This is a genomic window from Virgibacillus sp. 7505, assembly GCF_002272135.1.
GTDB lineage: Bacteria > Bacillota > Bacilli > Bacillales > Amphibacillaceae > Terribacillus.
Genome location: NZ_NPBF01000005.1, coordinates 57,672 through 173,014, shown reverse-complemented (window position 1 = coordinate 173,014; position 115,343 = coordinate 57,672). Strand labels below are relative to the sequence as shown.

The 115,343-nt window shown below is 44.4% G+C and carries 105 protein-coding genes and 1 riboswitch (1 of these 106 only partly in view); of the genes, 69 read left to right on the top strand and 36 right to left on the bottom strand.

Annotated elements, in window-relative coordinates; all coding sequences use genetic code 11:
- The 6 genes from CHH91_RS02170 to CHH91_RS02145 all read left to right on the top strand — a co-directional run.
- Positions 1–456 carry the 3' end of a glycoside hydrolase family 32 protein gene (locus tag CHH91_RS02170; protein ID WP_095221522.1) on the top strand. 1,080 nt of this gene lie to the left of the window's left edge, so 456 of the gene's 1,536 nt are visible here — the last part of the coding sequence; its start codon lies off the left edge, out of view; it ends in the stop codon at positions 454–456.
- 211 nt (positions 457–667) lie between these two features.
- Positions 668–1,888: an NRAMP family divalent metal transporter gene (locus CHH91_RS02165; RefSeq protein ID WP_095221520.1), complete on the top strand. Its 1,221-nt coding sequence runs from the start codon at positions 668–670 to the stop codon at positions 1,886–1,888.
- 21 nt (positions 1,889–1,909) lie between these two features.
- On the top strand, positions 1,910–2,632 hold the full coding sequence (gene pxpB / locus CHH91_RS02160) for a 5-oxoprolinase subunit PxpB (protein ID WP_095221518.1): 723 nt from the start codon (positions 1,910–1,912) through the stop codon (positions 2,630–2,632).
- Between the two features lie 12 nt (positions 2,633–2,644).
- Positions 2,645–3,418 carry a LamB/YcsF family protein gene (locus CHH91_RS02155; protein WP_095221516.1) on the top strand — a complete coding sequence of 258 codons (774 nt, stop codon included), beginning with the start codon at positions 2,645–2,647 and terminating at the stop codon, positions 3,416–3,418.
- Complete coding sequence (locus tag CHH91_RS02150) at positions 3,411–4,358, top strand: 5-oxoprolinase subunit C family protein (protein ID WP_095221514.1); 948 nt, start codon at positions 3,411–3,413, stop codon at positions 4,356–4,358. The genes CHH91_RS02155 and CHH91_RS02150 overlap by 8 nt, the downstream gene beginning before the upstream one ends.
- 199 nt (positions 4,359–4,557) lie before the next feature.
- Entirely contained in the window at positions 4,558–5,346 is a 789-nt protein-coding gene (locus CHH91_RS02145) for a DUF6270 domain-containing protein (RefSeq protein ID WP_095221512.1), read from the top strand.
- 76 nt (positions 5,347–5,422) lie between these two features.
- Here CHH91_RS02145 and ahpF read toward each other — a convergent pair whose 3' ends face one another.
- Positions 5,423–6,952, bottom strand: coding sequence for an alkyl hydroperoxide reductase subunit F (gene ahpF, locus CHH91_RS02140; RefSeq protein ID WP_095221510.1), 1,530 nt, complete (start codon positions 6,950–6,952; stop codon positions 5,423–5,425).
- Between the two features lie 14 nt (positions 6,953–6,966).
- Entirely contained in the window at positions 6,967–7,530 is a 564-nt protein-coding gene (ahpC, locus tag CHH91_RS02135; RefSeq protein ID WP_095221508.1) for an alkyl hydroperoxide reductase subunit C, read from the bottom strand.
- 389 nt (positions 7,531–7,919) lie between these two features.
- Here ahpC and CHH91_RS02130 point away from each other — a divergent pair, with 389 nt between their 5' ends.
- Together CHH91_RS02130 and CHH91_RS02125 are read left to right on the top strand one after the other, a co-directional pair.
- The gene (locus tag CHH91_RS02130) at positions 7,920–9,905 is read left to right on the top strand and encodes a methyl-accepting chemotaxis protein (RefSeq protein ID WP_095221506.1); all 1,986 of its coding nucleotides are present in this window, start codon (positions 7,920–7,922) and stop codon (positions 9,903–9,905) included.
- A 479-nt stretch (positions 9,906–10,384) separates the two neighbouring features.
- On the top strand, positions 10,385–12,016 hold the full coding sequence (locus CHH91_RS02125) for an alkaline phosphatase (protein WP_095221504.1): 1,632 nt from the start codon (positions 10,385–10,387) through the stop codon (positions 12,014–12,016).
- 48 nt (positions 12,017–12,064) lie between these two features.
- Here CHH91_RS02125 and CHH91_RS02120 read toward each other — a convergent pair whose 3' ends face one another.
- A complete protein-coding gene (locus CHH91_RS02120; RefSeq protein WP_095221502.1) occupies positions 12,065–13,099 on the bottom strand; it encodes a glycosyl hydrolase family 18 protein in 1,035 nt (344 codons plus the stop codon).
- Between the two features lie 139 nt (positions 13,100–13,238).
- Here CHH91_RS02120 and CHH91_RS02115 point away from each other — a divergent pair, with 139 nt between their 5' ends.
- Together CHH91_RS02115 and CHH91_RS02110 are read left to right on the top strand one after the other, a co-directional pair.
- Positions 13,239–13,865: a DUF2306 domain-containing protein gene (locus CHH91_RS02115; protein ID WP_286160664.1), complete on the top strand. Its 627-nt coding sequence runs from the start codon at positions 13,239–13,241 to the stop codon at positions 13,863–13,865.
- A 129-nt stretch (positions 13,866–13,994) separates the two neighbouring features.
- Positions 13,995–14,867 carry an EamA family transporter gene (locus tag CHH91_RS02110; RefSeq protein WP_095221500.1) on the top strand — a complete coding sequence of 291 codons (873 nt, stop codon included), beginning with the start codon at positions 13,995–13,997 and terminating at the stop codon, positions 14,865–14,867.
- A gap of 24 nt (positions 14,868–14,891) precedes the next feature.
- Here the strand turns inward: CHH91_RS02110 and CHH91_RS02105 are convergent, their stop codons facing one another.
- The gene (locus tag CHH91_RS02105) at positions 14,892–15,758 is read right to left on the bottom strand and encodes an AraC family transcriptional regulator (protein ID WP_095221498.1); all 867 of its coding nucleotides are present in this window, start codon (positions 15,756–15,758) and stop codon (positions 14,892–14,894) included.
- A 130-nt stretch (positions 15,759–15,888) separates the two neighbouring features.
- Between CHH91_RS02105 and CHH91_RS02100 the strand changes: the two genes are divergently transcribed.
- Positions 15,889–17,829, top strand: coding sequence for a glycoside hydrolase family 127 protein (locus CHH91_RS02100; RefSeq protein ID WP_095221497.1), 1,941 nt, complete (start codon positions 15,889–15,891; stop codon positions 17,827–17,829).
- 27 nt (positions 17,830–17,856) lie between these two features.
- Here the strand turns inward: CHH91_RS02100 and CHH91_RS02095 are convergent, their stop codons facing one another.
- From CHH91_RS02095 to CHH91_RS02085, 3 genes are all read right to left on the bottom strand, one after another.
- Entirely contained in the window at positions 17,857–18,753 is an 897-nt protein-coding gene (locus tag CHH91_RS02095; RefSeq protein ID WP_095221495.1) for a manganese catalase family protein, read from the bottom strand.
- Between the two features lie 12 nt (positions 18,754–18,765).
- A complete protein-coding gene (locus tag CHH91_RS02090; protein WP_095221494.1) occupies positions 18,766–18,987 on the bottom strand; it encodes a YuzF family protein in 222 nt (73 codons plus the stop codon).
- Between the two features lie 112 nt (positions 18,988–19,099).
- Positions 19,100–20,962 (bottom strand): DUF4084 domain-containing protein, encoded by a 1,863-nt coding sequence (locus tag CHH91_RS02085; RefSeq protein ID WP_095221492.1) that lies wholly within the window; start codon positions 20,960–20,962, stop codon positions 19,100–19,102.
- Between the two features lie 135 nt (positions 20,963–21,097).
- On the opposite strand from CHH91_RS02085, the gene CHH91_RS02080 reads away from it, so the two are divergent.
- A complete protein-coding gene (locus tag CHH91_RS02080) occupies positions 21,098–21,808 on the top strand; it encodes a DsbA family oxidoreductase (RefSeq protein ID WP_095221490.1) in 711 nt (236 codons plus the stop codon).
- Between the two features lie 294 nt (positions 21,809–22,102).
- Positions 22,103–23,539, top strand: coding sequence for a Na+/H+ antiporter NhaC (gene nhaC / locus CHH91_RS02075; RefSeq protein ID WP_286160663.1), 1,437 nt, complete (start codon positions 22,103–22,105; stop codon positions 23,537–23,539).
- 38 nt (positions 23,540–23,577) lie between these two features.
- Here nhaC and CHH91_RS02070 read toward each other — a convergent pair whose 3' ends face one another.
- Positions 23,578–24,300, bottom strand: coding sequence for a DUF421 domain-containing protein (locus CHH91_RS02070; protein WP_095221488.1), 723 nt, complete (start codon positions 24,298–24,300; stop codon positions 23,578–23,580).
- A gap of 117 nt (positions 24,301–24,417) precedes the next feature.
- On the opposite strand from CHH91_RS02070, the gene CHH91_RS02065 reads away from it, so the two are divergent.
- From CHH91_RS02065 to CHH91_RS02045, 5 genes are all read left to right on the top strand, one after another.
- Positions 24,418–24,951 (top strand): DUF3267 domain-containing protein, encoded by a 534-nt coding sequence (locus CHH91_RS02065; protein ID WP_095221486.1) that lies wholly within the window; start codon positions 24,418–24,420, stop codon positions 24,949–24,951.
- Positions 24,952–24,969: 18 nt separating this feature from the next.
- Positions 24,970–26,241 carry a PA2928 family protein gene (locus CHH91_RS02060; protein WP_095221484.1) on the top strand — a complete coding sequence of 424 codons (1,272 nt, stop codon included), beginning with the start codon at positions 24,970–24,972 and terminating at the stop codon, positions 26,239–26,241.
- A gap of 99 nt (positions 26,242–26,340) precedes the next feature.
- Entirely contained in the window at positions 26,341–27,378 is a 1,038-nt protein-coding gene (locus CHH91_RS02055) for a polysaccharide pyruvyl transferase family protein (protein ID WP_095221482.1), read from the top strand.
- A gap of 154 nt (positions 27,379–27,532) precedes the next feature.
- Positions 27,533–28,948, top strand: a complete 1,416-nt coding sequence (locus tag CHH91_RS02050; protein ID WP_095221480.1) for a YfcC family protein — start codon at positions 27,533–27,535, stop codon at positions 28,946–28,948.
- Positions 28,949–28,966: 18 nt separating this feature from the next.
- The gene (locus CHH91_RS02045) at positions 28,967–30,106 is read left to right on the top strand and encodes a M20 metallopeptidase family protein (RefSeq protein WP_095221478.1); all 1,140 of its coding nucleotides are present in this window, start codon (positions 28,967–28,969) and stop codon (positions 30,104–30,106) included.
- Between the two features lie 38 nt (positions 30,107–30,144).
- Here CHH91_RS02045 and lacD read toward each other — a convergent pair whose 3' ends face one another.
- Genes lacD through pfkB form a run of 3 tightly spaced genes read right to left on the bottom strand, consistent with a single transcriptional unit; the run spans position 30,145 to position 33,989 of the window.
- Positions 30,145–31,137: a tagatose-bisphosphate aldolase gene (gene lacD / locus CHH91_RS02040; RefSeq protein ID WP_095221476.1), complete on the bottom strand. Its 993-nt coding sequence runs from the start codon at positions 31,135–31,137 to the stop codon at positions 30,145–30,147.
- Between the two features lie 13 nt (positions 31,138–31,150).
- The gene (locus CHH91_RS02035) at positions 31,151–33,061 is read right to left on the bottom strand and encodes a fructose-specific PTS transporter subunit EIIC (RefSeq protein ID WP_095221474.1); all 1,911 of its coding nucleotides are present in this window, start codon (positions 33,059–33,061) and stop codon (positions 31,151–31,153) included.
- Positions 33,051–33,989: a 1-phosphofructokinase gene (gene pfkB, locus CHH91_RS02030; RefSeq protein WP_095221472.1), complete on the bottom strand. Its 939-nt coding sequence runs from the start codon at positions 33,987–33,989 to the stop codon at positions 33,051–33,053. Before pfkB ends, CHH91_RS02035 begins: the two co-directional genes overlap by 11 nt.
- 123 nt (positions 33,990–34,112) lie before the next feature.
- On the opposite strand from pfkB, the gene CHH91_RS02025 reads away from it, so the two are divergent.
- Complete coding sequence (locus CHH91_RS02025) at positions 34,113–34,895, top strand: MurR/RpiR family transcriptional regulator (protein WP_095221470.1); 783 nt, start codon at positions 34,113–34,115, stop codon at positions 34,893–34,895.
- 21 nt (positions 34,896–34,916) lie between these two features.
- Positions 34,917–35,240 carry a nucleoside triphosphate pyrophosphohydrolase gene (locus CHH91_RS02020; RefSeq protein ID WP_095221468.1) on the top strand — a complete coding sequence of 108 codons (324 nt, stop codon included), beginning with the start codon at positions 34,917–34,919 and terminating at the stop codon, positions 35,238–35,240.
- A 454-nt stretch (positions 35,241–35,694) separates the two neighbouring features.
- Here CHH91_RS02020 and CHH91_RS02015 read toward each other — a convergent pair whose 3' ends face one another.
- The gene (locus CHH91_RS02015) at positions 35,695–36,168 is read right to left on the bottom strand and encodes a DinB family protein (protein WP_095221466.1); all 474 of its coding nucleotides are present in this window, start codon (positions 36,166–36,168) and stop codon (positions 35,695–35,697) included.
- Between the two features lie 51 nt (positions 36,169–36,219).
- Positions 36,220–37,143 carry a LysR substrate-binding domain-containing protein gene (locus tag CHH91_RS02010; protein ID WP_095221464.1) on the bottom strand — a complete coding sequence of 308 codons (924 nt, stop codon included), beginning with the start codon at positions 37,141–37,143 and terminating at the stop codon, positions 36,220–36,222.
- Positions 37,144–37,270: 127 nt separating this feature from the next.
- Here CHH91_RS02010 and CHH91_RS02005 point away from each other — a divergent pair, with 127 nt between their 5' ends.
- Positions 37,271–39,277: a YhgE/Pip domain-containing protein gene (locus tag CHH91_RS02005; protein ID WP_095221463.1), complete on the top strand. Its 2,007-nt coding sequence runs from the start codon at positions 37,271–37,273 to the stop codon at positions 39,275–39,277.
- 98 nt (positions 39,278–39,375) lie between these two features.
- Positions 39,376–40,008, top strand: a complete 633-nt coding sequence (locus CHH91_RS02000) for a pentapeptide repeat-containing protein (RefSeq protein ID WP_095221461.1) — start codon at positions 39,376–39,378, stop codon at positions 40,006–40,008.
- Positions 40,009–40,050: 42 nt separating this feature from the next.
- On the opposite strand, the gene CHH91_RS01995 is transcribed toward CHH91_RS02000, so the two are convergent.
- The gene (locus tag CHH91_RS01995) at positions 40,051–41,142 is read right to left on the bottom strand and encodes a low temperature requirement protein A (protein WP_095221460.1); all 1,092 of its coding nucleotides are present in this window, start codon (positions 41,140–41,142) and stop codon (positions 40,051–40,053) included.
- Between the two features lie 287 nt (positions 41,143–41,429).
- On the opposite strand from CHH91_RS01995, the gene CHH91_RS01990 reads away from it, so the two are divergent.
- The 10 genes from CHH91_RS01990 (at position 41,430) to CHH91_RS01945 (ending at position 54,008) form a co-directional block, all read left to right on the top strand.
- The gene (locus CHH91_RS01990) at positions 41,430–42,140 is read left to right on the top strand and encodes a FadR/GntR family transcriptional regulator (RefSeq protein ID WP_095221459.1); all 711 of its coding nucleotides are present in this window, start codon (positions 41,430–41,432) and stop codon (positions 42,138–42,140) included.
- A 125-nt stretch (positions 42,141–42,265) separates the two neighbouring features.
- Positions 42,266–42,982, top strand: a complete 717-nt coding sequence (locus CHH91_RS01985; RefSeq protein ID WP_095221457.1) for a (Fe-S)-binding protein — start codon at positions 42,266–42,268, stop codon at positions 42,980–42,982.
- Between the two features lie 13 nt (positions 42,983–42,995).
- Entirely contained in the window at positions 42,996–44,426 is a 1,431-nt protein-coding gene (locus CHH91_RS01980; RefSeq protein WP_095221455.1) for a LutB/LldF family L-lactate oxidation iron-sulfur protein, read from the top strand.
- Complete coding sequence (locus CHH91_RS01975; protein ID WP_095221453.1) at positions 44,423–45,130, top strand: LutC/YkgG family protein; 708 nt, start codon at positions 44,423–44,425, stop codon at positions 45,128–45,130. Before CHH91_RS01980 ends, CHH91_RS01975 begins: the two co-directional genes overlap by 4 nt.
- Positions 45,131–45,264: 134 nt before the next feature.
- On the top strand, positions 45,265–47,451 hold the full coding sequence (locus tag CHH91_RS01970; RefSeq protein ID WP_095221451.1) for an alpha-galactosidase: 2,187 nt from the start codon (positions 45,265–45,267) through the stop codon (positions 47,449–47,451).
- A gap of 112 nt (positions 47,452–47,563) precedes the next feature.
- Positions 47,564–49,897: a putative bifunctional diguanylate cyclase/phosphodiesterase gene (locus tag CHH91_RS01965; protein ID WP_095221449.1), complete on the top strand. Its 2,334-nt coding sequence runs from the start codon at positions 47,564–47,566 to the stop codon at positions 49,895–49,897.
- A 168-nt stretch (positions 49,898–50,065) separates the two neighbouring features.
- Positions 50,066–50,177: riboswitch (SAM riboswitch) on the top strand.
- 78 nt (positions 50,178–50,255) lie between these two features.
- Positions 50,256–51,281, top strand: a complete 1,026-nt coding sequence (locus CHH91_RS01960; protein WP_095221448.1) for a methionine ABC transporter ATP-binding protein — start codon at positions 50,256–50,258, stop codon at positions 51,279–51,281.
- A complete protein-coding gene (locus CHH91_RS01955) occupies positions 51,272–51,934 on the top strand; it encodes a methionine ABC transporter permease (protein ID WP_095221446.1) in 663 nt (220 codons plus the stop codon). Before CHH91_RS01960 ends, CHH91_RS01955 begins: the two co-directional genes overlap by 10 nt.
- Positions 51,935–51,939: 5 nt before the next feature.
- Positions 51,940–52,800 carry a MetQ/NlpA family ABC transporter substrate-binding protein gene (locus CHH91_RS01950; RefSeq protein ID WP_095221445.1) on the top strand — a complete coding sequence of 287 codons (861 nt, stop codon included), beginning with the start codon at positions 51,940–51,942 and terminating at the stop codon, positions 52,798–52,800.
- A gap of 2 nt (positions 52,801–52,802) precedes the next feature.
- Positions 52,803–54,008, top strand: a complete 1,206-nt coding sequence (locus tag CHH91_RS01945) for a M20 family metallopeptidase (RefSeq protein WP_176465628.1) — start codon at positions 52,803–52,805, stop codon at positions 54,006–54,008.
- Between the two features lie 44 nt (positions 54,009–54,052).
- On the opposite strand, the gene CHH91_RS01940 is transcribed toward CHH91_RS01945, so the two are convergent.
- On the bottom strand, positions 54,053–54,340 hold the full coding sequence (locus CHH91_RS01940) for a hypothetical protein (protein WP_095221442.1): 288 nt from the start codon (positions 54,338–54,340) through the stop codon (positions 54,053–54,055).
- Positions 54,341–54,575: 235 nt separating this feature from the next.
- Here CHH91_RS01940 and brnQ point away from each other — a divergent pair, with 235 nt between their 5' ends.
- Positions 54,576–55,889, top strand: coding sequence for a branched-chain amino acid transport system II carrier protein (brnQ, locus tag CHH91_RS01935; RefSeq protein ID WP_095221441.1), 1,314 nt, complete (start codon positions 54,576–54,578; stop codon positions 55,887–55,889).
- A 36-nt stretch (positions 55,890–55,925) separates the two neighbouring features.
- Here brnQ and CHH91_RS01930 read toward each other — a convergent pair whose 3' ends face one another.
- Positions 55,926–56,345 (bottom strand): DUF4064 domain-containing protein, encoded by a 420-nt coding sequence (locus CHH91_RS01930; protein WP_095221439.1) that lies wholly within the window; start codon positions 56,343–56,345, stop codon positions 55,926–55,928.
- Between the two features lie 156 nt (positions 56,346–56,501).
- Here CHH91_RS01930 and CHH91_RS01925 point away from each other — a divergent pair, with 156 nt between their 5' ends.
- The 3 genes from CHH91_RS01925 to CHH91_RS01915 all read left to right on the top strand — a co-directional run bounded on the left by CHH91_RS01925 (position 56,502) and on the right by CHH91_RS01915 (position 58,601).
- Entirely contained in the window at positions 56,502–56,891 is a 390-nt protein-coding gene (locus CHH91_RS01925; protein ID WP_095221437.1) for a YfmQ family protein, read from the top strand.
- Positions 56,892–56,943: 52 nt separating this feature from the next.
- Complete coding sequence (locus CHH91_RS01920; RefSeq protein WP_176465627.1) at positions 56,944–57,447, top strand: GNAT family N-acetyltransferase; 504 nt, start codon at positions 56,944–56,946, stop codon at positions 57,445–57,447.
- A gap of 98 nt (positions 57,448–57,545) precedes the next feature.
- Complete coding sequence (locus CHH91_RS01915; RefSeq protein WP_095221422.1) at positions 57,546–58,601, top strand: tetratricopeptide repeat protein; 1,056 nt, start codon at positions 57,546–57,548, stop codon at positions 58,599–58,601.
- 48 nt (positions 58,602–58,649) lie between these two features.
- On the opposite strand, the gene CHH91_RS01910 is transcribed toward CHH91_RS01915, so the two are convergent.
- Complete coding sequence (locus CHH91_RS01910) at positions 58,650–58,997, bottom strand: hypothetical protein (RefSeq protein WP_095221418.1); 348 nt, start codon at positions 58,995–58,997, stop codon at positions 58,650–58,652.
- A gap of 95 nt (positions 58,998–59,092) precedes the next feature.
- Positions 59,093–59,953: an N-acetylmuramoyl-L-alanine amidase gene (locus CHH91_RS01905; protein ID WP_095221417.1), complete on the bottom strand. Its 861-nt coding sequence runs from the start codon at positions 59,951–59,953 to the stop codon at positions 59,093–59,095.
- A 110-nt stretch (positions 59,954–60,063) separates the two neighbouring features.
- Between CHH91_RS01905 and maa the strand changes: the two genes are divergently transcribed.
- A complete protein-coding gene (gene maa / locus CHH91_RS01900) occupies positions 60,064–60,624 on the top strand; it encodes a maltose O-acetyltransferase (RefSeq protein ID WP_095221575.1) in 561 nt (186 codons plus the stop codon).
- A 76-nt stretch (positions 60,625–60,700) separates the two neighbouring features.
- Positions 60,701–61,840, top strand: a complete 1,140-nt coding sequence (locus CHH91_RS01895; RefSeq protein ID WP_095221415.1) for an ROK family transcriptional regulator — start codon at positions 60,701–60,703, stop codon at positions 61,838–61,840.
- A gap of 48 nt (positions 61,841–61,888) precedes the next feature.
- Here CHH91_RS01895 and CHH91_RS01890 read toward each other — a convergent pair whose 3' ends face one another.
- Genes CHH91_RS01890 through CHH91_RS01880 form a run of 3 tightly spaced genes read right to left on the bottom strand, consistent with a single transcriptional unit; the run spans position 61,889 to position 65,596 of the window.
- A complete protein-coding gene (locus CHH91_RS01890) occupies positions 61,889–62,920 on the bottom strand; it encodes an aldose epimerase family protein (RefSeq protein ID WP_095221414.1) in 1,032 nt (343 codons plus the stop codon).
- Positions 62,917–64,410, bottom strand: coding sequence for a UDP-glucose--hexose-1-phosphate uridylyltransferase (galT, locus tag CHH91_RS01885; protein WP_095221412.1), 1,494 nt, complete (start codon positions 64,408–64,410; stop codon positions 62,917–62,919). The genes CHH91_RS01890 and galT overlap by 4 nt, the downstream gene beginning before the upstream one ends.
- Positions 64,411–64,423: 13 nt before the next feature.
- Entirely contained in the window at positions 64,424–65,596 is a 1,173-nt protein-coding gene (locus CHH91_RS01880; protein ID WP_095221411.1) for a galactokinase, read from the bottom strand.
- A gap of 175 nt (positions 65,597–65,771) precedes the next feature.
- Between CHH91_RS01880 and CHH91_RS01875 the strand changes: the two genes are divergently transcribed.
- From CHH91_RS01875 to CHH91_RS01820, 12 genes are all read left to right on the top strand, one after another.
- Positions 65,772–66,776 (top strand): LacI family DNA-binding transcriptional regulator, encoded by a 1,005-nt coding sequence (locus CHH91_RS01875; RefSeq protein WP_095221410.1) that lies wholly within the window; start codon positions 65,772–65,774, stop codon positions 66,774–66,776.
- 121 nt (positions 66,777–66,897) lie between these two features.
- Positions 66,898–68,166 (top strand): galactooligosaccharide ABC transporter substrate-binding protein GanS, encoded by a 1,269-nt coding sequence (ganS, locus tag CHH91_RS01870; RefSeq protein ID WP_483372379.1) that lies wholly within the window; start codon positions 66,898–66,900, stop codon positions 68,164–68,166.
- 57 nt (positions 68,167–68,223) lie between these two features.
- Positions 68,224–69,480: a carbohydrate ABC transporter permease gene (ganP, locus tag CHH91_RS01865; RefSeq protein ID WP_095221408.1), complete on the top strand. Its 1,257-nt coding sequence runs from the start codon at positions 68,224–68,226 to the stop codon at positions 69,478–69,480.
- Complete coding sequence (gene ganQ, locus CHH91_RS01860) at positions 69,477–70,322, top strand: galactooligosaccharide ABC transporter permease GanQ (RefSeq protein WP_176465626.1); 846 nt, start codon at positions 69,477–69,479, stop codon at positions 70,320–70,322. The genes ganP and ganQ overlap by 4 nt, the downstream gene beginning before the upstream one ends.
- Before the next feature lie 21 nt (positions 70,323–70,343).
- On the top strand, positions 70,344–72,398 hold the full coding sequence (locus CHH91_RS01855; protein ID WP_095221405.1) for a beta-galactosidase: 2,055 nt from the start codon (positions 70,344–70,346) through the stop codon (positions 72,396–72,398).
- Between the two features lie 99 nt (positions 72,399–72,497).
- Positions 72,498–73,364 carry an SDR family oxidoreductase gene (locus tag CHH91_RS01850; RefSeq protein ID WP_095221403.1) on the top strand — a complete coding sequence of 289 codons (867 nt, stop codon included), beginning with the start codon at positions 72,498–72,500 and terminating at the stop codon, positions 73,362–73,364.
- 109 nt (positions 73,365–73,473) lie between these two features.
- Positions 73,474–73,902: a hypothetical protein gene (locus CHH91_RS01845; protein ID WP_095221401.1), complete on the top strand. Its 429-nt coding sequence runs from the start codon at positions 73,474–73,476 to the stop codon at positions 73,900–73,902.
- A 443-nt stretch (positions 73,903–74,345) separates the two neighbouring features.
- Positions 74,346–75,290 (top strand): 5-dehydro-4-deoxyglucarate dehydratase, encoded by a 945-nt coding sequence (gene kdgD, locus CHH91_RS01840; RefSeq protein WP_095221399.1) that lies wholly within the window; start codon positions 74,346–74,348, stop codon positions 75,288–75,290.
- A gap of 3 nt (positions 75,291–75,293) precedes the next feature.
- Entirely contained in the window at positions 75,294–76,760 is a 1,467-nt protein-coding gene (gene gucD / locus CHH91_RS01835) for an alpha-ketoglutaric semialdehyde dehydrogenase GucD (RefSeq protein ID WP_095221398.1), read from the top strand.
- A 106-nt stretch (positions 76,761–76,866) separates the two neighbouring features.
- Positions 76,867–78,180, top strand: a complete 1,314-nt coding sequence (locus CHH91_RS01830) for an MFS transporter (protein ID WP_176465632.1) — start codon at positions 76,867–76,869, stop codon at positions 78,178–78,180.
- An 18-nt stretch (positions 78,181–78,198) separates the two neighbouring features.
- A complete protein-coding gene (gudD, locus tag CHH91_RS01825) occupies positions 78,199–79,563 on the top strand; it encodes a glucarate dehydratase (RefSeq protein WP_095221395.1) in 1,365 nt (454 codons plus the stop codon).
- Positions 79,564–79,667: 104 nt separating this feature from the next.
- Positions 79,668–80,378 (top strand): FadR/GntR family transcriptional regulator, encoded by a 711-nt coding sequence (locus tag CHH91_RS01820; RefSeq protein ID WP_286160667.1) that lies wholly within the window; start codon positions 79,668–79,670, stop codon positions 80,376–80,378.
- Between the two features lie 217 nt (positions 80,379–80,595).
- On the opposite strand, the gene CHH91_RS01815 is transcribed toward CHH91_RS01820, so the two are convergent.
- Positions 80,596–81,792 carry an MFS transporter gene (locus CHH91_RS01815; RefSeq protein WP_095221391.1) on the bottom strand — a complete coding sequence of 399 codons (1,197 nt, stop codon included), beginning with the start codon at positions 81,790–81,792 and terminating at the stop codon, positions 80,596–80,598.
- Positions 81,793–81,915: 123 nt separating this feature from the next.
- Here CHH91_RS01815 and CHH91_RS01810 point away from each other — a divergent pair, with 123 nt between their 5' ends.
- Positions 81,916–82,839: an alpha/beta hydrolase gene (locus CHH91_RS01810; RefSeq protein WP_095221389.1), complete on the top strand. Its 924-nt coding sequence runs from the start codon at positions 81,916–81,918 to the stop codon at positions 82,837–82,839.
- Positions 82,840–82,989: 150 nt separating this feature from the next.
- On the opposite strand, the gene CHH91_RS01805 is transcribed toward CHH91_RS01810, so the two are convergent.
- On the bottom strand, positions 82,990–84,402 hold the full coding sequence (locus CHH91_RS01805) for a hypothetical protein (RefSeq protein ID WP_286160662.1): 1,413 nt from the start codon (positions 84,400–84,402) through the stop codon (positions 82,990–82,992).
- A gap of 389 nt (positions 84,403–84,791) precedes the next feature.
- Between CHH91_RS01805 and CHH91_RS01800 the strand changes: the two genes are divergently transcribed.
- From CHH91_RS01800 to CHH91_RS01790, 3 genes are all read left to right on the top strand, one after another.
- A complete protein-coding gene (locus tag CHH91_RS01800) occupies positions 84,792–85,085 on the top strand; it encodes a DUF3139 domain-containing protein (RefSeq protein ID WP_095221387.1) in 294 nt (97 codons plus the stop codon).
- Positions 85,086–85,407: 322 nt separating this feature from the next.
- Positions 85,408–87,309, top strand: coding sequence for a beta-glucoside-specific PTS transporter subunit IIABC (locus tag CHH91_RS01795; protein WP_095221385.1), 1,902 nt, complete (start codon positions 85,408–85,410; stop codon positions 87,307–87,309).
- Positions 87,310–87,331: 22 nt separating this feature from the next.
- Entirely contained in the window at positions 87,332–88,771 is a 1,440-nt protein-coding gene (locus CHH91_RS01790; protein WP_095221383.1) for a glycoside hydrolase family 1 protein, read from the top strand.
- 80 nt (positions 88,772–88,851) lie between these two features.
- Here CHH91_RS01790 and CHH91_RS01785 read toward each other — a convergent pair whose 3' ends face one another.
- Genes CHH91_RS01785 through CHH91_RS01770 form a run of 4 tightly spaced genes read right to left on the bottom strand, consistent with a single transcriptional unit; the run spans position 88,852 to position 92,611 of the window.
- Complete coding sequence (locus CHH91_RS01785; protein WP_095221381.1) at positions 88,852–89,919, bottom strand: ABC transporter substrate-binding protein; 1,068 nt, start codon at positions 89,917–89,919, stop codon at positions 88,852–88,854.
- The gene (locus CHH91_RS01780; RefSeq protein WP_095221379.1) at positions 89,916–90,722 is read right to left on the bottom strand and encodes an ABC transporter permease; all 807 of its coding nucleotides are present in this window, start codon (positions 90,720–90,722) and stop codon (positions 89,916–89,918) included. The genes CHH91_RS01785 and CHH91_RS01780 overlap by 4 nt, the downstream gene beginning before the upstream one ends.
- Positions 90,715–91,524 carry an ABC transporter permease gene (locus CHH91_RS01775; RefSeq protein WP_095221377.1) on the bottom strand — a complete coding sequence of 270 codons (810 nt, stop codon included), beginning with the start codon at positions 91,522–91,524 and terminating at the stop codon, positions 90,715–90,717. Before CHH91_RS01775 ends, CHH91_RS01780 begins: the two co-directional genes overlap by 8 nt.
- A complete protein-coding gene (locus CHH91_RS01770; protein WP_095221375.1) occupies positions 91,514–92,611 on the bottom strand; it encodes an ABC transporter ATP-binding protein in 1,098 nt (365 codons plus the stop codon). Before CHH91_RS01770 ends, CHH91_RS01775 begins: the two co-directional genes overlap by 11 nt.
- A gap of 163 nt (positions 92,612–92,774) precedes the next feature.
- Here CHH91_RS01770 and CHH91_RS01765 point away from each other — a divergent pair, with 163 nt between their 5' ends.
- Positions 92,775–93,074, top strand: a complete 300-nt coding sequence (locus tag CHH91_RS01765; RefSeq protein WP_095221374.1) for a hypothetical protein — start codon at positions 92,775–92,777, stop codon at positions 93,072–93,074.
- Between the two features lie 130 nt (positions 93,075–93,204).
- Here CHH91_RS01765 and CHH91_RS01760 read toward each other — a convergent pair whose 3' ends face one another.
- The 4 genes from CHH91_RS01760 to CHH91_RS01745 all read right to left on the bottom strand — a co-directional run bounded on the left by CHH91_RS01760 (position 93,205) and on the right by CHH91_RS01745 (position 96,142).
- Positions 93,205–93,429, bottom strand: a complete 225-nt coding sequence (locus tag CHH91_RS01760; RefSeq protein ID WP_095221372.1) for a hypothetical protein — start codon at positions 93,427–93,429, stop codon at positions 93,205–93,207.
- Positions 93,430–93,515: 86 nt separating this feature from the next.
- Entirely contained in the window at positions 93,516–93,947 is a 432-nt protein-coding gene (locus tag CHH91_RS01755) for a hypothetical protein (protein ID WP_095221371.1), read from the bottom strand.
- 96 nt (positions 93,948–94,043) lie between these two features.
- The gene (locus CHH91_RS01750) at positions 94,044–95,276 is read right to left on the bottom strand and encodes a glycosyltransferase family 4 protein (protein ID WP_095221369.1); all 1,233 of its coding nucleotides are present in this window, start codon (positions 95,274–95,276) and stop codon (positions 94,044–94,046) included.
- 128 nt (positions 95,277–95,404) lie between these two features.
- Positions 95,405–96,142 (bottom strand): glycosyltransferase family 2 protein, encoded by a 738-nt coding sequence (locus CHH91_RS01745; RefSeq protein ID WP_095221367.1) that lies wholly within the window; start codon positions 96,140–96,142, stop codon positions 95,405–95,407.
- Between the two features lie 93 nt (positions 96,143–96,235).
- On the opposite strand from CHH91_RS01745, the gene CHH91_RS01740 reads away from it, so the two are divergent.
- Positions 96,236–97,324 (top strand): glycosyltransferase family 4 protein, encoded by a 1,089-nt coding sequence (locus tag CHH91_RS01740; RefSeq protein WP_095221365.1) that lies wholly within the window; start codon positions 96,236–96,238, stop codon positions 97,322–97,324.
- Here the strand turns inward: CHH91_RS01740 and CHH91_RS01735 are convergent.
- Genes CHH91_RS01735 through wecB form a run of 3 tightly spaced genes read right to left on the bottom strand, consistent with a single transcriptional unit; the run spans position 97,303 to position 100,209 of the window.
- Positions 97,303–98,139 (bottom strand): dTDP-4-dehydrorhamnose reductase family protein, encoded by an 837-nt coding sequence (locus CHH91_RS01735; protein ID WP_095221364.1) that lies wholly within the window; start codon positions 98,137–98,139, stop codon positions 97,303–97,305. The genes CHH91_RS01740 and CHH91_RS01735 overlap by 22 nt on opposite strands.
- Positions 98,139–99,125, bottom strand: coding sequence for a polysaccharide biosynthesis protein (locus CHH91_RS01730; protein WP_095221362.1), 987 nt, complete (start codon positions 99,123–99,125; stop codon positions 98,139–98,141). The genes CHH91_RS01735 and CHH91_RS01730 overlap by 1 nt, the downstream gene beginning before the upstream one ends.
- A complete protein-coding gene (wecB, locus tag CHH91_RS01725) occupies positions 99,118–100,209 on the bottom strand; it encodes a non-hydrolyzing UDP-N-acetylglucosamine 2-epimerase (protein ID WP_095221360.1) in 1,092 nt (363 codons plus the stop codon). The genes CHH91_RS01730 and wecB overlap by 8 nt, the downstream gene beginning before the upstream one ends.
- A gap of 54 nt (positions 100,210–100,263) precedes the next feature.
- Between wecB and CHH91_RS01720 the strand changes: the two genes are divergently transcribed.
- The 6 genes from CHH91_RS01720 (at position 100,264) to CHH91_RS01695 (ending at position 104,976) form a co-directional block, all read left to right on the top strand.
- Positions 100,264–100,686 carry a hypothetical protein gene (locus tag CHH91_RS01720; RefSeq protein WP_176465625.1) on the top strand — a complete coding sequence of 141 codons (423 nt, stop codon included), beginning with the start codon at positions 100,264–100,266 and terminating at the stop codon, positions 100,684–100,686.
- Positions 100,687–100,794: 108 nt separating this feature from the next.
- Complete coding sequence (locus CHH91_RS01715) at positions 100,795–102,006, top strand: glycosyltransferase family 4 protein (protein WP_095221356.1); 1,212 nt, start codon at positions 100,795–100,797, stop codon at positions 102,004–102,006.
- Positions 102,007–102,018: 12 nt separating this feature from the next.
- A complete protein-coding gene (locus CHH91_RS01710) occupies positions 102,019–102,927 on the top strand; it encodes an NAD-dependent epimerase/dehydratase family protein (RefSeq protein WP_095221354.1) in 909 nt (302 codons plus the stop codon).
- Between the two features lie 89 nt (positions 102,928–103,016).
- Complete coding sequence (locus CHH91_RS01705) at positions 103,017–103,640, top strand: DUF1796 family putative cysteine peptidase (protein ID WP_095221353.1); 624 nt, start codon at positions 103,017–103,019, stop codon at positions 103,638–103,640.
- A gap of 12 nt (positions 103,641–103,652) precedes the next feature.
- On the top strand, positions 103,653–104,546 hold the full coding sequence (locus tag CHH91_RS01700; protein ID WP_095221351.1) for an NAD-dependent epimerase/dehydratase family protein: 894 nt from the start codon (positions 103,653–103,655) through the stop codon (positions 104,544–104,546).
- A 91-nt stretch (positions 104,547–104,637) separates the two neighbouring features.
- Positions 104,638–104,976: a hypothetical protein gene (locus CHH91_RS01695; RefSeq protein WP_095221349.1), complete on the top strand. Its 339-nt coding sequence runs from the start codon at positions 104,638–104,640 to the stop codon at positions 104,974–104,976.
- A gap of 29 nt (positions 104,977–105,005) precedes the next feature.
- Here the strand turns inward: CHH91_RS01695 and hisA are convergent, their stop codons facing one another.
- A complete protein-coding gene (gene hisA / locus CHH91_RS01690; RefSeq protein WP_095221347.1) occupies positions 105,006–105,761 on the bottom strand; it encodes a phosphoribosylformimino-5-aminoimidazole carboxamide ribotide isomerase in 756 nt (251 codons plus the stop codon).
- A 75-nt stretch (positions 105,762–105,836) separates the two neighbouring features.
- Entirely contained in the window at positions 105,837–107,354 is a 1,518-nt protein-coding gene (locus CHH91_RS01685; RefSeq protein WP_286160661.1) for a glycosyltransferase family 2 protein, read from the bottom strand.
- A 259-nt stretch (positions 107,355–107,613) separates the two neighbouring features.
- Here CHH91_RS01685 and CHH91_RS01680 point away from each other — a divergent pair, with 259 nt between their 5' ends.
- The 7 genes from CHH91_RS01680 (at position 107,614) to CHH91_RS01650 (ending at position 115,294) form a co-directional block, all read left to right on the top strand.
- On the top strand, positions 107,614–108,282 hold the full coding sequence (locus tag CHH91_RS01680; RefSeq protein WP_483372378.1) for a peptide-methionine (S)-S-oxide reductase MsrA: 669 nt from the start codon (positions 107,614–107,616) through the stop codon (positions 108,280–108,282).
- A complete protein-coding gene (locus tag CHH91_RS01675; RefSeq protein WP_095221345.1) occupies positions 108,276–109,007 on the top strand; it encodes a GNAT family protein in 732 nt (243 codons plus the stop codon). Before CHH91_RS01680 ends, CHH91_RS01675 begins: the two co-directional genes overlap by 7 nt.
- Positions 109,008–109,080: 73 nt before the next feature.
- Positions 109,081–109,902, top strand: coding sequence for a sugar-phosphatase (gene yidA, locus CHH91_RS01670; protein WP_095221343.1), 822 nt, complete (start codon positions 109,081–109,083; stop codon positions 109,900–109,902).
- Complete coding sequence (locus tag CHH91_RS01665; protein WP_095221341.1) at positions 109,899–110,777, top strand: aldose 1-epimerase family protein; 879 nt, start codon at positions 109,899–109,901, stop codon at positions 110,775–110,777. The genes yidA and CHH91_RS01665 overlap by 4 nt, the downstream gene beginning before the upstream one ends.
- Before the next feature lie 98 nt (positions 110,778–110,875).
- Complete coding sequence (locus CHH91_RS01660; RefSeq protein WP_141234110.1) at positions 110,876–112,951, top strand: Na+/H+ antiporter; 2,076 nt, start codon at positions 110,876–110,878, stop codon at positions 112,949–112,951.
- A 197-nt stretch (positions 112,952–113,148) separates the two neighbouring features.
- Complete coding sequence (locus CHH91_RS01655; RefSeq protein WP_095221339.1) at positions 113,149–114,333, top strand: NupC/NupG family nucleoside CNT transporter; 1,185 nt, start codon at positions 113,149–113,151, stop codon at positions 114,331–114,333.
- A gap of 106 nt (positions 114,334–114,439) precedes the next feature.
- Positions 114,440–115,294: a VOC family protein gene (locus CHH91_RS01650; protein ID WP_095221337.1), complete on the top strand. Its 855-nt coding sequence runs from the start codon at positions 114,440–114,442 to the stop codon at positions 115,292–115,294.
- The last annotated feature ends 49 nt before the right edge of the window (positions 115,295–115,343 follow it).

Genomic DNA, 115,343 nt, shown 5'->3' with positions numbered 1-115,343 from the left:
TCATCGGAAACAGTTGAGAATATAAGTCTTCAAAATGAGACGCAAACCTTGGATGTTTCGGCGGAAACATACCAGTTGGATGCTGATATTTCGTGGACAGGGAGTCCGAACGTCGGGCTGCAGTTGCGGGGATCAAATGATCACTCCCGTCATCTCGATGTAGGCATCGCAGTCGCAGGAGGCTATTCATATGTGAATAGAAGCTACATTCCCAATCCTGATCAAACTGGAGACTATCAGGAAAGCAGGGCGCCATTTAATACAGATAAGAAGCACGTGCATGTCACAATTCTCGTAGATAAAACAAGTGTGGAAATGTTCGTTGATGATGGCAATGTGGTGCACAGTAATACAGTATTCCCTCATCCGCAGGATCAAGCGATAAGTTTGTATGCGGAAGATGGCAGTGCTAAGTTTGATAATATTTCTATAAAGAGGATAGATAAAACACAATAATTTACTTAAGGAAGGCCTTTTACGGGCCTTTTTTATATTGTGTGAAATGGCTTTTGATAGCTGATTTATCATGTGAGGTTATTTTACATCTTGTGTAAGCAAATATTTTCGAGTTATAATGATTATTGTTTATTAAATATTTGTGATAATGTATGGAAAGCAGTACATACTACAGATGATTTGAAAGAATCGTTACATAAGGGGGATTTACATGGCGTCAAAAGAAAAAGAATTACATCAGCAGCAGTCTTCCAAAGGAAAATGGGGCGTCCTCTTAGGAGCAGCATTCCTGATGGGTTCATCAGCAATCGGACCAGGGTTCCTGACTCAAACAGCTGTTTTCACTGATCAATTATTAGCAAGCTTCGGCTTTGTTATTCTTATGAGTATCATTTTGGATGTTGGTGTACAGATGAATATCTGGCGAATTATAGCCGTTTCCAGAATGCGCGGACAGGATATCGCGAATAAAGTATTACCAGGGTTAGGATACTTCCTTGCTTTTGCAGTGGCATTGGGAGGTCTTGCATTTAATATCGGGAACGTCGGTGGTGCAGGACTTGGTTTGAACGTATTATTCGGAATCGATACAATTATTGGTGCAATCATTACTGGTATTATCGCTATTGGTATATTCCTTTCCAAAGAAGCAGGAGCGGCAATGGATCAGATTGCGCGTATTCTTGGGTTGATCATGATTTTGCTGACATTGTACGTTGCATTCCGCAGTGAACCGCCAGTCGGAGAAGCTGTTTTGCGTACATTTGCTCCAGAACAAATTGATGTGTTTGCAATCATTACACTTGTTGGTGGTACTGTTGGCGGTTATATCACATTTGCAGGCGGTCACCGTCTTTTGGATGCTGGTATTTCCGGTAAAGAAAGTCTGCGTCAAGTAACACAAAGTTCTATTTCAGGTGTTTTGATTGCGTCAATCATGCGTATCTTCCTGTTCCTTGCTGTGCTTGGAGTCGTGGTGACAGGCTTTAAGTTGGATGCAAGTAACCCCGCTGCCTCTGTTTTCCAGGAAGCTGCTGGTACACTTGGATATAAAATGTTCGGTCTGATTTTATGGGCTGCGGGTATTACATCTGTAATTGGTGCGGCTTATACATCCGTTTCATTCCTGAAGACATTGTCCAAATGGGTTGCGAGGAATGAGAAGCTAGTTACAATTTTGTTCATTGTAGTATCAACAATCATCTTCTCCTTCATCGGCGAACCAGTGACATTGTTAGTTATCGCGGGTGCCATTAACGGGCTTATTTTGCCTATCGGGCTTGGTGTATTGTTAGTAGCGGCTTATAAGAAATCTATCGTCGGAGACTACAAACATCCGCTATGGCTTACGATCTTTGGTGGTATAGTGCTTTTAGCAACTACTTATTTGGCTGTTGTGACATTGATTAACCAAGCGCAGAAATTGTTCTAAATCGAGAAGGAGGTCCCAAAAATGAAGCTTACCTATCATCCGCTAGGAGATACGGGCATTCAGCTCGTTTTCGGGCAGACGATCTCAGAGGAAACAAATCAGAAAATCCGGTTGTTCGCGGAGCTGCTTAAGGCGGAACAGATTGAGGGAATTATTGAATGGGTACCAGCTTATACGACTTTATCCATCTTTTATCGTCCTGATAAGGTCCGCTACCAGGCGCTTCTGGAAAAATTGGAGCGTCTATATGAGAATATTCAAGGAGGAGCGGCCGAGGCTGCTTCTCTTGTTTATGAAATTCCTACCTACTATGGTGGGGAGGCAGGCCCTGATTTGAATTTCGTTGCGGATCATAACGGTCTGTCAGTAGAAGATGTCATCCGCATCCATTCGAGTCAGGATTATTTGATTTATATGATGGGATTTGTACCAGGCTTTCCGTACCTGGGCGGTATGTCAGAAGAAATTGCGACACCGCGCCGTTCGGATCCTCGACCGAAAATTGCAGCAGGCTCTGTAGGGATAGCTGGATCACAGACGGGCGTTTATCCACTGGAAACTCCGGGAGGCTGGCAGCTCATCGGTCAGACACCGTTGAAATTATATGATCCGGAAAGAGAGCAGCCGATTTTATTGACTTCCGGGTCTTATCTGCGGTTTGTCCCAATTTCGAAAGAAGAGTACGATTCAATTGCGGAAGCAGTTCGTCTTGGGGAATATAAGATTGTCAGTAAGGAAAAGTAAGGAGGGACTGGTATGAAGACGATTGATTTAAACAGTGATTTAGGGGAGAGTTTTGGCGCCTATACAATTGGTAATGACGAGGAAGTGTTGAAATACATATCATCTGCCAATATTGCATGCGGATTCCATGCAGGTGACCATAATGTCATGCTTGAAACGGTTAAGACAGCAGCCGAACTTGGTGTTGGAATCGGTGCTCATCCAGGCTTTCCCGACTTAGCCGGTTTTGGCCGTCGGGAAATGAAGCTGTCTCCGAAGGAAATCTATAACCTTGTTGTTTACCAGGTAGGCGCAATTCAAGGAGCAGCCAAGGCCTGTGGTACATATGTTCAGCATGTGAAGCCGCACGGAGCGCTATATAATATGGCATCGAAAGACTCCGCTATTGCAGAAGCAATTGCGACAGCAGTGCATGCGGTCGATTCGAAGTTAGTACTGTTTGGTTTGGCCGGAAGTGAACTAGTGCTTGCGGGAGAGAAAGCTGGACTTAACGTTGCGCAGGAGGTCTTTGCTGACAGGACGTATCAGGCAGATGGAACGCTGACACCCCGTTCTCAAGCAAATGCTATGATTCATGACGTGACAGTTGCGGTTGAACGTGTCATTCGTATGATTCAAGAAGGTAAAGTAACTGCCGTTGATGGAACGGATATTAGCATTCAAGCAGATACAATTTGTGTGCATGGAGATGAACCGGAAGCACTGCAATTCGTCCAGCAGCTTCGTGAAAGACTTCAAGCAGAACAAATCACGATTCAGAATTTCGGAGTCGAGCATCATGGGTAGAAAGCTGTTTCAAGTGATCAAGCCCGGACTGCTGACAACTTTTCAGGATCTCGGCCGTACTGGCTACCAGGAATATGGTGTAGTTGTATCAGGTGCGATGGATGATTTCTCGCTGCAAATTGCCAACCTGCTCGTTGGAAATAAACGTGACGAGGCAGGGCTCGAAGTAACAATGATGGGACCTGCACTCAAGGTGCTGGAGGATGCTGTCATTGCGATAACTGGCGGAAATCTGTCGCCAAGGGTGAATGGGCAGCCTGCGCCGATGTGGAAGAGTTTTGCCGTGAAAGAGGGCCAGCTAATCGAATTTGGTCAGCCATTAGAAGGGATTCGCTCTTATATCAGCGTGGCAGGCGGCTTTGACTTGCCGGCTGTAATGGGCAGCAACTCTACGTATCTGAAGGCAAAAATCGGCGGTCTGAACGGACGTGCTCTTGAGAAGGAAGACATTCTGTACGGTACTGATAATCCTCATGCAGTAACGGGGCGTTCCCTTCATTACGATGAAATACCTAAGTACGAGAAGGAAGTCACTGCAAGAGTCATCCTAGGGCCGCATCAAGATGCTTTCACAGATGAGGCTATCAAAACATTCCTATCATCGAGCTATGAAATCACTCCTCAGTCAGACCGTATGGGATATCGACTAAAAGGTCCGGAACTATCGCACAAAATAACTGCTGACATAATCTCGGAAGCTATCCCGCTTGGGGGAATTCAAGTGCCTGCCAACGGTCAGCCGATCATTCTGATGGCGGACCGGCAGACAACAGGAGGATACACACGGATAGCGACAGTAATATCCGCGGATATTCCGTTGTTAGCGCAAGCAGCACCGGGAGCGCACGTTCGCTTCAAAGAAGTCGGAATGGATGAAGCGCAGGATCTTTATTTCAAAAAACAAAAAATTGTAAGCGTACTTGAGAAGATAATTGTGTAAAAAAAGAAGATGTCCGCGGACATCTTCTTTTTTTTCTGTGAAAAATAATGCGGGGAAATATAAATAAACGCCAGGATTAATCAGTGTCTAATTTATCAATGGTGTAATAATGATAGCAATGCAGAAAATAAACAGAATGTATCAACTAATCTCTTTTTAATCCGATATATAAGTAATAATGTATTTTAAGGAGAAAATAATGACTATTAAAATAGCCAGTTATGGCTCTTGTATCACTAGAGATAATTTTAACTCCAAATTGAATAAAAACTATAAAGAGAGGTATGAGTGCGTAGCGACATCTTTGCATGCATCTTTAATAAGCCTTTTTTCCCGGGAATTTTCTTATGACGAGACTAAAATTGATTATATTGATGAAGAAAACGTGCATAATGAGGCTGATAAACGTAAGACCATAGAAGAATTAAGCAAAAGTTTCTTTCATGATTTAAAAGTACAGCAGCCGGATTATCTGATTATGGACTTCTATACAGATGTCTTTTTAGGGGTGTTCTTCACGCAAGATCGTTTTGTTACAAACAATGGTTATATTAGCAAGACTTCATTCTTTAATGAACTGCCGGAAAAGTTCCATTTGAAGATTGATAGAAGTCCATCTGACTATTTTGGTTTATTGTTGCCTTCAATAGCTAAATTCATGGATTTCTTAAAAAAGGAAGTACCTAATTGCGAAGTGATCATTAATAAAGGGCGATTCAGCAATCGTTTATTAGATTCAGAGGGTAAGGTTTCCTATCTGCCTTCTTTACAACATTATAATGATATTTGGGATAAGCTTGATAACTATATGATTTCAAAGTATGACTTGAAATTTATAGAGCTGGATCATGAGCAGTATTATATTTCTCCGAAGCCAACTATCGGTTGGGATGTATTTCAATTACACTATCATGATAATTATTATCATGATTTCCTAGAACAATTGAATACAGTTACTCAGATTGATAAAAATGCAGAGGTAAATTGAGGTTTGATGTAAGACAAGTATGTATATCAAGAAGAAAGCGTGCGGCTGATAACAGCTGCACGCTTTCTTCTAGTAATTAATTCCGAATCAAATAATCAAATGCACCCAACGATGCTGTCGCACCAGATCCCATAGAAACAATGATTTGTTTATAAGCAGTATCTGCGCAGTCTCCAGCAGCAAACAGTCCTGGGACATTCGTTTGACCGTGCTTGTCGACGATGATTTCTCCCATCGGCGTGCGCTCAACGACGTCAGCTAGGAATTCCGTGTTCGGTACAAGACCGATTTGGACGAAGACACCTTGCAGTGCAATGTGTTTTTCTTCGTTTGTGTCACGTTCTACGTAAGTGATACTGTTGACGTTGTCGTCGCCAGTGATCTCCGTAGTTTGCGCGTTTGTAATAATAGTTACGTTCGGCAGGCTGTAAGCACGCTTTTGCAATACTTCGTCTGCTTTTAATGTATCGGCGAATTCAAGAACTGTAACATGGTTTACGATACCAGCCAAATCAATGGCTGCTTCGATGCCGGAGTTACCTCCTCCGATAACAGCTACATCTTTTCCTTCGAATAGCGGGCCATCACAGTGTGCACAGTAGGCAACACCTTTGTTCTTGAATTCCTGCTCGCCAGGAACGTTGACATTACGCCAGCGTGCACCTGTGGAGATGATCACGCTCTTACTTTTCAGTGTCGCGCCGTTTTCCAGCTCAAGCTCAAATAAATCGTTTTTCGTGATTTTCGTTGCTTTCTGCAGGTTCATCACATCGATGTTGTATTCTTTCACATGCTCTTCCAGGCTAGCGACTAGCTTCGGACCCTCAGTTTCCTTGACGGTAATGAAGTTCTCGATGCTCATCGTATCCAATACCTGACCGCCGAAGCGTTCTGCAACGATTCCAGTACGAATTCCTTTGCGGGCAGCATAGATAGCCGCGCTGGAGCCAGCTGGACCACCGCCGACAACAAGAACGTCATAAGGTTCTTTGTTATCGAACTCGGATGCATCCGCACTAGATCCCATTTTGGCTAGCATTTCTTCAAGCGTCATCCGGCCGCTTCCGAAGTTCTCCCCGTTCAGGTAAACAGTCGGAACTGCCATGATGTTCTTGCTTTCTACTTCTTCCTTGAATGCCGCACCATCGATCATCGTGCTTGTGATGTTCGGATTCAATACGCTCATCACATTAAGTGCTTGCACAACATCCGGGCAGTTATGACAAGTCAGGCTGATATAAGCTTCAAAGTGGAATTCACCTTTGATGTTCTTAATCTGATTGATCAGTTTCTCATCGACCTTCGGTGCACGACCGCTTACTTGCAAGAGAGCAAGGACGAGCGAAGTGAACTCATGACCAAGCGGGATACCAGCAAAAGCAACGCCTGTATCCTCGCCAACGCGGTTCACGGTGAAGCTCGGGGTACGTGTAAGTTCTGCTTTTTCTACTGTGATCTTGGACGACATAGCTGCAAGCTCTTCAACTAGAGCAAGCATTTCCTTTGAAACGTCGTCTGCACCAGCGCTTACTTTAAGAACGATAGGGTTCTCCATAAGCGCCATATACTGGTTCAATTGAGCTTTAATGTTTGCATCAAGTACCATATTCAACGCACTCCTTAGATTTTGCCTACAAGATCCAAGCTAGGTGTTAGTGTTTCAGATCCTTCTTCCCATTTCGCCGGGCAAACTTCACCTGGATTTTGGCGCACGTATTGTGCTGCTTTGATTTTGTTCACAAGCGTGCTTGCGTCACGGCCGATACCGTCTGCATTGATTTCAACAGTTTGGATGACGCCATCTGGATCGATGATGAATGTACCGCGGTCAGCAAGACCAGACTCTTCGTTAAGCACATCGAATTGACGAGAAATTGCTTGGGATGGGTCACCAATCATTGCATAAGTGATTTTGCCGATTTTTTCAGAGCTGTCATGCCAGCCTTTATGTACGAAGTGTGTATCTGTAGATACAGAGAATACTTCCACACCAAGATCTTTTAGTGTGCTGTATTGATCTTGAAGATCTTCAAGCTCAGTCGGGCATACGAAGCTGAAATCTGCAGGGTAAAAGCATACTACACTCCATTGACCTTTAAGACTTGCTTCTGTTACTTCGATGAAATCTCCGTTTTTGTAAGCTTGTGCTGTGAATGGTTGTACTTCTTTGCCGATAAGTGACATAAAAATAATAGCCTCCCAAAATAAATTAATAACTAAAAACTTAGAATTACTTAGACATAATCATTCTAAATTTATATTTATTAGTAAGGGTAGAATACTAGAGAAGTTGTGTCAAGGGATTGTGTGAAAACAGTCACAAGATAAATGGCGGAATCACGCCGTTTCGCCGCTGTTTGAAGTAATGGTTAAATTTATATGACAATAATTTGGTTTTAGAGTTTTATATGTGGGCCTGTTTTCAGTTGGTTCTGCCTTTTGAGAAGATGAGGAGTTTTATTGGTAAATATTGTACTTAAAGATATTGTCTTTTACCATCTAATTTCCCTCTCCATTAGCCGATAAAGAAAGTAATAAAGTTGTTAGCAGCTTAGTAAATTAGGGGGAATACTATGAAACGCATCTTAGAGAAGGGCAGAGTTGGGCTTACTATCAGAAATAAGCTTATCCTTTCCTTTATCATCATTCTACTTATACCTAGCATTCTGATTGGTTTCTTGGCGTATCAGAGTGCAAAGAAGGAGCTATCAGCTCAATTGATCGGAAGTGCATCAAGTAACGTGGATGTACTGAACAGTATGATAGACGATACAATCAAGCCAAAGATACATGATATCGATTTCTTTGCCAGTCAAATCGGTTCTGATCTATATGACGGCATGGAAAGCCCGGAGATAAGGCGGAAACTAGAGCAATACACAGACTTGCATCCGGAACTTGAACTGGCATATGTCGGAACCGAAGAAGGATTGATGATACAGTCCCCTGATTTGGAGCTTGCAGACGATTATGATCCTCGGGAGCGGCCTTGGTACCAGCAGGCGAAAGAGAAAGCAGGCGAAGCGGTCATAACAGAACCATATGTATCTGCATCCACTAATACCTTAGTAGTGACAATTGCACGGACAACCGAAGATAACAGTGGTGTCATTGGCATGGATATTACATTAGGTAATTTGGAAGAGACATCTAAGAAGATACACATTGGCAAAGAAGGATATACTTCTATCCTTGATCAGACGAAGCATATTATCGTCCATCCGACAGAGGAAAAAGGATCTGAAGCTACTGCCGATTATCTTATCCGGCAATTTGAGAAAGAAAATGGAAAATATCGATTCGAACAGGGTGCTGATACACAGGAGCTTGTCTACACGACGAATGAACTGACAGGCTGGAAGGTAGCCGGTGTGATGTCTGCTTCTGAGATAGATGATGCAGCAGCACCTATTCTATACACGACGCTAATCGTATTAGCTGCAGCACTAATTGCTGGAGGGTTCCTGGTCTTTGGTGTTGTTCGTTCTATCATTAAACCATTGAACAAGCTGAAGCAGACTGCGGTACAAGTGAGTGGGGGCGATTTGCGTGAACGGATAGAGATTCATTCTAAGGATGAACTAGCTGAGGTTGGAAAGGCATTCAACACAATGACAGATAACCTGAGCAGTTTGATTAAGCAGATTGATACTGATTCTGGTCAGCTGGCAGCATCATCAGAGGAGTTGCTTGCAAGCTCGGAGCAGACAACCTCTGCAACCGAGCATGTGACGACAACATTGCAGGAGGTAGCAGAAGGATCAGACTCGCAGCGGATACATGTCGAACAGAATGCGCAGGCGATTGGTGAGATTGCAATCGGCATGGACCGTGTAGCAAACAGTTTGTCTACGGTGTCGGATTCGACGAAACAGGCAGCTAGCTTAGCAGCGGACGGAGAGTATTCCGTCAATCAGACAGTCGAACAGATGAAACATATCTATGCGTCTGTGAATGAATCAAATATTAGAATGCAGGAGCTTGAGACAAGTTCTAAGAAAATAGGAAGCATAACAGATGTGATAGTTGGTATTGCTGATCAGACGAATTTGCTGGCGCTAAATGCAGCAATAGAAGCTGCGCGTGCAGGTGAGCAGGGCAAAGGCTTTGCTGTAGTTGCAGATGAAGTCCGGAAGCTTGCTGAAGAATCACAGCGCTCGGCAATGCAAATCACAGATCTTATTCAGCATATCCAGTCCGATACAGTGCAGTCTGTCAAAGTGATGGCGCAGACAGCACGATACGTAGAAACAGGATTGCAGGCCACCGATGAAACAACGACAAAGTTCAGCCAAATTAAAGACAGCATCTTTACAATATCACCGCAGATAGAGGATATTTCCTCTATCACAGAACAAATAGCAGCAAGTGTTCAGGAAATGACTGCTAGTGCAGAAGAGCTTGCAGCGATAGCAAAAGAAAATGCTGCGGCATCCGAGACAATGGCAAGTACTACAGAGGAGCAGCTAGCCTCTATGGAGGAAATCACCGCATCAGCAAATGCCTTGTCCAATTTGGCCGAGGAATTACAGGAATTACTGACGAAGTTCAAATTATAAATTGAAAGGCGGCCCGAAAAAGGGTCGTTTTTTTTATAGAGAAGTATGGTATGACCCATCGAGGGAAATTTAACGATAATAGGACAAATGCTTTCGGTTCAAAAAATGTCGGTTTTACACTAACTATGATGGATTTTAGATGGGTAATTATAACTGGCAAATATTGAAGGTGTGATTGAATGAGTAATTTATACTATTTTAATTCTTCTCTTTAAAAATAGTTGTTATTAATGGTTATAACAAATCACGGTAGTATTTATAGTGTCGATAATAAGGAAAAATCCCTATTATAAAAGTAATTATTTGCAACTCCTCACCCTTTTTTCTGACAGAATTTCCATTATATTAATTAACAATAGCTTTATACATCATTAACATCCTGTTAACAATCAGCCTATACAATTACTCTCGTACACGACCTAATCTATTAACTTTATTTTTGAGTGTTTTTCGAAAAAGATGATATGGAGGAATGAGAGATGAAGCTAAGCAAAAAATTACTAGGTGTGACGTTAGCGGGGACGCTAGCCGTCAGTTCAATCGGTTTGACGAACTTGGAGCAGGAAGAGGTAGAAGCGAAAAAGGATCCGAAGGTGAAGAATGTCATTGTACTCGTTAAGGATGGAGTGAGCTCTACAACAACAACGCTATCAAGATGGTACAAGGGTGATGATTTGGCGATGGATCAAATGGCATCTGGTGGTGTGCGTACATATTCTGCTGAGTCTGCTGTGACGGATTCTGCACCTGCCGGTACGGCAATGGCTACTGGTAATAAAACAAATGACAAGTTTGTCGGTATCCTGCCAGAGAAGATTGCTTCTCCGGGAGTGGACGAAGATCTTGCGAGTGATGCGTATCGGCCTGTAACGAACGTGCTGGAAGGTGCGAAGCTGAATGGGAAGGCTACTGGTATTATTTCTACATCCGAAATTCAGCATGCAACACCAGCTGCTTTTTCTTCTCATGCAGAACATCGTTCACAATACGATAACATCGCTGAGCAGCAGGTCTATCAAAATATCGACGTTGTCCTTGGCGGCGGAAAGGAATCCCTGGAAAACGGCAACCGTGATGATGGTGAGGATTTGCTAGGGGTAATAGATGATAAAGGATACGATTTTGTTGAGACGCGGGATGACTTGCTAGATTCCAAATCAAAAAAACTCTGGGGCTCCTTTGCTCCAGCTGCTCTAGCTTACGATATGGATCGGGAAGCAACGCAGCCTGAAGAACCGACATTAGCTGAAATGACGAAGAAAGGTATTCAAACTTTGTCTAAGGATAAAGATGGGTTCTTCCTAATGGTAGAAGGCAGCAAGCCGGACTGGGCAGCACATGCAAATGACCCTGTCGGTATGATCAGCGATACGCTGTCATTTGATGACGCCGTGAAAGAAGCATTGGATTTCGCCAAGAAAGACAAAAACACGATGGTCATCGCTGTTTCTGACCATGGTAACAGCGGAATATCTATCGGAAATGAAAATACGGACGGCGCGTATTCTTCTACACCTGTATCTGCTTATGTAGAGCCATTGAAGGAAGCAACAATGACGCTTGAAGGAGCTATGTCTCAGTTGAATGAGGATGAATCTAACCGTTTGGAAGTAGCGGAGCTTTATGGTATTACGAACCCAACTGCAGAAGAAGCTGCTGCTATTGAAGAGTCTGATGACTTGGGAGGCACATTGGTAGACCTTCTGGCACAACGTGCTAACCTTGGTTTCACTACTGGCGGTCATACAGGTGAGGACCTGTTCCTTTATTCTTATGGACCTGGCAAACCTTCCGGTATGATTGAGAACACGGATATAGCACATTCAGTAGCTGACGCCATGGGCTTCAAGCTGGATAAGCTGAGCAGTGACATGTTCATAGAAGCAGAAGAAGCGTTTGGTAAATGGGGCGAAGTGAGTGTTGATTCTTCTGATGCAGCGAACCCGGTATTGGTAATAGAAAATGGAAGCAAAAAAGCAGAATTCCCCGTGAACAAGAATATCGCTATCGTAAATGATCGTGAACATGAACTGGATAGTGTAACTGTCCAGAGCGGCGGTAAGTTCTATGTTTCGAAGGATGCTGTGAAGCTAGTTAAGAAAGCGAAGTAATTGAGTAATTGAAAAACAGCAATCAAGGCGTAAACCTTGATTGCTGTTTTATTTTATTCCTGACCCAATAGCCTTCCAGAAAGATTCTGACTCATGTCCCAGTGCATACACAGATACACCTGCAATGCTGTATGTGCTGGTGAGAGAGGTTTTTTTCTGCAATGACCGTTCATCCTCAAACCAGACCATATGCTCCTGATATTCCTCAGCAAAATTGAAATACGTAGACGCAGTTCCTTCCTCGTATATAGGTTCTATATCATAATCAGCTATCTTTGAATGGATGCTATCCCATTCAATCAACGTATTCTCCTCTGGGTTAGATAGATTCCAATCGTAGCCATATGCTGGCACTCCCATAATAACCTTATTAGGGTTGATCGTTTCTGTAGCAAAAGCCAGCATTTTATTCATCCAATCCAAGCTGGCTACAGAGCCTGGCTGACTCCAAGAGCCATGCTCATCATAGGTCATTACTTGTACATAATCAGCATATGCTCCGATTTTTTCATAGTTATATGGCCAGCTCCAATCATCTGCCGGATCATCGATATCTTTTGCTGGCACAGACACCATCGTTTGTATGTCATGCTCTTTGAGTTCTTCAGCCACATCCTTAATGAGGTCAGAGTAGAGATCCCGGTCCTCAGGATAGACAGCTTCAAAATCGATATTAACGCCGGTAAAATCATCTTCTACGGCAAGCTGTACCAACTGATCAATGAAACTGCTTTTTGCGTCTTTGTCACTCATAACAGCATGTGCCAAGTCCGGATCGAAATCTGCTTTACCGAAATTTGAGATCACAGCATATGTATCGATATCATGCTGCTTTGCATATTCAAGCTGGTTTTCTGGTGCTTCACCAGAGAGTTTGCCATCGGTATCAAAAGAATATGTATCCATTGCGATGGCAGTAAGATATTCATGGTATTCTTTCAAAGAATGAAAAGATGATTCCTCCGAAGTGGTATAACCGAAGACCATCTTTTCGTTTGGTTGAGCATTCGTTTTTAACTGGCTGTAAATGAGTCCTCCTGCTGCAATTAGCAGAATGAGCCCAATAACTACATACTTCTTCATGTGTATCCTCCGTATTATGATTGGGAGACCATATTATCATGTTTTAAGTATAATGGGTAAGCTGTATTCCTTTTTAACGGATAGAAGCTCAAACAATTAGCATTAATCCATATGCATACAATAAAAAAGGAGTGGCTTCATGTCTTTCCGAATCTTATATAAAGTGCTGCTTCTGTTCATTAGCATTTATGTCATTTATACATTGGCAGATAACTATCTCCTCGATCATCGAGCTGCCTTTTTCCTTGAACAGAAAATAGATTTGCGTGCTTCGTTTCATCTGCCCCTCTGGCTGGATGTCATGTATGTGCATGTGTTCGTCGCTTGTCTGGCGACCCTGAGTGGAGCGATGAATTTCTCGAGGCAACTGGCTTGGCATAAACGGAAATTCCATCGTATCAATGGTTATGTGTACGCTGTTTCAGTGATGCTTGTATCGCTGACATCAGGTTACCTGGCTCCTTATGCAACTGGAGGAAAACTTGTCAGTGTACCGTTTAATTTGGTGAATTTGTTTTGGCCGATCATGATTGTAGTGGCCATTGTCCATGCCAGGAAAGGCAGACTGGACAAGCACCTGAACTGGATGATTCGCAGTTATCTTTTCTGTTTTACAAATATGTTCATTCATTTGATTTCTTCTGTTCTGTTTCAGACAGGGATGGACTATACGCTGAGTTATACCATCGGGGTCTACGGATCGATAGCAGTGAACTTATTGATAGCAGAAGGTATCGTGCTGTATTTGCGCTCGAGCAAAAGATAATGCATCACCTAAGTGCTGGCAAGCATGAGAAAAGATTGAAAGTTTTATGTCGGATAATCTCCTTTCATTCATTACAGAATGCTAGAGCTTCTGGCATGATGGACAAAAGGACGTAAAAGGAGAGGTGAGATGGCCGTGAAAATAGCACCATTATTCGTACTGTTTGCAGCGATACTCTGGGGGACGACTGGTACGGCTCAGGCATTTGCTCCAGCTGCAGCCCATCCAATTGCAATTGGAGCTGCAAGGCTTGCGGTTGGAGGTCTGTTTCTGCTTCTGGCTGCCTTACTGCTCGGAAAATTAAATGTAAAAGGCTGGCCAATCGGGCTGACACTTCTCGCAGCGCTTAGCATGGCGTGCTATCAACCACTGTTCTTTTCGGCAGTCAATCAGACTGGTGTAGCGGTAGGTACCGTCATCGCTATCGGGAGTGCGCCGATCCTGTCTGGAATGCTGGAAGCAATATTTTTCGGAAGACGGCCGAGCTCTATATGGTGGGCAGCGACATTGTTATCGATTATGGGATGTGTGCTTCTGTTCCTGACTGGAGATAGCGTATTGATAAAGCCGAGGGGTATCTTGTTTGCACTGGGAGCTGGTTTGTCATTTGCTGGCTATACATTGGTAAGCGGGCAGATCGTGAAAGGCAAAGAGCCGCTTGAGACAGCGGCCGTTATTTTTGGAATCGGCGGAGTTTTTCTTATGCCGTTCCTTTTCCTGTTTGATATGCATTGGATTTTGCAGCCAAGCGGCATAGCTGTGAGTCTTCATCTGGGAATTATTGCAACAGCAGCAGCCTATTTTTTGTTCTCAAAAGGTCTGCAGCAAGTGCCTGCATCCTCAGCTGTGTCACTTTCCTTGGCTGAACCGTTTACGGCTGCTATCTTAGGTGTTGTCTTAGTTGGCGAGGAACTGAATCTAATATCGTGGGTGGGTATTGGAATGCTATTGGGAGGTATTATCTTGATTGCATCTGCCTCCAAAAGAATGGTACCTGCATGATGCAGGTTTCAGTCATGACTGTGATTAGGCTTTACTCATGTCCTGTCTATATTGGCTTGGTGATGAGCCGTATTTCGCTTTGAAGCTTTTCGAGAAATAGCCTTGTCTTGTAAAACCGACTTCTCCAGCAATATGCTGCAAAGACCAGTCTGTTGTTATAAGAAGCAGGCGTGCTTGGTGTAACCGGTAAGCTGCTAAGTATGCAAGCGGTGTGCAAGAAAAAGCTTGTTTCATACATCTGGCCAAGTAGTTTTCATGCACATGGAAGTGCTGTGCCAGGGTGGCATTCGTGATGTGTTGGTTGTAATGCTGTTTTAGATACATTTCAACTTGTTCCGCTAATCGCAATGAGGTGTGCTGTGGCATTGGATTATAAGATAAATGCTGCAGCACTTGCATGAACAATTGCTGTGTCTCCCAAAAAGCAAAAGAACTCGGCTGGGTGGTGGATTGCAGCAGGCGTTCTACCGTGTTGAACAGCGCATTCCGGTGAGGTATTTGCTGATATTTTGGAAGATGTATCGTTGCATGCTCTGTATGGTAATGCAGCGACGATATAGTCTGAGCCGGTAAGATAGAGTCACAAGCAGGCTGCTCCGTCCAGCGGGATGTGCTTTGCATATGCAGCCAATAAAATGTCGTATCTGATGCGCAGCGAGCGGTTGGATAATGATATTTGTTCGGCTCAAGAATTAATGCATCGCCGGCAGAGATGTCCCATTGCGATGCTTCTTCACCGATACATAAAGTGCCCTTTCGGACGAGGATGATATCGAATAATCCTAATTTTCTTCTCGCAGGATGCTGCTGTCCTTTGTGAAAGGTCGTGCTGTTTCCTTCCACGAAATATGGCAGTGGTGGAGCTGAAAATGATAGATAGGATTTCTCCATTTCCGTGTCGCCGCCTTTTGGGTGAAATAGTGTAAATCCAAGTTGAATCTGGTTCTATATCACTTCTATTGTAGATGCTAATCTGTATTTTGAAAACGCTTAACTTCAGTATGCAGGGGGAGTGTGTGATATGGAAATTTTTTGTGTGAATAAGAACCAAAAAGTAATTGTAGAGGATGCCTTTTGGACGAATTATAAGCAGCTTGTAGCTGAACAGGTTATCCCATATCAATGGAAAGCATTGAACGATCAGCTTCCTGATACCGCTCCGAGCCATGCTATCGAAAATTTCCGCATCGTAGCTGGGGAAGCAGCGGGTGAGTATTATGGAACTGTCTTTCAGGATAGTGACGTGGCGAAATGGCTGGAGACAGTTGCTTATAGCTTGCGAAGCTTCCCAAACCCGGAATTGGAAGAAGCGGCAGATGAAGTCATATCGTTAATAGGAAGAGCGCAAGCAGACGACGGATACTTGAACACTTATTATATGCTGGTGGAGCCTGATAACAGATGGACGAATTTGCGGGATAACCATGAACTGTATTGTGCAGGTCACTTGATCGAAGCTGCGGTTGCTTACTATGAAACGACTGGCAAGCGTGCGTTTATTGAGATTATGGAGAACTATGCAGAGTTGATTCGGAGGACGTTCGGAATAGAAGACGGAAAGCTGCAGGGTTACCCAGGACATCCGGAAATCGAGCTGGCATTGCTTCGATTATTCGATGCTACAGGGAATCGAGAGCATCTGGAGCTTGCGGCATATTTCATTGAGCAGCGCGGGCAGGAGCCGCATTATTTTGATATGGAAAAGGAGCGGCGTCATTCCTTAGGTGCCCCGCCGACGTGGAATGATCAGAATACAAATTTTGGCCTCGGCTATGCCTATATGCAAGCGCATCTTCCTGTGCGGCAGCAGGAGGAAGCGGTCGGACATTCTGTAAGAGCGATGTATTTATATGCAGCAATGGCTTATCTTGCACGGAAAACAAATGATGCGGAGCTGCAAGCGGTGTGTGATATGTTATGGAATGATGTGACAAAGCGAAAAATGTATATAACAGGTGGCCTCGGCTCAGCTGTTAATGGGGAAGCCTTTACTGATGCGTACGATTTGCCGAATGACAGCATGTACTGTGAAACATGTGCATCCGTCGGACTTGTATTCTGGGCTAAGCAGATGCTCTTGCTCTCCCCAGACAGGAAATATGCAGACGTGCTGGAAAGGGCAATCTATAATGGGACGATTAGCGGGATGGACTTGGATGGTAAACGATTTTTTTATGTGAATCCGCTGGAAGTGAATGCGTATCGAGCTGGACGCAAGGATCAAGAGCATGTGAAACAGGTGCGGCAGAAGTGGTTTGCCTGTGCATGCTGTCCGCCAAATCTTGCTCGACTGATTGCGTCCATTGAGGATTATGCATACACGCAGACCAAGGATACCTTATACACACATCTTTATATGGCTGGAAGTGTGGAAACCAAGATTGGAGAACTGCCTATTAAGCTCACACAAAAACATCAGTATCCATGGGATGCTCGTATTAGCGTAATAGTAGAAGATAAAGGGCAATTCAAGCTGGCATTTCGGATTCCAGGCTGGTGTGAAAACGCGAAAGCATCCGTGAATGGGGAGGCTGTTGCAGCTGACGATCTGGTAAACGGCTATCTTGTATTAGAACGAATGTGGGAGAAGGGTGATCAGATTGAGCTGTTACTACCTCAGCCGGTGATGCGTGTATACAGCAATCCGAAAATCGGAATGAATCAAGGTCAGGTTGCCTTGCAGCGCGGGCCGGTCGTCTACTGTCTGGAGGAAGTGGATAACGGTAAGAGTCTTGCTGGATTAAGGCTTCCACGAAAGAGCGAAATCACGGCAGCTTTTGAAGAAGAAGTGTTAAACGGAGTGGTGGTGTTAGAGACAGAGGGGTTGAAAGCAGCAGACTCAGACGTGCTTTATCAGACTGATTCGCCTTCCCTGGAACCTGTGAAATTACGTGCTATTCCCTACTATGCTTGGTGTAATCGACAAGCAGGTGAGATGCGTATTTGGATACATGAAGTTTAAAAAGGGCTGCCGTTTACCGGCAGCCTCTTATAAATTCTCCATTAAACGCTTCGCTATCCGTTCGTAGTCATCCCGATCGATGCCAGGAGCGAATTCCTCCGGCAGCTCTTCCAAGTCCGGAATCGGACCGCCCCGCGGCGCGCCCTGCTTCACGACAAGCTGACTGCCGTTTTCTGGGTTTTTTCCTTTCCAAATTTTGCGGATGTCCGCATATTCGCCAATGTCATTCCAGGTGAATAGGATATTTCCTAGTCCTTGCTGCTCGAACTTACGGGCATGGTCAAACTTCGTGTTGGAGAGATCCGGAATAGGCACTAGTTTCGAAACGTCTACGCCTGTGGCTATTTCCAATGCTTTCGCATATGCCAAAACATGCGTGCCACCGCGCACGAGCAAGTAACCAATCATTTCCCGCGCCGTTTCGTGTTCTGTCATTTCATATACACGCATCTTGTGTGTCCGTGCTCCGCATTCCAGGAAGAAGTTGTGCAGGAGATCCAGTACGAGATTACCGCTGGAGAAGACATTGTCTCCTGTCCAAGGTCTGCCCATCGAGTCCCCTGCCAATGCTGTTTGTGCCGTAGCGATAAAGTGATATGTATTACGGCTGTCTTTACCGGTTCTGAGAGGCGTAACATCAGGATCTCCGGTATAGAATGTATTGCCGCGGGATAAGAGATTGATTGTATTGGCAACGAGCTCCACATGTCCGAATTCCTCAGCAGTGATACTTGCAACTAAGTCATAGAAGGGCTTCAGTTTTTTCTTGTTGCGAAAGTTGAAGGATTGATACATATAGTTATTCAAGGTCGACATTTCGCCGAACTTCCCGCCGAGCAATTCCTGGACAGCGGCTGCAGCATTGGGATCCCCATGCTCAGGGATAGGCAAGTCGATGGCAAGTCTATTTTCACGTTTGATCATCTGCTTTCCTCCTTATCCTCTTGGTATGACCCAGACAATTTGAGCAGTACGGATAAAAAAAGACGACCCTCCCGACTCGACGACAATATGATCAGGACGCACTGTTGTCAGTTTTCCTGTGACGGATCCGCGCACGGTTTCAACTACAATTTGTTTGTTTCTGACTCCTTGTAACGTTTGATACACATACGGGTCCACGCTGCTCACGTAGGTCGTTTGCTGAGGCTGGTTCATGCTGATCGCTCCTTTATAAGTAGAAACGCTATACTTTATGCGGATAATGGCTGTCCTTATGCGTTTATTCAAAAAGATAAATAACCTGTGTCTCAATGAGACACAGGTTAAGTTAATTGTTATAGAAGCACATATTACCTTTTCCATTTGTTTTTACTATATACATTGCTTGATCTGCGCGCTTCATAAGTTCTGTCCATGTTCGTCCATTGTCAGGATAAAGCGAGATTCCTATACTTGGAAGACATTGTATTTCGTATCCATCGATAAGATGAACCTCTCGGAGCGAGAGCAGAATATCTTTTGCCAGTTTGTGAGTTTCCTCCTGACTCGTGAGCGGGTTTAGTAGTATTGTAAATTCATCCCCGCCATTACGAGCTGCAATATCAGACCTCCTAATACAAGCTTTTAGTCTTTGTGCGACAGACTGCAGCAGTTTATCTCCTATATCATGACCCAATGTATCATTAATTTTCTTGAAATTATCTAGATCAATGAACAAAATAGCAAACTGTGATTTGTTTTTGGAAATAGCTTTTTTAGAAGATTCCTCAAAAAGTGCGCGATTAGCTAAGCCTGTCAGCGGATCATGATAGGCAAGGAAGTGGATCTTTTCTTCGTTTTGCTTCTCAACTGTAATATCTTTACCGATGCCGAATATTCCAACCAGCTTATCCTTTATCATAATAGGGATATTCGTCATACTGATGTAGTGAAATTTACCAAGTTTATTGCGCAGAGTGAATTCATAGGCGAGAGGTTTACCATTCTTCATCTGAGCAATCTTGTTGTTGACGATCGGCTGATCTTTACTATCAGCAAATGAGGCACTAGCTAAACCGATCAACTCCTCCTGCCTATAGCCTAGTAACTCCATGCCTGCTTTGTTGGTGCCTTGAATTCGTCCATTAAGATCAAGCGAGAAAACGGAATCAGGATGATGTTCAAATAATGATTTGTATTTTTGTTCACTCATTTCCAGCGCATCTGCTTTAGATGAGATCTCCTGCAGAAGTTTCTGATTTTCTATAATGATAGACCACTGTCTTGCTATAACAAGAGTGATAGCCATACCCGCACCAAGGCTTACAGCATTTAGCCGAGAGGAGTGAGCAATCAAGAAAGCAAATAACAGAACTACACTCAAGTATGGATAGGCAAGCTTCCAGATGCTTATACGCCCTGGGATAGATTCACCTTCGTTATAAGATGCATCCTTCTGTGTCATCCAGCCAGCATAACCTATGAGTAGATTGGCAAGCATAAATAACGGATCAAGCCAACTGCCGGAATAGTAACTATCAATAGATACAAGATAAAGATAAATGGAGTCCGTAATGATCTGGATCTGTAAACCGAAGAAAATCAGTCGCACAACAGGGCTGGTCAGCAAATTCTTTGTATAATAAAGCGAGAAAGCACCGAATAATAAAGCGAGATCTCCGACTGGATAGGCCAAGGATACACCTAGTGAAAATGTAGATACATCTCCTGCACGTACCATTGGATCAATGATAAAGTGCCAGCTGAAGGTGGATGCAACAGTCATGATAATTAGAACATCAAATAGAAAAGAAAAGCGCTGATTTTTTCTTCTGTCTGCCCAAATCTTATAAAAGAAAGCAATCAGATAGAGAAGATATTGCAGCAAATAGCATACATCTGGCGGTCCTGGAAATGGCACTTCCTGATGCATCAGATTCTCCTTGAACAGCCATATAAGTTCGGCGAGGAAGCCATTCAACATACCTGCTGCCATGCATAACCAAAAGAGACGATCAGTCGTCTTACTCTTTCGCCTAGCCGCTTGTACCAGCCAAAAAGCTGCTATGAGGCAGGCAAATATACTTAGCAAGTTACCTCCCCAAGTTAAAACGATCTCACTTTCCTGGAAATGGAGAATCCAACCATAATAGATAATTACATAAACGATGATAAAGGCTAACGGCCGCCGTACTAGTCTATGATGATGCATCAGCGTTCCCCTCAATGTTGTTTTTCTGTATCATACCCAGATTCACCAATTACGTAAAGGTTAATTTCAGGCATCTATTTTTGTGGATTGTCCAGTCTGTGCTAAAATCATCTTAATGTGAAAAGGGGTGTCACAATGAAAATTGAAGTATGGTCAGATTTTGTCTGTCCTTTCTGTTATATAGGGAAACGAAGACTGGAACTTGCGCTGGAGAAATTCGAGCACAAAGACAGTGTAGAAATAGAGTTTAAGAGCTTTGAACTGGATCCGAATGCTGGAGTGTACAATGGAAAAAGCATCCACGAAGCACTTGCGGAGAAGTACGGCATGACAATCGAGCAGGCGAAGGTAAACAACCTGCAAATCGGACAGCACGCAGCTGAAGTTGGGCTTACATTCAACTTTGAGGAAATGAAGCCGACGAATACATTGCATGCACATCGCTTGGCTAAGTTTGCCGAAACAAAAGGCAAAGAAAAGGCGATTACCGAAAAACTGCTGTATGCATATTTCACGGAATCGAAAAACCTTAGTGAAAAAGAAACGCTGCTGGATGTTGCAGAAGCTTCTGGATTGGATCGCAAAGAAGTAGCGGAGATTTTGGACAATGAATCTCTTCACTTAGACGAGGTAAGAGCAGATGAACGCTTGGCGCAGCAATACGGCATCACGGGTGTGCCTTTCTTTATCTTCAATAATAAGTACACAATCTCTGGTGCACAGCCTATGGAAACATTCATCGGTGCGTTGAATCAGGTTTGGAAAGAAGAGAACGAACAGCCGAAGTTCAAAGATTTCGGATCTGATAATGCTGGTGTGTGCACAGACGATAACTGTTCGATATAAGTAGAAGACCTGCAGAACTGCAGGTCTTTTTTTATGCCTTCGAGTGGCAAGGCATATTAAACGGAAGATACAGCATCATATTGGAGCATATGTAAGAACACGCAATATATATGCGGTTCTGCCTGACTGATCCAAGTCTACACTGTTTAACAGCTTCTAACGCTATTTTCACTCGATGTGGATATGCTGTAGCATTATAAAAGTGAGTTTTGTAAAATAGCTGAACGGGTAGGAAAATAAAGTTGTGCTTTTGTTCAGCGAAAATGAACGACCTCAGGTCGAAGGAGTGGTTAGTTGGAAACCGATAATAAGAAAACTATTAAGAAACCATCTTTTATGTACGCATTAATGATGCTCTTGTCCATCGTGGCAGTAGTATCCGTGGGAATTCTGGCATTTGATGCACCGATTCAAATACTGATGTTTATCAGCATGCTAGTCATCATTCCTTATATGATGGGGCTGGGATTCAACTATCAGCAGATAGAGAAGTCCATGGTCAAATCTATGAGTAAGGCATTGATGCCAGGAATCATCTTGCTGACCGTCGGCATTTTAATCGGTGCATGGATTGCATCCGGAACTGTGCCTACTTTAGTCTATTATGGTGTGCAGGCAATCACACCTGAATTCTTCTTAGTGACAACGTTGTTGTTTTGTTCTCTTGTATCCGTCGCAACAGGTACTAGCTGGGGAACGGTTGGTACAGCTGGTGTGGCAATGATGGGTGTTGGTACGGCACTTGGTATTCCGGTTGGTTTAATCGGCGGGGCGATAGTGAGCGGGGCATTCTTCGGTGATAAGATGTCTCCATTATCTGATACGACAAACCTGGCGCCGGCTGTGACAGGTGGAAACATCTTCCGGCACATTAAGCATATGCTTTGGACAACTGTACCGTCTTATATTATTACTGCGGGTATCTTCACCTTTATCGGCATGCGCTACCAGGGCAGTGGGACTAATTCTAGTGATGTAAATCAACTGACATCTTACTTAGCTGATAATTTTAATCTCGGGATTGTTCCTCTGATTCCGATTGTTGTCCTTATAGTTTTACTGGCAATGAAGAAACCAGCTATTCCTGCAATATTTGCAGGAGCTGCAGCTGGGGGGGTTATTGCGATCTTTTACCAAGGATTCAGCTTTGCAGATACATTGGCTACCTTCTATGGCGGTTATACTGTAGATTCCGGTATTACTGTCGTTGATGAACTTCTGCATCAAGGTGGTTTGACGAGTATGCTTGAGCTTATTGCGCTGTTCCTCTTTGCGCTCGGAGTAGGAGGCATGCTGGCTGATGCTGGTGTACTTGAAGCATTGATTGCTTCGTTTGCGATGAAGATTAAGCATACAGGAGTACTGACTGTGGTTACGGTCATCGTCAGTTATGTGATGCTTGCGGTTGGCGGTTCAGTATACTTCTCCACGGTCATGGGCGGGACGCTGATGCGACCTATCTTTGATCGATTGAATTTAGAGCCAGAGAATCTATCCCGTATCCTGGAGGATACAGGTACGCAGGGAGCACCGCTTGTTCCTTGGACCGGCGGCGGTATTTATACTGCTGGGGCACTTGGGATTGCAACAGTAACGTATCTGCCATTTTGCTTCCTTGCTTTTATCACACCGATATTCACGCTGTTCTACGGAATTACCGGTTTGACAATGAAGGAAAAGAAAAATGCAAAACAAAATAAGGATTCAAAATTAAAAGTGGCAGAAGCATAACAAGCAGTGAGCACTACCTTGACAGGGTAGTGCTCTTTTTAATGGTTGACTGGAGGAGTGTGCATCTTCGGGTTCTTCAAACTGATATGAAGACGCTTTGAGGGTGAAATAGATGCAAAGAAGACCTGATTCAAACCAATGATGTTTTGTTCAGCTAATTGTTTTCTCAGCCATTCTTCATCCAAATGGAAGTGCGTCAAAGTATCGCGGTGTATGTATCCTTCGGAAATGACAGGAAAGGCAATCGCTGATGTGTGCTGCCGGAGTTGAAGGTCTTCCCTAGTTATAGGCAGTTTACTTGGTTTTTTTAAGACACTTAACGTGCCGTTTGGTTCGACTATTGCTGTTTCTACGTCACGTATATCGAAAACATCTTTCTGGCGCAGCATAAACAATATATTGTCTATGGAATATTGGATTTTCTGCATATTCTCATGAAGTAAAATGCCGTCTTGAATGACGATTGTAGGACCAAGTGTCAGCAGCTTGCCGATTTTATGATTAGATATTTTCCAGTTCACGATTGCTTTTTGAAATAAGCCAATGGCGATTATAGCAACGGCTGTAGGCAAATGCTCAATTTCTGGGTCGGCAATATCAGCACCCACGAGTGCTCCTAAGATGACGATGATGAGAAAGTCGAAGACCGGCATTTCACCAATTGCTCGTTTACCCATGAACAAGGTAACAGCTAGCATGAGAGGAATAATGGTAATGATTCGAACGAGAACAATCAAATTATCGTAAATAAGTTCAGGCATGAATACACTCCTTTCTACCATTCAGCCTTGCCAGTCAGCGGTGATGCCAAACTGATTGCCTCAATTTAATGAAACGAATTTGGTGACGATACGTAAGAGCAGGGGGAGGTGTTTAACATGCAAAAACGAGAAGTATTATTCAGTATGAAGAAATTGCAAAAACAAGCTGCATACTTGACGTTTGGATTGATGCTTACAGCGAGTTTTATATATTTTATGATCCATGGATTTGAATTTTATATAAGCTTACCTATGATTGCTGGCGCTTTCTTACTTACGTTAATTGGTATAGTGCTGCACGAGCTCCTGCATGGTATCGGCTTTATTGTATTTGGGAAAGTAAAGTCCCACCAAGTTAAATACGGCTTTTCCTGGAGAGACGGCGCTGCCTATGCACACTGCATGGAACCTATAAAAGTGAGTGCATACCGTATGTCTTTGCTTTTACCTGTCGTTGTGACAGGGCTGCTCCCATTATTCATTTCGTATATCATCGGAAATGGAGTACTTTTAACTGTTTCAGTGATCCTGACAGCTGGAGGTATAGGCGACTGGCTTATATTTCGCAGTCTGAGGAAGTATGAAGCAAGCCAGTTTGTGAAGGATCATCCAACAAAGGTCGGCTACTTCATTTATACAGATAACAGCTGATGAGGGGGAGAAAAACACATGGCAGATCTACTGCGTAATTGGCTTTTTAATGATGATTCTATACATAACGTTGTGTTGGCACTGATCTATCTTTGGATTTTAATCCATATTGCCAAGTGGGTAGTTGACAGAATCAACCAGAAGAAAAGAACGTTTCGGAAACTCGTGCGCACCCTGCTTGTATTAGCACTAATTGGAACGTTGCTACTCTGGCTTTTGGATAGGGATTTCTTCCTTGATTGGACGTTTACCAGCTGGTTTTGGCATGATATGACGCTGTGGATTCTTGTCGGTGTGTTTGTCGTATTATGTGTGCTTTTCCTTATACGAAGTATGAAAAGACCGTCTTCTCTTAAGAAAGTTATCGGTATGATTGTACTGCTGCTTGTCGGGGAATTTATCGTTGGTTCCTTTGTGATGACTGCTTTCCATGCAGCTGGCCGTTCGGTAATAATGAGCCTTGATTCACCAACAATCGTAGCTGGTGATCTGGCCATCAATAAGATTCGAATGAGAATACCAAATGGAAGTGAAAACGGCATATCTCTCAGTGTATCTCGATTCCAAATCATAGCTGTGAATCTGAAGACTGGAGAGAAGGAATGGAGCCGGAAAGCAATTTGGCAGGAATGTGTGCTCGGACAGACAGAGGAAGGTATCCTTGTCGTGGATATGAAAAATGAAGAGTTTTACTTCCTTGATGCAGTATCTGGTGATATCCGGCTAGATGAAAATGAATGGACGCAGAAATATCCTGAGCTTGCCAATAATCTAAGCTATGAGCAGGCAGATTATTATATAGACGATACGGGTGGATTGTACTTGTATGCGCTGGATGGAAAATACTATCGTGTGGCTGATGGAAAACTCACAGAGGACCCTGCTTATGAGAAGGAAGTACAGAAAGGATTCTTTGGTGACGAAGAAAATGGAGAGATGGAACGAGCACAGCAGATTGTTCAGGAGCTGTACCCGGATTTGCTGGAAGCTCAGCCGATTCTTGGATCAGCTAAAGATGCTAGTATGCTGCTTATATACAAGGAAAAACGTAATCAAGAACAGGTAACTGTGGCGAGAGTCTCGACGGATGAGTCTGCTATTCGCTGGAAGGTACCGGTCGATTATCAAGAAGAGCCGGGTATAAGTCCAGTTGATACATTCAAAGAGGGTGATGCGACTTATGTGCTGGCCGCTGGTAAACTATATAAGATTTCTGAGCCGGGTGGTGTGCTGGAGTATGTTTACCAGTATCGTTGGAATAAACAGCTGGATTTAGAGACGGATGAATAGTAAATGGTAAAAATTGAGATGCTGTTCAGGCATAAATTCTTTTGATTCCGGGTATGGAAGAGTACGGATAAAAGAAGCATTGCTTAGGAGGCATTTCATATGACTATACAACCAATTGATACGACTAATATTGCAAAAGGCATCGGGCCGAATGTTTCGCCGGAAGCCTTTACTAATGATAAACGTAAGGTATTCCTATTCGGTTCTCCGAGCTATACAAATATCGGAGACCAGGCAATTGCCTATAGCATCGAGAAATTCATCCAAAGCCGATTCCCTTATTACGAGTACATTGAAATAATGGATTATGCGACAGATGAGGGAATTGAGTTTGTTAAAGGTATCATCCATGAAGATGATATCGTCATGTTCACAGGCGGCGGAAACCTTGGCAGTCTGTATCTGGATATTGAAGAAGATCGCCGCAAGGTATTCGCTGCTTTCAAGGATTATAAATCCATCTCTATGCCGCAGTCAGTGTTCTTTGAGGACAATGAGCATGGGGAACAGGAGAAAAAGAAAACCCAGGAAGCATATCATCAGAACAAAAACCTGGTCATTGCTGCCAGAGAATCGCAAACCTTGGATGTTGTAAGGAATACATTCGAGTCAGAAGTAATGTATACACCTGATATGGTAATGTCACTCGATGTTATACCTCGTGAGCAGGAGCGGGAAGGGGTTATGTTCTTCCTGAGAGCTGATAAAGAAAAGGTGATGGAAGAAGACTTTGTTTCCGAGCTAATGGAATGGACAAAGAAATTTGGGTCTGTTGATCGTACAGATACAGTTCTTGATGAAAACATCGTACCTAACATTGATTATGCAGACAGAGAAAAGCATTTTATCGAGATGCTTGATCTGATCAGCTCTAAAAAATTGATCATTACTGACCGCTTGCATGCGATGGTATTCTCCATCATCACGAAAACACCTTGTCTTGTCTTCGGAAACAGCTACGGCAAGGCGAAGCACTCCTACCGTGACTGGCTTGACTCTATCAACTTTGTTGAGTATACAGATTCCAAAGACGTGGAGTTGTTGGAAAAGATGGTAGAGAAGCTGATGAAGGCAGAACCTAATGAAGTAGATCTGCGCAAAGACTTCAAACCGTTAGTTGACTTCTTTCGCAGCTAAAAGGAGAGCTAGAATCTTAGGATTCTAGCTTTTTTATGTCTTTGCATAATCAATCTATAAATTTTATTAATATACGGTTGTATTTTTATATGAATCGTTGTATATTTATTAAACAATATACAACGAAGGATCATCCTTGAAGGAGTACAGCCAGATGAACAGCTTACAAGATTCGCAGCAGCAAGCTGCTAGCAAAAAGAAACCAAAACAATTCAATGTCTACGTGATGATTTTCGCATTCATCATCGTGGCAGCAATATTAACATATATTATTCCAGGCGGGTCGTATGACCGGGTGGATCAGGATGGCCGCAGTGTTATCCTCCCAGAAACATTCCATTACATCGATGGAGAAAATGTCGGTCTTCTCGGCATATTCAATAGCATTCACACTGGTATGGTGAATGGAGCTAATATTATCTTCTTCGTCCTGATTGTTGGAGGAGCATTTGGGATTTTCACTGCCACTGGAGCGCTTGATGCTTTTATTTATATGCTGTCCAGAAAGATGGCGAACAAAGAGAAGCTGCTTATCCCTGTATTGATGCTGTTTTTTGCAGCAGCTGGAGCATTAATGGGAATGTCAGATGAAACTATCGTGTATGTGGCTATTTTGGCCCCAATGGCTATAGCACTTGGATTCGATGCATTGACCGGATTTGCCATTGTTGTACTGGGCGCAGGTGTCGGTTTTACAGCAGCAGTCATGAACCCGTTCACAGTCGGAATTGCGCAAGGCATTTCTGAACTGCCAACTTTCTCCGGAATCGGTTTCCGGATTGTACTTTTCGTTATCCTATATCTTGCGGCTGTCTTCTATGTGATGCGCCATGCAAGTAAAGTGAAAAGGAACCCAGAGCTTGGTGAATACGGAAAGTTCGGCAGAAAAGCTGATACTTCCGCTCTTAACAAGACGCAGAAAATGACTACTCGTCACAAGCTTGTTCTATCAGCATTCTTGATTAATTACGTCGTATTGATTATCGGTGTATTGAAATACGGCTGGTACATTACAGAGATCGCTGGGTTATTCCTGCTGTTCGGTGTGGTGATGGGTATCCTCGGAGGGATTTCTTTCTCTGGTATTGCTGATAACTTCATCCTTGGAGCGAAGGACCTGCTAGGCGGCGCATTGATCATCGGATTTGCGCAGGCAATTCTTGTCATCTTCAACACATCAGGTATGATGGACACACTGCTGTATCATGCTTCCAACGCACTTGGAATGATTCCTGCTGCACTTTCTGCAGTTGGTATGCTATTCCTGCAGATGGGCATCAATTTCTTCGTCCCTTCCGGAAGCGGACAAGCAGCTTTGACGATGCCGCTTATGGCGCCATTGTCTGATATGATAGGTGTAACAAGGCAGACAGCTGTATTAGCCTATCAGTTTGGAGACGGTATCTCCAACACTATCTTGCCGACTGGCAATATTATCGCTCTGCTTGCAATCGCAGGCATCGGTTATGGGAAATGGGTGAAGTGGTTCCTGCCATTCTTCCTTATCCAAATCGGCATTGCCATTATCGCGCTGATCATAGCCCAAATGATTCAATACGGACCGTTTTAATAGAAGGAGTAATAGATTATGGAATTAGAGAGATTAGTAGAGCAGGCGATTCAGGATCGCCGGCATATTCACCAATACCCGGAATTATCAGGGGAAGAGTACGAAACAGGCAGATACGTACGTAACAGACTGGAAAAACTAGGGATTGAGGTCCTGGATTTCCAGCCGCCGAGTGTCGTCGGGTTTGTGAAAGGCACAAAAGGGGAGAAGACAATCGCGCTTCGAGCGGATATGGATGCACTGCCAATGGTAGAAGAAGGGGATAAACCCTACATCTCCAAGCATCATGGGGTAGCTCATACGTGCGGACATGATGGCCATACAGCTATCCTGCTTGCTGTAGCAGAGTGGATCACACTGCATAAAGAGGAAGTGGAGCCGAATATCGTGCTCATCTTCCAATCCTCTGAAGAGGCATCTCCGAGCGGTGCGGATAAGCTGATCAAAGAAGGTGTATTGAAAGGCGTTGACAGCATCTACGGCATTCATGTTGATGCGGAATTGGAAAAGGGTCAATTTGGTACTCGTCCTGGAGCTATGATGGCATCTGTTGATGACTTCGAAATCAAGATCCAAGGCTCAGGCGGTCATGCATCAACACCGCATTTGACAGTGGATCCGGTTTATATCTCTACACATGTCATCCAAGCATTGCAAAGTATTGTCAGCCGTAAGCTCAACCCGATGGATGCAAGTGTCATCTCTGTGGGGAAAATCGAAGCCGGCAACACATATAACGTCATTCCGGACTCAGCTAAAATCATCGGGACGATGCGCTCCTTCTCTGCAGAAGCAGTACAGACGATCCAAGAACAGATTAGCAAGCTGACAAAAGGGATTTGTGAATCTTTTGGAGCTACAGCGGAAGTTGATTTCATCATCGGTACACCACCGCTGATCAATGACGAAAAAGAAGCAGCCTTTGCAGAAGAGCTGCTGCAAAAAACATTCAGTGCAGAACGCTATGAAGAACTGGAGCCAGTCATGGGTTCAGAAGACTTCTCCTACTACTTGCAGGAAATCCCGGGGGTATTCGTCAAGGTCGGTATGCAAGGAGAGAAGAGCCAATATCCGCACCACCATCCGAAGTTTGATATTGATGAAGATGTGTTTGGGGATGCGATAAAGGTGTTTCAACTGTTTGTATTAAATCAATAAGCAAGAGGAGCATATGGGGTGGCCCATATGCTCCTTTTTTATGCTAGTATTTCAGCTTGTTTCCAAGATGTCGCTGTTTGTTTCAGCACTTCATTTAACTCTTCTACATTAGTTCTGCCTTCTTGCTGCAGCCATTGTTTCCCAGCAGCTTCTCCGTCACGACCAAAGATGGCTACACTATCCTTCCAGGTTGCCCGGCCGCATAAGACACCATTGAAGCTGGAACCTGCTTCTTTTGCAAAACGTAATGTCTCTTGGAAGAGGGAGGCACTGACGCCTGCACTCAAGAAGATGAAAGGCAAATCAGTTGCTTCACTTTGCTCTTTGAAATAGCGCTGTGCTTCTTCGCGTGAGTACACAGGTGTTTCTTCCGAGTATCCTTCCACATAGGCCATGTTTACCGGTACTTCAACTTTCAGCACATCCACTTTATATTGTGGTTTCGAGAACTCTATCATCATATCATTCACTTTATGAGGCTTAACTTTGGCGTATTCTGGTCCCTTTACATCATCATTGTGTGCGTCATAGGAGACAAGCTCCAGGAAGAAAAGAATATCCTCTGCTTGACATTCAGATCCGAGACGTTCTACGAAGATATGCTTCTTCTCATTAATGCTAAGATCCTCATCCACATCATAGTACAAAAGGAATTTTACCGCATCTGCGCCCTGAGCCTTGATTCGCTGAACAGACCAGTCATCGAGAATATCCGGCATGCGCCCAGGCTGTGTCGCGTCGTATCCTGTTTTTTCGTAAGCGAGAAGCAGGCCGGCATTTTTGTCGCGTTTCTGTGCTGCTGGCAAGCCATATTCAGGGTCCAGCAGGATAGAAGTGGCGTATGGTGTGAGTTCCTCGGAAATCAGTTCTTTAAAAGATACGATTGTATCGTCTCCCTGATCTGTTGTGCTCTCCTGCTGCAGCATCTTTTTCAAGGAGCCTCGCTGATCAATAGCGAGGGCTCCGATGATACCATTTTCGTCTGATAGTCTTTCAAGTGCTTCTCGTTTAGCGGGTGTTAAATTTAGCATGTTAGCAGCTCCCTTAAGCAGATAGTTTAGTAGAAAACAGGGCAAGAATATCTTTTGGGTCGATTGCATGATGCAGCTGATCGATCGTTTCCTGATGTACGAGCATTTTAGAAACCTCTGACAAGTAATACAGATGGTTAGAGGCAGTTCCAGTTGGTATAAGCATGGCGATGACAATTTGAATTGGCTGCTCATCTAATGCTTTCCATTCAACTCCATCGGCTAGCTTGAAGATAATGATTGCTGGCTTCAGGACTTCATTCCGCTCGGTATGGGGGATTGCGATACCTTGTTCCATACCGGTTGTACTTTCTTTTTCTCGCTGGAGAAAGCCATCCACTATAGCGGCTTGGTCCGTAATGATGCCGTGCTGCTTAGCGGTAGCAGCTATTTGCTGAAATACTTCTTTTTGTGTTGCAGCTTTCACATCCACCTTGATTGTGTCGAGAGACATAATCTGACTGACATCCTGTACTGGCAAAGCTGTTTTTTCTGTCACAGCTGCTGTTTCAGCAATTGGTGTTTCCTTCGCTGCGTTTTTAGCAGCTGTACGCTTTTGATCCATACCGATCAAGAATCCACTTACAACTGCACCAGCGAGAATGGCCAGTATCCAAAGGAAAGGATGCGTAACGATTGGCAGAACGATAAATCCGCCGTGGGGAGCTGGCACCTGTACTTTAAATAGGTAAGTCAATATAGCTGCGATAGAGGAACCTATCATTAGAAACGGAATGACCTTTAGCGGTTTTTTCGCTGCGAATGGAATGGCCCCTTCTGTGATATGAGTTGAGCCGAGCAAGAAGTTTACCAGACCAGCACTGCGCTCGCTTGTGCTGTAAGCTTTGCCGGCAAATAGTGTTGCAAAGCCAGTAGCAATCGGCGGAACGATACATGCAGCAGAGACACCTGCCATAAAGAAGTAGTTTCCATCTGACAGCAGGGCAGTTCCTGTTACGTAAGCTGCTTTATTGACTGGACCGCCCATATCGAATGCGCACATGATTCCTACAATAAGTCCTAATACAATTGGATTTGAATTTTGGAAGCTTGCTAGAAAATCCATCATTGCTTGGTTGATCCAGCCCATTGGAGCTGAAATGAACCACATTGCAAAACCTGCGATGAAAATACCGAAGACTGGGAATAAGAAAATTGATTTCAAGCCGTCAAGCTGTTTTGGAAGAGCTTTGAACAGGTATCCAAGTCCGAGAATGATATAACCGGTCATGAAACCGCCGATAATACCGCCCAAGAAACCAGTGCCATTGGTGAAAGCGATCATCCCGACGATGAAACCGATAACGAGACCAGGCCGTTTGGCTATCGATTCTGCAATATAAGCACACAGTACTGGTACCATCAGGTTCATGGCGATGCCGCCAATGGTGTTCATATAATAAGCGAACTCGTTGTACTGCGAGCTTTCAGGATCGGCAGAGTGGATACCGAACATAAGTGAGATGGCAATCATGACACCGCCAGCAACAACAATCGGCAGCATATGAGAGACACCGTTCATGAGCGATACGTAGATACTGCGAATAATAGAATCTTTTTGCTGCGGTTCGGAACTGCCAGCAGAAGCAGCACGCTGTCCATCTTTATAGATAGGCGCTGTTTGATTGATGATGCTATCAAGCAGTTTATCTGGCTCTTTGATTCCTTTGCTGACAGCCACGTTCACCATCCGTTTACCGATAAAACGATCGCGATTTACATCTTTGTCGGCAGCGATGATTACACCATCAGCTGCATCGATTTCAGCCTGCGTCAATGCATCTTGTATACCGTCCTGTCCATGTGTTTCTACCTTTATGGAGATGCCGCGTTTTCGTGCAGCTTCTTCCAAGGCTTCTTTTGCCATAAAGGTATGGGCAATACCGGTAGGACACCCGGTTGCAGCAATAATTCTATACGTCATGCTTTACACCCCATTTTCTTTTTAATTGGATTTGCCCTGCTAAGTAAGGGATATCACTAAGATCAGATAAACCTGATGTGAAAGCTGTAGAAGAGCCAGCAGCTGTTGCATAAACCAATGCTTCTTCTTCGGAATCTCCGAGCATTAATCTGCCGGCAAAAGCAGCGAGCATCGTGTCACCAGCACAGGCAGTGTTCACTATCTTGCCGGAAGGAGCGTTTACAGCCAGCTCCCGTGTGCTGTCACAATATAGTGCCCCCTGCGAACCGCATGATAGGAGGACACGCTGAGCGCCTCGTTCCAGCAGCTGTTCCGCAGCTTTTTGCAGTTCAGCCTGATTCGTATGATCGGAGATACTGAACCAATTGGCTATTTCCTCATCGTTTGGTTTGATAAGATAAGGTTCATATGCCAGACAGTCCAGAAGTACCGGAGAACTGATATCGAGAACCAGCCTCACTCCTTGCTGTTGGGCAATCCGGGCAATGTCGACATGAATCTGATCGTCAACGCCGCGCGGAAGACTGCCTGAAACGAATAGCCAATCACCGTTCTCCAGTTTCGTTAACTGCTCAAGAAGTTGCTCCTGTGCCTGTTTTGAAATGATAGGCCCCCTGTTTACTGCTTTGTATTCCATGCTGTCTGCACGGACGAAAGTATTAATTCGAGTGATACCATCCACATTTATGAATGCGGTTTCAATTCCAGCAGCTTCAAGCTCTTTTTCAATGAAATCCCCGGTAAAACCACCTAGGAATCCGGTCGCCATATTGGAAATGCCTAACTTCTTCAACATAAATGAGATATTGATGGCTTTTCCGTTCGGCTGATACTCTTCAAATATGCTTCTGTTTACGACGAAAGGATCAAAAGAGGTAAACTCAGAGAAAAGATCGATCGCTGGATTCATCGTACATGTATAAATCATCCGCATCACTGCCTATCTGTGTTTTTCTTACATTTTCATTATGGCATGCATTTTTATGTAAATGTTTTCAACATCAGCTGATTTCGCTACAATATTAGTAAACGTTTACACGGGGGAATCGTCATGAGTGGAACCTTTCTGACGCGGGTCAGCCAGCATACAGAGAAGATGAGTGAAGCGGAGCTGTATTTAATCCGCTATATACGGGAAAACCTCAACACAATTCCTAAGTTATCTATCGTGCGGTTAAGTGAAGATGCGAATGTTTCCACGGCTACCATTGTTCGTACTATGAAAAAACTTGGCTATAACGGGTTTACCGATTTTAAAATTCGGCTGAAGGATGAGAATGATCAGAACCCGAACTTTTCGATCATTGAGCAAGTGGATGAAGAAATAAAAGATGCCATTTTAAAAAATGAACAAGAGGTGATGCGTACAATCGAGATGCTTAATAGCGGCTTAATAGAAGACACTGTCCAGAAAATTCGCCACAGCAAGCGCGTTATATTATTTGCACGAGGGTTTTCGGAGCTGATTGCAAAGGAAATGGAAGTGAAGCTGCAGCTGCTGAATAAATATGCGGAGCTGCATGATGATCCAAATATCATCCGGACGAAAAGTAAGAGACTGGAAGAAGGGGATTTAGTCATTTTTGTTTCGTTGAACGGGTATACCGAAGAACTAGTGGATGCTGCAAAAAGCTGTCAGGAAAATGATACAAGTATGATTGCTTTGACTTGTAATAAAAACAGTCCGCTCGCATCGCTAGCTGAATTGACGTTGACAGGCTATAAGTCCGAAACATCTTATTTTCCGGATTATGAGGTAAGATCCAGACTTCCGCTTCAGGTGATATCGAGAATACTGCTGGATGCTTATGCCATTCGAGCAGGAAAGTCCTAGTTTACGGAAGGGGAGAGATATATGCCAACTTACAACAAGCTGGTGCGTGATCATATTCCAGCCATTATTCAGCAAGCAGGAAAAGTACCTAAAACTGCAGTCCTTGATCAAGATAGATATATAGAAGAATTGAAGCTTAAGCTGTTAGAGGAAGCTAATGAAATTTCGAAAGCAGAAGAACATAATGAAGTTGTTGAAGAGGCGGCTGATTTACTGGAGGTACTGCACGCTCTCCTTGATGCCAAGGGTATATCATTAGAAGATATCGAATACGCGCGTCGGCAAAAGAAAGAAGAACGCGGTGGCTTTGAGGATAGAATCTTTTTGATAGAGGTCAGTAATTAAATCGGAAGCAGAAGCTAAAATAGGTTAGCAATCAATAATTCGTTATATAGGAAAAGCCCTCGTTTTTGAGGGCTTTTAGATTACTGGGACACGTCCATGTTAAATCACTGTTGATGCAATGGCTGCTCGGGTTCCGTATGCTACTGCTAGGATAAGCTACTCCTTCGAAGGAGATCCTTCCTAACTCGTCAACCAGGATACCGCCGTTTTGCTCCGTAGCACAACCGAGAGAGGAGATAAAGGAGTGAGATTGTGCCAATTCTGATGTAACAATACCACCCTGAGCGTTCTATATCAGTTCTGTCTGTGAAAGTCACTTTTTCCAAATAGCCATCTTGGTCACGCAATTGCCTTTCCCGAAGGCAGTAATCCCAGATAAGCGATAGTATGGAGTGCATAGTTAGTGGCTTTGGTGTATTTCATCATCTCACACGCCTTATTATAGGAAACTGAATCACCTATTTTTTTTGTTCAGAGCCTTCTTTATATCTAATATTGCTTGCAAGTGCATTCCTTCGTGAAATATTGTCCTGACAAGTACTTGTTCGATAGTTTCCATTCCCATATCGATAGCCTGGTACTCCTCATCCATACGGTCAGCGTACTTTTCGAAAATCTGATCTGGCTGTGTTTGTAATAAGGAAATCAGATCAGTGAAAGTGGGGGTATTGTCTGTAAAATCTGCAGGAGTGGTGCCGTAGCTGAACCACTCTTTAAAGTCATTAGGGATGGGGGCTTCTTCTTTGGTTAATGCTTGAATCCATAAATATTGATCCAGAAAAACATGTCCTAAATTCCATCTGACATTATTTCGGAAGCCTTGGGGAATAATGTCTGCCTCTTCTTCGGTGAAGCTTTTAGCTAATTGAAGCAATTCCATGCGATACGTTCTCATTTGGCCAAGCAGTATTTCCTGACGTTTCTCCATTGAATTCCCTCCTTTCTTTTAAAATTCTGCATGATTTGTCAATAACCTTTATCATAGTTCACTGCTTAGAAGGGCAGCAGTTTTTCGCAGTTCTTTCTCCAGGGCCTCGAAGTAGTCAGATAAGAAACCCTGAAATCTCTCTGCAACTGGGCTGAGATATCTTCTAGTGGACCAAGCCAAGCCGATTGTTCGTTCACAAATAGGATCCTGCAGACGTATGACGGGTAAGTGGGATGTTTTATTGCCGATTAATGAAACAGAGGGAATGAAGGCTATCCCAAGCCCTTTGTTTACCAGCTCCCCAATGACGCCAGGTTCGTCTCCCTCAAAGGCAATATGTGGCTGAAAACCGGCTAGCTGACAATATTTATCGGTCAAATTTCGAATACCATACCCTTCATTCATGCTGATGAAGGCTTCATTGCGCAGCTCATAAAGGGAGATATGACTTTTTGTTTCAAGCCAGTGACCGGGAGGAGCAATCAGCAGTATTTCTTCTGTCATGAGCGGCTGCCATTCGATATCCTCAGCTTGAATCGGAACGGAGGAGATACAGAAATCGAGCTCGCCGCTGCGCAGCTTTTCCGTCATCAAAGGCACAGACTGTACGTATTGTTTGAAGTGGACTTGGGACTCTTCCCTAAGGAATCCGCTGATCAAATCAGGTAAAACGCGTGGGATAGTAACGGAAAGCCGAATTGTATGATCAGCTTTCTGATTCGTTTCATTCAGTTCCCGCCTTGCTTCCTGCAGCTCATGAAGGACAGCATCAACGCGCCGGAGGAACATCCTGCCGTTTTCATTTAATTTGATTTGCCGGTTATAACGTTCGAAAAGCTTTACACCTAAGTCCTCCTCCAACCGGCTGATTGCTTTGCTGAGTGAGGGCTGTGCGATATTCAATGCTTCTGCAGCATGTGTCATGTGCTCTAATTCAGCAACTTTTTTGAAATAGTGCAGCTGTAGTAATTCCACGTTAATCCTTCTTTCGGATAGTCTAGAAGCTATTATTTATAATGATATATATATTATACATTATGTACCTGAGCCATTATGCTATTTAGATGTTCAATATTTCACAAAGATAAAGGTGAGGGAAATTATGAAAGGAATAAAATTAGGCTTTTTTGATATAAAGCGGATGTTTCAGCATAAGCACGGGCGTATTGCACTTATATTCTTACTGATTATTCCGGTCATTTACGCTGCGTTGTTCCTTGGCGGATACTGGGATCCATATGGTCATGTCGAGGATTTACCGGTGGCAGTCGTCAACCAGGATGATGGAGCAAGCATGGATGGCGAAGAAATGCATGCCGGGGATGATTTCATTAAGGAATTACAGAAAAGCAAGGCGATGGACTTTGCTTTCGTATCAGACCAGAAGGCAGAAGATGGATTGGAAGATGGCAAGTATTATATGAAAGTAACCATCCCGAAGGATTTTTCTGAGAAAGTGACAACATTGATGGATGATAAACCGCAGCAAGCGGAGCTTACGTATGAAGTGAATCCAGGGAAAAACTTTGTTGCTGCGCAAATCAGTTCTTCCGCGATGGAGGAAATGAAAACAAAATTGGCTAGCAGTATTACGAAATCGTATGCTGACAGTGTATTCACAAGCTTCCATGAAGTAGCTGACGGATTACAGGATGCGGGTGATGGAGCTGGCGATCTTCATAAAGGGATTACAGATGAGCAGAGCGGTATGAAAGATCTGCAAAATGGAATTGGTGATCTGAAGGCCGGTGCGTCCGATCTAGCAAACGGCGCTGATCAACTGGCAGGTGCTGAAGGTAAACTTTCTGACGGCATCAGCAATTTGCACACAGGTGCAACTGATTTGGCGAGTGGTTTAGGTCAATTGGATGAAGGAGCAGCCTCTCTGCAGACGAATACGGAAAAGGTTGCCGACGGTTTAGCTGATTGGAAAGCGCAAAGTGACAAGCTTTCGGATAATCAGGATGCATTCACATCTGGATCTGAGGATTTGAGCAAGCTGGTTGCATCGTATATGAAAGAGCATCCAGAGCTTAAAGACGATAAGACGTTCCAGCAAATAGCAGCTGCATCTGATCAGCTTGCAGATTCCTCAGCTAAATTAGCAGACGGTCAGCAGCAGCTCGGTGAAGGAGCAGATAAGCTGGCTGGAAGCGAGCAGAAATTAGCGGATGGTATGGATTCATTCAGCGATAAACTCGGTTCAGCTGTAAGCGGAGCGGATAAATTAGCTAGCGGAGCAACAGATTTGAGTAATGGCTTTGACGAGTATTCAGAAGGCTTTGGATCCTTGCAGAGTGGTGCTGCGAAGCTTGCTTCCGGTACAAATGATCTTTCAGATGGGGCAGCACAGCTTGACGATGGTATGAGTAAGCTGTCCGATGGATCCGATGAGCTTGCGACAAGCCTGCAGGATGCGGCTGATAAAACAAGTAACATCCAGTCTAGTGATGCGCTGACGACGATGTTCGCCGATCCGGTTAAGCTGACAGAGAAACAGCTATCGGATGTACCGAACTATGGTGTCGGCATTGCGCCGTACTTCTTGTCACTTGCTTTGTTTGTTGGTGGTTTGATGGCGGCCAACATCCTGCCGCTTGGCAGAAGACAGGATATGCAAGTATCAGGTACGGTACAATTCTTCAGTAAACTGACACTGGTGTATGTCGTGGCGATTGTACAAGCGGTTATTCTTGATCTTATCTTCTTGTTCGGATTCCAAGTTGATGTGCAGAGTGTTCCGTTATTCTTCTTGTCCAGTATGATTGTGTCTATGACAGTTATGACGATCATTCTTACGCTCGTCACATTATTCGGCAACCTTGGGAAACTGCTTGCCATTGTGCTGCTGGTTCTTCAGCTGGCAACTTGTGGCGGAACGTTCCCGAGTGAATTGACTGTGTCTGCATTGGCATCTGTTGGTCAATACTTGCCGATGGCACATTCCTTGCATAGCTTGCAGGAAGCAATCACGCTCGGTGACTGGTCGGTACTAGGCCACCAGCTTGCGGATCTAATGATTTATCTTGTTGTTGTCGGTGTCATTGGATGGATTGTATCTCATCTGCAGCACAGACCGAAAAAAGGGAATCAGCTGGAAGCAGCTTGATAAAGAGCTCGCCTATAAAGGCGGGCTCTTTTCTATTGACACCATATGATAGACTGTAGACAGCAAATGGAAGAAATCAAAAGTAGAGGATAGAGATCATGCAGATTGAAAAACCGAAAGTAGCGATGGAATTACCTGAGAAAAGAATGCACGATATCTTTTTTGAAGAGGAACCAGAATTGGAAATGTGCCAGGTGCAGCAAGCTGATTTTTCGAATGAATCAGTGTACAGGCTGCGATTGTCGAAGGTAGTAATCCGCAATAGCCGATTTAACAATACGGACTTTACCGGGATGGACTTGCTGGATGTCAGGTTCGAGAATTGTGATTTTTCCAATGTGAAAATGAGCAAGTCATCCATTCACCGGGTGGAATTCCAAGGCTGTAAGATGCTCGGAGCAGATATGACCGAGTCTAGTTTTGGTAATGTTTCTTTCCGTGATTCTTTGGTGAATCTTGTATCATTCGGCCAATCGAAAATGGAGAAAGTGATATTTTCCTCCTGTGGATTACAGGGAGCGGACTTCTATGCCAACCGAATGAAGAAGATAGAATTTACTGATTGTGATCTGAATGAAGTGAACTTTGAACAGACATCTCTCAAAGGAATTGATCTGAGCACAAGCAGTTTCCAGCAGTTAACCGTATCTATTGAAAATTTGAAAGGCTGTATCGTTTCTCCAAATCAAGCAATCCAATTAGCTTCATTGATAGGACTAGTAGTTAAGTGAAAAGCTTCCCGAGTGGGAAGCTTTTTTATCTCGTGAGTTCCTTTAAGTCGTAGTCAACTTTGCATAGATGATAAAGAATAAGGTCATTTCTGCTACTATTACAATATAAGGAACTGGCACAAGCAGATTAAAAATGAAGAATAAGCCTAAAATACCTAAAAATAAACCTAGGTGATATATTTTCAATCGGTGATGCGCGTGTCTATATTGGTGAAACACAAAAGTAGTTGAAAAGAAATAAAGCAATACAGAACCAAAAATAAAAAATAAGTTGAAGAAGTACTCGACCTCATCCAAGACCATTAGTCTGATAGATGCTGCAATAGCACTTAATGACATTAGTATAAACAGATGACCATAAATGATCGTTTGGCCGGCTGTTTGAATGTGTTTATCCACTTTCTTCTCCACATTATCAAAGTATTGCCACCACATTGCGATAATGAGCAGAAAGGCAATGACAGCTAGTCCAATAGAATTCCAATCTCCTTGTGTTGGCTGGATAACGGCCAACGTACTGACAAGGGACTCTCCAAAAAGGATGATAGTGAATAATCCAAATCGCTCTAATAAATGTGCCGTATTGGTGGGGACTTTCACTAAATATCTTCTTCCTAACATAGGAATGATGATATCAATTAAGATTCCCAAGTAGAGAACAACATAGCGGATCCATGAATCAAAGAAAAGGGAAAGTAACGAAACGATAATTCCTACCCAAAAATATTTTCCAAGATACAGTGCTGCTTGCTTCCGGGCTCCCTCTTCTATTCGCTGTACAACAAGGTATTGGATAGCAGTAACAGCTCTTAAGCCAATATAGCCTATCAAGAAAGAAAGATAATATGGATCAAAATCGACGGATAAACTTGAGGTCATGACTAGTGCAAAAAACATTTGCAGAATTAAAAACAACCGTTGATGAAACAAGTCCTGTCCAAAACGATTGACGAACATCGTCTGTCCTACCCATGCCCACCAGATCGGCACAAAGATCAATACAAACTTAAACAAGTATTCAGCATGTATATGACCGTCTTCTACATGAAGCAACACGTGTGTTGCAACTGCAACTGATGCAACAAAAAGTAAATCATAAAAAAGTTCTAACCACGTCACTTTCTTTTCAAACAACTTTTCCACATCCCCATAAAAATAATAAACTCTCTTCCTTTCCAGAATTCCCTGGACGGAATGCGAATTGTATAACTAAATTCTTTATCAATTATGATTCATATGTATTACAGATTGGATCTATATAGCATATATTAACAGATTGATCATGCAAAAAGCGGATAACTTGGTTAATCGGAAACCTTCATAGTATACCGAAGCAACAGATGATCTGTTTACATTATGACCTTTTTTGAAATGAAATTTTGTGAAGTTTCCGTTTATAATAAAGGGGAGGTGACACCCAAATGAAATACAATCAAATCAAACCGAAAAAAATATATGAACAAGTAGCAGATGAGCTGCTTGCTTTAATAAAAAATGGTGACTTAAAGCCGGGCGAGAAGCTTGCCAGCGTTACGCAGCTGGCTGAGAATTTCAATGTGGGCCGTTCTGCGATAAGGGAAGCTCTTGCCACACTCCGTGCGATGGGGTTGGTAGAGATGAAGCAAGGCGAGGGTACATACGTGAAGGCGTTCGAGCCAGAGGGAATCGTTTATCCGCTTCAGCACGTGCTGCTCATGAGCGGGGAGGATCGGGCAGAGCTGATGGAGGTCCGTAATATATTGGAGACAGGTATTGCTGCATCCGCCGCACTGAACCGTTCCGAAGAAGACTTGGAACAAATGGAAAAAGCGCTCAAGGAAATGAAGGCATATACGGGAGACCCAGAAAAGGGGGAGAAAGCTGATCTCGCTTTTCATATGATCATTGCCCGAGCGGCAAACAATAAGCTGCTTCTCCGTCTGATGCATCATGTATCGGATTTAACAGCGGAATCGATGCGCGAAACAAGGCAGATTAGTCTATTTGGAGAAGATGCCGCCCCGGAGGAATTGAACAAGCAACATGAATTGATTCTGCAGGCTATTCGTGCGAAACAGCCAGATCGAGCAAGAATGGCCATGGTGGCACACTTGGAATACGTAGAAGGGATACTGCGTAACTATATGGAATAGGATGAGCCGCCGACGAGGTCGGCTTTTTCTGTCTATACAGGAGTTGGAAAATGTAAGCGGTTGTAGTATGATGAAGACAGAAATTATACAGGTCATCTGATGACCTTATCTGTAGGGGTGACGGTATGAAGGTTACACTATTTGCAACGTGTATTGTGGATATGTTCCAGTCCGATGTTGGGATAGCCACAGTTGAAGTGCTGGAAAGACTTGGATGTGAGGTTGTGTTTCCATCGGGACAGGTGTGCTGCGGGCAGCCGGCATATAATTCCGGGTATGTAGAAGATGCCAAAAAGGCAATGAAGAAGATGATTGCGACATTTGAAGACGCAGAGGTTATTGTCACACCATCCGGATCATGTGCCACGATGTTCAAGGATTATCAGCATGTTTTCCAGGATGATCCTGCGTGGCGTCCGCGTGCGGAACGGCTGGCAGCTAAGACGTATGAGCTGACTGAGTTTATTGTAGATGTCCTGAAAATAGAGGATGTTGGGGCGAAGCTGGAAGGGATCGCAACTTATCATCCATCCTGCCATATGACACGGCTGCTTGGAGTGAAGGATGCACCGATGAAGCTGCTTTCGCATGTAGAGGGCCTGGAAATGCAACCGCTTCCTAACGCGCATAATTGCTGTGGATTCGGCGGAACTTTTTCGGTGAAGATGGGGAATATCTCAGAGCAGATGGTCGATGAAAAAGTAGATTCGGTAACTGAAACGAAAGCTAGCTATCTGATTGGAGCAGATGGCGGCTGTCTAATGAATATTGGGGGACGAATGCAGCGCCGCGGCAAGCCGGTCAAAGTGATGCATATCGCGGAAGTACTAAACAGTCGTTAAGGGGGATGGCAGCATGGCGATGAAGATAGGGAATGAAAAGTTCAAAGATAATGTAAATAAGCAGATGGAAGACACGTTTATGCGCGGTGCAGTTGCCGGGGCTCAGGAACGCCTCAGGACAAGAAGACTGGATGCGGCGGAGGAGCTTGGCAATTGGGAAGAATGGCGGTCTCATGGGGAAGAGATACGTCAGCATACACTTGATCATCTCGACTATTATTTACAGGAGCTTTCCGAGAATCTGCAAAAGCGCGGCGGGCATGTATTTTTTGCTGCAACAGCAGAAGAGGCAAATGACTATGTGAAAGGTATCGTGAGGGAAAAACGAGCCAGGAAAATTTTGAAGGCTAAATCCATGGTTACAGAGGAAATCGGTTTGAATGGTGTATTGGAACAAGAAGGGTGTGACGTCATTGAAACAGATCTCGGAGAATATATTCTGCAGCTGGACGACCATGATCCGCCTTCGCATATTGTGACACCTGCGCTTCATAAAAACAAAGAGCAGATCAAGGATGTGTTTACTGAGAAGCTGGACTATAAGCTGACTTCAAAACCGGAGGAACTAGCACTCCATGCCAGAGAGAAACTTCGCCAGGAATTCCTGCAGGCTGATATCGGCATCACAGGGTGTAATTTTGCCATCGCAGAGTCTGGATCTGTCGGTCTGGTCACAAATGAAGGTAATGCGGGTATGGTTTCTGATTTACCAGATACACAAATTTGTGTGATGGGGATGGAGCGAATCGTTCCTACATTTGAGGAATTCGAAGTGCTGGTTGGGCTTCTGACAAGAAGCGCAGTCGGTCAGAAGCTGACGAGCTATATTACGGCATTGACTGGTCCGCGGACAGCCGAAGAGGTTGATGGCCCATCCGAGTTTCACCTGGTCATCGTGGATAACGGCCGTTCTGGTATTCTCGGGACCGAATTCCAATCTGTACTCCAGTGCATCCGCTGTGCAGCTTGTATCAACGTTTGTCCGGTATACCGCCACATTGGCGGCCACTCCTATAACTCCATTTACCCAGGACCGATCGGGGCAGTGCTGACGCCGCTGCTGGGAGGTTATGACGATTTCAAGGAGCTGCCGTATGCATCGACGCTTTGCGCTGCTTGCACGGATGCTTGTCCGGTTAAAATACCATTGCATCAGCTGCTGCACCGTCATCGACAAGTGATTGTCGAGCGGGAAGGCCGCGCGCCGATTTCAGAGAAAATGGCAATGAAAGCTTTTGGAATCGGTGCTTCCTCGAATCCGTTGTATGCAGCTGGATCGAAGATGGCAAGCACTGTCATGAAGCCTTTTACGAAGGATGAGATGATTTCAAAAGGTCCTGGACCGCTGAAGGCATGGACTGAAATTCGAGATTTTCCCGCTCCGAACAAAGAACGATTCCGTGATTGGTTCAAGCAGCACGAAAAGGAGAGTGGCAAGGTATGATACAGAACCGTGAAAGATTCCTTACGAATGTCGCCAGCCGCCTCAGCCGCACGGAAGTACTGACAGAAAGGCCCGTACGGAACTGGAAGTATCGCCCGCAGGATAAGACGCTGACTGATAAAACACAGGATGAGCTGGTAGATATACTTCGTGATCAATGCCGGCTTATCCATACCGAGCTGATTGAAACCGATTCGCGTTCCCTCTCGAAAGTACTGGCGGAAACAGTATTTGCATATGGAGGCGGTCCGCTGGCCATATGGCAGGATCCTCGTTACGATGCATTCGGTTTGCGGGATCAGCTTCAGGCATGGCCGGCCCAAGGCATCGACGTACATGAATGGGATCCTTCTATTGGCCATGACAACATCGGAATTATGGAAAAGGCCAATATCGGTATAACATTCAGCGATATCACTCTTGCTGAGTCAGGGACAGTCGTCCTCTTCTCAGGTGAGGGGAAAGGCCGTACTGTCAGTCTGCTGCCGCATAAATATATTGCTCTTTTACCGAAAAGCACCATCGTACCCCGCATGACCCAGGCAGCTCAGCGTATCTCAAAGCAAGTACAGGAAGGGAAAGCTATTTCATCCTGTATTAACTTTATTACTGGACCAAGTAACTCGGCTGATATTGAGATGAACTTAGTTGTAGGGGTACATGGCCCCGTGAAAGCAGCTTATATTGTTATTGAAGACAGGTGAAAAAAACACTGCTATGCATAGTAGTGTTTTTTTGTTAAAAATTCGATTATAACTTTATTGATAGCGCTTTCTTTGTTACTATGAGCTTACTTATGTACTTGAACAACTGATGATCATAGGGGGAATAAAAAGCAATGACAATCATTTTTGATAAAGAGAAACGTATTTTTCATCTGCAGGGGAAATCTGCTAGTTATGTGATGCAGCTGGAGCGGGATGGTTATTTGACGCATCAGTATTGGGGTAGGAAGATTCGACAGTTTCGCAACAGCAATCGTCAGCAGTACATAGATCGTTCATTTTCTCCGAATCCGTATCATCGGGACAGGACTTTCACGTTGGATGCTTTGCCGCAGGAATACCCACAGTTTGGCAATTCGGATTTTCGCAAGCCAGCCTATCAAATCCAGTTGAAAAATGGATCAACGGTGACTGATTTGCGTTACAAATCACATCGTATCTTCAGTGGTAAGCCGAAGCTGGCAGGCCTTCCTGCAACATACGCTGGTCAGGAAGGAGCGGAAACGCTTGAAATTACGATGGAGGATGAATTGCTTCATTTGGAAGTGATCTTGCTTTATACAATTTTCCGTCAGTATGATGTAGTCGCAAGATCTGTGCAATTCCGTAATAACGGCAAACAAAATTTAAAGCTCTTACAGGCTGCCAGTGCAAGTATCGACTTCCGCCGTTCGGACTTTGACATGCTTACCATGCCGGGGGCATGGGGAAAGGAAAGACATCTCGAAAAGCGTGCTTTGCAGGCGGGTATACAGTCTACAGAAAGCACACGTGGAGCAAGCAGTCACCAGCAGCATCCGTTCATCGCCTTGATGGAGAAGCATGCAACAGAAGATCAAGGGGAAGTGTTTGGTTTTCATCTTGTATATAGCGGTAATTTCCTAGCCCAGGCAGAAGTCGATCAGTTTGCGACAACTCGGGTGACAATGGGTATCAATCCGTTCGACTTCACGTGGCTGCTGGAACCCAATGAGACATTTCAAACACCAGAAGCAGTGCTTGTTTATGCAGCGGATGGTTTGGGAGGAATGTCGCAAACGCTGCATGGGTTCTATCAGCAGCATCTAGTAAGAGGAGAATACAGAGATAAAGAGCGGCCGATTCTGATTAATAACTGGGAAGCGACGTATTTTGATTTTGATGCTGATAAAATTGAGGCAATCGCTAAGGCTGGCAGTGAGCTAGGTATCGAGCTTTTCGTATTGGATGATGGCTGGTTCAAAAAACGGAATTCAGATTCCACATCATTGGGAGATTGGTTTGTCGATAAAACGAAGCTGCCGAATGGACTTGAAGATGTGGCGAAACGTGTAAACGATTTAGATATGCAATTTGGACTTTGGTTCGAGCCGGAAATGGTATCGGTGGACAGTGATTTGTATCGTGAGCATCCTGACTGGTGTCTGCATGTGCCGGATCGATATCGTACGGAAAGCCGTGATCAGCTCGTGCTCGATTTTTCAAGACAGGACGTTCGGGAGGAGATTATTAAGAGAGTAGCAGCCATCTTGGAAAGTGCCCCAATCACTTATGTGAAATGGGATATGAACCGTCATCTGTCTGAGGTTGGTTCCGCCTTGCTTCCTCCTGAGCGTCAGCGGGAAACGGCACATCGACATATTCTCGGAGTCTATGAAGTGATGGATAAGATCACTTCCCGTTTTCCGCAGATTCTGTTTGAAAGCTGCTCAGGCGGCGGCGGCCGCTATGATCCGGGAATTCTGTATTACATGCCTCAAACATGGACAAGTGATAATACAGATGCTGTCTCAAGGCTTAAAATTCAGCATACTACAAGTTTGCTTTATCCCATTGCTTCGATGGGTGCCCATGTATCCGATGTTCCGAACCATCAAGTACACCGATTTACTTCATTAGAGATGCGGGGTGACGTCGCGATGGCAGGGAATCTAGGATACGAGCTGGACCTCACAAAACTTAGTCCAGAGGAGAAGGAAGTCGTCAAGCAGCAGATTAACACCTATAAGGAGATTCGCAGACTTGTTCAGTTCGGTCGATTCTATCGGCTGAAAAGTCCTTTTGAAGGCAATGAAACTGCTTGGATGTTTGTTAACGAAGATAAAACAGAAGCTTTTGTCTGCTATTATCGTGTTCTGGCAGAGCCAGCAGCACCACTCGCTTCTTTACGGATGAAGGGATTGGATGGAGCAAAAGACTACAGAATCAATGGTACGGAAGAAATATATAGTGGTGAAGAACTGGCTTACAGCGGTATTCGTGTACCTGTAGACCTTATTGGGGATTTTGTAAGTTACACTTGGCACCTAAAAGCTGAATAACATTGAAAGTCGCATTTTTGATGCGACTTTTTTATTTGGCTGTATAGGAAAACAGGCTTGGTTATCGTATACTTTAGCTACTATTCCAAACTATCAAGAGAGAAGGCTGCTGTTGGAAAGAACAAAAGAGAGAAACATCAAAGCATATACAACCTTTGTTTTTATATTCCTGCTTTTTTCTGCAGTTTATTTATTTTTGTTTCGCCAGGAACCGCGGGTACTTGCGCTAGGTTCTGGGCTTTTTGCGATCATCGGTTCCGGTGTGCCGGCATTTTGGGCTTTTCGTGCTTATCAAGCAGCTGAGCAGCAAGTACGGCGGTTTTGGCTGTTTCTAGGTTTGGCACTGCTAGGCTGTTTGTTGGCTACAATCAGCTCTTATTTTTATAATTTTTATATTGGAATGAATGACATCTTAATATCAGCCGCTGATGTACTATGGAATGTGTCAATCATTTTCTGCTTATTGTCGTTTCTATATTTGATCAAACAAACAGCGGTCGCAGTGACAATTTACGAAGTTGTTTATGATGCGGTGATCATCATCGTTGCTGCGGCCTGTTTAAGCTGGGAATTTTTAATGAAACAAACTTGGGTTCAATTGACCCAGGATGGTTTCATCATTCAGCTTTTCGGCATCAGTCACCCAACTGGTGATTTAATTGTGCTATTTTTCTTGATTTGTGTATTCAATGCTCTCAGTTATCAGCGTTTGTCAAAGGCATTAGCATGTATCTATATTGGCTTTTTACTTTTTTTAATTTCAGATACCGTCTTTGTGTACTTGGCCTCTCAAAATTTGTATTACTTCGGGCATCCCGCCGACTGGCTGGGGACAGCAGCTTTACTTGTTATTGGCGGCGCAGCTTTCTTTGCGGATGATCTTCATACACTCAGCAGGCAGGAATCCTTTCCGGTAAGAACACCTCTTTTCTCGGCACGACTATGGTTTTCCAATGTCAGCGTTCTGGTTTTGCTTGCGCTTATCGTAGCCAGGGGCGGCGGATTTGATCTGATTGCAGTTGGATGTATCGTGTCTACGCTGTTGATTATCTTCCGTCAGATGCACACGATGTTCCAAAATAGAAAATTGATGCATGTGTTAGAAGAAAAGGTATTGGAACGGACGGAAGAGCTTTTCCAAAAGAACAAGGAGTTGGAGGCTTCCACCGAAAGGGCGAAATTTCTTGCTGGTCATGATCCTCTAACAGGATTGTCGAACCGCCGGGAGTTCGATCGGATAGCAGCTGAATGGGCGGTGGCGAACGAGCAGGGTTTTGCCTTGCTGTTTGTTGATATGGATCGATTCAAATGGGTGAATGACACAATGAATCATGGTGCCGGCGACATGCTGCTTAGACAGGTGGCGCAACGAATGCAAGAGAATCTTGTTTCAGGAGCAAAGGTGTTTCGCCAAGGCGGAGATGAATTTCTAATTCTGCTGCCTATAACAGGAATCCTGGAGATAGATAAAGCTGTATGCGACCTGATTCAGTCACTTGAACAGGTATTTTATCTGCATGGAAAGGAAGTATTTGTTTCAGCGAGTATCGGAATCAGTCTTTTTCCGCAACATGCAGAAGACGTCGAACTATTGACTATTAAAGCGGATACTGCGATGTATGCTGCAAAGAAAAACTCTGGAAAACGCTGGATCTTTTATGATGAGACTTTTCTCCCTGCAGAACATTCCAAGCTCGAGCTTGAGAAAGAGATGCGGTATGGGTTGGAAAGAGGAGAGTTCCTCCTTCACTTTCAGCCGCTGTATCATGTAGACACCGAGACTGTTTCCGGGGCAGAGGTATTGATGCGCTGGCAGCATCCGGAGCGGGGGCTTTTGTATCCCGATACATTCATTCCGCTTGCCGAGGAATCGCGTTTTATTATTCCGCTTGGAAGGTGGATGTTCCGAGAGGTGTGCAGGCAATGGAGATGCTGGAAAAGACAAGGGTATGAACCGATCAGTCTTGCTGTGAATATATCTGTCAATCAATTTCTCCATCCGGATTTTCTTCCTGAATTAGAGGGTGTGATGCGTGAATATGACATGGATCCTGCTTTTCTCGAATTGGAAATCACAGAAAATATCCCATTTTGTGATTCCTATGCCATAGCCGTTCTGGAGCATATAAAGCAGCTTGGTATCCGCATCAGCATCGATGATTTCGGGACAGGCTACAGCTCCCTGCAATACATTCAGCGACTGCCTGTTAATACGTTGAAAATCGATCGTTCTTTTGTCTGCGATATGATGCAAAATCGAAATAATAAGGTGTTGGTTGAGACTATTTTACTTATGGCTAAACAGCTCGGTTTGGAAGTGATTGCTGAAGGAGTGGAGGAACAGGATCAGCTGGAGTTCCTAAAAGAAAACGGCTGTACATTAGTGCAGGGATATCTGATTGGGAAACCGATGGAGGCAGTGATATTTCGTTCGAAATGGCTGTGACTCCTAAAGGGTGGTTTATTTCATCTTATTATGGTGGAGAGGCTGCGCAAAAGCAGTCTTTTTTATTGGACGAGGAAGAAGAGAAAAGATTTTTCAAAAAATGAATTGACATTCGATTGGAAAACCCATAACATGGTAATCAAATCTTACAACTGCATACTTGTTTTATTCTTATCCAGAGAGACCGAGGGATCAGGCCCTATGACGTCTCGGCAACGGGTTTATTATTAAATACCGTGCCAATTCCTGCAAACGCTCATGAGCGTTTGGAAGATGAGAATGAGAAGTTTCATACGTGGAGCCCTCTTTTTCTGGATAAGGAAAAGAGGGCTCTTTTGTGTTGATGGGAGGAAAAATGATGATTACTTTCAAGGATGTTTCAAAGACATTTACAATCGGAAAACGGGAAGTGCATGCTGTTAGAAATGTGAATCTGACAATCGAGGAAGGAGAGATATTCGGTATTATCGGCTTTAGCGGAGCCGGTAAAAGTACCTTGCTCAGGCTTGTCAATGTGCTGGAAAATCCGACAGCAGGTTCGGTGGAAGTGCAAGGGGTGGATTTAGCCAGTCTTCGTCCTAGTGAAGTTCGGAAAGTACGCCGCAGGATAGGGATGATCTTTCAGAATTTCAATCTGTTAACCTCGCGGACTGTTGCTGGTAATGTTGCTTATCCTTTGAAACTGGCAAAAATGCCGCGAGCAAAAATAAAAGAGAGAGTGGAAGAACTGCTGCGTTTTGTTGGGTTGTCAGACAAGGCTAAGGATTTTCCGGAGCAGCTTTCAGGGGGGCAGAAACAGAGAGTTGGTATTGCCAGAGCATTAGCCACATCACCGGATATTCTGATTTGCGATGAAGCAACTTCGGCACTGGATCCTGATACAACCGGTGAAATTCTTCGTCTTCTTAAAAAGGTGAACAAGGAATTTGGTATTACAATTCTGCTGATCACACATGAGATGCATGTGATTCAAGCAATCTGTGACAAGGTTGCTGTTATGGAGGATGGAGAGGTTATAGAAACTGGCGGTGTATTCGATACATTCACAAGTCCTGTCCACCAGACGACAAAACGTTTTATCCGCTCCGTTCAGCAGGACCTCCCATCTCCATCGTTATTAGATGAGTGGCGGCAAAAAGGCGGGAAGCAGCTATACCGAATCATTTTCAAAGGAGAGGTGGCAAGCGATCCAGTCTTATCCCGGGTAACAAGAAAGCACGATATTGACGTGAATATCGTCTATGGTTCCGTCCAAGAAATCCAGGCAAAATTCTACGGCAACTTGCTTGTCAGCTTTGACGGTGACGAAGGTAAAACAGCCGGTGCTGTAAGGGAATTGGAAGAGATCGTACAAATAGAGGAGGTGGATGTGGCATGGGCGTAGATTGGCAAACTTTTTGGCCGCGTATTGTCGAGGCGACTGGTCAGACGATTCTGATGGTGGCTGTCACATTGGTCATAGGTTCTATATTCGGCATCATTCTCGGACTGCTGCTTTTCATAACCCGTAAAGGAAACATTCTGGAAAATGCGTTTCTTTTTCAAATTATCAACTTCCTGATCAACATTATCCGCCCGATCCCCTTCATTATATTCCTAGTCGCGATCAGTCCGCTGACCAGAGAGGTGATTGGCACGACCATCGGTACATGGGCCGCGATCTTCCCGATGAGCATCGCAGCTGCATTCAGCATCGCACGAGTTGTAGAAAATAACTTCATCAGTATTGACCCGGGTGTCATCGAGGCAGCTAAGGCCATGGGAGCCAGTCCTCTTCAGATAATCTTTACCATCTTGATTCCGGAAGCTCTCGGTCCGCTTGTTCTCGGATTGACGTTCATTACCATCAGTTTGATTGATTTCTCGGCAATGGCAGGAACGGTCGGCGGCGGCGGTCTCGGACATGTAGCGATGACATATGGCTACCAGCGGTTTGATACGAGCGTCATGATTGTTACAGTCGTTATCTTAATTGTGCTTGTCCAGCTTGCCCAATGGGTCGGCAATACACTTTCAAGAAAAATTTTAAGGAGATGATCGACATGAAAAAAGCTCTACTTGGAATCATTTCGTTAGCCTTTGTATTTATCCTTGCAGCGTGTGGGAGCAGCTCAGCAGATGGCAGCCAAACAGTGAAAATCGGTGTAACAGGTTCTGATGGGGATCAATGGCCAATTTTGAAGGAAAAGGCAAAGGAAGAGGGCATCAATATCGAACTTGTGGAATTCTCTGACTATACACTGCCAAACCAAGCGTTGGCCAACGGTGAAATCGACATGAACTCATTCCAGCATATTGCCTTCCTGAGTCAATATGCCAAAGAAAATGGCGATACTATTGTACCAATCGGTTCGACAGTCATTGCCCCAATTGGAGCTTATTCAGAGAAAATCGAAAGCCTTGATGAACTGAAGGAAGGCGATAAGATTGCTATCCCGGATGACCCATCTAACCAAGCTAGATCACTGCGGGCTTTGGAAGCAGCTGGCGTTATAAAATTAGCGGATGACTTTGGCCAGTTCGGAGATCCATCCAAAATTGTAGAGAATCCGAAGAACATTGAGATCGTACCTGTTGTTGCCCAGCAAACTCCACGTGTCTTGCCGGATGTAGCAGCATCTTTCATCAATAATGGCATAGCAGGTCAGGCAGGTCTCGATCCGAAGGAAGATCCAATTTATTTGGAAAATGCCAATGACGACAGCATTACACCTTTTGTAAATGTCTTCGCAGTTAATAAGAAAGACGAGGACAATGAAACATATCAGAAAATTGTTGAGCTGTATCAGGATGAAGCCGTGAAGGAAGCAGTAGAGAATGATACAAATGGTGGCTCTATCGTGGTAGATGTACCAAAAGAGGAACTGCAGGAGCACCTGAAAAGACTTCAGGAGGAGGAATGATTATGAGTAGATCTGTTACGGAAGTTAACAGAATTTCACTGCATTTGGATACAAATAAAGAAAAGTATATCCAGACTAGTCAGGCCATCCATGCGAAGCCAGAGATCGGAAACCAGGAATTTTTCGCGAGCGAAACGCTCATTGCTTTGCTGGAAGAAGCGGGATTCCAAGTGGATAAAGGTGTAGCAGGGCATGAAACAGCTTTTTATGCACTGAAAGATAGCGGTAAGCCAGGTCCTCGTATTGCATTCCTTGCTGAGTATGATGCACTACCTGGTATCGGGCATGCTTGCGGACATAATATTATCGGTACCACTAGTACAGCAGCAGGCATTGCCTTGGCGGAAACATTGGATGAGGCAGGTGGTAGTGTAGCGGTTCTTGGAACCCCTGCCGAGGAAGGCGGTCCAAATGGCAGTGCCAAAGGAAGCTTCGTAAAACATGGGCTGCTGAAGGATATTGATGCTGCCTTGATCATTCATCCTTCTGGCAGAACAAGTGTAACGGGTGAGTTTCTCGCTGTCGATCCGCTTGATTTTCATTTCTACGGAAAACCAGCTCATGCTTCCGGTGCGCCAGATAAAGGAATCAATGCCTTGGATGCCGTTATCCAGCTTTTCAATGGAATAAATGCACTGCGCCAGCACCTTCCGCAGGACATACGCATTCATGGCATCATTCCAAATGGTGGAGATGCACCGAATATCGTACCTGAGTATGCTTCAGCAAGGTTCTTCATCCGAGCAGAAACGTGGCAAAAAGCACAAGCTGTTTCCGATAAGGTAAAGAATATAGCCAAGGGAGCTGCATTGGCTACGGGGGCTAGTGTGAAAATTGAGAGATTCCAGAACGAGGTAAAGGACTTTGTTTTGAATCCAGTACTGGATGAAGTGCTCAAAGAAGAATTAGAAAAAGTCGGAGAGTATGTTCATTTGAAGAAAGATAAAGGTCGCGGATCGACTGATACAGGTAATATCAGCTATGAAGTGCCGACTGCACATCCGTATATCCAAATTGGGCCAGAAGAGCTGATTGGTCATACAGAAGAATTCAGGGAAGCTGCCCGATCAGAAATTGGTGATGCAGCTGTTATAAAAGGGGCCAAAGCATTAGCGCATACGGCTTATCGGCTGCTGACAGATAAGGAACTGCTTCAGCAAGCTAAGACTGTCTTTGAAGATGCAAAGACAAGGAAGCAAAACAAATAAATGAACAACTTCTATAGCCTCTGCCACACGGCAGGGGCTTTTCTTTACGAAAAATCCCGTTTTTCCCTACGGAAAACTTTCCAAGTTGTCTTAGTAGCAGCATAACTGCCAATTGCAGCATAGCCATAAAAATAGCCCATGAAGATACCAGCTATCAGGTCATGTGGATGACTGTAGAAAATCGAGAGAACCAGTCCGATTAGAACGGCGATTGTAGGCACATACTGCTTTGGTAAGGGGAAAAATAGTTTTAGCATTTGGGTAAGGATAAGTGTTACCGGGATGCCAATAACGGAATCCCAGAAGTTCGTCTGGATGATTGGGAAGTCCATGATCATATTCCTTTTATGATTATTGTAGGAAATAGCCGATAAATTATTCGCCATAGCTTCCGAAATATTTTGTTATACATATATTTACAGAACATTCCTAACAAAAACTCCTTGAATGTTACACAATTCAGTATTATACTAACCAGTATTGTGTCAGAAAATCTGACTAAAATCATTATACATTAATATTTTGTTATTTATCAGACTATTCGAATAGTTAGTGGAGGTTTTTTTTGTGTCAAAGAAAGTGCCAGGTTCATTTACCGTCATTCTTGGTTTGATGCTCTTTGCTTTGTTCTTCGGAGCTGGGAATCTGATCTTCCCGCCGATGCTAGGGCAGCAAGCAGGTGAAAATATATGGATAGCCAATGCAGGGTTTCTTGTAACGGGTGTAGGTTTACCATTGATTGGTATCATCGCTTTTGTTTATTCAGGCGAGAGAGACTTAATGTCATTGTCCAGCAGGGTGCATCCTGTATTCGGAATGATTTATACGATCATTTTATATCTTGCGATCGGACCGTTCTTTGCGATACCGCGAGCAGGAAATGTATCGTATGAAATTGGTTTGAAACCATTCTTATCTGCCGATCCAGGTCCGCTTCCGTTGGTTTTGTTTACAGTGCTTTTCTTTGCTGTCACATGTTTATTATCGTTGAATCCGACTAAGATCATTGATGTCATCGGAAAATTCCTGACACCAATCAAACTTGCTTTTATTGGTTTGCTTGTTATCGTTGCTATTATTTTTCCAATCGGTAAATTCCATGCACCTCAAAGTGAGTATATGTCAAATGCTTTCTTCAAAGGTTTCCAGGAAGGCTATTTGACATTGGATGCGCTTGTTGCATGTGTGTTTGGGATTATCATCGTCAATGCGCTGAAGGATAGAGGTATAACGAATAAAGGGTCAGTTATGAAGGTTTGTTTGTTGGCAACTGCACTAGCAGCGGTTGTACTGGCAGTGATTTATACTGCACTTTCCTTTATGGGTGCATCCAGTGTCAGTGAGCTTGGTTACTTAAGCAACGGTGCTGAAATTCTTGCAGATGTTTCTGATTATTACTTCGGTTCATGGGGTATCATCTTCCTTGGATTGATGATTACAGTTGCCTGTCTAACGACAAGCGTTGGGTTGATCACATCTTGCTCGACGTTTTTCCATGAATTAATGCCGCGTATTTCCTATAAGACATTTGCTATTGTGCTGTCTGTTTTCAGTGCGATAGTGGCGAATATTGGACTTACAGAATTAATTTCAATTTCAGTACCAGTTTTGATGGCAATTTATCCAATTACGATCAGTTTGGTGTTCCTTACATTCTTACATCCGCTATTCGGCGGAAAACGGGAAGTATATATCGGAAGCCTTGTACTGACATTCTGTGTAAGTATCTTTGATGGCTTCAATGAAGCTGGGTTGCAGATAACACCAGTCAATGATTTCTTCCAAGCGGTGCTGCCTTTCTATGAGGTAGGTCTTGGTTGGGTGGTACCTTCGATTATCGGTGGCTTGCTTGGATTGGTTGTATCAAAATTACGGAAATAATAGAAAAAGTCTTCTCCGAGGCAGGAGAAGATTTTTTTATGCAGATCTCTTTCGTAACATACCGCCAGCAATGAATAAAAGCACAGGAATGACGACTGTGGCCAGAGATAAAATCCCTGCGCTGGATAGTGTTAATGCGGCACCTTTAGGTCTTTTGGATATAAGGGTGTAGCCAATCAGTACAATGATAGTAATGATGGCTATGTATAAGGTAGGAATGGCGAAGAATACTTGCAGGGCAGACATTGTTTCTGAAGCCATCTCACCAGGGCTGATCGAAGGGGTTTCACCAGAATCAAGTGTTCTTTGGTACTTTGGATCGTTCTCAAGATATCGGCTCACTGCCTGTTCCATGGACTGATTTTGGGGCAGGGTGATCGTGAAGAGAAGACAAGCGATAAAGAGTAAAAGCAATAAGATTAATGAAATCATCGTTAACGTTTTTGGTGTTTTCATATGATATCACCTCCTTTTACCAGTATAAGTTTAAAGAACCATTTTTTGAAATATGACGGAAGGTGTAACTGTCATTTTCTTGTCAAAAATGAAGAAGAAGGTTTGATGAAATTGTGTTATCATAAGCACGATTAATTGGAATCGAGGCGAAAAGATTTGTCGTGGGTATTTATTGTCTTATTGATTGTAGCTAGTTTGATTAAAGTTTTAGCGGCATCAGCACCGAGTGGTGTTGTGGACAAAGTTGGAAAGAGGTTCCAGCTGCATCCGAAGCTATCCTATGATGCAACTGTCAAACGGGATGGCAAGGCTCTTTCAGAAGAAGAAGCACAGCTTATCATCGATCAATTCAATCAGGCCAACTTCTTAGAAAAATACTATTACGCGCCTGCTCCTGAAGGCGTGCCGTATGAGATTGAAACGAAGCAAGGACGTTTTCTTGTGTATCCATATCCAGACAGAGTGGATGTATTCAAATACCAGAAGAAGAAGGTTTCATCCTACAGCCTGCGATCCAAAACAATGCAAGGGCAGGCTGCAAATTGATTCGGCTTTCTATATAATAGATAAAAAAACTGTTAGCGGGAGAGTGTGCAGGATGAGGATCCGGAAACTCGCCAGAAATTCTGTGCTGATTAGATCAGCTGCAGCTTTTTATCAAAAGGCGTGGCAAGTGAGCTATGCCGATATTGCTCCTCGATTTATTCGTCACAGTATGTATCCAGGGTATCAGGGACTTGTACAGCAGGACGAAAAGGGTCAAATGGTCGGGTTAGTGTATGGATATACTTCAAGGCCTGGGCAATATTATCATGATTTGCTGCGACCCGCACTGCAGGAGGCTGGCAGGGCGGACTGGCTGGATGATTGCTTTGAATTAGTGGAGCTAGTGGTGGACCCCTCTGTACGCAGTTTAGGAATCGGAACCGCTCTGCTTGATCAGCTGCTAACTGCAGCTCCTAACAGGACCGCTGTCCTGACTACTCGTGAGAATAATACCGGAGCAATTCAGTTTTATGAACGTAATGGATGGGAACTGCTGAAAGATTCGTTTTATCCGAACGAGAAGGCATACCGTATATACGGAAAAGAACTAAAATAAAACGATTCACCAAATGGTGGATCTTTTTCTTTCTGATCGATTAAACATTACTGGAAATCTACCGATGATTCAGATATGAATAGAAAGAGGGTGAGCCGATGTACCAAACAGATTTGAAGAATGCGGAGATATTTAACGAGCTGCTTGATGAGTTATACGACAATATAAAATTGGAACAGGTCCGTGCTGGTGAGCATATCCGTAGTAGAATAACTGAACAGGAGCCGTCCATTCGTGATGAAAAACTGCTTGCAAAAAGTATGCTGTTCGATGCGCGTCTGGAAATGCTGAAAGGTAATTTGGACAAGGGAGAAAAGCTGCTTGAAGGTGCTGCTGATGCATTCGTGCTCACCGGTGAAAATCTTTATTATTACCATTTTTTCAAGGGACTGCTGCTGTACCGGCAGAACAAGCTACAGGAAGCAATTGTCCAATATGAACGTGCTGAATCGTTTTTGTCAGTGGAAATTAATCCCCGTGAAGTGTCAGATTTCTATTACAAATTGGCAAATACGTACTACTATATGAATATGACTGCATTCTCGGTCTTAAATGCTAATAAAGCAATCGAAGCAGCTTTTCAGTACAATCAGGAATTGCAGCTTGCCAAATGCCGCATGCTCCAAGGGTTGAATCATATGTATTTGGCAGACTTCCGTAAAGCGGAAGATTTGTTCCTATCTGCTCTGCAGCATGATGCAACAGAATCCGAATTGCAGCTGCCCATGTATATCCATCACAATCTTGGAATACTGTATTTCAAGCAAAATCAGCTTGAGAAGGCAATGGGGCAATTTGAACAATCCATGCAGTACAAGCATCCTGAATATTATTTGAAGAGTTTATATTACGTGACAGAATCCAGTTTCCGGCTTGGCATGAAGGATCGTGCAATGGAGTATTTTACTGAAGGGTTTGCTTTAAGTAAGAAGCGGGATGAAGATACGTATAAATGGATGTTCGCCATGCTCCATAAGCAATATGTCGATAAGGACAGTTTCGAATTAGTGTGGCGGGAAGGTATTGAGTATTTTCAATCTATTGAGGATGAGAATAGCGTCCGTCACTTTTCTGAACGACTGGCTAAATATTACACAGATAATCATGACTTTGAAAAAGCATCCAGATACTACTATCTTCTGGCTTTGAAATAGAGTAATGCTGAAAAAGGAGATTGCTTCGTGCAGTCTCCTTTTCCAGCACTAGGATAACTTCCAAGCAGGTATCAAACTATGAAATTGGAAGTAGTAGCTCATCGGGATGTGAATCAGGGTGTAAATAGTTAAGGTTGTTGCATAAGTGATGAACCAATCATAGATAGGTGCTTGCAGGAACAGGTACAGCAGCAGCATACCTACTGGGAAAGGAACGAGCACAATCAGCCAAATCGGTGCACCTAGTGCTTCTGTCAATGCGCCAAGAGCAACGACGGATAAGCCGATTATCATTGCTTGCCAGATTGGCATGCCATGCCGGAATAAGATGCTGCCGATGTAATAGGAGAGTCCGGTAAGTATGATTGCTAGAATGAAATCCACGAAATACTTCAAGTATCAATCCCCCCTTATTCCTTCCAATTATACGATTATATGAATAGACGTAGTGTGAATATTATGTAAAAAACTGCCATATAGGCAGCTCTGCTTTAGCTTGCATATTCTGTTATTCCTTCTGCAATTGAATTAGCTACTTTATCTTGGTAACTTGAATCGTTTAGAAGTACAGCATCAGCAGGGTTCGAGATAAATCCTGTTTCAACGAGTACAGCTGGCATTGATGTATGGCGCAGTACATAGAAATCAGCACTATGTGTGCCTCTATTTTCATTATTCGTGTTAGCTGCTAGTGCAGTTTGTATGCTGGAAGCTAGCTGTTTCCCGCTGCTGCTCGCCCCATAGTAGTAGGATTCCAAACCTTTTGCTGACGACGATGTAGCACTATTGGCATGGACGCTTACAAATAAATCTGCTTTCCAGTTATTCGAAAATGTCGCTCGTTCTGTTAAAGGTATAAAAACATCCTCACTGCGCGTCATTTTTACGTCATACCCATTAGCAAGCAATCTGTGCTGCAGCTTTTCGGATATAGTAAGGGCAACCCGTTTTTCCATCGTATCATTGCCGATTGCACCGGGATCTTTGCCGCCGTGACCTGGATCAATAACTATTTTTTGCACAGGCTGCCCGTTTGATGATTCAGAGGGAGCAGATGCGGATGCGGATGTTTCTTTATTCACTGCTGTTACATAATCCAAGCTGAGATAACCTGTTTGGCTCTGAATCGTAATCTGTCCCCAGCCATCTCCTCTGTCGATATACTGGAACTGTGTGCCTGCCGGGAATTTACCAATAATGGCGGCATCCGTAGAGGGGGCTGCCCTGATGTTCAGGTTTGCAGTCGTCTGTCCTGTATTGGAAACGCTGGCATCTGCTTGGACTGGCAAGAACAAAAAAAGTGCAATGAGTATGAATAATAGAGGCAGTGCTACTTTGAAGCGGGTGTGCATAGTAATTCTCCTTTGCGATATAATAGAATCAGTATGGTCAGTGTTTACGAGTTTTATAACAATAGATACATAAAGTGAGAGATTATCATTATCAGAAAGGAGAAAAGGAAATTATGACAGAAAGAGAGAAAATGGTGGCTGGAGAGCTTTATCGTCCGTCCGATAAAGAATTGACAGATAGACGGATGGAAATTCGAGAATTGGTTCGGCAATATAATGATACGACAAGCTATGAACATGCCGAGAGAGCGAATTTATTGCAGCAGATACTCGGCTCTGCAAAAGGCAAATCCTACATCGAACCGACTTTTCGCTGTGATTACGGGTACAATATCCATCTTGGAGAAAACTTCTATGCGAATTTTGATTGTGTAATGCTGGATATTTGTGAAATACGTATCGGTGATAATTGCATGCTTGCCCTAGGTGTACATATTTATACCGCAACGCATCCATTGCACCCGGTAGAACGTAATTCTGGATATGAATTGGGCAAGCCGGTGACAATTGGAGATAATGTCTGGATCGGCGGACGTGCTGTCATTAATCCTGGTGTTACGATCGGGGATAATGCAGTTATCGGTTCAGGTGCAGTCGTAACGAAAGATGTCCCTGCAAATACTGTAGTCGGGGGAAATCCAGCAAAAGTGATTAAAGATATAGAGGTCTAGAGATTAGATTTACATGGCGTCGGCTTAGTTTGGATGATGATGTACTGAAATTACTACTGATAGTGGAGCGGTTTATATGCAGCGTGGCACATTTCAATTGATGAAAACAGTGAATAGATCTTTGATCCTCAATAAGATTCGCGTGGCAGCGCCAATATCACGCGCAGATATTGCAAAGGAGACAGGCCTGACACCTCCGACAGTCAGTATCATCGTTAAAGAGCTGATTGAACAAGGTCTGGTGGAGGAAAGCAAGCTCGGATCCTCGAGCGGCGGACGAAAGCCTACCATGCTTCATATCCGGACAGGTGAGTGGTTCGTCATCGGTGTCGATGCTGGTCCTGGAACAGTCGACTGCATTTTGACGAATCTGACAGGAGAGATATTAGGGATTGTCTCACATCCACTTCATGTGAATACGAATAGCGAATTTTTGCATCAAGTCGTAACAGCGATCCAGCAATTGCTTGATCAGCTTAGTGCGCAAACAGGGCAGATAATAGGTATTGGAGTAGCGATGCATGGAGTCGTCGATGTAGAAACTGGTATTTCTCGTGTAGCTCCTCTTTTAGGGTTGCATAATATTGCAATCAAGCAGGAGCTGGAAACTAGATTCAGCATTCCTGTGAAAGTGGATAATGACGCACGAGCGATGGCGCTCGGGGAATCATGGTTCGGTGGGTATGATATGCAGGATAGTATGGTAGCCGTTAATATCGGACGAGGAATTGGTGCGGGAATCATCATCGGTGGAAAGCTTTTCCACGGAGCGGCTGGCTTGGCTGGAGAGCTTGGGCATATGTCTATCGATCCGAATGGAGAGAAATGCGCTTGCGGAAACAATGGCTGCCTGCAAACACTTGCAAGTGGCCCGTCTATCGCGCGGCGAGCGAGTATGGCGAGTGGGGAAGCTGTCTATCAATCAGCAAGAGCTGGAGATGAAGAAGCTAAAGCCACTCTGGAAAAGACTGGTCAGATACTGGGGATCGGTCTGATCAATTTAATTCATCTGTTGAATCCCGATCGGATCATTCTTGGTGGAGGCGTAATGGAGAGCGCAGAATTTCTCCTCCCCCCGCTGAAGGAAGAAATTGCGAGCAGAGCCCTGACGGACCAAGCGGCTCAGACTGAAATAATGGTAAGTAAACATGGAAAGCATGCGACAGCATTAGGGGCAGTAGCGCTGCAGCTGGTGGACCTGTTTGCACCGGTATAATAAAAAAAGGAGCCAGCCAATCAATTGATTAGCTGGCTCCTTTCATAATTATTTGGTTGAAAAAGAGAATACAGTCTCTTTTCGGTACGGCTCGCCAGGCTTCAAGATGAGATCTGGAAAACCAACATGATGCAAGCCAGCAGGGAAAGCCTGTGTTTCAAAACAAATCCCCAGGTATTTTTCAGATTTGCGTTCTCTAAGTTCCAATGAATCATCCAGGCCATTACCTGTATACACGACGAGACCAGGCTGATTCGATTGGATGGTCATCAGTCTTCCGCTATCTGGATCATAGAGACCAGCTTTTGGTTTCTCATTGCTTGAAAACAAGAAGTAGTGATCGATACCTTTCCCGGCAATACGAAGCTGTTCATGCTGTGCGCCGAATACTTCCTCTAACGGTTTGAATGACCGCAAGTCGAATGGCGAAGCAGCTGTATCCAGCAGTCTGCCGGTTGAAATCAGTTCTTCATCCAACTCTGTGTACTGATCACTTGCGACCATTGCCTGCTGCTTCGCAATGGTTCTTTTCAGGTTTCCGCTGAGATTGAAGTACGTATGATTTGTCAGAGTTACAGGAGTTGCCTTGTCAGTGGCTGCTTCATAAAGGATAACTAATTTGTTGTCCTCTGTGAGTGTGTAGGTGACATTCACTGTTAGGCTCCCTGGGTAGCCGCCTTCACCATCCTTACTTGTGTGAGAAAGTCGAAGACCGTTTATTTCATTCTCTTCAAAAGGTTCTACCTTCCAAAGTACTTGGTGAAACCCTTCAGGACCGCCGTGCAAATGGTGCTTCCCTTCATTTGCTTCCAGTTTGTATGTTTGGCCATCCAATACGATTTCAGACTCTCTTATCCGTCCAGCTACCCGGCCTATCAAAGCACCGAAGTAGTTGGGATTATCTTTGTAATCTTGAAGGTCGCGATAGCCTAGTACGATATTCTCTAAGTTTCCGTCTTTATCAGGTACTTCCAGGGACGTGATGATGCCTCCAAAGTTCAGAGCCTCAAGACGCATTCCGTTATTATTGGTGACCGTGTACAATTCCCACCCATCCTGGAGGATAGTCCTTTCGATCATGAAGACACCACTTTCTGATTGAGTTTTGTGATGAAGCGCTGAAAGACTTTGTCGTCCTTAAAGACTCCAGCATCCTCCAATACGCGGACGAATTTCTTGCCAAGTTCTTTTTGAACAACTTCTTTTGCATATTGTTCGTTATGAAGGAATCCATGTTCCGCACGCAATTCCCGAGCCCATTCTTCGTGCGGAGGGTCCACTGCATCGGCTTTTCCGGCTAGAAACTTATAAATTGTTTCTAGCTCTTTTTCCAAGCGCGGCGGCAATACAGCGAGGCCCATCACTTCAATCAATCCGATATTTTCTTTTTTGATGTGATGCACATCTGCATGCGGGTGAAAGATACCCAATGGGTGGGTAGCTGTCGTCCGGTTATTGCGAAGTACAAGATCCATTTCATACAAATCATCACGCATTCTGGCAATCGGAGTTATTGTATTATGCGGCGTGTTGTCTGTATAAGATAGAATGGATGCATCTTTGTCATCGTAGTTGCGCCAAAAGGCCAGAATACTATCGGCTGCCTCTACCAATTTCCCCTGGTCGTTCGCCTGGAGCCGAATGACCGTCATCGGCCACTTAAGGACAGAAGCTCTTACGTCCGGATGCGAATGAATCGAAAAGGTATAGCGTTCTTCCGCATTGGTCATGGCAAAGGTATAGCGCCCTGCTTGATAATGATCATGGGAGAGAATAGAACCTCCTACAATCGGCAAATCGGCATTTGAGCCAATGAAATAATGAGGGAACTTCTCCACAAATTCAAGCAGTCTTCGGAATGCATCTGCATTGATTTTCATATCCCGATGTTCCTCTGATAATACGATGCTGTGTTCATCATAATAAACGTAAGGCGAATATTGGAAAAGCCACTTCTCCTCTCCTAGTGACAATTCAATTACGCGGTGGTTGGACCTTGCGGGATATCCAATTCTGCCGGAATAGCCTTCATTTTCTTTGCAGAGCACACAAAGAGGGTAGGAATTATCCTGCTTCATCATCCGTTCGCGCTTGATTTGTTCTGGATCTTTTTCAGGTTTGGACAAGTTGATGGTAATGTCCATTTCGCCATATTCGGTCTGTACTTTATATGATATGTTTTTTTTGATCCGATTCATCTGGATATAGTTGCTGTTCTTGCTTAGATTATAAAAGTAATCCGTTGCCTGTTCCGGTGATTTCTTATAATAGCTGTCAAATGATGCCTGGACAGTGGAAGGGCGAGGTATAAAGCAATTCATCAACGATGCCGCAAGCATCTCTTTCTCATCCAAAATGTTATCGATGATATCTTCCTTCACGGCATAATCGACGATTCGATCGACTAAATCCGGTATCGAACCAGAGCTCGTCAAAATTTTATGTGCCGGGTATGTTGTCATCTTCAGCAGGTGCATTACTTGGTTTCGTACGTAGATGATATCCCGTTCCTTTATTAAATCTTCCTTGCAAGTCTGCTCTAGTAAAGCCTCGATATCTGAATAAATCATATGAACACATCCTTTATGCTAATTCCTTTGCACCGTCACCGATCGTAGCAGTATAGAAGGTTGCCTCATATCCGATTTTTTCTTTATAGTGCTGCTGGATACCTGCTTGGACTGCTTCAATCTTATCTTTTTCCACTAATGCAATTGCGCAGCCGCCGAATCCAGCACCTGTCATGCGAGCGCCGAGAACACCATCCTGTGCCCAGGCAGCTTCAACAATCGTATCGAGTTCCTGTCCAGTCACTTCGTAATCATCCCGCAGTGAACGATGCGAATCATTCATCAATTCCCCGAAAGCAGCCAAGTCATGCCTTTGAAGCTTTTTCAACGCCTCGATCGTGCGGTTATTCTCATATACAGCATGACGTGCACGTTTGACGTGGACAGGATTGCTGATTAATGTGTGATGCTGATCAAATGTTTCTGGAGAGAGCTCGCCGAGACTATTAATCTTGAGTTTTTGCTTTAAATCCTGCAGGGCAGCTTCACATTCTGACCGGCGTTCGTTATATTTTGAACCGGATAAAGTTCGCTGTTTATTCGTATTGGCAATCAAAATCACATGTTCAGACAAATCTACAGGTGCATGCTCGTAATCCAATGTGTTGCAGTCAAGCAGGATAGCGTGCCCTTGTTTACCCATCCCGACCGAAAATTGATCCATGATGCCGCTGTTTACACCGATATATTCATTCTCCACCCGTTGTCCAAGCTGAACAAGCGGAATACGTTCCATTCCAAGTCCATATATGCTATCAGCCAATACGCCAGTAACTAGCTCAATGGAAGCAGAAGAAGAGAGACCGGCTCCATTTGGTATATCTCCGTAATAAAGGATGTCCATGCCAGATGTTATTTTGTCGGTAGCTTGCTGTAAATAAAGCAATACACCCTTTGGATAATTGGCCCAATCATCGTCGGATTGAAAGGCTAGATCATCTAACCTGCGTTCAATGATACCGGTTTCAGAAAAGTTCATGCTGTAAAACCTGATTAAGTTGTCACTGCGTTTTGCCGCTAAAGCATAAGTCCCATAAGAGATTGCTGCTGGAAATACATGTCCGCCATTATAATCAGTGTGCTCACCGATTAAATTGATTCTGCCAGGTGCAAAGAATTGGCGTGGATTTTCATTAGTTTGGAAGATTTCTTGAAATGAAGCTGTTAGATTCTGCTTAAGCGTCATAACGATGCCTCCTAAATGTACTTTATTAATTTAATTAACTAAGTTACGGATAGTGTACTATAAGGAGAAATTGGAAGCAAGAGATACTTAAGCCTATTTTGTCAGTTAAATATTTAGTAAAAAGTTTACTGGTGTATGTTTATCTGTCATAATCTAATCAGAAGAGGTGAGGGGTTTGGCAACAATAAAAGAAATCGCAAATGAAGTCGGGTTTTCTGTTTCCACAGTCTCCAGGGTGCTGAATCACGACGAAAGCCTATCTGTGACAGAAGAAACAAAAGATAAAATATTTGCAGTGGCAGAACGGCTGAATTATCGAAAGAAAGAAGTCCATATACGGATTAAGCAAATAGCTTTTCTCTATTGGGTAACAGTTACAGAAGAGCTGGAGGATGTTTATTTCAAAACGATGCGTAAGGCACTGGAACAATGTGCGAAGGAACGAAATGTTGAATTGACTTTATACAAAAAAGAGGATGGGATAGAAGCTGTTCCCGATACTATCCAAGGGTTTCTGGCGGTGGGGAGCTTCACGAAAGCGGAGCACGTAAAGCTGCAGAATTTAACTAAGAATGGTGTATTCATTGATTCATCTCCAAATCCGGATCATTACGATGCTGTACGTCCCGATTTGGAATGGATTACGAGGAAGCAGATAGACCATTTGCTGGAGCAAGGGCACCGCGATATAGGCTTCATTGGCGGAACATTTCAAAACCCGGATACGATGAGAGATGAGATGGATCCCAGAGAGAAGGCTTTCCGTACCTATATGGAGGAAAAGGGTATCCTGGATGATCGATCCGTTCTTTGCAGACGTGGTTTCAGCGTTGAAAATGGTTATGGCTTAATGAAAAAGGCGATTGATGAATTGGGTGTGCTGCCGAGTGCATTCGTTGCAGCTGCTGATCCGATTGCTGTAGGCATGCTCCAGGCATTGAATGAAGACGGTATCGCTATTCCGGGGCAGGTGAGCGTTATCGGTATCAATAATATCAGTGTGGCAAAATATGTATCTCCTCCTTTGACGACTGTCCGTATCGATTTGAATGAAGTGTGCAAGTCAGCTATTGATTTGCTGCTGGAACAAATACTAGGTAAGCGGACATTATCTAAGACAGTACTAATTACTGGCGAGATTGTCGAAAGAAAGAGTACGATGACGAAAACGACTGACTAATAAAGTCGTTTTTTGTTTGCGTAAATTATTTACCTAAATAAGTAAAATAATTGTTTACTTCAGATAAACAGAATGCTATGTTTAATATTGTAAACGCTTTCAATAAAAGGAGTGGGGTCGAGTGAAAAGGAAAAAGCTAGTCCTTGGCTTGGTATCTGGTTTAATGACGGGAGTTTTACTGACTGGGTGTGGACCGCAAGAGAGCGGTGCGGATGGAAGTGAGTCCGAAAAAAGTGACAAATTAGTCATTTGGGAAGATAAAGAGAAAGCAATCGGTATTGAAGACGCTGTAGCCGAATTTGAAAAAGAACATGATGTGACGGTAGAAATCATTGAGAAAAACTATGCCCAGCAATTAGAAGATTTACGGCTGGACGGCCCAGCTGGGTCAGGTCCTGATGTATTCACAATGCCGGGAGACCAAATGGGATCTGCTGTTGCGGAGGGTTTAGTGAAGGAATTGGCGGTTGATGAAACGTTGCAATCGGCTTACACAGAATCAGCCATGCAATCGCAAATCGTCGACGGTAAAGTGTATGGACTTCCGAAAGCTGTTGAAACGACGATGCTTTACTATAACAAAGCTCTAATAACCGAAGAGGAGCTGCCGGAGGACTTGGAGGGATGGTTCAACTATTCCAAAGAAGTTCGTCAAGGGGAGCAATATGGTTTCCTGGCATTGTTTGATCAGACCTATTATGCCAATAGCGTGCTGAGCGGCTATGGCGGCTACGTCTTCGGCAAGAACAGCGATGGTACGTTTAATCCGGAAGACATCGGATTAAACAATGAAGGAGCGGTAGAAGGCGCAAGTGAGATCAAGCGTTTCTACGATGAGAAGCTATTCCCGTCGGGCTTAGTGGGTGAGCAAGGAATCAACGTTATCGAGTCGCTGTTTACTGAAGGGAAAGCGGCTGCCATCATATCAGGTCCATGGAATTTGGAACCATTTGAAACAGCTGGAGTCGACTATGGTATTGCTTCCTTGCCGAAGCTATCCAATGGAGAAAATATGCGCGCATTTATCGGAGTAAAAAGCTATAACGTAAGCACGTTCTCTAAGAATGCTGAGTTGGCAGAAGAGCTAGTGAAGTATTTAAGTAATGAAGAAGTATCAAAGGTTCGTTATGAAAAGACAAAAGAGGTTCCGGCAGTGAAGGCGCTGGCAGAGGATCAGGAAGTGATGGAAAGCGATGCTTCAAAGGCGATTGCAGAACAATCACAGTTCTCTGACCTCACACCTGGCATACCGGAAATGAATGAAGTGTGGAAACCAACGGATGCTGCTTTGCAGACGATTGCGACTGGGAAATCCGAGCCGCAGGAAGCTCTCGATCAGGCAGTAAAATCAATTAAAGGTCAAATTGAGGCAAATCACGGCGAGAAATGATGGATACGTGCCGGCACAATGCCGGCACGTATTTCCTATGTAAGAGGAGGAATAGGCATGCAGCATCGTAAAGTAGCATTGTTGCTCTCGATCATACCAGGTTTCGGTCAGTTTTATCATCGGCAATGGCTGAAAGGATTACTGTTTCTGCTGATAACAGTTTCTTTCTTTGTTGCATTTAAGGATCTGTTGAATATGGGACTGTGGGGAATCGTTACGCTAGGGACTGAGATCCCAAGAGATAACTCGATTTTCCTATTGGCAGAAGGACTCATAGCGTTGATTGTCATCTTCCTAGGTTTGATCGTCTATTATTTAAATCTGCGGGATGCTTATAAAACGGGCGTTATGCGAGATAACAAGCAGACGCTTTACACACTTCGGCAGCAGTATCAGCATGTGCTGTTCAAGGGTTATCCGTATTTGATCAGCGGACCGGCATTCCTGCTGCTATTGTTCGCTGTCGTTTTCCCGATCCTTTTCAGCTTTGCGATCGCCTTTACGAATTATGATTTATATAATTCACCACCAGCTAAACTGGTCGAATGGGTCGGGTTCAGTACATTCAAGGAAATCTTCACTGTCGATATCTGGCGTTCAACTTTCTTCGATGTACTTGCATGGACAGTAGTCTGGACAATCGTAGCATCCACACTGCAAGTGGCATTAGGAATCTTTCTCGCAGTGGTTGTGAATCAAAAAGAAATACGTTTCAAGAAACTGTTTCGTACGATCCTCGTCTTGCCATGGGCAGTTCCTGGCTTCGTCACCATATTGATTTTCGCAGGCTTGTTCAATGACAGTTTCGGAGCTGTTAACAACGATATCCTTGCCGCACTCGGTCTCGATGCCATTCCTTGGCTGACAGATCCTAATTGGGCGCGATTCGCACTGATCATGATGCAAGGGTGGCTTGGTTTTCCGTACATTTTTCTTGTGACAACTGGTGTGCTGCAATCGATACCCGAGGACTTGTATGAAGCGGCGACAATCGATGGGGCGTCGGCTTTTTCGAAGTTCCGCCATATTACGATGCCGATGATTCTATTGTCGATCTCACCAATCATCATAACGCAATTCACATTCAACTTTAATAACTTCAATATTATCTATCTGTTTAATGCGGGAGGTCCGGCGGTTCCGGATTCCACTGCCGGCGGTACTGATATTTTGGTTTCATGGATTTATAAACTGACCATGCAGTCCAGCCAATATGCTTTGGCGGCTGCCCTGACTATCATGTTATCTGTTGTTGTCGTATCCATTGCGTTATGGCAGTTCCGAAAATCAAGTACATTCAAGGAAGGAGCATGAGCATGCGGAATCGATCACGTTTGATTCGCCTTACACTTTCCTATGGTGTGCTGATTGTTATGTCGATAATGATTCTATATCCGCTCGCGTGGACAATTGGCGCAAGCTTCAACCCTGGAAACAGTTTGATCAGTACATCCATCATTCCGAAAAATCCGACGCTGGCACATTATAAAGAACTGTTCGAAGGCTCTGAATCCCTGCCGTATGTGCAGTGGTATTTGAATTCGGTTAAGATCAGCTTCTTCACGATGCTTGGTGCTATCATCAGTGTTTCGTTCACAGGCTATGCTTTTTCACGATTCCGTTTCAGAGGCAGGAAGAATACATTGACTGTCTTTCTGCTGCTGCAAATGATTCCGCAATTTTCAGCACTAATCGCCCTTTTTGTCCTGGCACAGATGCTGGATATGGTCAACAGTCATTGGCTGCTGATCCTGCTGTACATCGGGGGGCTGATTCCGATGAATACGTATTTAATGAAGGGCTATATGGATTCCATTCCGATGGAGCTGGATGAAAGTGCGCGGATAGATGGCGCAAGCTTCACCCGGACATTTTGGCAAATCATCATGCCATTATCGAAGCCGATGCTGGCGGTTGTCGCCATGAATGGGTTCACGGTGCCATTAGGCGATTTTGTTTTGTCCTCTGTCATTTTGCGTACGACGGAAGCTTATACACTTCCAATTGGTCTGTTTAACTTAGTGAATGAGGTTATGGGAGCGAGCTACACGACGTTTGCAGCCGGAGCCATACTGATCAGTATTCCAATCGCCATCGTCTTCCTGCTGCAGCGGAACTTTGTTTCGGGCCTGACGACAGGCGGAACGAAAGGATAACCAGAAAAGGGAGAGAAGAAAATGAATCAATCGAAGCGCGAGTTAAAAGCACCTTTTTTGCTGCATGGAGGAGACTACAACCCCGATCAGTGGCTGAAGTACCCCGATGTCCTGAAAGAAGACATTGAATTGATGCAATTGGCACATACGAACACTTTCTCGGTTGGCATTTTCGCTTGGAGTGCATTAGAGCCTGAAGAGGGTGTGTACAATTTTGAATGGCTGGATAAGATTTTCGATGACATACATTCCTTTGGCGGAAAAGTGATTTTAGCTACTCCAAGCGGTGCCCGCCCTGCATGGATGTCTCAAAAATATCCGGATGTACTGCGAGTGAATGCGGCAAGAGTAAAACAGCTGCATGGAGGCAGGCATAACCATTGCTTCACTTCCCTGACATATTTGGAAAAAACAGAGAAGATAAACCGAAAGCTGGCAGAACGGTATGGAAAGCATCCAGCGTTACTGCTATGGCATATTTCCAATGAGTACAGCGGTGATTGCCATTGCGAACGTTGCCAGAGTGCTTTTCGTGAATGGCTGAAAGAGAAATACGACGGAAATCTAGAAGCCTTGAACGATGCATGGTGGGGACCGTTTTGGAGTCACACGTTTACTGATTGGGAGCAGGTAGAATCCCCTTCACCGAATGGAGAAGATGGCGTGCATGGACTGCGCCTGGATTGGCGGCGATTCTCAACTGATCAAACTGTCCGTTTCATGGAGAATGAGATGGTTCCGATACGTGAGATTACTCCGGACGTTCCAGTTACGACGAATTTTATGGCAGACACACCTGATTTGATCCCATTCCGGGGACTGGATTACAACCGTTTCGCAGAAAAGATTGATGTAATTAGCTGGGATGCGTATCCGACTTGGCATAATGACTGGGAAACAACTGCAGAGCTAGCGATGAAGGTCGGATTCATTGATGACTTGTACCGGACATTAAAGGATCAGCCATTTTTACTGATGGAAAATACACCAAGTGCCGTCAACTGGCATCCAGTGAACAAAGCGAAGCGGCCAGGCATGCATATCCTTGCTTCGATGCAGATGCTTGCTCATGGATCGGATAGTATCCTCTATTTCCAATGGCGCAAATCACGTGGTTCAACAGAAAAATTTCATGGGGCGGTCGTCGATCATGATCGTTCGCAGGATAATCGTGTATTCCGGGAAGTGGCAGAGCTAGGCAAAAAAATGGAAAAACTAGCCGGACTTAAAGGTACGCATCGTACTGCGGAAGTAGCGCTCTTGTATGATTGGGAAAATGACTGGGCGTTAGAAGATGCACAAGGATACGGATTGGATTCCAAGCAATATATTAAGACGATGCATGCACACTACCGGCCATTTTGGAAACGGGATATTCCAGTGGACGTTATTATGAAAAATCATGATTTCTCCAAGTATAAGCTTTTAGTCATCCCGATGCTGTATATGATGGATGACCAGACCGCAGAAAAACTCGAAGCATTTGTAAAGAATGGCGGCAAGCTGGTTATGACGTATATCAGCGGTGTGGTGAATGAGCACGACCTGGTGCATAAAGGAGCATGGCAGGAGAAGCTTACGGATGTATTCGGATTACGGCCAATTGAAACGGATACACTGTATCCGCGAGATCGCAATCAAGTCCTTTATAGAGGCAAGTATTATGATTTGAAAGATTATGCGACTGTTCTCGAACTCATTAACGCGAATGAGCTAGCCGTATATGATGAAGATTTCTATGCAGGAACATCGGCTGTCACAGAGCATGCTTATGGAGAGGGCAATGCCTATTATATTGGTGCTAGATTAGAGGATGCATTCCAGGACGACTTTTATTCGGAAATAATGAAAACAGAGCAGATTCACGCATCAGTTGGTATTACGAAGCAAGAAGGAGTATCCATTCAAGTACGCTATAATGCTGATTCCTTGTTTATCTTTGTCATGAATTTCAGTGAAGAGACAAGTAACATACAACTGGATCAAGTGTATGAGGATGTACTGGAGGAAGGGGATGTAGAAGGAGAGATTCAGCTGGATTCCTATGAGGTAAAAGTGCTTCGTCTGAGCAGGTGATAATGGCAGAGCTTGATAGTTTACTTTCGGTTAGACGTTTGACTGCTAGTAGGATGTGGAAAGGTATTGTATCAATCAAGATACAAAGGAGACTTTTCTATGGAACCGAAAGATATGATGAATGGCTCAACTAGTACGCACCAGCAGGATCGCCAGCCGGGCATTGAAGCAAAAATGGATCCACTGCCGCATCAGCCGCTAGATTACAAAGGTGTAGGAAGATTGGAAGGAAAAGCAGCTCTTATTACAGGCGGTGATTCCGGTATCGGCCGTGCAGTTGCTATCCTTTATGCAAAAGAAGGTGCGGATGTCGCAATTAGCTACCTTGATGAAACAGAAGATGCTGAAGAGACGAAACGTCTTGTGGAAGCAGAAGGTAAGCGCTGCTTGCTGCTGCCAGGGGACATCAAGGATGAGGAGCATTGTATCAGCTTAGTCGAAAAGACAGTTGAGGAATTCGGCAAGATCAATATTCTAGTGAACAACGCAGCTATTCAGTATGTGCAGGAGGATGTGCTTGAGATATCCTCAGAACAATTTGAGGAAGTATTCCGTGTTAACTTCTTCTCCCAATTCTATTTGACGAAAGCAGCTGTGCGTCATATGAAAGCAGGAGACTCCATCATCAGTACGTCTTCCATCAATGCTTACCGAGGCAACCCGATGTTCATGGACTATTCAGCGACAAAAGGTGCTATCACAGCTTGGACGCGCAGTATCGCCCAAAGCCTTATCAAGAAAGGAATTCGTGCTAACTCTGTAGCACCTGGTCCAGTATGGACACCGCTCATCCCGGCTACAATCGGGGAAGATAAAATTGAGCAGTTCGGACAAGACAGCCTGATGGGGCGTCCAGGGCAGCCTTCCGAGCATGCGTGGCCGTATGTAATGCTTGCATCTGATGAAGCTTCTTATATGACTGGTCAAGCAATCCACATCAATGGAGGATCTTATACATCTTCCTGATAGCTAAAAACCCCGTCCGTCGGACGGGGTTTTTTGTTTGTCTTTTAGAAGGAAAGGGAAAAGATTCCTACTACTGAATAAGCAAAATCTTTTGGGAGGAGGGATGAACATGTATATTAAATTCCACGATGAGGATCACGAAATCAAGTATCAGAATTTGCGGGCTGGTATTGGGAATGCGGAAGTATTACAGCATAAAGGCTGCCTTGCCGTCTTATATCTGATGGCGGGTGACAGCAGGCTGTACAAGCTCTTCAAACCATACTTCAAGTTTGACAGCTGTCAATTCGATTATCGCCAGATGCTTGCTGATTATGAGCTGACGGGGGATTTAGAGAAACTTGCTTCACTTGGTGTGCATCTCTTTGACGGACAAGTGGAAGTAACGCCGATGATGCTGGATGGACTGCAGGAGGATCGAGCTTGGTTCCTGGCATGGAACGCTGTAATGATGCGGAAATTCGGAACGGTAACAGGCTACGAAGTACCTTCTAACAAGTTCTTTGGCGGATTCATTCATGAAGATTTCAGCGTTTAAAAGAGTCTTCACTCAAATAGGAAACAAAATAAAGGAACAAGCAATTTTACATCTCTAAAATGCTTGTTCCTTTATTTTGTTTCCTTTGATGTATTCTGGTACTTCACTATTATTTTTAAACTCAAAAAAATATCCAATGAACGAATTCATTGGATACATGCTGAACAATTTTGTAACTGATTAAGATATGGGGGTTAGTTGTTGTATAACCGATTGGGAGTGAAACGAAACCCAATTACGGAAGAAATTACGGATAGGGATTAGGTCCCTTTTTTTATGCCGTATTTTATGGCGATACTTTCTCTGTTTCGTTGAATACCGTTTTTTCTTTTATCAATATTTTCTTCGGTATTTTCAAAGACCTAAAAATTATTTGCACTTTTGTCTATTTGTAATACAATTAAACAAACGGAATTGATAACGCTTACTTGAGGAGGTACACTATGGGACAATCAACAGGAATAGCCAAAGGTATTCTAGGGTTTCCGGTGGCACCATTTACCGAAGCTGGAAAGCTTGATGAACAAGCACTATTTGAAAATGTCCACTTTCTGGTAGAAGAAGGTCTGGATGCTATTTATATCGCTTGTGGATCCGGTGAATTCCAATCTTTGGATAGGAAAGAGTATGAAGCGATGCTGGATACAGCGATGGAAGCAGTTGCTGGCAAGGTTCCGATTTACACGGGAGTCGGCGGTAATCTCCGTACTGCTGTTGAACTTGCTGCGATATCAGAGGAAAAAGGTGCTGACGGATTTTTGCTGCTTCCGCCTTATCTGATTCAAGGGGAGCAGGAAGGACTTTATCAGTATGCAAAAGAAATATTCGAGAGTGCACCAGACTTGGATGCGATTATCTATCAAAGGGATAATGCTGTCTACTCTGTCGAGACGGTTAGACGGCTGGCGGCTTTTCCCCAACTGAAGGGGTTTAAGGATGGCATCGGGAATATGGATTTGAATATTTGTCTGACGCAGGAATTTAAGGGGAGACTTGACTTCCTGAACGGTATGCCGATGGCGGAGGTCACAATGCCTGCTTATGTCCCGCTCGGGATAACAACTTATTCCTCGGCTATTTCAAATTATATCCCGCATATTTCCCGAATGTATTATGAGGCGCTGCTAGCAGGCGACCAGGATACGCTGGATGCATTATATGCAGATGTCATCCTGCCAATCAACAGTATAAGGAAACAACGCAAAGGCTACGCCGTTTCCTTGATCAAAGCAGGGATGGAGATCATCGGCTTGCAGACAAGAGGGTATGTACGTCCTCCGGTTGTACCAGTAACAAAAGAGCACTATAACGAAATGGAACAGATCCTTTCGAAGGCACTGGACAAATATCCGCGTAAAGAGAAAATCTCAGAGATAAAGGAGAGCTAATACATGGCTACAAATGTAACAACGAATGTATACCGTAACTTTATCAATGGAGAATGGCAGGAATCAGAATCAGCAGAACAGATCACAGTCATTAATCCTGCAGATACCAGCAACCCTGTTGGTCAGATCCAGAGCTCCACAACAGTCGATTTGGAATCGGCAGTTGAAGCAGCGGATACAGCACGGAAGGAATGGCGAAGCTTATCCGGTGCTGCCAGAGGAGAGTTCCTTTATCGGGCTGCAGCTATCCTGGAGGAACGTGCCGAGGAGATTGCCGAAACGGCCACAAAAGAGATGGGAAAAACATTGCCGGAAGCTCGCGGTGAAACGCAGCGCGGTATTGCCATCCTGAAGTATTATGCAGCGGAGGGGATGCGGAAAACAGGTGATGTTATTCCATCGACCGATCCTGGAGCCTTCATGTATACAACGCGAGTTCCTTTAGGAGTTGTCGGTGTCATTGCTCCGTGGAACTTCCCTGTTGCAATTCCCATTTGGAAAATGGCGCCTGCGCTTATTTACGGCAATACCATCGTGTTTAAGCCGGCTTCTGAAACTGCTATTACAGCAATCAAAATAATCGAGTGCTTTGAAGCGGCAGGTTTTCCAAAAGGCGTCATCAATCTGGTTACTGGTGCGGGTTCTGTCATCGGGAAAGGGTTGGCCGAGCATCCGAAGGTAAATGGTATTACCTTCACTGGATCCAATAATGTCGGTAAAGGCATTGGTTTGACGGCGTTGGAGAGAGGAGCAAAGTATCAGCTGGAGATGGGCGGGAAAAATCCGGTCATTGTAGCTGCTGATGCAGATATCGAACAGGCAGTGGATGCAACAATCAGCGGTGCATTCCGATCCACGGGTCAAAAGTGTACTGCTACAAGCAGAGTCATAGTAGAAGAGCCGATATATGAAGCATTCCGGGATAGACTGATTGAAAAGACGAAGGAAATCACGATTGGCAACAGTCTCGAGCAGGACGTGTGGCTTGGTCCGATAGCAAGTAAAGCGCAGCTGGAAAACTGCCTTCACTATATCCAAAAAGGTATGGAAGAAGGAGCTAAGCTTATCCTGGGTGGTGAGCAGCTGACAGATGGAGATTATGGGAAAGGCTTTTACGTCCAGCCGACTATCTTTGAGGATGTAACCAATGACATGGTGATTGCTCAAGAGGAGATTTTTGGCCCTGTCATCGCTTTGATCAAGGTGGATTCGGAGGAAAAAGCAATAGATGTGGCGAATGATGTAAAATTCGGGTTAAGTGCATCTATTTTCACGAAGAACATTGGACGATTCCTGCAGTTCGTGGAAGATATGGAAGCAGGGCTTGTCCGTGTCAATGCGGAAAGTGCCGGAGTAGAGCTGCAGGCTCCATTTGGCGGAATGAAGCAATCAAGCTCCCACTCGAGAGAGCAGGGAGAAGCTGCCAAGGAGTTCTTTACGAGCATCAAGACTGTATTTGTAAAAGGATAGAGGGCTATTTCGGCCCTTTTTCCTTCTTGAATATTGACAACGCTTACAATAGAGCGGAGGAATGAAGCATATGGATAAAGTCAGAGATAACCTGCAGAATTCACAGATGAAGAAATCGAAGGTCCGTTGGTTTATCGTCATGATGTTGTTTTTAGTCACATCCGTCAACTATGCTGACCGAGCAACGATCAGTATAGCGGGAGATGCATTGCAGTCAGACCTCGGATTGAATGCTGTCAGTATGGGTTATGTGTTTTCTGCATTCGGCTGGGCTTATGTAGTCGGGCAAATACCAGGCGGGATATTGCTGGATAAATTCGGTTCCAAGCTTGTTATCGGAATGAGCATTTTGTTCTGGTCAATTTTCACTTTGCTGCAAGGAGCAATCGGCTTTTTTGCCGCAGGAACTGCCATTATCGTCTTATTTGCTCTTCGTTTCCTTGTCGGTTTTGCTGAAGCGCCGTCATTTCCGGGAAACAGCCGAGTTGTCGCAGCTTGGTTCCCGAGTAATGAACGGGGAACAGCATCAGCTATCTTCAATTCAGCTCAGTATTTCGCACTTGTCATCTTTTCACCGCTGATGGGATGGCTGACTTACAGATTCGGCTGGGAGTCTGTCTTCTATGTAATGGGAGCAATCGGTATCGCTTTGGCATTTGTATGGCTGAAAGTGATCCGTAATCCGCGTGAGCATCCGCGGGCAAACCAAGCGGAAATCGATTATATCGAAGCTGGCGGCGGAGTCGTGGATATGGATCAGAAGAAGGAAAACACTGGGGAGAAGCAATCTCAGTGGCCATTCATTAAACAGCTGTTGAAAAAGCGGATGCTGATTGGTATTTATATCGCGCAGTATTGTATCACAACACTGACCTACTTCTTCCTGACTTGGTTCCCGGTTTATTTGGTTCAAGGGCGCGGCATGTCTATTCTAGAGGCGGGGTTCATTGCTTCTCTGCCAGCAATTTGCGGTTTCCTCGGGGGAATCCTTGGCGGGATGTTCTCCGACTTCCTTCTCCGGAAAAATCTTTCTTTGACGATTGCGCGTAAGACTCCGATTATCATCGGAATGCTGCTTTCCTGCACTATGATCATTTGTAACTATGTCGATGCAGAATGGCTTGTGGTAGTTATCATGTCACTCGCTTTCTTCGGGAAAGGCTTTGGTGCTTTAGGCTGGGCAGTCGTTTCGGATACCTCTCCGAAGCAGACAGCTGGTGTCAGCGGAGGGCTTTTCAATACATTCGGAAACATTGCTTCCATCACAACGCCGATCATCATTGGATACATCGTAAATGCAACAGGTTCCTTTAATGGTGCACTAATATTCGTAGGAGCCAATGCACTTGTTGCCATCCTAAGTTATCTATTCATCGTTGGAAAAATCGAACGCGTAGAATTGGAAGCGCCAACAAAATAACTGGAAGGGGATTGAAATATGAACCAAGTATCAGAGAATATAAAAGCAGAGAAATCAAGTCACGTGCCAGCTGTTACAGAGATGCAAGTGATTCCGGTGGCTGGCCGGGATAGTATGCTGCTTAATTTGAGCGGTGCACACGGCCCATATTTCACACGTAACATCGTTATTCTCAGAGATAATTCTGGTGCTGTTGGTGTTGGGGAGGTACCGGGCGGAGAGAAGATCAGACAGACGCTTGAACAAGCGAAAGCCTTTGTAATTGGGGAGTCAATCGCCTCTTATCAAGCAATCCTCAACCAAGTAAGACAGCAATTCGCTCATCAAGATGCAGGAGGCCGTGGTGAACAAACTTTTGATTTACGCACAACGATCCATGCAGTGACAGCGTTGGAGGCGGCACTCCTCGACTTGCTCGGCAAGTTCCTGCAAGTTCCAGCCGCTGCGCTTTTAGGCGAAGGACAGCAGCGCAGCGAAGTGGATGTGCTTGGATATTTGTTCTACGTCGGCGATCGCGGACAGACAGATCTTGCGTACAAGAGTGAGCCTGATGCAAAATCGGATTGGTTCCGTTTACGCAATGAAGAAGCATTGACACCAGAAGCCATCGTACGTCTGGCAGAGGCAACATATGAAAAGTATGGTTTCCGGGATTTCAAGCTAAAGGGCGGAGTACTTGCTGGTGAAGAGGAAATACAAGCAATTGAGGCATTAGCCAAACGATTCCCGGATGCCCGGATAACACTTGATCCGAATGGGGCATGGTCCCTGGATGAGGCAATTCGCCTCTGTAAAGGCAAGCATGCTATCCTGGCATATGCAGAGGATCCTTGCGGGGCTGAGAACGGCTATTCCTCACGCGAGATTATGGCGGAATTCCGCAGAGCTACGGGACTGCCGACTGCCACGAATATGATTGCTACTGACTGGCGTCAGATGGGGCATGCCATCCAGTCGCAGGCAGTAGACATTCCGCTTGCCGATCCGCATTTCTGGACGATGCAGGGCTCTGTAAGGGTCGCGCAGATGTGCCATGAGTGGGGACTTACCTGGGGATCGCATTCCAATAATCATTTTGACATATCTTTGGCTATGTTCACACATGTTGCGGCAGCTGCACCTGGGAATATCACAGCTATCGATACACATTGGATCTGGCAGGATGGACAGCGATTGACAAAAGAGCCATATGAAATTATCGAAGGAAAGCTAGCGGTACCCGATAAGCCTGGTCTGGGAATCGAGATTGACATGGAGCAGGTAGAAGAAGCCCATAAGCTGTATAAATCGATGGGACTTGGTGCCCGGAATGACGCTGCAGCCATGCAATATTTGATCAGGGATTGGAAATTCGATAACAAGAAGCCTTGTCTTGTTCGATGATAGATTCGGAGTCGCATCTTTATGAGCGGCTCTTTTGTATGCGTTTGTATTTTAGTGCCATTCCCAGTATCATAGGTTTATCACATATAAAGGTGTTGGACATGATGGAGAGAGACCCATTGCAAATGAACGTGGAGCACGTCAACAGAAAAACATTATCCAAACAAGTCGTGGAACGGATTTTGCATCTGCTATCGAGCGGCCAGCTGAAGCCGGGGGACAAACTGCCCACCGAAGCGGAATTTATCACGATCCTCGGCGTGAGCCGTACTGTTTTGCGTGAAGCCTTGAGTGCATTGGAGACCCTCGGCATCATCACACGCAAAACACGGGAGGGCACTTATTTCAATCTGAAGGTTGGCTCGGCACCTTTCTCGGATATGCTTAATTTAGCAAGTGATAATATCCAAGCGATCATCGAGGCAAGGATCGTATTGGAACTCGGACTGATTACTATCGCAACGGAGAAGATTACCGACGAACAGCTGGAAGAACTATATGAAACGATCGTGGAAATCGAGGAATCACAGGACAATAACTACGGACAGGCGGATAAACGATTTCATCGGATCATTGCCTTAAGTGCGAATAACCTGATTCTCGATGGTATGATTCACTCGCTTCTCTTATATCATGCAAAAATCAATAACCATATCATTGTAAGGGAAAAAGGAAAGACAGTAGCACATCACAAGCGTATATATGAAGCATTGAAGGAAAGAGATGCATACAAAGCGCATACAGCAATGTATGAGCATCTGCGCTTTGTGCAGAAGAAGATTCTCGAAGGACAGCAGGAGAAAAAAGGTGAATAGAAAGAAGCAGCGGTTCCGCAGCCGCTGCTTCTTTTATTTATTCATTATCGGATTCTTCTTCATTCAATTCAAACAGATGATCTAAGTAGGGCTCCAGCTCGAATGTATCTTCCTCGGCATATGTTGTGAAAACGTCTTTTGTTAATGAACTCATGATTTGAATCCTCCTTGTGATTGGGTTTGTAGTAATAAGATACCCAATCTAGCAAACTGCTAATCATCCAATTTTTGGTCTGGAGGCAACTTTTTCTTGCTTGAAGTTCCGTTTGACGGAGAGAACCTGCATCACGATCATCAAAAGATTCACAGCTATCAATACAAATATGGAATAAGAAAAGCTTCCGGTCATATCATTGACAGCCCCTAGAATAACAGGGCCGAATGATCCGAGGATATAGCCGACTGCCTGCACCATGGCAGACCAGGAGGCTGCTGCCTGATGGGTTGTTGTCACATCGATCGGAAGCAGCAAATTCATAGCGAACAAACCGCCGGCCCCGAGGCCGATGAAACAAGCTGCCAGCCAAGGGAGGAAGGATAAGGAGATCATCCCAAAGCCGATCAATTCGAAAAGGGCGGCCGTTACAAGCCAGAAGAGACGGCTCGGAATCTTCTTCAGCAGATAAGGTATGGCTAGGTTAGCAGGTACTTGCAGAAGCATGAATATGACGAGCAAGTTGGCTGCATAGATTTTGCTGTACCCCATATTTTCTACAATTGGGGGGAGCCAAGCAGTCAACGAATAGAAAATAAACGACATACCACCGAAGGAAAAGGTAAGCAGCCAGGCATTCCACTGGTTCCAAGGCAGTTTCTCTGCGCCGCCGAATGTTTGGATTGCCCTATCCTTCTTTTTTTGAGGCAATACGACGAGGACCCATATTATGATTGCTGCAAGTGCTAATAATGACCAGGCAGCCAAAGAGACTTGCCAGGAATCAACAATATGCTGAATCGGTGCTGCACCCCCGGAAGCCATGCCGGCACCAACAGCTAAGGCAGCAGTATAAATGCTGATCATAAACGCACTGCTATCAGGAAAGTATTTTTTGATGAACCCGGAAAGCAGGGGGCTTGCAGCTGCAATACCGATTCCTGCCAGGAATGCAGTTGACAGAAGGAAGAAGGAAGTATGAGTGAACAGGCGAATGATGGTACCGATGCCAATGACGGCTAAGGACCAGCCGATCACATATTCAAGCGAGAAGCGATTGGCCAACTTGGCGGCAACCGGTGAGAAGATCCCCATACATAAAACGGGTATGGAAGTGAGCAGACTTGCGCTGGATGCATTCATATGTAATTCCGATTGAATGATTTCAATAAGCGGTGAAATGGAGTTGATTGCCGGGCGTAAATTCAGTGCTGCTGCGAATAAAGCAATGCCTAACCAGATATACGTTGATTTCTTCATAAGCTGTACTCCTGTCAGTATGGAATTATCTTATTGTAAACCTTGTTAGAGGGTGCTGCAAAGCACCCATGTTTAAATTACAGTAAGATAGTGGAAAAAAGAATGGAAAAAGGGGGAACTATCATGGCATTGAATCCAAGAATACAAGCATTTTTGAAAGAAGTGAATGCTCAGCCGATACCGCTTGAAACGGTCTCACCCGAACAGTTTCGCAACCAAGCAAGAATGCAGGATGATGGACCGAAACAAGAAGTAGCTAAAGTTGAAGACCGTCAAATCGAATTAAATGATCGGGTGCTGCCGATCCGTATCTATCGTTCTGAAAATAAGGTGCAGCCAGCATTGGTCTTTTATCATGGCGGCGGCTGGGTTGTCGGCAGCATTGAATCACATGATGCAACTTGCCGTGAGATTGCCAATCTGGCAGATTGTACAGTGATCTCGGTAGATTACCGGCTGGCACCGGAACATAAATTCCCGGCAGCCGTGGAAGATGCGTATGATTCCTACCAATGGATAACCGCCAATGCAGAAGGGTTAGGAATCGAACACAACAAAATAGCTGTCGGTGGGGATAGTGCAGGTGGGAATCTGGCAACAGTTGTATGTCTGCTGGCAGAGGAAAGAAGCGGACAAAAACCTGTATTCCAATTGCTTCTATACCCATCGACGGGATATATCGGAGAAGAGCCGGCTTCGCTGCGTGAAAATGCGGAAGGCTTTTTATTGACCAAACGTTTAATGCATTGGTTCCGCAGTCATTATTACCGGACGGAAGCAGACCGTTTTAATCCATATGCATCGCCTGTTCACTCTGAGCTGCTCCATACATTGCCGCCTGCAGCTATTTTGACAGCTCAATATGATCCATTGCGGGATGAAGCACTGGCTTATGCTGAACAGCTAAAGCAGGAGGGTGTCGATGTTTTCGTGAAGAATTATGAAGGGCTGATTCATGGGTTTGCTGGTTTTACAGCTCAAGTAGAGGAAGCGCATCAAGCTGTCGCAGAAGGAGCTTCTCAGCTGAGACAAGCTCTGTATAAATGATCGTTTGCTGTTCCCCCTCCTAGGAGAAGTCTAAAATCATAAAAGCATTGTAATGGAAAAACCGTACTAAAATCTTCACATAATAGAAGATCTCACTTAGTACGGTTTTTGATTTAGGTAAAACACTTATGTCTAAAGTCCCTGTATCTCTTACAATAACCAAATTCCGATGATGGTAGAAAGTAAAAGTCCGGTAACGACTGGGATAAAACATTGCCGCACTAATTCCATCACCGGCACCCGTGCAAATCCAGCGATCGCTACAATAGAAGACCAGGCAATAAGCGTGCCGCCACCAACCCAAACCGCTCCCATTTGTCCAATTGCAGCAAGCGTAGAGGCATCCATACCGACAGCAGGTGCTAGGGCGCCTGAAAGGGCCCCGACGAGAGGGAGCCCGGAAAAGCCTGAACCGTCCAGTCCAGTTACCATGCCGACTATCAGTAAACCAAATCCGGCGAAAATAGGATTCTCTGGAATATAGTGCTGACCAGCTTCTACTAAATCAAAGAGAAAGGAAGGAGCCTGCGCCGCCTCTTCCAGACCGAATATCCTGGCAGATATTTCTCCGCTTCCTAAAAAGAAAAATCCTGCAATCGGAATTACCGGCCCCATTGCCCGGAAAGAAAAGGTGAAGCCGTCTACCAAGTGGTCACTCACATTATGCAAGGATTGTTTCCAATTGTAAGCGGCTGCTGCAGCAATCATTAGAAGGATAGCAGCACCTCCAATTAAAGCAGCACCTGCCCCGCCCTCAAGAGAAGCTGTATTGCTGAAGGCCGTATAGGCCATGTAGATAACGACAACAAGAAAGGCAGCAGGCACCAGAATTGCAAACAAGACACTGAACCTCGGGTTATTACCTGAATGAGCTTCACTGGACGCATCGTTCCCATTCCATCTTTCCAGATGCACATTGGAAGGGGCAGAGATTTTTTTTCGAATACGGAAGTATGCCAGCAGTAAGGCTGTGATTCCGGTGATAAGCGATAATATAAGCGCTTTGTCCGCCACCGCAGCTGTCTCTACACCAGCGGCTGTTGCACTCAGCATTGGTGCGATTTTAATAATATAGTCAGCAGAAAGGGCCATACCTTGGCCGGAAATCGCCATTGCCACACCAGTAGCTAGTGGCGGCAGGCCGGCTTTGATTGCAACAGGGAGCAGAATTGCACCTACGAGCGGTACGGCAGGTGTAGGCCAAAAGAATAGGGAAATACAGTACGTAATGAATGCCAATACCCAAAAGGAAGTATGGCCGTTAGTCATAATATAGCCAAAAGGACGGATCATCCGTTCATCAGCCCGTAATGCTTTTAAAGACTGCAGCAAAGCAGTCATAACGGTAATGATTAAGAAGATATTAAATAGTTCCGAGGCAGCTGTGAGACTTGCGCTGAAGGTTGCCTGCAGTCCCTCCACAAGCGTCCCCGTGTACGTCCAACCTACTAAGAAGGTCATCAATAATGCTGGAACCAGCACATTCTGCCGAACTAGCATCGTTAAAATAATCAAAAGTGTTCCTGCCAGATACATCCAATGGGCCATTGTCAGGTCCGTCAAGCGGGTTCCTCCTTCATCTCATCATGTGCCATAGCCTATGTAAGACAGAAGGTACCGGTGACTATTGCTTCATTGGAGCGTGTAAATGAATGAGAGGATTCCCCTATGTGTGCAATGTACGAGAGCTAAACGAAGTAAAGAGAAGAGGAAAATGAATTCGGTCAGCTTTCCTATGTGGAACGTCAAGTAGATTACCACCAGAACAGCTGCTATTTCAATTATTGCAAAAGGAAGAGATTGAAATAGACCCTCATCACCATTTTCTTTTTTGACGTTTTTTGTAATAGGGATTGGTTTTATACGCTCTTTTATGCATCATAAAATAATTTATGATGACTATACCAACTTTTACATGATATATTCAGGTAAAAAACGATAAGAGGAAAATTATGAAAAAGACCATATTGATTGTAATCGCTATTGTGATGCTCATTCCTATTGCTATTTGGGGTTACATTTCATATAGAAAATACAGTGCCGAAGAAGCTGTTCATGAATATTTGCTTAATAAGAGTACTGAGGAAACTGATATTATTAGTATGGAACCTTTCATTGCAAATTTGAGAGGTAACGCGAATTATATGGTTGCTGTTAGGTTGAAAGATGATAGTAAAGTCTACTATTATTACAAAGACGGTGACGATGTCATATTTGAATCCTCAACTATTAGTCAACTGAATTAAACAGGCTGGGCTAATTTAAGCCTTGCCTTCTTTTGTTGTTGGTTAGTAATATATCCATAAAAAAATATAGTGAAAGCGTTGACAATAATCCGCTTACATGATAAATTGAGTGTGTAATACAAACAACCGAATACAACTATCCTTTAGGATTGTTACTGATAAGCAGGCAAAACCTAAATTATATTCCGAAGACAGAGGAAACTCTGTGCACGGTGTGTAGTTTGGGTTTTTTTGTGTACAAAACCATGAGCTTATCAAAGAAAAAAGGATAAAGGCGGCATCCTTTATCCTCACTATAATATCCCCGAATGGAGGGTCTATCATGAATCATCGTAAAACAGCAGAAGAAATTTTGCAATTGGTAGGCGGAGAATCGAACGTACAAAATGTCATCCATTGTATGACACGCCTTCGCTTCAACTTGTACGATAACAGTAAAGCAGATCGTCAAGCATTGGAGCAGGTAGATGGTGTTCTTGGTTCCAATATCAGCGGCAGTCAGTTTCAGCTGATTATCGGCAATGAGGTACCTAAGGTTTATAAGGAAATTATAGCAAATAGCAATCTAAGTGAATCAAAGAGTACAGAGGGCGAAGAATCGAAACAAAAGAAAAATGTAATCAGCTCTATCTTCGACGTTATTTCCGGTGTATTCACACCGATTCTGCCAGCTATCGCAGGTGCCGGTATGATCAAGGGTATTGCGGCGCTGCTAGTGACATTCGGCTGGCTGCAAGAAGCCTCCCAGACGTATCAAATCCTGACTGTAATCGGAGACGGTGCATTCTACTTCCTGCCGATACTTCTGGCAATCAGTGCAGCACGTAAATTCGGGTCCAATCCGTATGTGGCAGCTGCGATAGGAGCAGCCATCCTGCATCCGACGCTGACTGCTATGTTCGCAGAAGGAGGATCCATCTCCTTTGTCGGATTGCCAGTAACAGTCGCAACCTATTCATCTACGGTCATACCAATCTTGCTGGCTATCTGGATTGCGTCTTATGTGGAGAAATGGGTAGACAGTGTAACACATGCTTCCTTAAAGCTGATCGTTGTCCCGACAGTAACTTTATTAGTTGTAGTTCCAGTTACCTTGATTACAGTAGGGCCACTTGGAGCTATAGCCGGTAACTACTTGTCTACGGGAACAAACTTCTTATTCCAGAATGCTGGAATAATCGCTATGATCCTGCTTGCAGGAACGTTCTCGCTTATCATCATAACTGGTATGCATTACGCACTTGTACCAATTATGCTGAATAATATTGCAGTAAATGGCTTTGATTACATGATTCCGGCCATGTTCCTTGCCAACTTTGGACAAGCTGGTGCTGCATTCGCGGTTGCAATGCGATCTAAAAACAAAAAATTCAAGTCGTTGTCCTTCACAACTGCTTTAACAGCAACTATGGGTGTTACAGAGCCTGCTATGTACGGAGTTAATATGCGATTGAAGAAACCATTCGTTGCAGCCTTGATCGGAGCTGCAGCCGGTGGATTACTATATGCACTTACGGATGTAAAAGCCTATATCGTTGCCGGTATGGCAGGACTTCCAGGTCTTCCGACTTTCGTAGGACCAGAGTTCATCTTTGCCATTCTTGGTCTTGTCCTGGCATTCGTTGCAGCAGCTATCATGACATGGATCATGGGCTTTGAAGATGTTGCAGCACCTGCTGAGGAAACAACATCGACAGAAGAAAAAGCAGTAGATACAGCAGAAGAAACAGATTCTGAGAGAGCATCTGAAGTCATCGCTAGTCCGCTGACAGGAGAGGTTCGCTCGCTTGCAGAAGTAAGTGATCCGACATTTGCGCAGGAAATCATGGGTAAAGGTACAGCAATCTTGCCGGCAGTAGGTGAAGTAGTATCTCCTGTAGATGGTGAAGTAGTTACGTTATTTGCAACAAAACATGCTATTGGCTTAAGAAGTACAAATGGCTCTGAAGTTTTGATTCATGTCGGTATTGATACGGTGAAATTGAATGGGGAGCATTTCACAGCTCATATCGCCTCAGGTGATAAAGTCCAAAAAGGACAAAAGCTTGTATCCTTTGATATAGAAGCCATTCAAGCTGCAGGATATGACGTAATAACACCTATTATCATCACAAATACAGCTGAATATGAAGATATCACAGCACTTGCAGAAGGAACTATTACCAGCGGGGAAGCAATACTGGATTTGGCAGTTCCTGCAACTACATCAAAAGAAGCATCCTAAATCATAAAAGGAGAGATAAACTATGACAAATCAAACAGTATTTCCACAAGGATTTCTATGGGGCGGCGCAACGGCAGCTAACCAAATGGAAGGAGGCTTCCATGAAGGCAATAAGGGCTTGAATATCGCGGATGTACTTCCAGGCGGGAAAGAGCGTCTGCGCATCTTGGCAGAGCCAGGGTTTGATTTTGAAATCGATACGGATAAATACTCGTACCCGAACCACGAAGCAATCGACTTTTATCATCGTTATAAAGAAGATATCGCACTATTTGCGGAAATGGGCTTCAAAGTATTCCGTATGTCCATTGCTTGGACTCGTATTTTCCCGAATGGTGATGAGCTGGAGCCGAACGAGGAGGGGCTTGCTTTCTATGATCGTGTGTTCGACGAGCTGCTTAAGCACGGTATTGAACCGGTTGTTACTATCTCTCATTATGAAATGCCAGTTAACCTAGTGAAAGAATATGGCGGCTGGAAGAGCCGTGAGGTCATCACTTTCTTCGAGCGTTATGCAAAAGCTGTTCTGGATCGTTACAAAGATAAAGTGAAATATTGGATGACATTCAATGAAATCAATAGCGGACTTATCATGCCGATCATGAGCTTAGGTTTCTCCATCCAGCCTGGTGAGCATAAGTACCAATCAGTAGTCCAAGGTCTGCATCATCAGTTTATTGCCAGTGCAAAAGCTGTCCAATACTGTCACGAAGTAAACCCAGAGGCACAGATTGGCTGCATGATTATTTATGCACCGGTATACGCATATGACAGCAAGCCGGAGAATATCTTCTACGCAGATCAGGAAGCTCGCTTGTTCAATAACTATTGCGGAGATGTGATGGTTCGCGGTGCATATCCAGCATTCGCTAAACGTTTCTTCAAGGAACAAGGTGTGGAGCTCCAGATTGAAGAAGGTGATTTGGAAACTATCGAAGCAGGAACAGTCGATTACATTGGTTTCAGCTACTACATGTCCCGCACAGAGAAAGCAGAAAAGAGCGATGAAGAGAAGGCACAGGGCAATATCATGTCTGGTGTGAAAAACCCGTTCTTAAAAGCAAGCGACTGGGGCTGGGAAATCGATCCATTGGGTCTGCGTATTGCATTGAATGATATGTATGATCGCTATCAAGTGCCATTGTTCATCGTGGAAAACGGACTTGGAGCGTATGATAAAGTCGAAGAAGATGGCAGCATCAACGATGATTATCGCATCGAATACCTTCGTGATCATATCAAAGCGATGGGTGAAGCCATTGAAGATGGCGTGGATTTGATGGGTTATACAAGCTGGGGCTGCATTGACTTGGTAAGTGCCTCTACAGGGGAGTACTCTAAGCGTTATGGTTTCATCTATGTCGATAAGCATGATGATGGAAGCGGTACGTTGGAGCGAAGCCGGAAGAAATCGTTCCATTGGTATAAAAACGTGATTGAAACAAATGGTGCACAACTGTAAGCAGATGAAAACCTTATCCAGATGAGCTGGATAAGGTTTTTTTCATTGAAAAAAGCATGCGCCGTGACGCATGCTTTTGCTTATTCCATCTTGAATTTCAGGAATAATTCATTATACTTAGCCAGGTTTTCTTTGCCGAGGTTCTCATATACTTCGAGACGATCTGTCAGTTCCGTCGGCGGGTAAAAGCGTTCATCATTGACCATTTCCTCCGGCATATATTGCAATGCTTCTTTGTTCGGAGTGGAGTAGCTTACATACTCGGTATTTTGTGCAGCGATCTTTGGATCAAGCATGAAGTTGATGAACTCATGTGCAGCGTCGATATTCTTGGCTGTCTTCGGAATGACCATGTTATCGAACCATAGATTGGAGCCTTCTTCTGGAACGACATAGTCGAGGTCCTCATTTTCAGCCATGATCTCAGATGCATCCCCAGACCACGTTATTCCAATGGAAACCTCCCCGGATGCCATCAGCAGCTTATTTTCATCCCCAAGCAATGCTCTGACATTCGGTTTCAGACTGACCAGCTTGTCATAAGCTTCTTGTAAATGTTCTGGGTCTGTATCGTTGAGGGAGTAATGAAGGCTGTTAAGTCCCATTCCCATAATTTCACGCGCACCATCAATCAGTACGATTTTATTTTTTAAGGCCGGATCCCATAGATCTTCCCAGCTGTTAAAATCGATACCCTCAATCTGCTTGGTATTGTACACAATACCAACAGTTCCCCAGAAATATGGTACAGAATATTCGTTTCCAGGATCAAACGCCAGATCCATGAATCGGGGATCGATATTTTTCAGGTTCGGTATCTTGCTGTGATCGATCGGCAGCAGCAAATCCTCTTCCTTCATTTTTTCAATTGTATACTCGGAAGGTACAGCGACATCATAGCTAGTTCCGCCCTGCTGTATCTTTGTCATCATTGCTTCATTCGAATCGAATGTTTCATAGACGACAGTAATACCTGTTTCTTTTTCAAAAGCGTCAATTACTTCTGGATCTATATAGTCGCCCCAGTTATAAACGGTAAGCGTATTGCCGCCAGAGTAGCCTTGTGATGCATTCAAGCGAGAAATCGTAACAAGCAGAATAGCGCTCACAGCAATGATCACAACGGCTAAACGTATCAGCTGCTTCATTTGAGCACCTCCAGATCAGGTGATCTCTTGCCGCGTCGGGTAATGAAATAATAAATGACGACTATCAGCATTGTAACAAGGAAGATGATTGCCGAAAGTGCATTGATGGACAAGGAAATTCCCTGTCTTGCCAGGGAATATATCTCGACAGACAATGTGGTGAAGCCATTTCCTGTTACAAAGAACGTAACAGCAAAGTCATCGAGCGAGTAGGTAAGTGCCATGAAAAAGCCAGCGAATATACCTGGAGTGATATAAGGAATCACAACTTTAGTGATGACTTCCCAGCGTGATGCCCCCAAATCTCTTGCTGCATCAAGCAGAGAAGGACTCATCTCGGACAGCTTAGGCAGCACCATTAAAACGACAATCGGGATACTGAAAGCGATATGTGACAGCAGCACCGAATAAAAGCCAAGCTGAATGCCCGCGATCGTAAACAGGATGAGGAAGGAGGCACCGATGATGACATCCGGGCTCACAATCAAAATATTGTTCAGTGACAACAAGGTATTCTTCGTTCGGCTGGAACGTATTTTATAAATCATCATCGCACCAAGCACACCGATGATTGTTGAAATCAAAGCGGAGAGGAGGGCAATGACGATGGTATTCAAAACAATGATCAACAGTCGAGTGTCTTGAAACAGCTCTTTGTACCAATCAAACGTAAAGCTCTCGAAAACATACATATTGCCGCCGCTGTTGAACGAATAAAAGATCAGGTAAAAGATGGGCAAATACAATAGTGCAAACATGATGATCAGAAAAATTCGTGATAGGGGAGAAATTCTTTTATCCACGTGCTCTCCTCCTTTTCGTTCCCGTTGCAAACATGATGATGAACATGAATATGATCAGGAAGACAGCAATTGTCGATCCCATACCCCAATTCTGTGTAACTAGGAATTGCTGTTCAATCGCAGTACCGAGTGTAATCACCTGGCTGCCGGCGATAAGCCGAGTCAGCATGAACAATGACAGAGCTGGAATAAACGTAATCTGACAGCCTGCTTTCACACCATCAAGCGTTAAAGGAAAAACAATCCGGCGGAATGTCGTCCAGCGTGATGCCCCCAAATCATTCGCTGCATCTAAATAAGTTGGGTTCAGCTTATCCAAGGCATTGAAGATTGGGAGAATCATGAATGGAATGAAAATATAGACAGAAACGAATACAAAGCTGAAATCTGTAAACAGAAGCTGTTTTGAACCAATTCCGATTGTTTCCAGAAATTTATTGGCCATGCCGTATGTGCCAAGAATACCTAGGAATGCATATGCTTTTAATAATAGATTGATCCAGCTTGGGACAATGATCAATAAAAGCCATAATTGTTTATGCTTCAGCTTTGTAAGCAAATAAGCTGTCGGGTAAGCAAAGAGCAAAGTGATAAGCGTAATTAAAAATGCATACCAGAAGGAGCTTAATGTCATCTCCAGATAAATAGGCGTAAAGAAGTTCCGATAGTTAGTCAGGGAGAAATTCCCGTTCAAATCCTGAAAGGAATAATACAGGACCAATAGAATCGGAGCGATAACGAAGAAAGCAATCCAGATGACATAAGGAATCGTATACAGGTTGCGAGTCGTCTTATTCTCCATCGTCGTATGCCTCAAGTCGTTTATCGAACTCTTCCTCCGTCTCATTCAGACGCATCACGTGAATGGCTTCCGGATCGAATGCTAGTCCGATTTCCTCTCCGACAACAGCTTTCTTCGTAGAATGAACCAGCCATTCGTTACCAGCATCATCGTAGCTGGATATTTCGTAATGAACTCCGCGGAATAGCTGGGAATCCACTTTCACGCGCAGGTTACCAGCCTCTGCGCTTGTTATATGCAAATCCTCGGGACGGATGACAATTTCAACAGGTTCATTCGGCTGCAAACCCTGGTCGACACAGGCGAAACGTTTGCCGGTGAACTCTACTTCATAATCCCGAATCATCCGGCCATCCACAATGTTGGATTCTCCGATAAAGTCAGCCACAAAACGGTTGATCGGCTCATCGTATATATCTGTTGGTGTGCCGCTTTGTTCGATTTTGCCATTGTTAAGGACAAATATCTCATCTGAGAGTGCCAGTGCCTCTTCCTGATCATGCGTTACAAAGATGAACGTGATACCTAGACGCTGCTGCATCTCACGCAACTCGTACTGCATTTCTGTGCGTAATTTCAGGTCTAGCGCTGATAAAGGCTCGTCCAGTAAAATTACTTCCGGTTCGTTCACAACGGCTCGTGCAATTGCAACACGCTGACGCTGCCCGCCGGACATTTCACTGATTTCCCGTTTTTCATAACCTGCCAGATTGACGAAGCGCAAAGCTTCTTTCACCTTTTCATCGATCTGCTTTTGAGGCATCTTTTTGATGCGCAGACCAAAGGCGACATTTTCATATACATTTAGATGAGGGAATAGAGCATAATCCTGAAATACTGTGTTCACAGATCTTTTATTGGCAGGGATTTTATTCAGAGGTTTCCCATCGAATAGCATCTCACCGGAAGTCATTTCTGTGAACCCTGCAATCAGACGTAAAATCGTCGTTTTTCCGCACCCGGAAGGACCTAAAAGGGTATAGAATTTACCACGCTCGATTTCGAAGCTGACATTGTCCAAAACGGTGGTATCTTTATCGTACTGTTTCATTACATTGTTGAATTGAATGATCGGTTTGTTTGTCATTGTCATCTCCCTTGTTTCTTTTCCGTATTTTCATTCTAAAAAACTTGACGTACCATTATACGACATAAAAAGGCACGACGAATAGATTTTTTTTCTGATGGAACATTTTCCTGTATGATACGTATATGTAGAAAATCGAGTACGTATAGAGAGGGCGAAATTTATGTCTGCAACGAGAACCATGAAGCTGATTACAGGTATTCTGGAAGCAATCTTAGCTATTCCTGTCCTTGGCGGAATTATCATATTATCCAATGGGTGGATGCCGCTAGTGATCATGCTCGTGCTTCATATCATTACACTGGTGCTCGCTGTTCGGGTTCAGGGACCGCTCGCTGGCAGCATCATCGGAATTACCGCATCCGCTCTTGGATGGATACCTTTCGTTGGATGGATCCTGCACGCAGCAGCAGCTGTAGTATTGCTGGTAGAGACTTTCTCCAGACAGCTTCAGCGGCGATAATAATAGCATAACCATAATCGAAAAAGACTGCCGTCTCTTAAGGCGGTCTTTTTGGGAAAGTTCGGAACACGCTTTACCTATTTTCATCCATGCAAAAACGGCAACCCAACTGGATTGCCGTTTTTATTTATTAGTAAGGCAGTACAGGTGTACGAGGAGATAGGAATGAAGCTCCGGGCTGATTACCCCAGATAGTACCGCCAACTTCTGGATCGACGTCAAATCCATCCTCAAAGTCATCATCACGACCACGACCACCGTCACGATCGTCATAGAATTGTGCGAAGTACTGACCAGTAACTCTTCTTCTTCCTAGAAAACTACCTTGCATATCTGCCGAATCATTTCTAGGCATTAAGTTCACCACCTTTCTAAAATAGAATATGAATTCAGATTCGAATAGTCACGGCATTTTAAGCAGAGAATTCGTCTAATCTACCATTAGCCTGTAAATGCGATGCCGTAAAAGCTTTCCGGACCTACTCGAACTGTTCCGAGTAAGTTGGATGAAATGAACGCGGTATACGTAAGCTGTCCGTTAACAGGTGATGAGACATTCACATCAGCTGCAACGAAGTTGAATGCCTGCGGCCCGAGAATTTCAAGATCCAAGTTAGACGAAGCAGAGAAAATAACTGGATCCGAAATTTCTGTACCACGGACGATGGTGACACTGACAGTTGTCAAAGCTGGCAGAAGGGGTAGCTGCAACGAGATAATGCCGCTCATCTGCACTCGGATCGGAGTTGTCGTTCCGGCAGTGATAAGCCCAATCTGACCGAAAGCCTGCGGTGTACCGACTGTGACAGGAATGGAAATAGAGTTCGATGTGCTGGCATTTTGGGATGTTCTAGCATCTAGTACTGTAACCAAGTCTATGTCCTCCCTTCATATAGAAGATACTGTAATATATGAACGTATCTTCATTCTGTAAAGGACAGCCATCTTGGTACAAGTTCACCGTTTCTATCAGTCTGGCAAAGAAAGGGCTTTTTTATAGAGTTTCTCTGTGTTTTTGCCCATGTTTACTAACGACCATTGCTGTCTCGCCCAAACTTCGGCTTGCTTAGACACTTGCTCCCTCAAAGAAGGATCAGCGAGCAAGCGAGCGAGCTGATGTGCAAGGCTTTCCGGTTGGCCGGCTTCTGACAGAAGTCCGGTAACACCTTCTTCAACCATTTCTGGCAGTCCTCCCGCGTTACTCACCACCACTGGTATACCGCTAAGCTGCGCCTCCATGACGGAATGAGGCTGGGTATCCTGCAGGCTTGGCAGGACGAAGATATCGGCAGCCTCCAAGAAATCCTTCACGTTCGGCACAGAACCAAGCAAGCGGATGTCGGATAATAGATCCGCATCTTCCATCTGATCTGTAAAACGCTCAATTGCTTCCTCGAAACCATCGCCGAGAATCCAGCATTCCCAGTTTGTGTTGACCATCTTCAGCTGACGCAGTGCCTCAATAAGCACATGCACGCCTTTTAACTGTACGAGCCGGCCGACAAAAAGAATGACCGGCTTGGTGGCAGCTGGTATTCGTTCAAGCTGCTGTGGACGACTGTTAAAAGACCCAATGTCCATTCCATATGGGAACTGAACAAATCGATTCTCCGGAATCCGGTGCTGCCGGATCAGATCCTCCTTCGTAATATTCGCTTGCGTATGGATGAATTCACTAACATGACAGCCAATATGTTCGAGATGCTCATGATATTGGTATTCCAAGCTGCTATACAGTTCTTCGTTAGATTTTCTCGGGTAAATGCCTTGGAGTACCAGGAAAATTTCCTTCGTCAAATAGCCATGGACACTTGTGACAAGAGGAATGTGATCCGGCTTGATTCTTTTCATAGCATTAGCGGCAATCACATCCTGTGCGTGGATGACATCATATTTGGAAATATCCAAAGCAAGAGCTGTCAATTCCAGGCTGTAACGCAAGACCTCCGTCGTATGAATCCAGGAACCTGCTTCAAGATTCGGGAAGGCAGCAGAGAGCTCAGATTCAATATGAGGGCGAATATCGGCAACCTGGAAGGGAGCTTCCTGACCGATGATTCGGTATTCTGATAGACTTTCCGTCTGTGCAAGGACGTCAACATCATGTCCAATCCGTCTTAGTTCATTTGAAAGATTGTTCACGACTGTCCATAGGCCGCCGACATGCGGAAGCGGATAATAGGAAACAAGCAGTATTTTCATAATAGGCAGCCACCTTTAAGTTGTTTTGCGGTGATTTTCCATCAGCGGGAAGAAACGAACATCCGGAAGGGTATAGCCCGCTGGAGCCCGTTTGATCAGTAATTCGAATTGCTGTTTATCCATCTTGTTCACTCCTTGTTGAACGATGCATATTTCTCCAGGTATTCATCCAGTATTGGGCGGTAATAATCTTCTATTGTCTTGATTTCATGCTTTATTTGAGGCTGGAATCTAGATGTGCCGGAGTCTGCGTGTGAGCGGAAATGAATCAGCACTTGATCTATATAATGCATATGGAAACCTGTGAGGAGCATCCGGAACCACATATCATAATCATGGGTATACAAAAAGCCCGGATTGAAAAGGCCAGTCGTGTCAAAGACATCTTTTCGAGCGACGATCGTACATCCGTTAACCGGGTTTTCCGTACGGAAAGATTCGTAGACTTCCTTCTCATTATTGGCAGGAGAAAAACGTTTGCCGCACCAAGGGTAGAAAACTTGATTATCTTTATCTATTAAATGGTAGTTCGCAAAACTTACAAGTGCGTTGTTGGCAAGCATATAGTTCATCTGCACTTGTATCTTCTCTGGCAGGAATATATCATCGGAGCTGAGCCAGGCGATATAATCTCCAGTGCTTTTTTCAATACCGAGATTCAAGGCGGTAGCTGTACCACCGTTTTCCTTCCGTATATACGTAATATGTTCCATATACGGTTCGAGCTTATCCATTTCAGTTGTGGACCCATCATCAACAAGCAGTACCTCAATGTTCGGATATGTTTGATCTAAGGCGCTTTGAATAGCATGAGGGACGTATTTGTCATTATAAAATGGGATGATGATCGTTACTTTTGGCAGCAAGTTTGCTTCCTCCTCTAGTCGTCATAAAATAAGCTGCTCCAGCATAAGCATGGTAAGGATGAACTTTGGCACGCCTAATGAAGGAGGCAGGACATGAAGGTGTTATTTGTGTTTTACGTACCGAGCGGCGGTGTTGAAACACTCAATAGACAACGGCGGGCAGCCCTGGAGCTTGTGGGTATCTCTTCACATTTTCTGTATTATGGGAAACGTCGAGACTTAGTAAATGACCATGGCGCGCCATTATATATTACGAATGAGGACACCGAACTCAAGCAAATATTTGATGCAAACGAGTTTGACGCAGCAATCGTAACCTCCGATTTTCTCAGCTTCCCGCGTTTTCGCAGGCTTGGCTTCAAGGGGAAACTGATTCTTGAGGTGCAGGGGTTCGGACCGAAGGAATTAGCTTATTCCCAATTGAAAATGGCTGTACCGATTGTGAATAACTATGCCAATGCTTTGCTGCATCCCATGACAGATCATATAGCAGATATCTATCAGGAGTTCTATCCGAATACGCCGACATTTGCTTTTGATAATTGCTTTGATGCAAGCGCCTTTACCTACTTGCCCGGAACTGCAGCAAAAAAGCCTATCATTGCTTGGATTGGCAGAATTGAAGACAATAAGAATTGGCGAGAATTTTTGAAAATAGGTCATAAGCTGCTTACAGAACTGCGGCCGGATTTGCAGCTTTATATGTTCCATGATCCTTCTTTAGCAGAACCTAATGAGAATATTGCTTTTGAACAAATGCTGGACAGCTTGCAGCTGAGGAGTCATGTCTCCATCCTGCCAGATGTCCCGCATCAAGATATGTCGTATTATTTTTCCTTAATTGCTGATTCCGGCGGCTTCCTATTGGCCACTTCCAAAGTCGAAGGAGCTGGATATGCTGTGCTGGAAGCAATCAGCTGCGGCTGTCCAGTCGTTACGACAGATTCAGATGGCGTCAGAAGAGCAGTCATTCATAATGAAACAGGCAAGTACTATCAAATCGGCGACATGGATTCCGCACTTCGGGAAGCAAAGGAAATGATGGAAAACACCGAGCTGCGTAATCGTATAAGGGAAAACGCCATCCGCCATGTAAAGGAGCGTTTCCATTATTCTGCGTACGCAGCATCTTTCAAACAAATGCTGCTTGCATTAGGTGTTCAGGATGATAGCAAAGGATAATATTTTCTTTGTTCTTCGAGCATCTCGCGAAAAGATGGTACAGCATATGCTGGTGAAACCCTTGTGTTTACAATTGTCCGATCCAATACATGGCCGGCGTCTGGAATGATCTGGACGTCGTCTTTTTCGTATACACTCTTAAATAACAGCAGCAATTCAAGCTTGCTGATCGTATCTGAAGGACATAAATGAAAAAGACCGCTCGTCTTCTGCTGAATAAAGAAATGAGTCGCTTTTGCTAATTCAAGCGTTGTTACCCCATTCCAGAGAACACGTTCGTAACCTTTTATCTCGCCGCTTTGACTCATGAACCAATGAAAGAGGCCGATGCCATCGTCTTTCAACTCAGGTCCGATGATGGAAGTGCGGATAGTGAGGTGAGGAGCAGTTGTTACTTCTCCGAGCTGCTTAGATTGGGCGTAAACAGAATTTCCATCCCGGAAATCTGTTTCTGTGTAACGTCCTTTATCACCTGAAAATACACAATCTGTACTGATTTGAATCAGACGTCCTTGCTGCCTTTCCATGAAAGCGGCAAGCTGGTGGGGCAGTAAGCTATTGACGCGGAAAGCGAGCAAGGGATTCTGTTCAGCTGCTGCGTTCAAGATACCAGTACAGTTGATCACAATATCAGGGTTCTCAGAAGCTATTAGTTTCTCTAGTGAAATTGTATCCGTAACATCAAGATAAATACTCCTCTTATCCGTCTTGTCACGGGAGGTGAAGCGGACCTCATATTCCGGCTGTCTGCGCAGGTACTCATACATCACATGTCCTGCCATACCTTTACCGCCGAGGATAAGTATCTTTGTCATCAGATAAAACCGCCTTTGGATAGCATGGTTTTGATTTCCTCCATGGAAAGCAGGTTTTGGCTGGAGTTGTAGTTGGTGATTTCCACCTTCTTGTAGTCTTTATACCGTTTCTTTATCGCTTCGGATTTGATATCCGGTAGAATGACGAAGTAGCGCTCATCATAAAGAATGGCAGAGTGGCTTTCATTTACTGTCAAAAGCAGCTCGTGAATTTTTTCACCCGGGCGAATACCTAGTATTTCGAATTCCACATCGGTACTGCCGGATGATTCCATCAGGACTTTTGCCAAATCAGTAATTTTGATTGCTGGCATTTTCATAATGAATATCTCCCCGCCAACTGCTTCGGAAGTAGCCTTGAAAACAAGTTTGATGGCATCTTCGACAGTCAGGAAGAAGCGGGTCATATTGGGATCTGTTATCCCGATTTTTTCCTTTTGCTTTATAGCCTTTTTGAAAACGTGGATGACACTTCCGTTTGTACCGAGTACATTCCCGCCGCGGATGCAGACGAATGTTGTATTGGCGTGCAAAGTATTGGCATGCGTGATCAGCCGTTCTCCCATTGCTTTGGACAATCCATAGAAATTGGCTGGATCAGAGGCTTTGTCTGTGGAAATATAGATAACTTTATCAACGTTATGGTGAATAGCAGCCTCGATGACGTTCTGGGTTCCGATAACATTTGTCTTGAGTGCTTCCAGTGGTTGATCTTCACAAACGGGCACGTGTTTCAGTGCAGCCAGGTGGAATACATAATCTGCTCCGTCCGTAGCCTCGATTAATGCCTCCCGATCCCGGATATCGCCTATTTTGAAGTGAAGTTTAGGATTATTATTGAATTCCTGCTTCATTGTGAATTGATGGGATTCATTACGGGAGAAAATCCGTATTTCCTTCGGGTCATGGAGCAGCAGCTGTTTTACAAGCTCATACCCCCATGAACCCGTTCCCCCTGTAATGAAAATTGTTTTATCCTTATACAATCTCCAAACCTCCTAAAAGAATTTTAATCACTTTATCCGAAACGTGGGAATCTGCATATCCTGCAGGGAACTCCCAATCTTTTGAACTTGCAGCCATGATCAAGGCGGACCGCTCGATAGCTGCTGCGTCAATGCCAGACACCATGTTGCTGCCGCATGCGACCGTTTCAGGACGTTCTGTCGTTTTGCGGACAGTGACAGTCGGGACGCGGAAAAGGCAGCATTCTTCCTGTACTGTGCCGCTATCAGTCAGGGCAAGGAAGGCGTACTTTTCTAATGTGACGAAGTCGAAAAAGCCGAAAGGTTCGTAGAATTCGACGAGCGGACTAAGTGTCAATTCGTCCGTTTTTGTGATTTTGGACTTTGTACGTGGGTGGATGCTGCATATCATCCGCTTTTGAAGATTCTCGGCTGTTTCACTTAAACCAAGAAGAATCTCACGAAGCCGATCGGGGTGATCGACATTTTCCGCCCGGTGGATAGTCGTCAGCAGATACTCTTTGTTCTTCAGCTTAAGCTCTTTCAATATCCGGCTCTTGCGAATGTCAGAATCATAGTGTTTCAATACTTCATAAATTGGATTGCCGGATACGATTACACGTTTTGCTGGCAGACCTTCACGCAGCAAATTCTCCCTGCTTCCGGGAGTATACGGTAAATTGAGGCTGGAGATTGCATCAATGACCCGCCGGTTTTTCTCTTCCGGCACCTCTAAGTCAAAACAGCGATTGCCCGCCTCCATATGAACTACCGGTATGTGCATCCGCTCAGCAAGCAAAGCGCTTAGTGCACTATTGGTGTCTCCGAGAACAAGTACTTTGTCAGGTTTTTCATCGAGCAGGATGGCTTCCATTTCTTTATACATGGTTGCGAGCTGTTCCCCTAGTGTCTGCTGGCTTTGCGACAAGATATAGTCTGGTTTTCGAATCTGCATTTCAGTGAAGAATACATCACTCAAGGTGGAGGTGTAGTTCTGTCCTGTGTGTACGAGAATATGCTTATCTGCGAGCAGATCCAGTTTTTTAATAATGAGAGACAGTCGGATTATTTCTGGTCGTGTTCCTAAAACAGTTAAAACCTTCACAAATAACCTCCTTTAAAACCGCTGTTTTCTAAGCGTATTTTCGTTGATTAGTATATGGATGGATTGACAGAATGGATTGGATTGATGCACCAGGTTTCGCGAAAGAATGGCAATAACCCGGTAGATTCATATACTGGCTGGGAAGAGGTGATGATGATAATGGCAAATCAATATCGAAGAGGAGGAACTAACTGGGGAGGATCTTTTCTGCATCACAGGAGTCTAACAAATTCTCTTGCAGCATCGACCGTAATAGAGGAAAAGCAGCAGTCAGCGCAACCCGTGAATAGGGCAGCTGCTGCATCAGCGATGCCTCCCAAGCTTATTCCAGCCACACCAGTTCCGTTTGTACCTTCCAGCAAGGTGTATAATTTCCCAATTACGTCCAATGAAAATGGCTCCAAAACAATATGGATCAATAATCACAGGGTCACGATTCCAGATTTGGATATCCTGGCTGCTGTAAAAAAGGAATAGAAGCTTCCCGTTCATAATGGGAAGCTTTTTTTGCCAGGCACATGCTTTTCGGTCCTCCATATACTGATAGGGCTGTATAGTGGGCGTCTGAAGCGCGGGAGGTAAACGATGAAAATACTATTAGCAACTTACTGGTCCATTCCGCATCTAGGCGGTGTGTGGAATTATATGTCGCAATTGAAGACTCGTTTAGAAGAGATGGGACATACTGCTGACATTCTCGGCTATGGCGGAGAGAATTCATATGTCCATCTCGTTGGGAAAGATAAATTGATCCCGAGAGAACGCTGGGTTCCTTATGTCAGCAGTATTCTGCAGCGGAGTAAGTATCCGGAAATGTATCGAAATAATTATATCGAGTACATGGAAACCCAGCGATACACATATGAACTTGCAGCGGCTGAATTTGGACTGCACGATTATGACATCATTCATACTCAGGATGTTTTTTCAACGGTAGCATTGGATCGAGTCAAGCCTGAAGGAGTGCCGCTTATCGCAACTTTGCATGGTTTGGTATCTCATGAGATGCGCCATATTTTGCAAAGTTCCCAAAAGTCATCTACTTCTCATTTGGCAGAGGCATACTTCGATCATATTGAGAAGCTGGGAGCACAAAGTGCAAGTATTACAATTGTTGCCAATGACTGGCTGCGCAACATCCTGGTGGAGGATTTCGCTGTCCCGAATGGGCAATTTCAGAAGCTGCATTATGGTTTTTCTATCGGTAGGTTTCTCGAGCAGCAGGCATTACCTACAACGATGCAGGTTCCTCCCGGGAAGAAACTCATTGTTTACACAGGGCGCTTGATTGAATTGAAAGGACTAAGCTATCTTGTCGATGCACTGGCTTCATTGAAGGATCGTCAGGATTGGGTTTGCTGGATGATCGGTGAAGGCAGGAACAAGCAGCAGCTGCAGAACCGGGTGATAAATGCCGGCCTTCAAGCACATGTAGTCTTCCTTGGTAAGCGGGAAGACGTACCAAGTATTTTGAAGCTTGCGGATATAGTGGTAAGTCCAAGTTTGATAGATAACCAGCCTTTAAGTGTGATAGAAGCACAGCTTAGCGGAAGAGCTGTCATCGTCAGTGATGCTGGGGGTCTGCCGGAAATGGTTAACCACGGCGTTACGGGATTAGTCATCCCCAAAGCTGATACTGCTGCATTACACAGTGCCATCCAAACGCTGCTTGACGATGAGCCTTATCGAAAAGTACTTGGTGAACAAGCGAAGGAGTGGGGAATGTCACATTGGTCCATGGAAGCGGGTGTGGATCATCTTATGGAAATCTATAAAAGATACGCTGCAAATAGTTGAAGGAGGGGGACAATGAAAGCGATCGTAACAGGTGGGGCGGGATTTATTGGCAGTCATTTAGTTAATGCTTTGCTGGAGGAGCAAGCGGAAGTTGTAATCTTGGATGATCTTTCTGCAAGCGACTCCGGAAATGAAGCAGTTCCGCAAGATGTTAAACTGTATCAGTTTGATGTGAAAAGTGCGGATGCTTATCGTGCGGTAATTGAGGAAGAGCCCGATGTTGTCTTTCACCTTGCAGCTCAGGCAGATGTAACAAAGAGTATTCTTGCGCCGGTTTATGATGCTGATGTGAATATCGGCGGTACTATCAATATGCTGGAAGCAAGCAGGACAGCCGGTGTGAAGAAATTCATCTTTGCCTCTACCTCAGCAGTTTATGGAGATGTGAACAAGCTGCCCATCACAGAGGATGATCCAGTTAAACCGATCTCATTCTATGGGACTTCCAAATTGACGGCAGAATATTATATTCAGCTTTTCCACAACATGTATCAGCTTCCATATACCATCCTTCGCTATGGAAATGTCTACGGTCCGGGGCAGAGGCCAAAAGGGGAAGGTGGGGTAGTAGCTGTTTTTACTGAAAAACTGAAACGAAAAGAACCTATCATGATTCACGGGGATGGCTCTCAATCGCGTGATTTCATCTTTGTCAAAGACATTGTCACAGCGAATCTTAAGGCAATGATAGCAGATCAAATAGGAATCTTTCATGCTAGCACTGGTACCAGCACGTCCATTCTCGATTTGGCAGCATGTTTCAAACAGCTGGGTGCCTCATTGGACATTACATTTACATCTGAAAGAGCAGGCGATATATCCCACAGCTGTCTATGTAACAAGAAAGCAGCGGCTGGATTGGGTTGGAATCCAGCTATTGGTATTTACGAAGGCATTAAAAGGACGTGGCAGCTATCGTGATTTTCCTCGCAATGTACAAGATGCCCTGCCAGTAAGGACAGTAAGCGAATATATGGTAGGGAGGGGAGATTGCGAAAGGAGAATGAAGCTTGGGAAACGACCAGATAAAAGGCGGCTATGATGCGGTATTCAGTCTTGGTGATTTATGTCTGGGCGCGATTCAGCTGAAAAAGAATGGTCTTCGTCCGTTTTCCGGCCCGCTCGATTGGATGGGTACTCCCCAATTACCCAAAGTGAGAGAGCTGTTTGAAAAGAGATTTGCAGATTTTATGCTCCGGGAGAATCTGCGCATTATCGGGAAGGCAACAGAACAAATGCTGCTTGTGCTGGACGAAAGAAACGTCATCTATTCCAATCATGATTTTGATACCATGCGTAACAGTTTGACCCAATTACGTATGTATCCGCAGGTAAAAGCCAAGCTTGACCGCAGGGCTAATCGACTTCTGGAGAGTCTCCATACAGCTCAGCGCATTTTATTTGTCAGGACGAACGCCTCTTTTGAAGAAACAGCGGAGCTGGAGCATGTACTCCGATCTATCATCAGCAATGACTTCCGTATTTTAGTTGTCAACCATGGATCGGTTTCTGGAATTATTGAAAAGCATTGGCCGCTTAACAATGTCTACAGCGTAGAGCTGCCAAATAACGAGATTTGGGAAGGAAATAATGCGCTGTGGACACAGTTGTTTGAGGATGTCTATCTTATTTGATAGGAGGTACACATGAGTAAACGGATTTTGATTACTGGAGCGAGCGGATTTACTGGGAAACATGCAGTGCAGCACTTCCTGGATAAAGGCTATGTTGTTCACGCTGTGATCCGGCTGACTAAGCTGGACCTAGTGCAAGAAAACTTGCATATTCATTCTTTGGATTTAAGTGATAAAGTCGCTGTTCATGCATTGCTGGAGAAGACGAATCCGGATTATATCCTGCACCTTGCTGGGGAAAACAGTGTGCCAGAATCATGGAAAACACCTTTTAAAAGCTGGCAGGCAAATGTGGATTCGACGCTGCATCTCGTTGAAGCTGTACGTGCTCTTGGACTATCAACGCGTGTGGTGATAGCTGGAAGTGTGCTGCAGGATGATCTAAGCGATGCAGCATCTCCGACTCATCCATACAGTCTTACGAAAACGATGCAGACGACTGTTGGTCTGGCATGGCACAATCTTTTTCAGGTCGATGTGATCATCGCCAAGCCCTCCAATATCATTGGACCTGGAGTTTCGAATGGCGTGTGTACATTATTTGCGAAGCAGTTAAGACAGCTGCAGACATCCGGGAAATCACAATTCCAGGTTGGTAATGCAGCTGTGACACGAGATTTTATCGATGTCAGAGATTTAGTCACGGCTTATGAGACGCTATTTTTAAAAGGAACAGCTGGTGAGTCATATGAAATTACTTCTGGAAGATGGGTTTCTTTAGGTGAAATTCTGTCACTCTTCCGCCAAGTGAGCAGCTTTGACTTTACCATTCGGTCTGAAACAGAAGAAGCAATGGAAATGAAGCTGCCGATGATGTCGGAAAAAATCAGGGCACTCAAATGGGAGCCAACCCGGTCCTTGAAGATGTCTTTGGCGGATGTATGGGAATATACAGCTCAGCTATAGAATGTTCACAGATTCTTTACATGGAAATAGCTTCATATGAGTTGTATAGCAAACGCGCATGCCATATAGTGAACCCATAGGAGGTGTTTATATGGGCATTTTTGATTCCTTCAAAGAGCTTATCGGGAATAAGATAAGTGACATAGCACCAGAAGAGCTTGTGAACAAAGCAGGTGAGCTGCTGAACGGTGAGCAAGTAACCGAGCAAGCGCAGCAAGCTGTCGACCAAGTGACGGAAGCAGCAGGCGTCGATAGTCTAGCAGATCAAGCTGCTGAGCTGACAGAACAAGGGACAGCATTAGGTCAGGAAGCGGTAGATCAAGGAACAGCAGCTGCACAAGGCGTAACGGATCAGGCTAATGATGTCGTCGGAAATCTGACAGAGAAAGCACAGGATTTCCTCTCGAATTTTACAGATAAACTGAAATAAAAAAAGACCCTTCCGATTTTGGGAGGGTCTTAGTTATTTTCCTTGGATACGACAGCTTCCAAAGGAATATCACCGCCGAATAAATCGAGCGCGCTGCCGATGGTATAGCACATTCGATCATCTGTCAGCTGGCGGAAAAGGTCGATATCGTCAAGGGAACGAATACCCCCGGCGTACGTAGCGGGAATGGGCATATGTGCAGCCAGATGGGAGACTAGCTCTTCTTGGATGCCATTCCGTTTTCCTTCCACATCAACAGCATGGATGAGAAATTCATCGCAAAATGCCGCTAGCATCTCCAAATTCTCTGCATTGACCTCGAAGCTGCTTCGCTTCGTCCAGCGATCCGTTGCGACAAACCATTTGCCATCATGGGACGTACAGCTTAAATCAATGACGAGTTGTTCTTTACCGACAGCTTCATTCATTTTACGCAGCCGATCCTCATCAAGCATGCCATCATGGAAAATATAAGATGTGACAATTACATGGCTGGCTCCAGCATCGAGATAGTCCGCTGCATTATCTGGTCGAATACCTCCGCCGATCTGCAGGCCGCCTGGATAAGCTTTTAATGCTTCTATCGCAGCTTTTTCATTCCCAGGACCAAGCATGATGACATGTCCGCCCGCAATTTGTTTCTCCTTGAAAAGATCCGCATAGTAGGCAGAATCATGCGCGGATACGAAATTCTCAATAACATGATCACTTTCATCTGTAATCGACGAGCCGACGATCTGTTTTACTTTTCCATCATGTAAATCAATGCAAGGCCGGAACAACAAAGGAATCCCTTCTTTCTGTCTATTGCTACAAGTATAAAACAAATAAGCTGCCCAGGGAAAGGGCAGCCTGTCAATTCACGCGCGGTGTCTGGTGCGTAATGTCCAGATTTGATAGATCATAATGAAGGACATGAAAACAGTCAGTCCAGTCAGTCCGATCCAGCCGGCCATCAAGTATGGTTTCGTCGCTTGCTGGACAGCTTCACTTGTAAGATAATCACGGAAATAGTAGCAAGCAAAAACGGCAATGCTAATGAACAATAGCGCAGCAAGGACACCTTGCAGAAGCTTGCTTCTTGTTTTACCTGCCTCTGCTTGGTACTGATTGGCCCAGCCGTCTTTTTTATCATTGGATAATTTTTCGGTCCAGACTTGTGCGAATGTCATTAGATTGACCCATAAATATAACTCCGGACTTATCAGCAGGAAAGCAAGGATTACGTCTATGGGTCGATGCATCGGCGTTTTCAATGCCAGTATCGTGTTGAGTACCGAGGCGAGTGCAATCGGTATTACCCATACCCACGACCACAGGAATTGATCTGTTGCAATGGCTGCACCTAAAAGCAGGACGAAGAAAACACGCACAAGCAAATCCATCATTGTCTTGAGTTGTGAGCGCCATAAATGACCGGTATGCCTCGTTTTCATCATCAGATCACGATCAGTCAGCAAGTTCACAGTACCAGAGCTCCATTTTACCCGCTGATTGCGGAAAGTGTGGTAAGAGCGCATGGCATCAACAAAGCAGCGGGCATTCGGACTGATCAGTGTTTTCCATCCTTTTTTCTGAAGCTGCCACGTCAACAGCATATCTTCTACATCTGTATCATTCTGCCAAGGTCCATCCAGCTTGTTGCTTTGCATTACTTCATACAATGCCTCTGGTCGGAAAAGCGTAGCCTGGCCACCAAGTACATACGTGCTTCCGCCGCGGTATTGCAGGCTGAGAAGCCAGCTCGCCATATCCTGTTTTTGCTGGTGTGTCCACCACCTGGACATGGGACCGCCATATTCACCGCTAGCGAGCTTTTCCTCATAATAAGGGTCATCCTTGGATAGCAGGCTCTTCTTTTTCGGCATTCGCATCGTATATTTAGCCATTACGCCGCCAATATTCCGGGAACTCATCAATCCATCCCATAAATGCTGCAAAGCACGCGGTGCTAGTCTGCTGTCAGCATCCATCCCAAGGATACCTTTGACAGAGCGCTGATATGCAATCTCGAAATCGGTCCGTTCCATTTCATAAATATCCATGTTGTCCCCGTAGATTGCTTTCCAGACGGCATTAAGCGCTCCGACTTTTCTCTGTTTGTTGTTTTCTGTTACGATTATTTCAATAGATAATCCGAGTTCTTCGCCGGTTTCTTTCGCTACTTCTTCTGTCCGGTCAGTGCAATTGTCCGCTACTACAAAAACGTCAAGCTCGACACCGCTTGGCAGTACCTGCTCTTTTAAGCCCGTCAAACAGTCTTGAATAGATTTTTCTTCATTGTGAGCGGGAATGAACGCGACGATCCGCGGACGCATATACGTACGCTTGATACGTGGCAATGCACGTGTTCCCATGCTGCCAGGAATTGTCATCATCTTACTTTCTTCCTCCTTTTTTTATAATGAGCAGTCTTATAGGAAGTTAACACGTGTTGTCATGATCATTAAAAATTGAAATAGCTCCTGCTTACAACCTGGTTCATAAGTCACATAATAGCATAGGGAAACCTTGTTGGAATGATGATTCGTTAGTCAAATAAAGGGAATATTCGTATGTAAAGCGTCAGCTACTGCCGAATGGTGTGGAATTTATTTACAGTTCTAATTCTCTATTATGGAAGGGAAAGATAGGTATATGGACATAAACATACAAGCTATTGAGCAGCACATGCTAGAGAATAAACGAATCGATACGCTTGTTTTCGGTATGGGATGCTTTTGGAGTCCGGAAGCGAATTTCGGTCAGCTGCCAGGTGTCCTCCGTACGAGAGTCGGATTCGCCGGAGGAACGAAAATGAACCCGATATATAGGCAGATGGGTGATCACACCGAAACACTTGAAGTTTCCTTTGATCCAGATGCAATTTCACTAGAACAGCTGCTGCGCAAATTCTGGAATGATCATAATCCAAACCGACCAGCGTATAAAGAAAGGCAGTATATCAGTCTGCTGCTGTATCGGAATGCCGAACAGAAAACATTAATGGAAGCTGTAAAACGGCAGCTGGAAGGTGACCAAGAAGAACCTATATATACAGAAATAGCTCCTTTGCACGATTTTACCGAAGCAGAACCGCATCACCAGAAGTACTACTTGAAACGTTTTAAAAAGGCGACGGAGCAGCTGATGGTGAACTTTCCGAATGAAGCAGCATTCCATGCCTCCACAATCACAGCACGTCTGAATGGTTTTGTCAGGGAATACGGCTCGTTGGCATCTATCAAGGAAGAAATAGCGCATTGGAATATTTCTGAAGATGAAGCTATCGGACTTCAAAAGCTGCTGGATGAATTGAAATGGTAGACACTGCAGCTCATTTTCAGTTCGCGCGTTTCTCGAATCAAGTCGATATCGAGCAAATAGGGCCGGCTTCTGCAGAGAGTTTGCAGAAGCTGCTCCAGCATGCGGAGAGTGTCATGGGTAAAAGCTCCTCTGTTCATGCTAGAGTAACTGTATGTACAGAATATAGACATTATGACACCTTTCATTCGCTTTTGTCCGATTATGGATATGATCTGTTTGCAAAGAAATACCTGTATCGTAAACAACTCGAAGACGAACAGCCGCTTTCTCCTAGTTATCGTTGGGAAGCTATCGGAATGGGTGAATCAGATGAAAAAAGATTTCTGGAGATATGGAAGTCCAGTATGGAGCAGTCAGCTAATCGTGCCTCTTCACGTTCGATAGAAAATCAGCTGGATGACGTAAAAGCCCTTCTAGGGGAGGAATGGAAAGATAGCTGCCGGATCATTTATCAGGAGAATATACCAGTTGCCATGACAATTCCTCATCTGGAACCAGGAAGTGATGGAGAAGGTCGCATTTATTATGTCGGCACCTTACCGGCAGCTCGCGGCATAGGTTTAGGACAAGTTGTCCACGCGGCCAGTCTTAGGATGCTGAAAGAGATGGGGGCTGTTGTATATGAAGGCAGTACCCATGCAGGAAACCTGGCCATGCAGCGGGTATTCCTGAGGAATGGCTGTAAAGTTATTAGGAAAATCGCAGCCTACTATAAAGGTTTATAGCACCGAAGCGAGTTAAGTTTCGATATACTGATAAAGAGAATACATAGCAAACAACGAAAAAGGGGGAAGAAGTATGTATAAGCTTGTAGCAATAGATATGGATGGAACGTTATTGAATGATCAGCATGAAGTGACAATGGAAGTACATGAGACACTTCAGGAAGCTAAAAAGCTTGGAGTTAAAATTGTTCTGTGTACAGGCAGACCAATTCATGGTGTGTATCGGTACCTGGAAGAATTGATCCTGAATGAAGACGGAGATTTTGTCATTGCCTTCAACGGTGCACTCGTTCAGAATGCCCACACAAATGAAGTGGTATCGCAATTATCTTTATCTTACGATGACTTTATAGACTTGCATCAGCTTAGTTTGAAACTCAATACGCCAATGCATTACTTTGATTCGAAAAACTTGTATACATCGAATCGGAATATCAGTAACTACACTGTCTTGGAATCATTCATGACGAAGATGCCGTTGCATTACCGGACTGTCGATGAAATTTCGCGCGATGTGCTCGTTCCAAAGGTGATGTTCATTGATGAGCCGGAGCGGTTAAGCGAGACGATTGCCAATGTACCGGACGAATGGAAAGCAAGATTTACGATGGTACAGAGCGCGCCGTATTTCTATGAAATACTCCATCCGGAAGCCAGCAAAGGCAGCGCAGTGAAAAATTTGGCCGAGCAGCTTGGAATCAAACGGGAAGAGGTAATGGCAATTGGGGATAATGGAAATGATTTATCCATGATCCAGTATGCCGGCTGCGGCGTGGCTATGGATAACGCTATTCCAGCTATAAAGGACGCTGCTGATTTTATTACGACTTCCAATAACGCACATGGCGTTGCAGAAGCGATTCGCAAGAAGATCTTAGAGGTGGGACAAGCATGATACGTCTCGAAAATGAAACACTGGTAGTCGAGATTGCTGATCTTGGAGCAGAAGTGAGAAGCGTACTGCATAAAGAAACGCAGCTTTCTTATATGTGGAGCGGGGATGCCGCCTATTGGGGGCGCGTTTCTCCTGTTTTGTTCCCGATTGTCGGTCGATTGAAGGATGGACAGTACACAGCAGAAGGTAAGACATACGAACTTACCCAGCATGGTTTCCTGCGGGATGCCGTTTTTCAAGTATCAGACGCACAATCTGCTTCTGTTACATTCACAAAAGATTCCAATGGGGAATACCTAGATGTGTATCCCTATGAATTCCGAGTGGAGATTCGTTACCGCTTGGAGACTGATCAGCTGCATGTGGACTGGAAAGTGAACAGTTTTGAAAAGGAAAAAGTGATGTACTTTTCTATAGGTGCGCATCCTGCTTTTCGTGTCCCGCTCACTTCGGGTGAATATGCTGCCGATTATAAGCTTCACTTGAAATCAGTACAAGACAAACAAGTCACGGCATATGAGCTGGCTGATGGATTAATCCGTGAAAAAGAGCAGCCTGCTGTATTGCCAGCTATGCCGATTCAGGCAGCACTTTTCGAGAATGATGCCATTGTTTACGATCACATCGAAGAAGTTCGTCTCCAATCCGACAATGGAAATGGTGTGGCAGTATCTATGCCGGATTTTCCATATGTCGGAATATGGTCCAAGTATGATGCAGCATCAGGTACGATAGCTCCTTTTGTATGTATTGAGCCATGGTTCGGAATAGCTGATACAACGGATTCGGCAGGAGTTCTATCACAAAAGGCCGGGATACAGAAACTGGCGCCAGCAGCAGAGTTCAATAGTTCCTATCGAATGACATTCTTCTAAATATAAAGACCGCTCCTTCTGGCAGCGGTCTTTTTGAGTGAAAAAGATGAATTAACGTAAACTAGCTATATTATTTGAAGGTAGGGTTGAAAAACAGCATGAGTTTCTTTACAGCATTGTTCGTATTATTATTAGCGGTTCTCCTTTCGACAGCAGTCAGCAAAATACTTCCTCTGCCGCTTGCACTGATCCAGATTATCTTAGGTTTAGCTGCATCTGTTCTTCCTCTTCATATATCACTGGAATTCGAGCCCGAATTATTCATGATCTGTGTAATTGCTCCACTCCTATTCAGTGAGGGTCAAAAAGCATCTCGAAAAGAGTTATGGCAGCTGCGGACGCCAATTATACTCCTTGCTTTTGGACTTGTATTTCTTACTGTCGGACTAGGCGGCTTTTTGATTCACTGGCTTATTCCGTCTATGCCGCTGGCCGTTGCCTTCGCCTTAGCCGCAACGATATCGCCGACAGATAATGTGGCGGTAAAATCAATTACGCGTGGATTGAAGCTGCCATCGAATGTGATGCCAATACTAGAAGGAGAGTCCTTGCTGAACGATGCAGCCGGTATCGTGTCTTTCAAAGTTGCGCTTGCTGCTGCGCTGACAGGTGTCTTTTCGTTCGGGGGAGCATCAGTGGAATTTTTGTTCGTTTCATTAGGCGGCTTGGTCATCGGGGCAGTGGCTGGGTATGTGATTGTCACCATCCGGCTGCAGCTGATGAAATATGGCTTCCAGGATGATTCCATGCTTATCGTCCTGCAGGTCATGACGCCGTTCTTCCTATATGTACTGGCGGAAGAGGTGCATGTTTCAGGGATTTTGGCTGTGGTAGCCGCTAGTATCATTCACGGAATTGAACGTGATCGCTTGCAGCAGACAACAACTAAGCTCCAAATCCTGTCCAATAATACGTGGACTATTGTCGAATATGTTTTGAATGGTCTTGTATTCGTATTGTTAGGTTTCTTATTGCCAGAAGTGTATCAGGGAATTCAAGATACGGACGAAATCGGGATGGCGCGCTTGTTCGGGGTTATTATCATCGTCTTTATCGCTTTGTTCGTTATCCGCTTCCTTTGGGTGTACAGCTTGTACAAGCCTTTTACGATACCGCCAAAAAGCCGGATGGAACGTTTTATATCCAGGAACTATCAATACAAACTGAATACAGAGGATACGGAAACTGTCGGACGTGGTTATTATGCGCTTATTATGGCTACCAGTGGAATCCATGGAACAATCACACTGGCAACTGCTTTGTCCATTCCTTTTTATTTGGACAATGGCTCACTGTTCCCAATGCGAAATACGGTATTGTTCGTCGCAACAGGAGTGATTCTGCTTAGTCTGATTTTTGCAGCTGCAGCGTTACCGACCTTGATTCCAAAGCCGTTTAAAAGTGATGATGGCCTGCTGTCCTTCAAAGAGGTATATCGACTTATCCTTAAGCAGACGATTAATCAGCTCCAAGCAGATGCAGTCAGGGAAACGCAGCTGGCAGTTAACTTGGTCGTACGTGACTTGGAGGAGCAGCTTGTCGATCTCGAAAAAGGAATATTGCAAGATCCGAACAAGCAGACGATTGAATCTTTGATTAAGGTCGGAAGGGAAGCAGAGCAGAGGCGCATCAAAGACATGGCATCAAAAGAGGTTGTTTCAGAGGATGCTTATCAGTTATACCAGGTCATTATCACACAGCCGGAGCAATACCTCGTCAATACCACTTTCAGCAGGTTTAAACGGGCATTCCAGATTGCCAGGATACGCCGTAAATTCCGCAAGCGCTGGAAAGAAAATTGGGAGATGCATGCCGAACAGATTCTTAGCATGAAGCCAGATGTAGGCAATGAGATAAAACAATTGCGAGCCGCTGGCGCCCAAGCAGCTATTGATGCGGTACGGGAGCAGACGACTACTGCCAACCGACATGAAGCTTTGATTGTGACACAGCTATACAATAAGAAACTAGTCGGACGCTATCGCTCCTTTGAAAGCGATGAAGCATTTCAAGAGCAGCTTCATAAGTTCCGGATGCGCGCAATCCGGATGGAGAGGGATGCAATTCATGAATATGTACAGGAAGAACGTATATCTATGGCGACAGCAGCTAAACTAAGAGAAGCTGTCACCTACGATGAAATGGTCGTTTTGAGTGTAGATTCACCCCACTAATTGGCAGCCTTGTCTTTGATAAGACGAGGCTGTGCACTTAGGTTAGTAGTTTGAATATTGTTAATAGAATTACTTTTAATTTAGTTCTACGTAATATGTAATTAATATGGCATAATAGGACACGTTGTGAAAAATATGTTTTACTTTGATGATTAACATCGTCGCAGATTTGGCTATATACGCGAAAGGGGAACAACATGAGTTATATTATCGGCATCATCGGTTTATTCGTGTTTCTGGGATTAGCTTGGATTGCTAGTTCGAATAAAAAAATGATTAAGATTCGCCCGATCATCATCATGATCATCCTGCAGCTTGTACTTGGATTCATTCTATTGAATACAGAAGTAGGTAACATCTTAGTAAAAGGTATCTCTGATGGTTTTAATCTTTTACTTGGCTACGCTGCTGAAGGAATTAACTTCGTCTTCGGCGGATTAGTGAATGTGGAAGAATCGACATTCTTTATGAATGTGCTGCTGCCGATCGTCTTCATCTCGGCATTGATCGGTATCCTTCAGTACTGGAAGATCCTTCCCTTCATCATTAAATATATCGGTCTTGCACTTAGCAAAGTAAATGGTCTGGGAAAACTGGAATCCTATAACGCAGTTGCATCAGCGATTCTAGGTCAGTCAGAAGTATTCATTTCATTGAAAAAACAGCTTGCTTTGCTGCCGCGTCATCGTCTGTATACGCTTTGTGCATCTGCGATGTCAACTGTTTCCATGTCAATCGTTGGTTCATATATGACAATGCTGGACCCACGATATGTCGTAACAGCACTTGTATTGAATCTGTTTGGCGGATTCATCATCGCCTCTATCATCAATCCTTATGAGGTAGATCCTAAGGAAGATATGATTGAGGAAGAAAAAGGCGAGAAGCAATCCTTCTTCGAAATGCTCGGCGAATATATCATGGATGGTTTCAAAGTAGCTATAGTTGTTGCTGCGATGCTAATCGGTTTTGTTGCGTTGATTGCTATGATCAACAGCATCTTCTCGGGAATTTTCGGTATCAGCTTCCAGGACTTGCTTGGTTATGTATTCTCTCCATTCGCATTCCTTATGGGTGTGCCTTGGTCAGAAGCTGTTGATGCAGGAAGCATCATGGCTACGAAGATGGTATCCAATGAATTCGTAGCGATGCAGATTCTTTCTGGCGGAGACTTTGTCTTGAGTGATCGCGTTATTGCCATCGTTTCTGTATTCCTTGTTTCCTTTGCGAACTTCTCCTCTATCGGTATAATTGCCGGTGCGGTGAAAGGCTTGAATGAAAAACAAGGAAACGTTGTAGCGAAATTCGGATTGAAGCTGCTTTACGGTGCTACACTTGTCAGCTTCCTTTCTGCAACGATTGTTGGTCTATTAATGCCATAAATAAGAGGAACACCACATAATGTGGTGTTCTTTTTTTGTTACTTGACGTAAATAGATATCTAAAATATACTTACTTACATAAAGTAAGTGATAAGGGGGATATTGTATGCACTACCAACAACCGCCGCAAACATATATCGGGCAAGTGAAATTACGCGTAGCAGATTTGACGCAATCTGTTGCTTATTATACAAAAATAATTGGCTTGAAAATTATCGAAGAAGGACCAGGGAAGGCAGCGCTGGGAACTGGAAGCAGCATCCTGCTTTATCTGGAGGAAGGTCAAAATCTTCAAAGAATGCCGGAGCGACATGCTGGTTTGTATCATTTTGCCCTGCTTCTGCCTACCAGAGCTGATTTAGCTGATATAGTGAAATTTTTTGTGCTGAATCGAGTTCCATTTGGGGCATCTGATCATGGAGTAAGTGAGGCTATTTATCTAAACGACCCTGATGGCAATGGAATTGAGATTTATGCGGATAAACCAGACACAGGCTGGAATTGGATCGATGGAGAGATCCAAATGACAACGGACCCGCTGGATGGGGATAACTTGCTGAAGGAAGCCTCTGAAGATGAGTGGAGTGGTCTTCCGGATGGAACTGTTATGGGGCATATCCATTTATATATGCGTCATCTAGGTGAAGCAGCTGCATTTTATAATAATGTACTTGGCTTCCAGACAGTTGTCTCTACCTATCCTGGTGCATTATTCGTCTCAACAGGGAGCTATCATCATCATATTGGCCTTAATACGTGGCATGGTGCAAATGCACCTTCTGTTAATCCAAACGAAGCAGGCATGGAATGGTTTACCATTGTCTTCCCGGATGAAGAGAAACTGCAGGGAGCGATTAAAAGAGCGGCGTCAGTTGGATTGCCGATAAAACAGGAAATGAATAGTTACACACTTATAGATCCAGTTGGGTCAAAAGTGAAATTGGCCGTCCATGGACAATGATTGACACACAACAGCAGCTGCTGTTGTGTGTCTTTTTATTTGTATGCCA

What these genes read in the sequence shown, in the direction of transcription:
- CHH91_RS01735 (WP_095221364.1), bottom strand. Translation starts at nt 98,139, where the DNA reads ATGACAAAGATACTTATCCTCGGCGGTAAAGGTATGGCAGGACATGTG.
- CHH91_RS01815 (WP_095221391.1), bottom strand. Translation starts at nt 81,792, where the DNA reads ATGAAGAAATCAACGTATATCTGGTTAGGCATTGCTTTATTCGCAGCA.
- CHH91_RS02130 (WP_095221506.1), top strand. Translation starts at nt 7,920, where the DNA reads ATGAAACGCATCTTAGAGAAGGGCAGAGTTGGGCTTACTATCAGAAAT.
- CHH91_RS01980 (WP_095221455.1), top strand. Translation starts at nt 42,996, where the DNA reads ATGGCGATGAAGATAGGGAATGAAAAGTTCAAAGATAATGTAAATAAG.
- ganQ (WP_176465626.1), top strand. Translation starts at nt 69,477, where the DNA reads ATGAGCATGCGGAATCGATCACGTTTGATTCGCCTTACACTTTCCTAT.
- CHH91_RS01785 (WP_095221381.1), bottom strand. Translation starts at nt 89,919, where the DNA reads ATGAAGCAGCTGATACGTTTAGCCGTTGTGATCATTGCTGTGAGCGCT.
- CHH91_RS02115 (WP_286160664.1), top strand. Translation starts at nt 13,239, where the DNA reads ATGTCTTTCCGAATCTTATATAAAGTGCTGCTTCTGTTCATTAGCATT.
- CHH91_RS02025 (WP_095221470.1), top strand. Translation starts at nt 34,113, where the DNA reads ATGAGTGGAACCTTTCTGACGCGGGTCAGCCAGCATACAGAGAAGATG.
- CHH91_RS02100 (WP_095221497.1), top strand. Translation starts at nt 15,889, where the DNA reads ATGGAAATTTTTTGTGTGAATAAGAACCAAAAAGTAATTGTAGAGGAT.
- CHH91_RS02065 (WP_095221486.1), top strand. Translation starts at nt 24,418, where the DNA reads ATGCAAAAACGAGAAGTATTATTCAGTATGAAGAAATTGCAAAAACAA.
- CHH91_RS01830 (WP_176465632.1), top strand. Translation starts at nt 76,867, where the DNA reads ATGAAGAAATCGAAGGTCCGTTGGTTTATCGTCATGATGTTGTTTTTA.
- ganP (WP_095221408.1), top strand. Translation starts at nt 68,224, where the DNA reads ATGCAGCATCGTAAAGTAGCATTGTTGCTCTCGATCATACCAGGTTTC.
- CHH91_RS01695 (WP_095221349.1), top strand. Translation starts at nt 104,638, where the DNA reads ATGGGCATTTTTGATTCCTTCAAAGAGCTTATCGGGAATAAGATAAGT.
- gudD (WP_095221395.1), top strand. Translation starts at nt 78,199, where the DNA reads ATGAACCAAGTATCAGAGAATATAAAAGCAGAGAAATCAAGTCACGTG.
- CHH91_RS01855 (WP_095221405.1), top strand. Translation starts at nt 70,344, where the DNA reads ATGAATCAATCGAAGCGCGAGTTAAAAGCACCTTTTTTGCTGCATGGA.
- CHH91_RS01945 (WP_176465628.1), top strand. Translation starts at nt 52,803, where the DNA reads ATGAGTAGATCTGTTACGGAAGTTAACAGAATTTCACTGCATTTGGAT.
- ahpC (WP_095221508.1), bottom strand. Translation starts at nt 7,530, where the DNA reads ATGTCACTTATCGGCAAAGAAGTACAACCATTCACAGCACAAGCTTAC.
- CHH91_RS02085 (WP_095221492.1), bottom strand. Translation starts at nt 20,962, where the DNA reads ATGCATCATCATAGACTAGTACGGCGGCCGTTAGCCTTTATCATCGTT.
- CHH91_RS01720 (WP_176465625.1), top strand. Translation starts at nt 100,264, where the DNA reads ATGGATGGATTGACAGAATGGATTGGATTGATGCACCAGGTTTCGCGA.
- CHH91_RS02060 (WP_095221484.1), top strand. Translation starts at nt 24,970, where the DNA reads ATGGCAGATCTACTGCGTAATTGGCTTTTTAATGATGATTCTATACAT.
- CHH91_RS01660 (WP_141234110.1), top strand. Translation starts at nt 110,876, where the DNA reads ATGAGTTTCTTTACAGCATTGTTCGTATTATTATTAGCGGTTCTCCTT.
- CHH91_RS01845 (WP_095221401.1), top strand. Translation starts at nt 73,474, where the DNA reads ATGTATATTAAATTCCACGATGAGGATCACGAAATCAAGTATCAGAAT.
- CHH91_RS01810 (WP_095221389.1), top strand. Translation starts at nt 81,916, where the DNA reads ATGGCATTGAATCCAAGAATACAAGCATTTTTGAAAGAAGTGAATGCT.
- CHH91_RS01970 (WP_095221451.1), top strand. Translation starts at nt 45,265, where the DNA reads ATGACAATCATTTTTGATAAAGAGAAACGTATTTTTCATCTGCAGGGG.
- CHH91_RS01665 (WP_095221341.1), top strand. Translation starts at nt 109,899, where the DNA reads ATGATACGTCTCGAAAATGAAACACTGGTAGTCGAGATTGCTGATCTT.
- CHH91_RS02000 (WP_095221461.1), top strand. Translation starts at nt 39,376, where the DNA reads ATGCAGATTGAAAAACCGAAAGTAGCGATGGAATTACCTGAGAAAAGA.
- CHH91_RS01930 (WP_095221439.1), bottom strand. Translation starts at nt 56,345, where the DNA reads ATGAAAACACCAAAAACGTTAACGATGATTTCATTAATCTTATTGCTT.
- CHH91_RS01650 (WP_095221337.1), top strand. Translation starts at nt 114,440, where the DNA reads ATGCACTACCAACAACCGCCGCAAACATATATCGGGCAAGTGAAATTA.
- CHH91_RS01685 (WP_286160661.1), bottom strand. Translation starts at nt 107,354, where the DNA reads ATGATGACAATTCCTGGCAGCATGGGAACACGTGCATTGCCACGTATC.
- CHH91_RS01790 (WP_095221383.1), top strand. Translation starts at nt 87,332, where the DNA reads ATGACAAATCAAACAGTATTTCCACAAGGATTTCTATGGGGCGGCGCA.
- yidA (WP_095221343.1), top strand. Translation starts at nt 109,081, where the DNA reads ATGTATAAGCTTGTAGCAATAGATATGGATGGAACGTTATTGAATGAT.
- CHH91_RS01710 (WP_095221354.1), top strand. Translation starts at nt 102,019, where the DNA reads ATGAAAGCGATCGTAACAGGTGGGGCGGGATTTATTGGCAGTCATTTA.
- CHH91_RS01700 (WP_095221351.1), top strand. Translation starts at nt 103,653, where the DNA reads ATGAGTAAACGGATTTTGATTACTGGAGCGAGCGGATTTACTGGGAAA.
- CHH91_RS01795 (WP_095221385.1), top strand. Translation starts at nt 85,408, where the DNA reads ATGAATCATCGTAAAACAGCAGAAGAAATTTTGCAATTGGTAGGCGGA.
- ahpF (WP_095221510.1), bottom strand. Translation starts at nt 6,952, where the DNA reads ATGGTACTTGATGCAAACATTAAAGCTCAATTGAACCAGTATATGGCG.
- CHH91_RS02035 (WP_095221474.1), bottom strand. Translation starts at nt 33,061, where the DNA reads ATGACGTATAGAATTATTGCTGCAACCGGGTGTCCTACCGGTATTGCC.
- CHH91_RS01740 (WP_095221365.1), top strand. Translation starts at nt 96,236, where the DNA reads ATGAAGGTGTTATTTGTGTTTTACGTACCGAGCGGCGGTGTTGAAACA.
- pfkB (WP_095221472.1), bottom strand. Translation starts at nt 33,989, where the DNA reads ATGATTTATACATGTACGATGAATCCAGCGATCGATCTTTTCTCTGAG.
- CHH91_RS01770 (WP_095221375.1), bottom strand. Translation starts at nt 92,611, where the DNA reads ATGACAAACAAACCGATCATTCAATTCAACAATGTAATGAAACAGTAC.
- CHH91_RS01890 (WP_095221414.1), bottom strand. Translation starts at nt 62,920, where the DNA reads ATGATCGAAAGGACTATCCTCCAGGATGGGTGGGAATTGTACACGGTC.
- lacD (WP_095221476.1), bottom strand. Translation starts at nt 31,137, where the DNA reads ATGCTAAATTTAACACCCGCTAAACGAGAAGCACTTGAAAGACTATCA.
- CHH91_RS02015 (WP_095221466.1), bottom strand. Translation starts at nt 36,168, where the DNA reads ATGGAGAAACGTCAGGAAATACTGCTTGGCCAAATGAGAACGTATCGC.
- CHH91_RS02125 (WP_095221504.1), top strand. Translation starts at nt 10,385, where the DNA reads ATGAAGCTAAGCAAAAAATTACTAGGTGTGACGTTAGCGGGGACGCTA.
- CHH91_RS01850 (WP_095221403.1), top strand. Translation starts at nt 72,498, where the DNA reads ATGGAACCGAAAGATATGATGAATGGCTCAACTAGTACGCACCAGCAG.
- CHH91_RS02150 (WP_095221514.1), top strand. Translation starts at nt 3,411, where the DNA reads ATGGGTAGAAAGCTGTTTCAAGTGATCAAGCCCGGACTGCTGACAACT.
- CHH91_RS02155 (WP_095221516.1), top strand. Translation starts at nt 2,645, where the DNA reads ATGAAGACGATTGATTTAAACAGTGATTTAGGGGAGAGTTTTGGCGCC.
- CHH91_RS01975 (WP_095221453.1), top strand. Translation starts at nt 44,423, where the DNA reads ATGATACAGAACCGTGAAAGATTCCTTACGAATGTCGCCAGCCGCCTC.
- CHH91_RS01775 (WP_095221377.1), bottom strand. Translation starts at nt 91,524, where the DNA reads ATGGAGAATAAGACGACTCGCAACCTGTATACGATTCCTTATGTCATC.
- pxpB (WP_095221518.1), top strand. Translation starts at nt 1,910, where the DNA reads ATGAAGCTTACCTATCATCCGCTAGGAGATACGGGCATTCAGCTCGTT.
- CHH91_RS01920 (WP_176465627.1), top strand. Translation starts at nt 56,944, where the DNA reads ATGAGGATCCGGAAACTCGCCAGAAATTCTGTGCTGATTAGATCAGCT.
- kdgD (WP_095221399.1), top strand. Translation starts at nt 74,346, where the DNA reads ATGGGACAATCAACAGGAATAGCCAAAGGTATTCTAGGGTTTCCGGTG.
- CHH91_RS02120 (WP_095221502.1), bottom strand. Translation starts at nt 13,099, where the DNA reads ATGAAGAAGTATGTAGTTATTGGGCTCATTCTGCTAATTGCAGCAGGA.
- CHH91_RS01915 (WP_095221422.1), top strand. Translation starts at nt 57,546, where the DNA reads ATGTACCAAACAGATTTGAAGAATGCGGAGATATTTAACGAGCTGCTT.
- CHH91_RS01655 (WP_095221339.1), top strand. Translation starts at nt 113,149, where the DNA reads ATGAGTTATATTATCGGCATCATCGGTTTATTCGTGTTTCTGGGATTA.
- CHH91_RS01950 (WP_095221445.1), top strand. Translation starts at nt 51,940, where the DNA reads ATGAAAAAAGCTCTACTTGGAATCATTTCGTTAGCCTTTGTATTTATC.
- CHH91_RS02110 (WP_095221500.1), top strand. Translation starts at nt 13,995, where the DNA reads ATGGCCGTGAAAATAGCACCATTATTCGTACTGTTTGCAGCGATACTC.
- CHH91_RS01765 (WP_095221374.1), top strand. Translation starts at nt 92,775, where the DNA reads ATGTCTGCAACGAGAACCATGAAGCTGATTACAGGTATTCTGGAAGCA.
- CHH91_RS01680 (WP_483372378.1), top strand. Translation starts at nt 107,614, where the DNA reads ATGGACATAAACATACAAGCTATTGAGCAGCACATGCTAGAGAATAAA.
- CHH91_RS02095 (WP_095221495.1), bottom strand. Translation starts at nt 18,753, where the DNA reads ATGATCAAACGTGAAAATAGACTTGCCATCGACTTGCCTATCCCTGAG.
- CHH91_RS02080 (WP_095221490.1), top strand. Translation starts at nt 21,098, where the DNA reads ATGAAAATTGAAGTATGGTCAGATTTTGTCTGTCCTTTCTGTTATATA.
- CHH91_RS01985 (WP_095221457.1), top strand. Translation starts at nt 42,266, where the DNA reads ATGAAGGTTACACTATTTGCAACGTGTATTGTGGATATGTTCCAGTCC.
- CHH91_RS01990 (WP_095221459.1), top strand. Translation starts at nt 41,430, where the DNA reads ATGAAATACAATCAAATCAAACCGAAAAAAATATATGAACAAGTAGCA.
- CHH91_RS02005 (WP_095221463.1), top strand. Translation starts at nt 37,271, where the DNA reads ATGAAAGGAATAAAATTAGGCTTTTTTGATATAAAGCGGATGTTTCAG.
- CHH91_RS01895 (WP_095221415.1), top strand. Translation starts at nt 60,701, where the DNA reads ATGCAGCGTGGCACATTTCAATTGATGAAAACAGTGAATAGATCTTTG.
- CHH91_RS02165 (WP_095221520.1), top strand. Translation starts at nt 668, where the DNA reads ATGGCGTCAAAAGAAAAAGAATTACATCAGCAGCAGTCTTCCAAAGGA.
- CHH91_RS01955 (WP_095221446.1), top strand. Translation starts at nt 51,272, where the DNA reads ATGGGCGTAGATTGGCAAACTTTTTGGCCGCGTATTGTCGAGGCGACT.
- CHH91_RS02020 (WP_095221468.1), top strand. Translation starts at nt 34,917, where the DNA reads ATGCCAACTTACAACAAGCTGGTGCGTGATCATATTCCAGCCATTATT.
- CHH91_RS02105 (WP_095221498.1), bottom strand. Translation starts at nt 15,758, where the DNA reads ATGGAGAAATCCTATCTATCATTTTCAGCTCCACCACTGCCATATTTC.
- CHH91_RS01750 (WP_095221369.1), bottom strand. Translation starts at nt 95,276, where the DNA reads ATGAAAATACTGCTTGTTTCCTATTATCCGCTTCCGCATGTCGGCGGC.
- CHH91_RS02055 (WP_095221482.1), top strand. Translation starts at nt 26,341, where the DNA reads ATGACTATACAACCAATTGATACGACTAATATTGCAAAAGGCATCGGG.
- CHH91_RS01905 (WP_095221417.1), bottom strand. Translation starts at nt 59,953, where the DNA reads ATGCACACCCGCTTCAAAGTAGCACTGCCTCTATTATTCATACTCATT.
- CHH91_RS02090 (WP_095221494.1), bottom strand. Translation starts at nt 18,987, where the DNA reads ATGAACCAGCCTCAGCAAACGACCTACGTGAGCAGCGTGGACCCGTAT.
- CHH91_RS01715 (WP_095221356.1), top strand. Translation starts at nt 100,795, where the DNA reads ATGAAAATACTATTAGCAACTTACTGGTCCATTCCGCATCTAGGCGGT.
- CHH91_RS01800 (WP_095221387.1), top strand. Translation starts at nt 84,792, where the DNA reads ATGAAAAAGACCATATTGATTGTAATCGCTATTGTGATGCTCATTCCT.
- CHH91_RS01675 (WP_095221345.1), top strand. Translation starts at nt 108,276, where the DNA reads ATGGTAGACACTGCAGCTCATTTTCAGTTCGCGCGTTTCTCGAATCAA.
- CHH91_RS01820 (WP_286160667.1), top strand. Translation starts at nt 79,668, where the DNA reads ATGGAGAGAGACCCATTGCAAATGAACGTGGAGCACGTCAACAGAAAA.
- CHH91_RS02145 (WP_095221512.1), top strand. Translation starts at nt 4,558, where the DNA reads ATGACTATTAAAATAGCCAGTTATGGCTCTTGTATCACTAGAGATAAT.
- CHH91_RS02050 (WP_095221480.1), top strand. Translation starts at nt 27,533, where the DNA reads ATGAACAGCTTACAAGATTCGCAGCAGCAAGCTGCTAGCAAAAAGAAA.
- galT (WP_095221412.1), bottom strand. Translation starts at nt 64,410, where the DNA reads ATGATTTATTCAGATATCGAGGCTTTACTAGAGCAGACTTGCAAGGAA.
- CHH91_RS01960 (WP_095221448.1), top strand. Translation starts at nt 50,256, where the DNA reads ATGATTACTTTCAAGGATGTTTCAAAGACATTTACAATCGGAAAACGG.
- CHH91_RS01880 (WP_095221411.1), bottom strand. Translation starts at nt 65,596, where the DNA reads ATGACGCTTAAGCAGAATCTAACAGCTTCATTTCAAGAAATCTTCCAA.
- CHH91_RS02070 (WP_095221488.1), bottom strand. Translation starts at nt 24,300, where the DNA reads ATGCCTGAACTTATTTACGATAATTTGATTGTTCTCGTTCGAATCATT.
- CHH91_RS01940 (WP_095221442.1), bottom strand. Translation starts at nt 54,340, where the DNA reads ATGGACTTCCCAATCATCCAGACGAACTTCTGGGATTCCGTTATTGGC.
- gucD (WP_095221398.1), top strand. Translation starts at nt 75,294, where the DNA reads ATGGCTACAAATGTAACAACGAATGTATACCGTAACTTTATCAATGGA.
- CHH91_RS01760 (WP_095221372.1), bottom strand. Translation starts at nt 93,429, where the DNA reads ATGCCTAGAAATGATTCGGCAGATATGCAAGGTAGTTTTCTAGGAAGA.
- CHH91_RS02045 (WP_095221478.1), top strand. Translation starts at nt 28,967, where the DNA reads ATGGAATTAGAGAGATTAGTAGAGCAGGCGATTCAGGATCGCCGGCAT.